Annotated in this window: 85 protein-coding genes and 1 tRNA gene (1 of these 86 cut by a window edge); 65 read left to right on the top strand and 21 right to left on the bottom strand. The window is 40.0% G+C overall.

Going from position 1 to position 95,562, the window contains the following annotated elements; translation table 11 throughout:
- The first annotated feature begins 545 nt into the window (after positions 1–545).
- From LMH66_RS08705 to cydX, 4 genes are all read left to right on the top strand, one after another.
- A complete protein-coding gene (locus LMH66_RS08705; protein ID WP_229369330.1) occupies positions 546–1,601 on the top strand; it encodes a DUF5694 domain-containing protein in 1,056 nt (351 codons plus the stop codon).
- A 1,129-nt stretch (positions 1,602–2,730) separates the two neighbouring features.
- Positions 2,731–4,287 (top strand): cytochrome ubiquinol oxidase subunit I, encoded by a 1,557-nt coding sequence (locus LMH66_RS08700; RefSeq protein WP_102529401.1) that lies wholly within the window; start codon positions 2,731–2,733, stop codon positions 4,285–4,287.
- A 15-nt stretch (positions 4,288–4,302) separates the two neighbouring features.
- A complete protein-coding gene (cydB, locus tag LMH66_RS08695; protein WP_102529402.1) occupies positions 4,303–5,442 on the top strand; it encodes a cytochrome d ubiquinol oxidase subunit II in 1,140 nt (379 codons plus the stop codon).
- A 13-nt stretch (positions 5,443–5,455) separates the two neighbouring features.
- Positions 5,456–5,578, top strand: a complete 123-nt coding sequence (gene cydX / locus LMH66_RS08690) for a cytochrome bd-I oxidase subunit CydX (RefSeq protein WP_102529403.1) — start codon at positions 5,456–5,458, stop codon at positions 5,576–5,578.
- Between the two features lie 126 nt (positions 5,579–5,704).
- Here the strand turns inward: cydX and LMH66_RS08685 are convergent, their stop codons facing one another.
- The 4 genes from LMH66_RS08685 to LMH66_RS08670 form a co-directional block, all read right to left on the bottom strand.
- On the bottom strand, positions 5,705–6,196 hold the full coding sequence (locus LMH66_RS08685; RefSeq protein ID WP_229369328.1) for a DM13 domain-containing protein: 492 nt from the start codon (positions 6,194–6,196) through the stop codon (positions 5,705–5,707).
- Positions 6,197–6,378: 182 nt separating this feature from the next.
- Positions 6,379–8,382 carry a methyl-accepting chemotaxis protein gene (locus tag LMH66_RS08680; RefSeq protein ID WP_229369326.1) on the bottom strand — a complete coding sequence of 668 codons (2,004 nt, stop codon included), beginning with the start codon at positions 8,380–8,382 and terminating at the stop codon, positions 6,379–6,381.
- A 169-nt stretch (positions 8,383–8,551) separates the two neighbouring features.
- Positions 8,552–11,626, bottom strand: a complete 3,075-nt coding sequence (locus LMH66_RS08675; RefSeq protein ID WP_229369324.1) for an efflux RND transporter permease subunit — start codon at positions 11,624–11,626, stop codon at positions 8,552–8,554.
- Positions 11,623–12,717, bottom strand: a complete 1,095-nt coding sequence (locus tag LMH66_RS08670) for an efflux RND transporter periplasmic adaptor subunit (protein ID WP_229369323.1) — start codon at positions 12,715–12,717, stop codon at positions 11,623–11,625. Before LMH66_RS08670 ends, LMH66_RS08675 begins: the two co-directional genes overlap by 4 nt.
- Before the next feature lie 417 nt (positions 12,718–13,134).
- Here LMH66_RS08670 and LMH66_RS08665 point away from each other — a divergent pair, with 417 nt between their 5' ends.
- Both LMH66_RS08665 and LMH66_RS08660 read left to right on the top strand, forming a co-directional pair.
- Positions 13,135–13,776 carry a TetR/AcrR family transcriptional regulator gene (locus tag LMH66_RS08665; protein ID WP_102529409.1) on the top strand — a complete coding sequence of 214 codons (642 nt, stop codon included), beginning with the start codon at positions 13,135–13,137 and terminating at the stop codon, positions 13,774–13,776.
- Between the two features lie 192 nt (positions 13,777–13,968).
- Positions 13,969–14,901: a DUF6268 family outer membrane beta-barrel protein gene (locus LMH66_RS08660; protein WP_229369322.1), complete on the top strand. Its 933-nt coding sequence runs from the start codon at positions 13,969–13,971 to the stop codon at positions 14,899–14,901.
- 154 nt (positions 14,902–15,055) lie between these two features.
- Here the strand turns inward: LMH66_RS08660 and LMH66_RS08655 are convergent, their stop codons facing one another.
- The 4 genes from LMH66_RS08655 to LMH66_RS08640 form a co-directional block, all read right to left on the bottom strand.
- On the bottom strand, positions 15,056–15,616 hold the full coding sequence (locus LMH66_RS08655) for a chalcone isomerase family protein (protein WP_229369321.1): 561 nt from the start codon (positions 15,614–15,616) through the stop codon (positions 15,056–15,058).
- 105 nt (positions 15,617–15,721) lie between these two features.
- Complete coding sequence (locus LMH66_RS08650) at positions 15,722–16,201, bottom strand: DUF2947 domain-containing protein (protein WP_229369320.1); 480 nt, start codon at positions 16,199–16,201, stop codon at positions 15,722–15,724.
- Positions 16,202–16,353: 152 nt separating this feature from the next.
- A complete protein-coding gene (locus LMH66_RS08645; RefSeq protein WP_229369319.1) occupies positions 16,354–17,916 on the bottom strand; it encodes a methyl-accepting chemotaxis protein in 1,563 nt (520 codons plus the stop codon).
- 340 nt (positions 17,917–18,256) lie between these two features.
- A complete protein-coding gene (locus tag LMH66_RS08640; RefSeq protein ID WP_229369318.1) occupies positions 18,257–20,548 on the bottom strand; it encodes a peptidase U32 family protein in 2,292 nt (763 codons plus the stop codon).
- 126 nt (positions 20,549–20,674) lie between these two features.
- Between LMH66_RS08640 and LMH66_RS08635 the strand changes: the two genes are divergently transcribed.
- Positions 20,675–21,337, top strand: coding sequence for a glutathione S-transferase (locus LMH66_RS08635; RefSeq protein WP_229369317.1), 663 nt, complete (start codon positions 20,675–20,677; stop codon positions 21,335–21,337).
- 11 nt (positions 21,338–21,348) lie between these two features.
- A complete protein-coding gene (locus tag LMH66_RS08630; protein WP_229369316.1) occupies positions 21,349–21,693 on the top strand; it encodes a winged helix-turn-helix transcriptional regulator in 345 nt (114 codons plus the stop codon).
- Positions 21,694–21,792: 99 nt separating this feature from the next.
- Here LMH66_RS08630 and LMH66_RS08625 read toward each other — a convergent pair whose 3' ends face one another.
- Both LMH66_RS08625 and LMH66_RS08620 read right to left on the bottom strand, forming a co-directional pair.
- Positions 21,793–23,205: an endonuclease/exonuclease/phosphatase family protein gene (locus tag LMH66_RS08625; protein ID WP_229369315.1), complete on the bottom strand. Its 1,413-nt coding sequence runs from the start codon at positions 23,203–23,205 to the stop codon at positions 21,793–21,795.
- A gap of 367 nt (positions 23,206–23,572) precedes the next feature.
- Positions 23,573–26,158: an acylase gene (locus LMH66_RS08620; RefSeq protein ID WP_229369341.1), complete on the bottom strand. Its 2,586-nt coding sequence runs from the start codon at positions 26,156–26,158 to the stop codon at positions 23,573–23,575.
- 424 nt (positions 26,159–26,582) lie between these two features.
- Between LMH66_RS08620 and LMH66_RS08615 the strand changes: the two genes are divergently transcribed.
- The 4 genes from LMH66_RS08615 to LMH66_RS08600 all read left to right on the top strand — a co-directional run bounded on the left by LMH66_RS08615 (position 26,583) and on the right by LMH66_RS08600 (position 30,905).
- Positions 26,583–28,661, top strand: coding sequence for a protein-disulfide reductase DsbD family protein (locus LMH66_RS08615; RefSeq protein ID WP_420709410.1), 2,079 nt, complete (start codon positions 26,583–26,585; stop codon positions 28,659–28,661).
- Positions 28,662–28,758: 97 nt separating this feature from the next.
- Positions 28,759–29,280: a protein disulfide oxidoreductase gene (locus tag LMH66_RS08610; protein ID WP_229369314.1), complete on the top strand. Its 522-nt coding sequence runs from the start codon at positions 28,759–28,761 to the stop codon at positions 29,278–29,280.
- A gap of 203 nt (positions 29,281–29,483) precedes the next feature.
- Positions 29,484–29,984, top strand: a complete 501-nt coding sequence (locus tag LMH66_RS08605) for a prepilin-type N-terminal cleavage/methylation domain-containing protein (protein ID WP_229369312.1) — start codon at positions 29,484–29,486, stop codon at positions 29,982–29,984.
- 159 nt (positions 29,985–30,143) lie between these two features.
- Positions 30,144–30,905 carry a class I SAM-dependent methyltransferase gene (locus tag LMH66_RS08600; protein ID WP_229369310.1) on the top strand — a complete coding sequence of 254 codons (762 nt, stop codon included), beginning with the start codon at positions 30,144–30,146 and terminating at the stop codon, positions 30,903–30,905.
- Between the two features lie 152 nt (positions 30,906–31,057).
- Here the strand turns inward: LMH66_RS08600 and LMH66_RS08595 are convergent, their stop codons facing one another.
- Both LMH66_RS08595 and LMH66_RS08590 read right to left on the bottom strand, forming a co-directional pair.
- Complete coding sequence (locus LMH66_RS08595) at positions 31,058–31,738, bottom strand: oligogalacturonate-specific porin KdgM family protein (RefSeq protein WP_229369308.1); 681 nt, start codon at positions 31,736–31,738, stop codon at positions 31,058–31,060.
- A 413-nt stretch (positions 31,739–32,151) separates the two neighbouring features.
- Positions 32,152–32,227 (bottom strand) — tRNA-Arg (locus LMH66_RS08590).
- A 412-nt stretch (positions 32,228–32,639) separates the two neighbouring features.
- Here LMH66_RS08590 and pseF point away from each other — a divergent pair.
- From pseF to pseI, 6 genes are read left to right on the top strand one after another with little or no spacing between them, the layout of a single operon-like run.
- Positions 32,640–33,389 (top strand): pseudaminic acid cytidylyltransferase, encoded by a 750-nt coding sequence (gene pseF / locus LMH66_RS08585; protein WP_229369306.1) that lies wholly within the window; start codon positions 32,640–32,642, stop codon positions 33,387–33,389.
- Positions 33,390–33,400: 11 nt separating this feature from the next.
- Complete coding sequence (gene pseG, locus LMH66_RS08580; protein WP_229369304.1) at positions 33,401–34,960, top strand: UDP-2,4-diacetamido-2,4,6-trideoxy-beta-L-altropyranose hydrolase; 1,560 nt, start codon at positions 33,401–33,403, stop codon at positions 34,958–34,960.
- Positions 34,957–35,640 carry a WbqC family protein gene (locus LMH66_RS08575; RefSeq protein ID WP_229369302.1) on the top strand — a complete coding sequence of 228 codons (684 nt, stop codon included), beginning with the start codon at positions 34,957–34,959 and terminating at the stop codon, positions 35,638–35,640. Before pseG ends, LMH66_RS08575 begins: the two co-directional genes overlap by 4 nt.
- A 21-nt stretch (positions 35,641–35,661) precedes the next feature.
- Entirely contained in the window at positions 35,662–36,552 is an 891-nt protein-coding gene (locus LMH66_RS08570; RefSeq protein WP_229369295.1) for a class I SAM-dependent methyltransferase, read from the top strand.
- Position 36,553: 1 nt separating this feature from the next.
- Positions 36,554–37,378: a phytanoyl-CoA dioxygenase family protein gene (locus tag LMH66_RS08565; RefSeq protein ID WP_229369293.1), complete on the top strand. Its 825-nt coding sequence runs from the start codon at positions 36,554–36,556 to the stop codon at positions 37,376–37,378.
- Positions 37,379–37,427: 49 nt separating this feature from the next.
- The gene (gene pseI, locus LMH66_RS08560) at positions 37,428–38,483 is read left to right on the top strand and encodes a pseudaminic acid synthase (RefSeq protein WP_229369292.1); all 1,056 of its coding nucleotides are present in this window, start codon (positions 37,428–37,430) and stop codon (positions 38,481–38,483) included.
- A gap of 10 nt (positions 38,484–38,493) precedes the next feature.
- Here pseI and pseC read toward each other — a convergent pair whose 3' ends face one another.
- The 6 genes from pseC to LMH66_RS08530 form a co-directional block, all read right to left on the bottom strand.
- The gene (pseC, locus tag LMH66_RS08555) at positions 38,494–39,648 is read right to left on the bottom strand and encodes a UDP-4-amino-4,6-dideoxy-N-acetyl-beta-L-altrosamine transaminase (RefSeq protein WP_229369290.1); all 1,155 of its coding nucleotides are present in this window, start codon (positions 39,646–39,648) and stop codon (positions 38,494–38,496) included.
- Complete coding sequence (pseB, locus tag LMH66_RS08550) at positions 39,645–40,646, bottom strand: UDP-N-acetylglucosamine 4,6-dehydratase (inverting) (RefSeq protein ID WP_229369288.1); 1,002 nt, start codon at positions 40,644–40,646, stop codon at positions 39,645–39,647. Before pseB ends, pseC begins: the two co-directional genes overlap by 4 nt.
- A 368-nt stretch (positions 40,647–41,014) precedes the next feature.
- The gene (locus LMH66_RS08545) at positions 41,015–41,278 is read right to left on the bottom strand and encodes a hypothetical protein (RefSeq protein ID WP_229369286.1); all 264 of its coding nucleotides are present in this window, start codon (positions 41,276–41,278) and stop codon (positions 41,015–41,017) included.
- 2 nt (positions 41,279–41,280) lie between these two features.
- Positions 41,281–42,570, bottom strand: a complete 1,290-nt coding sequence (locus LMH66_RS08540; RefSeq protein ID WP_229369285.1) for a motility associated factor glycosyltransferase family protein — start codon at positions 42,568–42,570, stop codon at positions 41,281–41,283.
- Between the two features lie 22 nt (positions 42,571–42,592).
- Positions 42,593–45,061, bottom strand: a complete 2,469-nt coding sequence (locus tag LMH66_RS08535; protein ID WP_229369284.1) for a 6-hydroxymethylpterin diphosphokinase MptE-like protein — start codon at positions 45,059–45,061, stop codon at positions 42,593–42,595.
- A gap of 92 nt (positions 45,062–45,153) precedes the next feature.
- Entirely contained in the window at positions 45,154–46,335 is a 1,182-nt protein-coding gene (locus LMH66_RS08530) for a flagellar assembly protein T N-terminal domain-containing protein (RefSeq protein WP_229369283.1), read from the bottom strand.
- A 383-nt stretch (positions 46,336–46,718) separates the two neighbouring features.
- Between LMH66_RS08530 and LMH66_RS08525 the strand changes: the two genes are divergently transcribed.
- Entirely contained in the window at positions 46,719–47,429 is a 711-nt protein-coding gene (locus tag LMH66_RS08525; RefSeq protein ID WP_229369281.1) for a FlgO family outer membrane protein, read from the top strand.
- Complete coding sequence (locus LMH66_RS08520; protein ID WP_229369279.1) at positions 47,426–47,884, top strand: LPP20 family lipoprotein; 459 nt, start codon at positions 47,426–47,428, stop codon at positions 47,882–47,884. Before LMH66_RS08525 ends, LMH66_RS08520 begins: the two co-directional genes overlap by 4 nt.
- Before the next feature lie 104 nt (positions 47,885–47,988).
- On the opposite strand, the gene LMH66_RS08515 is transcribed toward LMH66_RS08520, so the two are convergent.
- The 3 genes from LMH66_RS08515 to flgA all read right to left on the bottom strand — a co-directional run bounded on the left by LMH66_RS08515 (position 47,989) and on the right by flgA (position 49,604).
- Positions 47,989–48,414, bottom strand: coding sequence for a flagella synthesis protein FlgN (locus LMH66_RS08515; protein WP_229369278.1), 426 nt, complete (start codon positions 48,412–48,414; stop codon positions 47,989–47,991).
- Positions 48,415–48,479: 65 nt separating this feature from the next.
- Positions 48,480–48,809 carry a flagellar biosynthesis anti-sigma factor FlgM gene (gene flgM, locus LMH66_RS08510; RefSeq protein ID WP_102528987.1) on the bottom strand — a complete coding sequence of 110 codons (330 nt, stop codon included), beginning with the start codon at positions 48,807–48,809 and terminating at the stop codon, positions 48,480–48,482.
- 72 nt (positions 48,810–48,881) lie between these two features.
- Positions 48,882–49,604 (bottom strand): flagellar basal body P-ring formation chaperone FlgA, encoded by a 723-nt coding sequence (flgA, locus tag LMH66_RS08505; protein ID WP_229369277.1) that lies wholly within the window; start codon positions 49,602–49,604, stop codon positions 48,882–48,884.
- Positions 49,605–49,939: 335 nt separating this feature from the next.
- On the opposite strand from flgA, the gene LMH66_RS08500 reads away from it, so the two are divergent.
- The 45 genes from LMH66_RS08500 to LMH66_RS08280 all read left to right on the top strand — a co-directional run.
- Positions 49,940–50,860, top strand: coding sequence for a chemotaxis protein CheV (locus LMH66_RS08500; RefSeq protein WP_102528989.1), 921 nt, complete (start codon positions 49,940–49,942; stop codon positions 50,858–50,860).
- Between the two features lie 198 nt (positions 50,861–51,058).
- Positions 51,059–51,892, top strand: a complete 834-nt coding sequence (locus LMH66_RS08495) for a CheR family methyltransferase (RefSeq protein ID WP_229369276.1) — start codon at positions 51,059–51,061, stop codon at positions 51,890–51,892.
- Between the two features lie 149 nt (positions 51,893–52,041).
- Positions 52,042–52,440, top strand: a complete 399-nt coding sequence (flgB, locus tag LMH66_RS08490) for a flagellar basal body rod protein FlgB (protein ID WP_102528991.1) — start codon at positions 52,042–52,044, stop codon at positions 52,438–52,440.
- 2 nt (positions 52,441–52,442) lie between these two features.
- Positions 52,443–52,859 (top strand): flagellar basal body rod protein FlgC, encoded by a 417-nt coding sequence (flgC, locus tag LMH66_RS08485; RefSeq protein WP_102528992.1) that lies wholly within the window; start codon positions 52,443–52,445, stop codon positions 52,857–52,859.
- Between the two features lie 24 nt (positions 52,860–52,883).
- Positions 52,884–53,654: a flagellar hook assembly protein FlgD gene (gene flgD, locus LMH66_RS08480; protein WP_229369275.1), complete on the top strand. Its 771-nt coding sequence runs from the start codon at positions 52,884–52,886 to the stop codon at positions 53,652–53,654.
- A gap of 104 nt (positions 53,655–53,758) precedes the next feature.
- Positions 53,759–55,123, top strand: a complete 1,365-nt coding sequence (flgE, locus tag LMH66_RS08475; protein ID WP_102528994.1) for a flagellar hook protein FlgE — start codon at positions 53,759–53,761, stop codon at positions 55,121–55,123.
- Between the two features lie 236 nt (positions 55,124–55,359).
- Positions 55,360–56,103 (top strand): flagellar basal-body rod protein FlgF, encoded by a 744-nt coding sequence (gene flgF / locus LMH66_RS08470; RefSeq protein ID WP_102528995.1) that lies wholly within the window; start codon positions 55,360–55,362, stop codon positions 56,101–56,103.
- Between the two features lie 11 nt (positions 56,104–56,114).
- Positions 56,115–56,903, top strand: a complete 789-nt coding sequence (gene flgG, locus LMH66_RS08465; protein ID WP_229369270.1) for a flagellar basal-body rod protein FlgG — start codon at positions 56,115–56,117, stop codon at positions 56,901–56,903.
- A 24-nt stretch (positions 56,904–56,927) separates the two neighbouring features.
- Complete coding sequence (flgH, locus tag LMH66_RS08460; protein ID WP_102528997.1) at positions 56,928–57,602, top strand: flagellar basal body L-ring protein FlgH; 675 nt, start codon at positions 56,928–56,930, stop codon at positions 57,600–57,602.
- 64 nt (positions 57,603–57,666) lie between these two features.
- On the top strand, positions 57,667–58,728 hold the full coding sequence (locus LMH66_RS08455) for a flagellar basal body P-ring protein FlgI (protein WP_229369337.1): 1,062 nt from the start codon (positions 57,667–57,669) through the stop codon (positions 58,726–58,728).
- Positions 58,729–58,745: 17 nt separating this feature from the next.
- Entirely contained in the window at positions 58,746–59,840 is a 1,095-nt protein-coding gene (gene flgJ, locus LMH66_RS08450; protein WP_229369268.1) for a flagellar assembly peptidoglycan hydrolase FlgJ, read from the top strand.
- Entirely contained in the window at positions 59,840–61,777 is a 1,938-nt protein-coding gene (gene flgK / locus LMH66_RS08445) for a flagellar hook-associated protein FlgK (RefSeq protein WP_229369266.1), read from the top strand. The genes flgJ and flgK overlap by 1 nt, the downstream gene beginning before the upstream one ends.
- 11 nt (positions 61,778–61,788) lie before the next feature.
- On the top strand, positions 61,789–62,991 hold the full coding sequence (flgL, locus tag LMH66_RS08440; protein ID WP_229369264.1) for a flagellar hook-associated protein FlgL: 1,203 nt from the start codon (positions 61,789–61,791) through the stop codon (positions 62,989–62,991).
- Positions 62,992–63,101: 110 nt separating this feature from the next.
- Positions 63,102–63,923 carry a flagellin gene (locus LMH66_RS08435; RefSeq protein WP_229369262.1) on the top strand — a complete coding sequence of 274 codons (822 nt, stop codon included), beginning with the start codon at positions 63,102–63,104 and terminating at the stop codon, positions 63,921–63,923.
- A 249-nt stretch (positions 63,924–64,172) separates the two neighbouring features.
- A complete protein-coding gene (locus LMH66_RS08430) occupies positions 64,173–64,991 on the top strand; it encodes a flagellin (RefSeq protein ID WP_229369260.1) in 819 nt (272 codons plus the stop codon).
- 107 nt (positions 64,992–65,098) lie between these two features.
- Positions 65,099–65,488: a flagellar protein FlaG gene (locus tag LMH66_RS08425; protein ID WP_229369258.1), complete on the top strand. Its 390-nt coding sequence runs from the start codon at positions 65,099–65,101 to the stop codon at positions 65,486–65,488.
- A gap of 63 nt (positions 65,489–65,551) precedes the next feature.
- On the top strand, positions 65,552–66,919 hold the full coding sequence (gene fliD, locus LMH66_RS08420) for a flagellar filament capping protein FliD (protein ID WP_229369256.1): 1,368 nt from the start codon (positions 65,552–65,554) through the stop codon (positions 66,917–66,919).
- A 3-nt stretch (positions 66,920–66,922) separates the two neighbouring features.
- Positions 66,923–67,243, top strand: a complete 321-nt coding sequence (locus LMH66_RS08415; protein WP_102529005.1) for a hypothetical protein — start codon at positions 66,923–66,925, stop codon at positions 67,241–67,243.
- A 12-nt stretch (positions 67,244–67,255) separates the two neighbouring features.
- Positions 67,256–67,660 carry a flagellar export chaperone FliS gene (gene fliS, locus LMH66_RS08410; protein ID WP_102529006.1) on the top strand — a complete coding sequence of 135 codons (405 nt, stop codon included), beginning with the start codon at positions 67,256–67,258 and terminating at the stop codon, positions 67,658–67,660.
- Between the two features lie 473 nt (positions 67,661–68,133).
- The gene (locus LMH66_RS08405; RefSeq protein WP_324295167.1) at positions 68,134–69,564 is read left to right on the top strand and encodes a sigma-54 dependent transcriptional regulator; all 1,431 of its coding nucleotides are present in this window, start codon (positions 68,134–68,136) and stop codon (positions 69,562–69,564) included.
- A gap of 133 nt (positions 69,565–69,697) precedes the next feature.
- Complete coding sequence (locus LMH66_RS08400; protein WP_229369254.1) at positions 69,698–71,092, top strand: sensor histidine kinase; 1,395 nt, start codon at positions 69,698–69,700, stop codon at positions 71,090–71,092.
- Positions 71,085–72,434 carry a sigma-54-dependent transcriptional regulator gene (locus LMH66_RS08395; protein WP_229369250.1) on the top strand — a complete coding sequence of 450 codons (1,350 nt, stop codon included), beginning with the start codon at positions 71,085–71,087 and terminating at the stop codon, positions 72,432–72,434. The genes LMH66_RS08400 and LMH66_RS08395 overlap by 8 nt, the downstream gene beginning before the upstream one ends.
- Before the next feature lie 197 nt (positions 72,435–72,631).
- A complete protein-coding gene (fliE, locus tag LMH66_RS08390) occupies positions 72,632–72,973 on the top strand; it encodes a flagellar hook-basal body complex protein FliE (RefSeq protein WP_102529009.1) in 342 nt (113 codons plus the stop codon).
- A 109-nt stretch (positions 72,974–73,082) separates the two neighbouring features.
- Entirely contained in the window at positions 73,083–74,702 is a 1,620-nt protein-coding gene (gene fliF / locus LMH66_RS08385; RefSeq protein WP_267869126.1) for a flagellar basal-body MS-ring/collar protein FliF, read from the top strand.
- Positions 74,692–75,738, top strand: a complete 1,047-nt coding sequence (gene fliG, locus LMH66_RS08380; RefSeq protein ID WP_102529011.1) for a flagellar motor switch protein FliG — start codon at positions 74,692–74,694, stop codon at positions 75,736–75,738. Before fliF ends, fliG begins: the two co-directional genes overlap by 11 nt.
- A gap of 85 nt (positions 75,739–75,823) precedes the next feature.
- The gene (gene fliH / locus LMH66_RS08375) at positions 75,824–76,942 is read left to right on the top strand and encodes a flagellar assembly protein FliH (protein ID WP_229369249.1); all 1,119 of its coding nucleotides are present in this window, start codon (positions 75,824–75,826) and stop codon (positions 76,940–76,942) included.
- Positions 76,911–78,248 carry a flagellar protein export ATPase FliI gene (fliI, locus tag LMH66_RS08370; RefSeq protein WP_229369247.1) on the top strand — a complete coding sequence of 446 codons (1,338 nt, stop codon included), beginning with the start codon at positions 76,911–76,913 and terminating at the stop codon, positions 78,246–78,248. Before fliH ends, fliI begins: the two co-directional genes overlap by 32 nt.
- Positions 78,248–78,694, top strand: coding sequence for a flagellar export protein FliJ (fliJ, locus tag LMH66_RS08365; RefSeq protein WP_229369246.1), 447 nt, complete (start codon positions 78,248–78,250; stop codon positions 78,692–78,694). Before fliI ends, fliJ begins: the two co-directional genes overlap by 1 nt.
- A 231-nt stretch (positions 78,695–78,925) precedes the next feature.
- Entirely contained in the window at positions 78,926–80,524 is a 1,599-nt protein-coding gene (locus tag LMH66_RS08360) for a flagellar hook-length control protein FliK (protein WP_229369245.1), read from the top strand.
- 98 nt (positions 80,525–80,622) lie between these two features.
- Positions 80,623–81,147, top strand: coding sequence for a flagellar basal body-associated protein FliL (fliL, locus tag LMH66_RS08355; RefSeq protein ID WP_229369244.1), 525 nt, complete (start codon positions 80,623–80,625; stop codon positions 81,145–81,147).
- 27 nt (positions 81,148–81,174) lie between these two features.
- Positions 81,175–82,200: a flagellar motor switch protein FliM gene (gene fliM / locus LMH66_RS08350; protein ID WP_102529017.1), complete on the top strand. Its 1,026-nt coding sequence runs from the start codon at positions 81,175–81,177 to the stop codon at positions 82,198–82,200.
- Positions 82,201–82,206: 6 nt separating this feature from the next.
- Entirely contained in the window at positions 82,207–82,596 is a 390-nt protein-coding gene (gene fliN / locus LMH66_RS08345) for a flagellar motor switch protein FliN (protein WP_229369243.1), read from the top strand.
- A gap of 114 nt (positions 82,597–82,710) precedes the next feature.
- On the top strand, positions 82,711–83,070 hold the full coding sequence (gene fliO, locus LMH66_RS08340; protein ID WP_420709411.1) for a flagellar biosynthetic protein FliO: 360 nt from the start codon (positions 82,711–82,713) through the stop codon (positions 83,068–83,070).
- Between the two features lie 5 nt (positions 83,071–83,075).
- Positions 83,076–83,822, top strand: a complete 747-nt coding sequence (gene fliP / locus LMH66_RS08335; protein WP_102529020.1) for a flagellar type III secretion system pore protein FliP — start codon at positions 83,076–83,078, stop codon at positions 83,820–83,822.
- A 12-nt stretch (positions 83,823–83,834) separates the two neighbouring features.
- The gene (fliQ, locus tag LMH66_RS08330) at positions 83,835–84,104 is read left to right on the top strand and encodes a flagellar biosynthesis protein FliQ (protein ID WP_229369241.1); all 270 of its coding nucleotides are present in this window, start codon (positions 83,835–83,837) and stop codon (positions 84,102–84,104) included.
- A gap of 4 nt (positions 84,105–84,108) precedes the next feature.
- Entirely contained in the window at positions 84,109–84,915 is an 807-nt protein-coding gene (gene fliR / locus LMH66_RS08325) for a flagellar biosynthetic protein FliR (RefSeq protein ID WP_229369239.1), read from the top strand.
- A 7-nt stretch (positions 84,916–84,922) separates the two neighbouring features.
- Positions 84,923–86,053 carry a flagellar biosynthesis protein FlhB gene (flhB, locus tag LMH66_RS08320; RefSeq protein WP_229369237.1) on the top strand — a complete coding sequence of 377 codons (1,131 nt, stop codon included), beginning with the start codon at positions 84,923–84,925 and terminating at the stop codon, positions 86,051–86,053.
- Between the two features lie 116 nt (positions 86,054–86,169).
- On the top strand, positions 86,170–88,269 hold the full coding sequence (gene flhA / locus LMH66_RS08315; protein WP_102529024.1) for a flagellar biosynthesis protein FlhA: 2,100 nt from the start codon (positions 86,170–86,172) through the stop codon (positions 88,267–88,269).
- A 30-nt stretch (positions 88,270–88,299) separates the two neighbouring features.
- Complete coding sequence (gene flhF / locus LMH66_RS08310) at positions 88,300–89,685, top strand: flagellar biosynthesis protein FlhF (RefSeq protein ID WP_102529025.1); 1,386 nt, start codon at positions 88,300–88,302, stop codon at positions 89,683–89,685.
- Positions 89,686–89,689: 4 nt separating this feature from the next.
- Entirely contained in the window at positions 89,690–90,571 is an 882-nt protein-coding gene (locus LMH66_RS08305; RefSeq protein ID WP_102529078.1) for a MinD/ParA family protein, read from the top strand.
- Complete coding sequence (locus tag LMH66_RS08300; RefSeq protein ID WP_102529026.1) at positions 90,564–91,283, top strand: RNA polymerase sigma factor FliA; 720 nt, start codon at positions 90,564–90,566, stop codon at positions 91,281–91,283. Before LMH66_RS08305 ends, LMH66_RS08300 begins: the two co-directional genes overlap by 8 nt.
- 43 nt (positions 91,284–91,326) lie before the next feature.
- Complete coding sequence (gene cheY / locus LMH66_RS08295; RefSeq protein WP_080916243.1) at positions 91,327–91,710, top strand: chemotaxis response regulator CheY; 384 nt, start codon at positions 91,327–91,329, stop codon at positions 91,708–91,710.
- A 14-nt stretch (positions 91,711–91,724) separates the two neighbouring features.
- Positions 91,725–92,462 (top strand): protein phosphatase CheZ, encoded by a 738-nt coding sequence (locus tag LMH66_RS08290; RefSeq protein WP_229369235.1) that lies wholly within the window; start codon positions 91,725–91,727, stop codon positions 92,460–92,462.
- A 16-nt stretch (positions 92,463–92,478) separates the two neighbouring features.
- The gene (locus LMH66_RS08285; RefSeq protein ID WP_229369233.1) at positions 92,479–94,740 is read left to right on the top strand and encodes a chemotaxis protein CheA; all 2,262 of its coding nucleotides are present in this window, start codon (positions 92,479–92,481) and stop codon (positions 94,738–94,740) included.
- A 24-nt stretch (positions 94,741–94,764) separates the two neighbouring features.
- Positions 94,765–95,562, top strand: the 5' portion of a protein-coding gene (locus LMH66_RS08280) for a protein-glutamate methylesterase/protein-glutamine glutaminase (protein ID WP_229369231.1). 381 nt of this gene lie beyond the right edge of the window; only the first 798 of its 1,179 coding nucleotides appear in the window; its start codon is at positions 94,765–94,767; the stop codon falls past the right edge of the window.

Below are 95,562 nucleotides of genomic sequence, written 5' to 3'. Positions count from 1 at the left end.
TATCGAAAAGGGAAATGCTGTTGTTTCCCTTTCGTCTGGTGTGGGCGAAGCGCCAAGGCCTTGATTAAGATCTTGATTTAGATTCTATTCAAATCTAGAAATCATTAGCTGACTAAAGCTGCTAAAACGTTTTGGGGCAAAAACGAGTTACCAGCATCAGCTTTGTTCTTCTTCAGTATTGGCTTTTTTACTGATAATCATACCTTCATTCTAATCCATTACCTGTCGGCACTGCGAAAACAAATATCATCCATGTTAAACGGCCCGTTCGACATCCATGCCTCTCGCTCATAGCGTTTAACACTGTGAAACTTCGCCATGTTTTCGAAGGTCTTGAACGCATCTGCACTGAGATTATTGTCTCTTCATTTATCTTGTTTGTGGAAATTTAAAACAGAAAAATCAGAGTTCCCTAAACACGTTTTCGCTAATAAATAAGGAAAATATACCGCCATAAAAGATAAGTTATTAAAAATTGTAATATTTTTCTACTGTGATATGTTCTTTTTGATTGTTAGAGTGATTTGAAGGTTAAGGATAACAGAATGATAAGAGTCATTTTTGCAGCTCTGGTTTTATTACCTAGCTTGGTAAATGCAAAGCAAGATATACAAAGTCTAAATGCACGTGTTAAACAGAAGACTGAGGTAATGGTCTTAGGAACGATGCATTTAAAAAGCATTAAAGAAGAGATCGACCTGTCTGAAATTAGAGGTTATTTAGGTAAATTTAAACCAACAGCTATTGCAGTCGAATCACTTCGAGGTGAAGATATTTTTACAATGCTTAATGGCTCTGTTGAATATCATGAAACTTTAACAAACTTTGTGGGTGATGAACTACTTGGTATCGCAAAAAATGAACAATCATCATTAGGACTTTCTGCCACTGAAGCAATACACAAAATGAATCAGTTTGAAATAGTAGATAATTTGTCCGATGAAAAGCGAATCGAACTTATAAGACTATCTATTGCAGGCTACTACCCTGATACAGCAACACTCCAATGGTTAAAAATAACAGAAAATGACACTTCTCAATTGTCCACAGATTTAAAAACCTACCTCCGTGCGCGTGCTACAAAAAATAATGAAACACTCAATATCGCAATTAACTTAGCGTTAAGTGAGGGGATAAATACGATCTACCCAATTGATGACCATCTTGATAAGGATATGTACCAAGACATGGTTAAAAAGTTAATGCCATCTTATAGCAAATCCCAAGCAGGAAATGAACTTCAAAAAAGTACGCTTATAACTAAATCTCAATCATTGCAAAAACACGCTATACAAACAGGGGATTGGCTGCCTTTATACCTTTGGTTAAATAGCCCTGAACAAAGTTCTCAAGTTATTGGGCAAGAGTGGAGTATTTTTGTTGATAAAGATTTAGAGGTTGAGCCAGCATTAGCTAGAGTTGCTTTATGGGAAGTTAGAAACCTAAATATGGTGTCTAACATCATGAGAGTGGTAGCGAGTGAGATTGGCGGACGAATTGTCATTATTGTAGGTGCATCTCATCGGGTATTTTTCGAAGAATACCTTTCAAAAATGATAGGTGTTGAAGTCATACCGTTTTCTGATTTTGCATCTAAATAAATGGCAGATTTTATAATTGGATTATCGGTATGCTGCCAAAAATACTTAATGTCTTAAACGTTTTGGCTTTTTTAATGTTCAAATTGAATGGAAATAAACGGGAAAATTGGGCAAGTATGACGACATGAAACATCAAGGGTAACGTCCGATGTCCATAGCAAGCTAATTGCATGCTTAAGACATCTTCCGTTGTATTGCTGCTCAACATGGTCCCAAAGGTGTTTCCAAAATTCAGCAGCAATATAAAACTAATTAGTACGCTTGGTACATTTCAACAAAAACACGTTTGTAGCTATTGATGAAACGCTCAAATAATTTAGTCATTTTAAAATCTCCACTCAGTAATAAATTCAAATTAGTAGAGTTGGGGATGTAACTTGAAATCCATTTTGTTCAAGTCCAATCGACCTTCTCTCAACACAGGACGAATTCTATATCTGTTCAAAAAATAGCTCAAACGAATAAAATTAATCTTTACCATTATTAAAACTAATCCAATATTTGGTTATTTTAATGCTTATTAATCGTTATTTTGATGTTTTGTCATTTAAATTAGCTAGTTATGTGTTTGGTTGTTTTATTTTATAGTTAGTAAATCTATTGCAGGTATGTAAAAAGTTAATTTTTGGGTTTGATAATGTTTCCATTAGTTTTAGATAGTTTAGACTTAGTGATTTTACAAAAATGTAAATAAATCCCTACCAGCTATCAGTGGTAGGGTCAACACCTAAAAGGTGGTACTTTGCGCACCTACTCAAAACCCGCAAAAAACACATTTTTTATAAGTCATTTTGTTGATTGAGGTCAAATTTCGGTGGTATAAATTAAAGGTCTGCAGCATTTGTTGTTTGCTGTAAGTTATTGAATTTAAAAGGTAAGCTAAAAGGTAAATAATGGCAGTCACGATCGCAGTCACGTTACGTGATTAAGTGTGATGTGAGTCTCACATTATTTGTGTTTTATCTGGCTAAATTGAGTTTTCGTAGAATGTTATAAAAGCGCTTAGTTAACATTGAATTAACATGTTAAAAAGAGCATTACTTTTAAATAAAATTTTTCCTGCAATGGCACTTGTTGTGATTGATGGGAATCATCATGGCATTTGGATGTACCGAGTAAGGAGTCGCCAATGATTATTGAAGAGGTTGTAGAGCTGTCACGATTGCAGTTCGCGCTAACAGCCATGTACCACTTTCTGTTTGTACCTTTAACTTTAGGTCTAGCTTTTATTTTGGCTATTATGGAATCGCTTTATGTGATGACTGATAATCAAATCTATAAAGATATGACCAAGTTTTGGGGTAAGTTATTCGGGATTAACTTTGCACTAGGTGTTACCACCGGTTTAGCAATGGAATTCCAGTTCGGTACTAACTGGGCATATTTCTCACATTATGTGGGTGATATTTTCGGCGCACCACTCGCAATTGAAGGCTTAATGGCATTCTTCCTAGAGTCGACTCTAGTGGGTATGTTCTTCTTCGGTTGGGATCGATTCAGTAAACGTCAGCATTTAGCAGTAACTTGGTTAGTCGCCATTGCTTCTAATATGTCAGCGTTATGGATTCTGGTTGCCAACGGTTGGATGCAAAACCCTGTCGGTTCTGTGTTTAACTACGAAACCATGCGTATGGAAATGACTAGCTTCGCTGAAGTGGTATTTAACCCTGTAGCGCAAGTTAAGTTTGTTCATACAGTGGCATCTGGTTATGTAGCCGGTGCGATGTTCGTTCTAGCTATTAGTTCTTACTACATCCTTAAAGGTCGTGACTTACCGTTTGCTCGTCGCTCGTTTGCGATTGCAGCAAGTTTCGGTATGGCATCTATCCTGTCAGTTATCGTGTTAGGTGATGAATCAGGCTATAAAGTGGGTGAAGTACAACGCGTTAAGTTAGCAGCGATTGAAGCTGAGTGGCACACTGAGCCAGCTCCAGCAGCATTTACTGCGGTAGGTTTCCCAAATCAAGAGAAGATGGAAACTGACTTCGCGATTAAAATTCCTTTTGCAATGGGTATCATTGCTACGCGTTCTATCGATGAGCAAGTAACAGGGATTATCGATTTAATCGACGAGCATGAGATCCGCATTCGTAACGGTATGGTTGCTTATTCATTCCTCGAGCAGCTTAAAGCTGGCGATGAAAGCCCTGAACTGCGTGCAAACTTTGAAGCAACAAAAGGTGACTTAGGTTACGGCTTATTGCTTAAGCGTTACACTGAAAACGTGGTTGACGCGACTGAAGAACAAATTAAAGCTGCTGCCAAGGATTCTATTCCTAACGTAGCGCCAATGTTCTGGTCATTCCGTATCATGGTTGGTGCAGGTATGATTATGTTGTTTGTATTTGCCGCAGCATTCTGGCAAAGCACACGTCATAAAATTGAAGAGAAGCCTTGGGTATTACGTGCGGCGCTTTACAGCTTACCACTGCCTTGGATTGCGATTGAATGTGGTTGGTTTGTGGCTGAATACGGTCGTCAACCTTGGACTATTTCAGAAGTGCTTCCGACCTTCATGTCAGCTTCAAGTCTAACGACTTCGGATCTGTGGTTCAGTATCATTTCTATCACTGTGTTCTACTCGATTCTATTAGTGATTGAATTGTTCTTAATGTTTAAGTTTGCTCGTCTAGGCCCATCAAGCCTTAAGACAGGTAGATATCATTTTGAAAACCAAGATGCTTAATCTGAGGACCTGATTATGTTTGATTATGAAATGCTAAGATTTATCTGGTGGGCTCTGATTGGCGTATTGCTAATAGGGTTCTCTGTGACCGACGGTTTTGATATGGGTGTAGGTGCGTTATTACCTGTAATTGGTAAAGACGATACTGACCGCCGTATTATGATTAATACCATTGCCCCGCACTGGGATGGTAACCAAGTTTGGTTAATTACTGCTGGTGGCGCTTTGTTTGCTGCATGGCCTATGGTTTATGGCGTATCTTTCTCTGGCTTCTATGTGGCTATGATGTTGGTACTGTTTGCCTTATTCCTACGTCCAGTTGGCTTTGATTACCGCTCTAAAATTGAAGATCCAAGATGGCGTAAGTCGTGGGATTATGCATTATGTATTGGTGGCTTCGTACCACCGCTGATTATCGGTGTTGCGTTTGGTAACTTGCTTCAAGGCGTACCGTTTGATTTTGATCAGTTCTTACGTGCAACTTACCACGGTGGTTTATTCGGCCTATTAAACCCATTTGGTTTATTAGCAGGTTTAATTGCAGCGTTTATGTTTGTGATGCAAGGTGCATCATGGCTACAAATGAAGACTGAAGGTGAGCTACGTGTTCGTGCGGCTAAAGCGGCACAAATTACAGGCCTTTTAGTTGCTGTGTTATTCGCTATTGCAGGTGTTTGGTTAGTAAATGGTATCGACGGTTACGTCATTACCTCTGCTATCGACACTGCTGGGCCTTCAAACCCAACGACTAAAACCGTTGCGGTTGAAGCTGGCGCTTGGTTAGCTAACTACGATAAGTACCCACTGACGATGTTATTCCCTGTATTGGGTCTGCTTATGCCTGTACTGGTTGTACTTGCTAGCCGTTTAAACCGTAGTGGTTTTGCATTCTTGTTTAGCTCATTAGCTATTGCAGGTATCATTTTGACATGTGGCGCAGCAATGTTCCCATTCATCATGCCATCTTCTTTAGACCCGAATGTAAGCTTAACAATGTGGGATTCTACAGCGAGTGAAATTACGCTTAATGTGATGACTTGGGCTGCAATCATTTTCGTACCGATTGTACTGAGTTATACCGCTTGGACTTATTACAAGATGTTTGGTCGTTTGAACCGTGAGTTCATCGAAAAGAACAAGACATCATTATATTAATTAAGGAGCCATTATGTGGTATTTCTCTTGGATACTAGGTGTATTACTAGCCTGTGCTTTTGGCATCATTAATGCGCTTTGGTTAGAAAACACTGAAAACTTAGATAGAATCAAAGAAGCTGATTCTGAAAAGTAATTAGTCGTTTAAGCTAATATTTAAAACCCTGCCATTGTGCAGGGTTTTTTATTGGCTAAGAAAAATATGGTCGCAGGTGAAGCTATTGATATAAAGAGCGTTGAGCATATAGCGTTGTGGTTAGCCTTATGACTGCGTTATCTGCTGATACTGTGCAGCAGTAATAAATTGACCAAAACTCTCGCACCAAACGATTAAGGTGTTGTACTCAGCGACATTCACGTTAGCCGTTATCGGCACTAAAAAGTTATCGAAGGTTTTGATGTCAGCGACCTGAACCATTTCTGATTTTAAGCGATTGAAGTCAGCTTCTGTTTCTACAAATTCTTTGGCCAAATAAACTTTAAAGTCGGGACCAGGTGAGAGTTTGCCATCGAGTGCGATAAATTCATCGCCGATAGTGACCGTGCCTTCGCCCCAATGTAATGCATCGCTGTCTTTTAGCTCGCGATTAAATTGAGCGGTAAATTTCTGTTGGGCGCTAATGGATAGCACTTGTTCACTACTAGGCGCTTCAGGTGCTGTCAGAATTGGCAGGGCATAAATCCCAGCGCCAAAACCAATGGCGAGCACTAAGGCATGGGTCGAGAACAATGTTGCTATGGTGCGTTTTTTCATGGGCGGCCTATATTTCCTGTCATTGTTAAGTTTTCTAATAAAAAGGCATGAACTTTTCAGCCCATGCCTTCTATAAGACCTGCATTAATAGCGATAAATTTCAATTACCCGATTAATGCATATCAACAGCTAATCTAACCCTACATTCAAATTTAAACGTACCTCTAAATCTAAATACATGCTTAGACTTTAAAGAAGTTAATTTTAGTTTTTAGCTCACTAGCAAGTTCAGTTAAACCATCTGCAACCTCAACGGTTTCTCCTGCACGTTCTTGTCCTTCATTTGCCAAGGTGGATATTTGGTGTAGGTTACGGGTTATTTCATCTGCTACGGCGCTTTGCTGCTCTGTGGCACTTGCTATGCTACTGGTAAAGGTAGCTAGCTCACCGATGCTTACAGTTATTTGACTCAATTGCTGACTTGATTGAGTTCCTTGCTCGGCTGAGAAGGTGCCTAATTTATGGCTGTCTTCCATTTGCTGGGCAGTATTTTTAACCTGAGATTGCAACTGAGCAATGGTTTTACTGATTTCTGATATTGAGCTTTGGGTGCGCTGAGCAAGAGAGCGAACCTCGTCAGCAACAACAGCGAATCCTCGGCCTTGTTCGCCTGCACGTGCAGCTTCAATTGCAGCGTTAAGGGCAAGCAAATTGGTTTGCTCGGCAATACTGTTAATCACCTCAGTGACTTGGTTAATCGCTTCACTTTCTTTACTGACATTTTCAATGTTAGCTTGGCTTTCATTCAGTTGGGTTTTAAGTAAATCTAACGACTCAACCACTTCTGTTAGCTGTTGATGACCAGAGCGTGATGACTCATCTACTTGCTGGCTTTTGGTAGCGCCTTCATTTGAATGATTTGCCACATCACGGATAGAGGCTGACATTTCTTCAATAGCAGTGGCAATCTGGTTGGTTTGCATCATCAATGACTCTGATTCATCACCATTTAATCTTGCCATATCTTGGGCTTTTTGGGCTTGTGATTCTAAGCTCTCCACTGAGTGCTGCAGCGAGTCAATTAAGTCTTTTAGGTTGGTGGACATATCAGCTGCACTGGCAGTAATAAGGTCAATTTCATTATTACTGTTGGGGTCTGTTACTTCAAATTGCTGGGATAAGTCGCCTCGGCCTAATAATTGAAGTTGTTGCTGTAATTTTTGTAACGGCGCGAGGGCTTTAACTTGCAGCATCGCCAATAAACCACTGATTAAGATAATCCCCAAGGCTGCAACGCCCGCTGTAATGTAAAGCAGTTGCAAGCTTTCATTATTTAGCTCAGCGGCTTCAGTTAAGCCGATTAATGTCCAGTTCCATCCTGGAATATTAATGCTATTAGCAAACATGGTTTTTTGCTGATTGTTGAGGTACTCATAACTGAAATGCTGACCGAGCACTTTATTCGCATCTAGGCCATTTAAAATGTCAGGAGTAAGTGCTTCACCAACCTTAAATCTTGGGTGTGATATCAGGCGTTTGTCACTGTTTCTGACCAGCATGTAAAAACCAGACTCTTCAACCACCAGGTTGTTGATGGTTTTTTGTAGTTCAGTAATCGACTCGGTAATGTCAAAACCGATATATAAAATGCCAATGACGTCGCCAGTTTCATTTTTAATCGGGCGATAAACTGTCATGTAGTCTTTACCGAAAAGCTTGGCATAACCTTCATAGGTCTCACCCTTAATCAAAGTTTGATAACCCGGATGAGATTGACCGAGGTAGGTGACTAATGCTCTTGAGCCATCTGCTTTTTTGAGTGAAGTGGAAATTCGTAAGAAGTCATCGCCATCTTTGACAAAAATAGTCGCTGTACCGCCAGTAAGGTTTGAAAAGCGATCTACTTTACTTTTAGTCGCATTGATTTGGGCACTCTCATGGACAAGTGACGGGGTTTGGGTGCTATAGATTTTGACGCTGCGATCTGGTTTGTGAAAGTTACCTGGGTACATAGCGCGCAGGATGTCGGCATTACGGCGAGCAAGGTTTAATAAGCTGACATATTGCAACTCGATAAGTGCAGCATTACTTTGCATTTGCTCATTCATCGAGTCGATGGCTTTTTCTTTTAAAACGTTAGACGAACTGAAATAGGAGACAGAAGAAATAATACCGAATACCAGTATGGTAAGCGCTAGCGAAAAGTACGTTATTTGTTTTGTTATTGACCAACTTCGATAGTTCATGTGATAAGTTCCGAAAAAAGGATAAGTATAATCTAGTGGATATGCCCCCGAATTTATTTGATTAAGATCATGGGAAGATTGAGAATTATCAAGAATTAGTAATTCAACATCTTAAACAAAAAAATGACGCATAAATGCGTCGTTTTTTGATGGTTAGTAGCTGAAAATATTACACTTGTACGGGTGTCAATATTTCAGATTTCTGTGATTTTTTCTTCATTAAAATAAGATACATTGTCGGTACCCAAATCAGCGATAACATAGTCGTTAACAAGGTTCCGCCAGCAATGGCAATTGCAAATGGAGGCCAGAAACCGCCGCCTGCAATAATCAAAGGTAAAAAGCCGCCGATGGTGGTAATGGTGGTCGAGCCGATATGCCTACCGCAACTGCTGACCAGTTCGATAATGGTCTCTTTATTACCAAGCCTTGCTTCGGGCACATCTTCTAACTCTGCCAATATTACGATAGCGGCGTTAATGGCTAAGCCCATGAGTCCCAGTAGACCTATGATAACGGTAAAACCAAATGGGTAGCCAAACAGGTAAACGGCTAATAAGCCAAGTCCCGCAGATTGAAACGCACTGAGTAAGATAATGGCGGTTAACCTAAATGAGTTAAACGACAATACAACCGTTGCCAGTAATAAGGTGACGACCACGACAATGTTAGACAGTAAGTTGCCAACTGCTTCATCTCGCTTAGCACTCTCACCGCCTATTTCTAAGTGATAACCAGAAGGAAGCTCGATTTGCTCGAGTTTCGCTTTGACGTCACCGAGTACTTTACCCGGCAATACCCCGCTAACGATATAAGCTTCGATGGTATTGACGCGTTCACCATTTCGGCGCGGTATACCGCCGCGACTAACATTGATTTGGTTATTAGCAATAGCAGAGAGCGGAATGGTATCGCCATTGGCTGATACGATATTGATCTCAGATAAGCGAGTTGCTTGCTCACGAGATTGATCTGCTAACCTGACTCTCACTGGCAAGGATTCAGTTTGCTCTAAAATACTGCCGCCTATGATCCCAGTCGTCGCCATCTCAACTTGTTTAGCGATATCGGTAAGGCTTAAGCCACTCATTAAGCTAGCGTCTTCATTGACTTGTAACCAGACTTTCGGAGAGCCTGCACTTAACGTCGCTCGAGTATGAATAACATCTTCGGTTTGCATTAATAGACCGCGAGCTTGTTCACCAAGTTGGTTTAATGTGTCTAATGATGGACCGTATATACGTAACTCTACTGGCGCATTAAATGGTGGGCCTTGTTCTAGTTTTCTGACTAGGATTTGCGCTTGCGGGAAGTCAGTATCAAACTCTTTTTGTAAGGATAAAATCAGTCGGTTTGCAGCGTCAAAATCAGTGACCTTAACCATGGCTTGTGCATAGTTTGTCGCACCTTGCTGACGTTGGGTAAGGTTGTAATAAAATGATGGTGTATTGCCGCCAACAACCCAAGTAATCATCTCTACATCGTCAATAGACTCAAGACGTGCATCAATGGATTTAACTTGTTTTAAGGTGTTATCTAAGCTCACATGAGGCGCTAAATACACTTCAATTTGAAACATGTCTCTGTCAGATGGTGGAAAGAATTGCTCAGTCATCTTAGTTGAGGCAAAAAAGCCCACAAGCGGCAATATACCAATTAATAATGCGCTGAATAATGGGCGTTTTAGCGCAAAGGCTAAACTGGTTTTAAAAGCATGACCTAAACGAGGAAAAGCCATGCCTTTTTGGTACCAAGCCATAGATTCATTGTCTTGACTAAAGCGACCAGCGAGCCCTGCGATAATAGTATGTGAAATAAGGTATGAGCCTAATAGGGCAAACATCACTGAAATCGCAATGCCGCCAACAAACTCACCTGCAGCGCCAGGCATTAACACAATCGGGGCGAAGGCAAGCATAGTCGTTATGGTTGATCCCGCTAACGGCAACCATAAGTGGTGCAGTGTTTTGCTGACAGCTTCGAGTTTGCTTAACCCTTGTTTACGACGCTGGGCAATGGCATCGACGATGACAATGGCGTTATCAACCATGATCCCAAGTGCCACGACTAAACCTGTCACTGACATTTGGTGAATGGGTAAACCAGTATATTTCATGCATGCTAAGGTAAACAGCGCGGTTAATGGTAATGATAATGCCACGATAAGCGCATTTCTTAAGCCCAAGGTGAGCATTAAAACAAACAAGATAATAAAGAAACCTTGGATAAGGTTTATCATTAAATCGCCTAAACGAACGCTAGTGTAACCTTGTTGGTCAAATAACCATTGAACTTCAATATTGGCTGGTAAATTAGCTTTGTAACTCTCAACAACCTGACTGACTTGAGCTTGCCATTTATCAACACGGTTGTTATCAATCATACGCGCAGAAACGAGCACACCAGGTTGGCCATTAATTAACGCGATGGTTGTTGCAGGTGTTTTAGGTTGACGACTGATGTTTGCCACATCAGCGAGGCGAATAATCTGCCCATTAGTGTCAATTTTGAGTGGCACTTCACTGACGCGGGTGATTGAGTCGAGTTCACCAGAGACTTCAATTAAGGCTTTAAATGTGGCGTTATTGATTTCACCCGCTGAGATTTTACTGTCTGCATTGGAAAGAATAGAAGCGATGCTTGCTGGAGTTAATTTAAGTTGGCTAATTTTATTGCCATCGAGTTCAACTAAAATTTCTTCATCTGGTGTACCAGATAGTTTTACAAAATCAGTGCCATTTAAAACTCGAAGCTTGCTTTGTAACTCTTTTGCATATCGATTAAGTATATCGGTACGAATAGGTGTATCACTGCTCCACACCAGCCCTAAAATGGCGGTATTGGCATAGCCTGTTTGATCGTCTAATAAGCTATTTTGCGCTGATGTAGGCAGCTGATATTTGCTGTCTGCAATAAGATCTCTGGCCCTAGACCACACAGGGGCAGTATCGATGACGTTGTCTTTCAACTCAAGCTGGATAACGGAAATACCAGGTCGAGAGGTTGATTGAACCAGCTTTAACTCTTCTAATCGGCGTAGTTCATTTTCTAAGACTTCAGTGACTAAAGCTTCAACACGCTCAGCCGAAGCACCAGGGTATTGAGTGACAACCGAGGCAAATCGGTTGGTAATTGTTGGATCTTCTGTGCGTGGTAAGCTATTTATCGCGCCTAAACCTGCGACTAACAGCAGTGCAATCATCAAACTGGCTAGTCTGCCATTTTCAACAAATGCCTTAATCATAGTGACCTCGCCACAGTCTCAGACGTCGGGTTAACATGTTGGCCTACCACAAGCTTGTGTAGCCCTTTAGTCACGATGACATCGTGTTTGTTTAATGCACCATTGATGTAAGCTTGATGTTCGGTGGTATAGATAATATCAACATCACGACGCTCAATTTTCGAGATACCTTGCTCATTTTTGGTCACTACAAACACATTCCATAAACCTCTTACACCGTCAGTGAGTGATGCAATAGGCACCCAATAGCCAGCATCTTCAATTTGCTGTTGGTACGCTAAATAGGCTATCTCACCGTTAATGATTGGCTGGTTACTTTTGGATAAATCATTACTAGGTAAATCTATGCGTAATTGCACCGTGCGGGTCACGCTATCAATTTCAGCGCTGATACCGGCAACACGGCCTTTATAGCTTTTACTGCCAATGAGTATGTTCACCATTTGGTTAGTTGTTAAAGTCTGCGCGACAGCAATAGGTACACCGATATAGGCCTGCTGTTGACTGGTGCCAATTAAGGTAAAAACAGGGCTACCTAGAGCGATTACTTCGCCCAAGTTGTGATGGCGTTTGCTGATAGTGCCATTAAAGGGCGCGACTAATGTGGATTTTTCAAGTTTAAGTTCTGTTGCATATAAAGAGGCTTGTAGACGTTTTTGGTTGGCTAACAGGCTGGAAACCTGTTGCTGGGTTTCGTCAAATTGTTGCTCTGAGACATATTGCTTCTTTTTAAGCTCTACTGAACGTTCGAAGTTACTTTGGGCTAAGACTAAATCGGCTTGGGTCTGTTGCAATGAGGCACTTAACTGTTGATATTCAGCCTCGAGTAATTGGGTGTTCAGTGAAGCCAGCTTTTGCCCTTTAACCACAGCGTCGCCACTGTCGACAATAATATCACTTAGCTTACCAGCCAGCTCAAAACCGACCCCTGTAGTATCTGTTGAGCGAACGCTGCCAGTATAGCGCTGCTGATGTTGGTAACTTGAGCTAAAGTTGAGTGGTTGGGTTATGACTTTGGGTACTGTAATAACGGTTGTTGTACTTGCTTCATCGCTGTTGCAGGCACTGAGTAGCATTATCGAAAAAGTCATACTCAGGAAAGAGACTGCTCGAGTCGACTTTGAGCTTGATAAAAGTGATCTTGATAATAGTGATCGTGAAAATAATGATCTTGAAAATAATGTTCCTGTAAACAAAGAGCGTACAGACAAAGAACCTGCAGAAAAAGACCGAGACACTGTTTTCATGGGGAGCATTCCTATTGCTAATACTACTTTATAGGCAATTCAATATGACTCATATTGACCTGCACTTAACATCGTGCGATTCTAAATTCCAGAACTAGACTGTCTAGTCCATTTTGATGTAAGTGTATTTCCATAAAACTAGACTGTCCAGTCTAATTTGTGATTAAATGTTATCTCTTGTAACAAGTTTGCTGCAAGAAAATGTAAAAAAGGCTTTAAATCAATAAGCGAAGCCCCAAAAAAATAAAAGATGAATTTATAATGATAACTGCGAAACACTCTACACTTTGCCAGCATAATGCGCCGAAAACGCGTAGTGAGCAGAAATGTGCCCAAATACTTCAGGCGGCTATCGAGCTGTTTTGTGTGCAAGGGTTTCCTAATACCAGCATGGATTTAGTGGCGAAAAAAGCCGGGGTATCAAAGCAAACCGTCTATTCCCATTTTGGCTCTAAAGATGAGTTATTTATTGCTGCGATTGAGTCTAAATGTGTCGTGCACCAATTAACCGGTGACTTACTTGAAGACTCAACGAATGCTGAGCAAACCATAAGAACGTTTGCTACCCAATTTGGCGAGTTGATTGTCAGTGAAGAAGTTTTGGCAGTATTTAAAACCTGTTTAGCCCACGCTGATACTCACCCAGATTTATCTAAATTGTATTTTGATGCAGGGCCAAAGCATGTATTAGGGTTATTAAGTGATTACTTTAGCCGAGTGAATAAACATGATGAGCTTTATTTTGCCAAGCCACACGATAGTGCGGTGCGACTGTGCTTGATGCTGTTTGGTGAACTCAAAATGCGCTTAGAGCTTGGGCTGGATGTGAGCGATCTTGTACAAAATAGGCAGAGCTATATTGAGGATACTGTGAGCTTATTTTTAAATGCCCACCGAAAATAAGCCAGCCGTGTTATATCATCAAATATTAATGTAACAACGTGTATTCACTTGCTACTGTTGTGATAACCTAAAACTGTGTAATATCTCATAATACATTGAATTTGTGATCCAAATTGAATAGGTCAGAGTATTGACGTGTAGATTTGGCATTCAATATTTTGATCATAATAATAATGAGAAAGGAAGCAGTTAATGAACGTTACCCCAAGCTTGTTCCAAGCTAATCAGCTTAATGCTGGTCGATTAAAAAAAGTGGCGCAATTGAGTGTGATTGCGGGACTGTTTCTCACTCCTTATGCGGCTGCATATGATTACTCACCCTTTAAGTTTCATGTATCGCGCACTTCTACAGATGCTGCTCAAGTGGGTGACACTAATACTGAATTACAACGTGATGTTTGGCGATTAAAACTTTCAGGCGCTATGCCACTGAGCAAAGAGTGGATGCTCGGCGCTAATATTGGTTATGACAATTTAGATTACGGCTTTAAGAATATTGATAGTGACCTACTAAATGGTCAGGTTACGCCTTGGAGTTCAATTAATAAATACAGTGCAGGTTTGTCATTAACTTATCGACCAACTGACACGAACTGGATGTTTTTGTTAGCGCCAAAACTGCAATATGCTTATGCCAATACTGCGTCATCGTCTGATGCACAAAGTTATGGTGTGGTGGGCTCGGCTATGTACCGTTTTGAATCAGGTAATATGCTTGGATTCGGCGTGGCTTACCTTAACGATATTTCTGAAGTAAAGACTGTTCCTTACTTAGCTATTCGCTGGAAAATCACCGACAAACTTACCTTGGGTAACCCGTTCCAAGCCGGCTTTAGTGGTCCTGCAGGTTTAGAGCTGTCCTATGAAATGAATGACAAGTGGAACTTCGGTGTTGGTAGTTCACGTCGTTCAGAGCGCTTTTTGATTACAGATCAAGAACAAACCATTGAGATGGAAGAATGGGTAGGCTTTGTCCGGGCGGGTTGGAACATCAGTAAAAAAGCGACCATTAATGCTTATGGCGGTTACTTCTTTAACAGTGAAATGGAGCTCAGTGAGCCTAATGTGACTGACGAAATAGAAAATCAGTCTGCGATAGGCTTAGCTTTCGATATTAAGTTTTAATCTACAAGTTTTAGTCGATAAATTTCATTGTTTAGGGGCTGAGCATATAGCACATAGCTGTTTGAGTTTTTTATAGTCTCGTTGCTAACGACAGACCAAAAAAAAGCGACCGTCAGGTCGCTTTTTTATTGTTATAAGCTTTTTGCTGCCAAGGTTATTGAGCCAGCATATTTTTACGTAAGCTTTTTTGCGCAGGTTCGTCGCCTAACCAAATTTTTAGCAGTGCTTGTCTGAATGCTTCACCTGCGATTGTGGCTTGTTCGACACCATTTTTAAAACTGGTGACGCCAGCGCCTTTATGGGTGACAAAGGTAAATTGATCGCCTTTACTGACTTCTTCAGTAAACAGACCCATAAATTGGGCTATGTCTTTGTCTATTGAAGCGGTGTTGCCATTGGTTGCGCTGTCAAAGCCTCCTTCAATTGCATCGGTCATTTTGTCTGAGGTGATCATACCCGAGGTAATGTTAAGGCGAATAACAGCAGTTGATTGATCTAATACGGCGGTTAAATCATTGGCTGGCGTGGCAATGTAGAGGCTACCAACATATAAATCCATAAAGAATTTACTGCGAACGCCTGCGCCATTTAACGCTAGTGATTGCTCGGCAATAGTTAGGCTATCTGCTAACTCAACACCAGAAACGGTTTTAGCTTCAGCAAGCATTGGGGTCAGTAAAGCTGCGGTAAGTGCGATGGTTGAAAGTGCTTTCATAGGGTACTCATTTATTATTTTTGTATCAGTCAGGTTGATGTTGAACTCGACGAACATTTAAAATGCTCTGTCGAGATCATTGAGTAAACCTGGCTTATTGGTTTTTTAGCTGCGCATCCCTAGCTTATATTGTCCATTTTGTTCAAACATGATTGCTTGTTTTTTCTTGGGAGCAATCAAGATAGGACCGTCATCAAAAAACAAAAATGCTTTCCAATTACGGGCAAATACAACCCAAGTGGTTTCGATTATTTGGTATTTTTCGTAGCAGAAAAACACTTGAGTGTCGTCGTCCCAATCAATGAACTCAGCGATAGGCTCTGGCAATGTATTATCATCAGAATCCCATGCCGACTGCCAATGTTCGGTTTGTTTCCAAGCATCTTGCTTTGCAGCCCAATCTCCTTTAGAAAACAATTCAGCACGATTACATTTATTACTGATCCATTGATTCCAAACCGTCATAGCACTTTTTTCAGTGAGCGGTTTGATTAATGCTTTATCTGTATCTAACACGGGTAAATCTTTATGGTTAAAGATCCACTTGCGTTTGTATGCATCTAATGGAATGTAAGTGTGTGCCAAAAATAGCTCCTAGGTTTAAGAAAGGGTCTTCGATGTTAGCGAAGGATTATAACTTTTCACCATTGATAGTGCTAGCAATGTACGAGGAGAGATTGATATGAACGGCATGTTGAAGGTTAACATGCCGTTCATGGGGTGAGTAACAACTGAGATTACAGGCGAAAGCGTCTAATTAACGAATGGAAGGTACTGATAGTGCTTTCTAGTGACTCACTGGCTCGTAGAGATTCTTTAGCGGCATCTGCAGTATCAGAAGCGCCATCTGCAATGTCGATGATTTGCTGATTAATATGTTCAGCGACTGCACTTTGTTCTTCAACGGCTGATGACATTTGAAAGGTCATATCAGTAATATTACCTACAGCATCTTTAATCTCACCAAGGGCATTTCGGGTGTTTTCAACAATTTCTACCCCTTGTTTTGCTGCAAGTTCACCTTGAGCCGACATATCTACGGCACTGCTTGTGCGAGCAGATAATTGCTTAATCACAGCATGAATCTGATCTGTTGATTCACGGGTTTTAAGGGCAAGGGCGCGTACTTCATCTGCTACAACACTAAAACCTCGACCTTGCTCGCCTGCACGTGCCGCTTCAATGGCTGCGTTAAGAGCCAGCAAGTTCGTTTGGTCTGCAATAGATGAAATCAGATTAGCTGCTTGGCCTATTTGCTGAGTAGAATCTGCCAGCTCTTTAACTGTCACAGCAATACTGTCAACTGTGTGGCTTAATTGATGAATTGAGTTAAGTGATTCATCAGCTAAGTGGGTGCCAGTATCGACAAACTGCATCACGTTTTCAGCGCTATGTGAGTTCTCCTCAATCTTTTGAGCGACTTCTTGTATTGCCTGAGACATTTCAGTGATGGCTGACGCAATTTGTTGAGTGGCTAAGCCCTGCTGTTCAACAGAGGTTTGGGTGACTTTGACCTGTGCTTTACTGGTTGAAGAGATATCATCAAGACCTGATACCGACTCATTAATTCGGGTGAGTGCTGTACGGCACCTCGCTATTTCACTGATAAAAGCAAGCTTTGCTTGTGCGCTTACACCAGCATCATCAAAGTAGGTTTGCGCGACGGTTTTATCTGCGAATGACTTGGGGCTAATAGCGAGTAATGACCGCCAATGTGATGCTTGTTGCTGCAGACTCCAAAAGCTACTGATACTTGCGGCAATTAGGGTTGCAATCACTGCTGTGGTGTTGCTTTGCCAACTGAAAAACAAAATGAGTAATGTGCTAGGCAAAAGGGTGGGCAATAGCTTATTGAAATTAAAACGAGCACTGGTTAACAGTGTATTGGCAGACTTACCCGCTTTGATACGTTGGTAGGCTGTATTGGCTCGCTGCTTTTCTGCAGGCTCAGCGCATACTCTAACGGATTCATATCCCACTAGCTTTTTACCATCATATACTGGCGTTACGAAAGCACTGACCCAATAGAAGTCACCGTTCTTACGGCGGTTTTTAACTAAGCCCATCCACACATTACCTGCCTTTAGGGTTTTCCACATTGTGGCAAAAACCGCGGAGGGCATATCGGGGTGGCGAACAATATTGTGTGGTTTTCCCAGTAACTCTTCTCGGCTATAACCACTGGTTTCAATGAAAGCTTGATTACAGTGGGTGATGTTGCCTTTGGGATCGGTGCTGGAAACGAGAGGGGTGTCGGGAGAGAAAAAGTACTCTTTATTGCTGGCCGTATATTGGGTCATAATGCTTCTTATATTTGACTGCAGAGATCTAATTATTATTAAAATTGTGATGCTAATCTCAAAATATTGGCCAAATGTAAACTAAAAGAGATGTTATTAAAAGTAGTGAAAACAACTGTTTAAATAGAAAAAATAGATGAAGATACTGCAAGGGGTAAAAACCTTAATTTAAACAGGTGTTTAATTTATTTTGTGATACCTAGCTTGGATACAGATTGAAACACCTTTTATCTAAGGTGATGAAAATCAACTTTATTTTTAATATAGATGATTTCATATATCAAAAAGCCCTAGCTAAATGATGTTAGCTAGGGCGTCTTAAAGTGATAAAGAGTTTGGCTTATAAACCGTTTTTATATTGTAAGTGGGTTGATTCTGGCACCATGGTCGCAAGAGTCGTGCTGACCTCATTTTGGCCATCAAGCAAAGCCTCAAACTGTTTAATTAGCTCAACTTTATCTGGCGACTCTTTGTCACCTGCACCTATGTTAGTTAAATCAATCATAAAGCCGTCGAACATATGGCTAAGATCATCAATGATCTCGGTATTTAAGAATTGGTCTTGGTTATAAATACTTGGGTAACCCGCTTTTTGTTTATCAATGGCAAACGAGTCACCTTTGAGGTTTTTAATGCTGGTGGATTTATCACAAGACAACATACAGCCATTATCAATACGCGGTTTTTCGCAGCCGACACTTTGCTGGAAGAAACACTGACGGCTAGCCATTAACAAAATAGGGTGGTAAATGCTGTAAAGCATTTTAAAGTTATTTGGTCTGGCAATTTGTTTCATCTGTTGCTTGTTAATTTCATTTGAAATGAACGCGCCAGCACAATCAAACCCTTCCTTTAATGCTAATAAAGCATAAGAGTTAGTGGTATTTAAAAATGGTCCCGCTATCCACTGAATGCCGAGTTTATTGGCATGATAAGCAATACCGGTATTGTTGGTGACAATGAGTGGCGGCTTAACTTGCTCAAGGATATTGAGCGCGACGTCATAATCTTTACCAATTAATACTGGTGGGAACCAAGGAATAAGGCGCGGGTTTTGCTGTAAAAAGTCGACATATTTAGTGCAGCCACGTTTATAGGCATCAGGTAATTTAAAGTAGATGTCCCCATCTGTCACTTCAGCAAGTTTGGCATCTTCCTCATCACAAATTAGCATTGAAAGTGCGGGCTTTTGCTCTGCATCTTTTGGATGACGTGCAAGTTTAGGTAGTTCAACTTCAGCAATAACATCAATGCCATCATTCAAGTAAGCTAACAATTCATTTTTTAAGGTGGTGATTTCACGGTATGGAATACTTAATCCATCGGTAAGCTTGTCAGTTTGCAGTTGGACTAATTCATAGTTGGCATTGTTGATATTTTTAAAGCGTTTTTCAATGGCTTCTTTATCAACACTGAGCTTCTCACTTGGCATCATTAAGCTACTCGAGCTAAACACCACTGTTTTAGTTTCAGCATCGGCCAAATCACTGCTGTTATGTTCAGTGGTTACCGTTAGGGTTAACGGCTTATTTGGCTCGCTTGCAAAGCTTAAGTAAAGCTTTAATTTCTCAATACTTAGATGTGCAATTTTATCGTCAACTGAAGCATTAATTTGTTGCTTGTCGACTTGTAATTGTTGCTGAGCATCATGGATTTGCACCACTGAAATTGACTCGCCTTTGTCAGCTTTGAGTTGATCAACTAAGTGATTTTTTGAATTGTCACGTGGGTTATCAATAAACATTGACTGGTTTAAGTCACCGCGTAAGAAGGCATTAGTGAAGTCACGGTTAAAGACTTTGTATAAACGCTCGCCGTCTTGGGTGAGTTCGCCTGTTTCAACATAACCATCAATTTGTTTACGGAAACTATCAATCACAGTGTGAACGTAACTTGCGCCTTTAATGCGGCCTTCAACTTTAAATGAATAAACGCCAGCGTCGATTAATGCAGGTAGGTCAAAAAAGGCCGAGTTATCTTTAATGTTAAGTGGAAAGTTATTTCCCGACTCTGTGGTTTCGTATTCTTCACGGCATGCTTGGCTACAACGGCCACGGTTACCAGAATTACCAGCACTGGCAGAGGTTGAATAACATAAACCAGAGAAAGCGACACATAACGAACCATGCACAAACACTTCTAATAAGGTGTCGTGTTCTTTACTGACTTGCGCAAGGGAGGTAATTTCTCTTAAGTTGAGCTCACGAGATAAATTGACTCGGGTTGCGCCTAGTTTTCTTAAAAATGGAATTTGCCCGGCATTGTGGGTGGTCAACTGGGTTGATGCATGAATATCTAAGGTTGGGAAATGCTTACGCAATACATAAAGCAGCCCCATATCTTGCACAATTACACCATCTAAAGTGGTGTTAACCAATCTGTTGAGCAGCTTCAATAGGGTCTTAAATTCTTGTTCTAAAATAACGATATTTAAGGTTAAGAAAATACGACAGTCGTATTGATGGGCAAGTCTGATGATCCCGACCAATTGATCGAAGGAAATATTAGCAGCGCGATTACGGGCGTTAAAAGTATCTAAGCCGCAATAAACAGCATCTGCACCCGCAATAATGGCCGCTTTAATCGCATCGACATCACCACCTGGGGCTAATAATTCAATCTTCGGTTTCATGATCTAAAAGGTTCTCAGTTAATTTTAATGGGGGGATGTTACCCGTATATTTTGCTAATGAATATCGTTAAAGTACATTATTAATTAGTAAGCCCGTATATAAGTTGTAGGGAAAACAACACAAGAATGAATAAAATCATGGATTTACCCGTACTCTACTCGTTAAGAAACTGCCCCTTTGCAATGCGGGCAAGAATTGCCATTTATAAGTCGCAGCAGCCTGTTTTGCTGCGAGACCTGGTTTTGAGTGATAAACCTTCAGAAATGTTAGTGGCCTCACCTAAAGGAACTGTGCCAGTGATTGTGACTGAAAAGGGCATTGTGATTGAAGAAAGCTTTGAAGTGATGCTATGGGCATTAACTCAGGGCGACCCTGATGATTTGTTGTTTACAGATACTCCTGAGTTACTGGATAAAATGCTGATATTAATTTATCAATTTGATAGTGAGTTTAAACGCTGCTTAGAGAACTATAAATGTGCCAAGCGTTATAGCGAGTCAAATATCGATGAATGTCGTCAAGCGTGTGAAAAATATATCCATCAGTTAGAGCAATTGTTAGATGGGCAAGATTATTTAATGGCAGATCGAGAAAGTTTAGCCGATATAGCACTGTTACCCTTTATCCGTCAGTTTGCCCGCGTTGAACGTCAATGGTATTTACAGTCACCCTATCCCAATGTCAGAGCATGGTTAAATCGTTACTTACAAAGCAAGATGTTCAGTAAGGTGATGACGAAATACCCACTTTGGTTAGATGCCAAGCAAGATGTGATGTTTGGTGGTTAAGGTAGATAAATATGCAAAAACACGACGCTTTATTTTCAAAAAAGTCAGCCCCTGAGAGAAGTGCTCGTATGGTTGAAACGATATACGGTTGTAAGTGGTCACTGACGGTCTATCAACTACTGGCTAACGGTATTAATCGACCTGGAGCGATGGTGAACCATGTTGAAGGGTTAACCACTAAAGTGTTGAACCAATGTTTAAAGCGTAACGTTGAATTTGGTATTTTAGATAGGGTGACTTTTAGTGAAATTCCGCCAAGAGTTGAATATCAAGTGACAAGTTTTGGACAAAAGTTTTTGCGGATTTTAGATGAGTTAGAGAAGCTACAGCAGGAATTGGACGCTAATGATAGTTAGCACCAATCAAGCATGCGGATTAAATAATGAAAGACATATAAAAGCCCGCTTAAAAGCGGGCTTAGTTATCTTAAAATGGTGCAAGATTAATCAACGTAATTACAGCTCAACGTTAATCCACACTAAACGGTGATCTGATGAGACAGACTTTCCGCCACCGCCCCAGTTACCTACACGTTCGTCGTTCATCATTAAACGACCATCTTCAAATGATGCAGGCCAGAACACACCAGAATCAGTGATATTTAAATCGCTTGAAGGAATAACGTGGTCTAAACGAAGGCCTGAAGTGCTGGTGATAACATCTGGGTATTTAGTGCCCCAGTTTTCAGCTCTACATTCACCATTTGATAAACATTCAGGGCCACCTAAGCTGCTTGGTGCATATACACCATGCGTAGCAAGTTGATTAACGTGGTCACTGTACATTAACCCTTTGATGGTATCTAAGTAGCCGTCGCCTGATTCAGGATCGGCATTTAAATCGCCTAAAATAACGAAAGATGAGTCAGCAGAAATACCGCCTTTAGTGCCAGCATCATCGTAAATGTAACTACCTTCACCTGAAATGTAATCGTCCCAGAATTTGATTTCTGCACGGTTAAGCAGTTTGTTATTTTCGGTAACCGTGTCGAAAATAGGGGGAGTTGGGTGAGACATTAATAAGTGAATCACTTTGTCTCCATCAGCAGTAGGGATGATGATAGGCGCATCAACGTGGTTTTTAGATGACATTGGCTTTTCAGCCCAAGCTTCTGCTGTGTACCATTCATCACCACAAGCCAAACCTTCAGGAATTGGATTGTTTTCGTCTTCACAGTTAGTGATAGTTGGGTTTGCTTCACCTGGCATATCTTTCCACTTAAAGTTTTGGAAAGTACGCACGTTCTCTGTATCGATTGGGTATTGTGATAATAGTCCGAAGGCATATTGACCGTGGTAGAAACCAAAGCCCCATGCGTCACCCGGCAATGCGACAGTGCCATTACGATCTAAGTCGTGATCACTTAATAGGCCAGTGTTAGTGGCAAAGCTCTCAGCATACCCGAATTGAATAGGCTCAAGTAATTCAACATCATCAGATGTCGAACCTAATGCGTTTTGCGGCACTGAAAGGTAGTTTAAGCGGAAACCTTGAATGGCTTGTTGGTCTTCACCTGTCCCGTCATTATTGAACTCACCCATTAATAGAACTGCTGGGCGCTCAGTTTGAATAATCGCTGCTACGTTACGGATTTGAATGACTTTTTCTGCAACTGCGAGTTCACCGTCAGTTAATGTACCGTCAAACCACTTGTCCATTAAATCCTGCTGAACAGCCGGTGTTAGCTTCATTTCTTCAACAAGATCTGCGTAGGTACTTCTGTCAAAAGAAAGGTTATAGGTACCGATACGAACATCTGTGGTTTCAGGTGTAGGTTCACCTGGGTAATAATTGTTGGTTTCGTCGTTGCAACCCGCTAGTAATGCAACACTGACAGCAAGTGCTGCAGCTGTTTTGAATACTTTCATTTTAAAACCCCATTGTTATTTATATATGCTGCCTTTAGTGGAAGCTGAGTAGGATTTTATACAAGTGTTTTTATATGTTCCAAATAAAACATATCAATGTAAACAGTAGGTTGTGATTTTATCTCTTTGTTGTTTTTGTGCTTGAGGTGAGTGTTAATTTGGTTGTGTTTTGGTTATTTGTTTTGATGTTTATTGCTGATTGCTTAAGTTGGTGGGCTGATGTGATGTGATGTGATGTGGTCAAGTAAATCTGTACACACCTAGAGGGAGCTTGTTATAAAGATTGAGCACTTTAATTTTGTTGAAAGGTTCAAAAAATGGGCAAGACATTAATAGCGTCAGTACCCATTTTGATTATTGAGGTTATTTATTCACCCTTTTGAAAGCTCAGCTCTGTGGTGCTTTCTACCGAAGCCGCAATATCAGATTCAGCAAACAAAAGCGGTCTAAACTGTTTTTCAGTTGAATATAATATGCTTTGATCAGCAAAGGCCGGTTTAAGAATATTACTCGACTCAGAGTAAGTTAATATGCCTTTTGCGACAGGCCCTTCATCAGTGAAGCTCACCGCCATCATCCAGCTAGAACCATAGCGGATTTGATATCCTTCTGCTGTTAACCCTGAAGAGAGCGGTGCACCTGATACTGCATCCATCACTGCAGCATATTTGTGCTGTGGTATTAGCGTATCATCGCCAGATAAGCTGGTGGAAAATACATTAAAACCACCTTCTGCGTTATGTGTACCTGGCCAAGGTAGTTTAGTCCCCGAAGCCGTGCCATCAGGCAGTGATTTTTCAACGAACTGAACCGTTCCCATTGTTGAATCAACGGTAAACCCAGCAGCTTCAACATTCATAGCTGCGCGTGCAAGCGCCACGAGCGCACTACCATCAGTGGATAAGGTGTTAGGAGTCATTGCAGCATTAGTATGATCAAATGGCACTGTTAGCATGCTGTTTTGATCGAATTGATGAGCAAACTCACGAATTAACGCACCGCCAACACTGTCGTTGTCCTGCTTACCATTCCAAGCTTTGAGTGCCGTACAAGCGCCACTGATATCTTTCGATACTGTGTCGCTTACCATGACTGGCGTATCTGCTTGTGCTTCACATTGACTGATTAAATCAGTGAAAATGAGGTCGTTTAAGTAGATTCGATTAGACAATAATGCGGCTTCTAGTTCATCGACATTAAACTTACCGTCATCACCTGCTGCATCTTCCATTAGCGTTAATGCCATACGGGTTCGCAGTGATAACTGACCGCGTTCAGGGCCGTACATAGGTGAGTAGTTTTCCAGTGGCTGAGCTAAGTTAGTTGACCAAAATGAGTTATTTGAGTTTTGTACGAAATCAGTTCGCTCAAGCTTTGGTGCTCGCTCATAAGGCATTGGGCTATCAAAATGAAAGATAGAAGTATTACCGGGTAAGATGGTAAAGCCTGCCTGCTCTCTTGCGGCAATGATATCAGGGTTGGTTTTAAGCAGTGATACGGCGAAGTCGGTTAAGCCTGGTACGGTAGAATCATCAATATAAAAGGCATTGCCTTCTTTATCTGCATACATAGTGTTATTAAATATAACCCCGTCAAAGCTTTTAAACGCTTGCTGAAACTCCTCTTTATTTGTTGCACGGTTCATAGCAAACCAATGATCGATAGGATCTTTATTTGCCATATTGGCATCTTGAAGCATAAAGGCTTGGCCATCATCCCAACCAAAGGGAGCAAGGGCTGCTGGGGCTTCAACAATGGGGCCTTTAGCTGTGGTGTAAATATCTTTTTCAGCAATAAGCATCCCTGCTGCGCCGCCATTTACCAAAACCTGTACGGTTTCTTTGGTAATTGGCATTGGGCTGCCTTCATACATATATTGCATGCGGTCGCCACTGACGAGCTCAAGGTTATACATCACAAAATGCTCAGCGGTTGAGAAAGTATGTGTCCAAGCTAAATCCTTGTTAAAGCCAATGTTAATTAATCCAGGCATACCTACTAATGAGCCGCCCATGACATCAAGCTGACCAGGAATCGTCACATGAGATTGCCAAAAACGTAAGTTACCCGTATGCGGGAAATGCGGATTACCTAACACCATGCCTTTACCATTTTCAGTTTTATCTTTGCCTAAGCCCCAGCCATTTGAGCCTAGGTTACGTGGATTGGTTTCTGGCGTGGTAATGGTGTTTGCTCGAGCTAGTAGCTTATTATTCACATCTTGAATGAAGGCGGTTTGAGATGCAGACGGTGCAGGGCCGACGATACGAGGAAGATACTCTTCTCCGTCACCAGGATTGGCGTAGAAAATGAGGTCTAAGAAGTTTGCTGCACCGGGTAGCAGGGCGATTGAGAAGAGATAGTTGGCAATGTCGACGCCTTCAATCGGTTTAACCCAAGGTTGGCCGGCACAAAATGGTTCAGCTTCTTGCTCACCTGCTTCAACATCGGCTAGGAATTGATTGTAGCCTGCGCTAAAGCCTTCCATTAACGCACGGGAGTTATAGCTAAATTGTGGATACTGGGCTTCCGCCATTTCTCTTATTTTTAATGCTTTATAGGCGAAATCAGAAACCAGGTTACCGTTATCTTCTGCAGTAGGCAAACCAGTGGCAAAGTCAATTGAGGCGTGGGGACCAAAGTACATTGAACGTTCAGAGTTTGCTTTAATAAATCCATCAGCTAAGACACATAAGTTATCTTGTGCTTGAGCATAACCGCTACCAAAGCCCAAACTTTCAAGGTTGTCAGCTTGAATGTGGGGAACCCCATATGCAGTGCGGCGAATTTGCGCTTTAAGCATTCCGTCTGGGGCAAAAGCTTGTAATGGTGGAGTGACTTCAGGTTCAGGTGTGACTTCTGGCGTTTTTGAGTAGTCGGTGTCGTTACCACAACCAGCGAGAAAGACTGTTGACGCAACGCCAATAGCCAGCATGAGCTTATTCAGGTGCATTATTTTGTTCAAGATAATTATCCTTATTATTGTTGTCTCAGCAATTTGCATTGTTGAGTGAGTCTCACTTTTCCTTGTGTCTCAACTTTGTGTGTTAGCTTCCCATAAATTCGCTAACAACAAATTACTTTCTCTAAAGTAATTTCACCCAAGTACAACAAAGACACTGATTACGATTAAAGCAATCATTCAAACGTATGTCTATATTTAAGCTGTTTCAGATTATGTCATTTTGCAATGTCTACTTTTGTATATAAAAACACCAGATATATATTGATGTGTGGCGTTTAAACAACCAGTATCACAAAATTTATTTAACTCAGCTAAATAGTGTGGATCATGATGAACTATATTCGGTAAAGTCCGGTCTGATGAAAGTAAAATAACGTTTACCGTTAATTGAGTGCGCTAAAAGGAAAGATCTTTGAAAATATTCAAATCTGTTGTGATATCAATGTTGCTGCTAATGTCAGCCGTTGTCAGCTCGAGCACAATTGCCGCGACAACCGGTTGGTTGGTTAATGACAACCATCCGCCAGTGAAGGTCCGCTTTATGCTGACTGGTGAGTTGGACGCCGCGACTAAAACGGTACCTGCAATTCTTGATGTGCAATTAGATGAAGATTGGAAAATGTATTGGCGTACGCCAGGTGAGGGCGGTATTGCCCCTAAAATCGACTGGGGCGAATCGACTAACTTTGGTGCAGTCAATTGGCAATGGCCGACGCCGCAGCAATACACCATCATGGGGTATAAAACTCAAGGTTATCAGGGCGAAGCTGTATTCCCTATTCACATCACTGTCGACGATATTAATGCCAATACAGCGTTAAGAGGAAAATTTACATTATCCTCATGCACCACGGTTTGTGTGTTAACTGATTATCAACTAGAACTCGATTTTACCGCCAATGAATTACAAACTGATACTGAAGCGATGTTTGCTTTTAATAAAGCGATTTCAACAGTACCTCAACTTGTTGATGCTGAGGCCTCAGCTCAAAATGTTCAAATTGGTTGGGATACTGCTCAGAGCTTATTACAAGTGACTGTATTAGACAGTCAGTGGCGCAAACCACAAGTGATTGTTGATGGCGACAAAGAGACTAACTTCAATCCTATAAGTGTGACTCGTCAATCTCAGCCCGATGGCAGTGATGCTTGGGTGGCGCAATTTGAAGTATCGAATTGGTCTGGCGATCCAAAATTGCTCGAGAAACAACTCAATGTGACAGTAAGTGATAACCAACGGGCTTATGAATACACTACTGGTGTGCAATTAACCTCAATTGAAGCAGCTGGTAGCTCTTTGTTAACGATGATGTTATTTGCGCTAATTGGTGGTTTGATTCTCAATGTTATGCCGTGTGTATTACCGGTATTAGGAATGAAGTTAAGCTCAGTGATTGCTGCGCCCGATCTTCAAAAAACACAAATTCGCCAACAATTTATCGCATCAGCGCTAGGCATTCTGGTTTCATTTTGGCTACTAGCGGCTTTTGTCATTATGCTTAAATTTACCGGCCAAGCTGTTGGCTGGGGCGTACAATTTCAAAACCCGTGGTTTATTGGTTTCATGACCATAGTGACTTCGGTGTTCGCCCTTAATATGCTGGGTGCCTTTGAAATTAATTTACCTTCGAGTTTACAAACAAAACTGGCTACAACAGGGGGTAATGATCACCGTGGTCATTTCTTGCAAGGGATGTTTGCCACCTTACTTGCCACACCTTGTAGTGCACCGTTTTTAGGTACAGCTGTTGCATTTGCATTAGGCGCTGATGTGCTCAGTCTCATTGTGATATTTACCGCATTAGCTATTGGTATGGCACTGCCTTGGATAGTGGTTGCTGCATTTCCGCAAGTGGCGCGTTACTTCCCTAAACCGGGTCGTTGGATGAACATTGTTAAAGTGTTCTTCTCGGTATTATTACTGATCACCAGTTTGTGGTTGATTAGCTTATTATCAAGTTTTATTACTGTGGCTGCTTTATGGGTCATTGCTGCAGTGTTAGTACTTACTTTCTTTGGTTTGATGGCGAAGCAATATGGACTTCCTGCCGTAATTGCCAGTTTTAGTATGGTCATCATTATTGCTGCCATTAGTGCGTTTGCAACGTCAGATGATTGGTCAAACCCGCTACCGACTGACTTAGTCTGGACTCCTCTTGAGCAAACAGAAATCGCTGCGACTGTAGCGCAAGGCAAGACTGTGTTTGTTGATGTGACCGCGGATTGGTGTATTACCTGTAAAGCCAATAAGGTTGGGGTGATATTACAAGACCCCGTATATTCAACACTTAAGCAAGACAATATCATGTTAGTTGAAGGCGATTGGACCACTGCATCGCAACCGATAACAGATTACTTGCAAAGCCATGGTCGTTTTGGGGTGCCATTTAATGTGGTTTATGGCCCTAACGCACCCGATGGGATCAAGTTGCCAGTGATTTTAACAACAGAGCAGGTCTTGGCGGCGATTGAGCGAGCATCAGGTAATTAGTCATTTTTAATGTGTTGAACTGAATACAATGTAGATGATGCTCGGTCTTATCAGTGAAGTGAACCATCATCAGTTAACACATTGGAATGAATAGAACATGGCTGATTTAGATAAAAAAACATGGATTCAAAAAGGATTAAGCGGTATTAAACAATTAGGCATAATGTTGCTGTTGTTTTTAGTTGTTTCTACCGCAGTTGATTTGTGGCGCGGCAAGGATATTCCCACGCAAGATTTACCACATATAAGCGCCTTGGACTTGGATGGCAACTTGGTTGATGTGATGGCCATGAGCCAAGAGGCGCCAGTTTTAGTTTATTTTTGGGGGACATGGTGCCCAGTATGCAACTTTGTCTCACCTTCAGTGGATATATTGAGTGACTATTATCCTGTGGTATCAGTAGCAATGAGTTCAGGTAGTGACGAGCGCTTGGCACACTTCCTAGATGATAAAGGCTATACGCTCAGTACCATTAATGACAAACAAAGCTTTTTAGCGAGAGAGTGGTCAGTACAAGTGACGCCGACAGTCATGGTGTTTAAAGATGGAGAGTTAGTACATTACACCACTGGTTTTACAAGCCTGCCGGGTATGTGGTGGCGAATGGTGTTTGCTTAATATTATTAATATGTACTTAGTTTTTCTATTTGAATAGAGAGTTAGCAATGAGTAACTGGTAACTATCAATTAGTAACTATCAATTAGTAACTATCAATTGCTAACTAATAGGAAGTCAGTCGCAAAAATATGCTCGTTTCTTGAAAGTTAGCGATTTTACAGCCATAAGTAAGTAACGATAAATTTTACCGAAAGTGACCAAAGTGATAAAAATTAACAATAGCAAAGGGTTCACACTGATTGAATTGGTGGTGGTTATTATCATTCTAGCCATCATTGCGGTTGTTGCTGCACCAAAATTTTTGAATATTAAAACCGATGCTGTTATCGCAAATTTAGCAGGGATTGAAGGGAGTTTAAAATCTGCCAATACGTTGGTTTATTCAAAATCTGCTATTCAAGGGCAAGAAGGCCTTAATTCGGGCCTAGTTGATTTAGATGGTCAAACAGTAACGACCTCATTTGGTTACATAACACCATCAAAGGATAACATCGAAAAGATTGTTGAAGGGGCTTTTGACACCATCACTATCGCTGATTTAAATACTCCTGTTACAGAAGATTGGGGCATTTTTGATTTATTTGGAATTGTGTCAATAATCGTCCCGCGTGGATATGCTTTTAGTGACACTTGTTTTAGCTTTTATCTAGTCTTACCTAATGCAACTGAGCCAACTTACACGACTAACACTAGTGGCTGTTAACCTTTTAAATCCGCGTATCATAGGGGCAACTAACTAATTGCCTCTGACATATCTCAATACATTTTCTTCGTACTATCTATCCTAAAATTCCTTATATTAGTAGCTGAAAATTTAAGCTAAATAAAGCTTATTGTTTTAAGTTATTTTTAGGGATGAAATATGAAAGCGACAATACTTGCCTCAATGATATCAGCTTCAATGTTTTTAACTTTTACTGCTTCTGCTGCAATTACGCCTTTTCAACAAGAAGTGATTGAGGTGATGAAAATGGAGCACAGAACTGATGCGGATAAGTTGAGGGATGCGAACCGCACTCCCGAAATAGCACTTGATTTTTTTGGTTTAAAGCCTGATATGAAAGTGATTGAATTTGTTCATGGAGGTGGTTGGTATAGTAAAATTTTGGCTCCGATACTTAAAGAAAAAGGTGAGCTTCATATTGCGTTTAAAAAAGAGTGGCTAGATGAAATGGATGATCTGCTCTCGATAGACGCGATGAGTAAAACCAAAAAGCTACCTATTGAACTTGATTGGAACTCTGAAGAGAGAAGATTCAACTTGGGGAATATTGATTTTGGAATGTCAGACGCAGATATGATGCTCAATATCCGTGAGTATCATAATTTAAATATAGAAGACAAAACGAAATTAAATAAAGCGACTTTTGAAGCGTTAAAACCTGGCGGTATTTATGTCATTGTCGATCATACTCGTAGACATATGATGCCTGAAACCGTTGAAATGCGTCGCCGTGAAGATCCTATTGATGTTATTTTAGAAGTACAAGCAGCAGGTTTTGTATTGGAAAAATCATCCAATATGTTTTATCGACCAGATGATGAACTTCGTTATGAAGTGGCTAGAAAATCGGTAACAGGTAATACTGATAGGTTCACGTTAGTGTTTAAAAAGCCGTATTAGTTATATTGCCAAGGTATGCTTTAGATAGGTTAACTTTGCTGTTTAAAGCTAAAGCTGTGTTCAGAGAAGGATTATTCTCTGAACAATACATCATCTTTTAAAGCTGGCTTAGCTTTTATTTGTATGATTTATTCGTGTAGTTTGTTTGATGGTTAAAAGCTGTAACGAATTCCGATACGGCTTCTTAATTCTCTTTGGCTTGAATCATCTGAGACCGAAACATCGCCAAACTCTACCCAGGGGGACCAATTTCCGATTTTATAGTGGGCAGTTAAATTATTCTCATAATTTGTTCTGCTATCGTTATATAACAAGTATTCTGAGTTATCGGCATAGTAGTAATTCCCCTCAAACCCAAAGGTCCAGTTTTCAACTTTATAACCTATATTCACCGTATAGCGATGGCGTAGGTGTTTAATGTCTTCCCCTGGCTTTACATCTAAGCGATAGCGTCCACTTAAAGATAAACCGTCAATGGTGTCTGATTTGTAAGTTAAGCGAAGTTGGGGCTTGTAGGTGGCTCCTGATGAGCCGAACTCAATTGGCATTCCCGTAATGAGTGTCCATTGGTCATTGAGCTTTATGCGATAGCCTAGGTCTAATTCAGAGCCATTTGATTGTAAGTCTTCCATGAACTTACCTTCAGCGCCTTTGAATTTAAGCTCTAAGCCGACAGAGAAACGACCATCAAAAGTATGCCCCATTTTTACACGGCTAGCATGCTGATCAGTAGAGCTTTTATATTCCTGACGGAAGTCTAGTGAAGCAGCATCAGCATTTGAACACATTAACAATACAACGCAAATCAATAAAACTAGTCTATGTAATGACATCACTAACTCTATCTAGGATTAAGTTGATTTGTATTACAATATTAATTAATGGAATTTCCAATATACAACTTAATGAAATGTGAGCGATGACATGATTGGCAGTTAAAGAATCTATTTTAGGGGTAATAAGTAGACAAAAAAATTACTTATAGTTAACCCTGTAACATAAACGTTTGATTGGTAACACCTTGGTAACGGTATGCTTGTAGGTATTCATATAAAGACATCAAAGTCTATTAAAGTAAGGTTTTAAGGGATTAAAAAAGTAGCAAAGAACAATACAATCATTATTAAATATAAGCCAAAGTGCTTTTTATATTTGTTGCTGAATTGAGGGGGGAAGTAGAGTTAGGTTACTTGAAGTAGAGCTTCATAAATCAGATTTAAATCATGGAATGTAAAATATATTTTTATGGTCTCCCCACAAGGACTCGAACCCTGATCGATCGCTTAGGAGGCGACTGCTCTATCCTGTTGAGCTATAGGGAGACAGGGTGATTATACAAGTTTTATTATTGATTAAAAGTGTTTAAATTTAGGTGTTTAAACATTGTGCATTTTGATATCTACCATCGACGAAGTATTACTATTGCAAAATATTACTTAGAAAGACAACATTTTTTTAAAGATTTTCCTAGTAAAGTTCAAACCGTTCTTTATAAGAGTATACAACATTGTGAATATCGTATCAGTTTGTTTTATATGTAAATATGTCGTGGTATTATAGGCTTTTGTGGGGTAATTTAAGTTATAGGAAATTTAACTTTTTAATTTATCGTTTAATCATGATTAGTTAGAATTATTAATTATTACTTTCCTTGCAAAGTAATCAGTAGCACGCCTGAATTCTGAAATAAAAAATGCTGAATTTTTATAATTTTATCAATAATTAGCGGGTCATATGAAAGTAGCTATTATTCCAGCTCGGGGGGGAAGTAAACGAATACCCCTTAAAAATATTCGCCTTTTCCATGGAAAGCCAATGATTGTTTGGTCAATTGAAGCTGCATTAGCTAGTGGTTGTTTTGATAAAGTCATTGTTTCAACAGATGACAAGCAAATTGCTGATATTGCAATAGAAGCTGGCGCTGAAGTGCCGTTTATTAGACCTGATTCAATATCAGATGATTTAAGTGGAACTTCATCAGTTGTTTGTCATGCGATTAATTGGTTAAACAAAGCAATAGTGAACACAGATATAAACAAATTCAGTAGGTACGATAAGTTGAATATGAGTGCCGTTTCTCATGTTTGTTGTATCTATGCAACTGCCCCCTTTATTAGTGCAAAAGACATCAATAAAGGTTTAGAGGCTCTCATCTCAACAAAAAGCGATTATGCTATAGCTGTTACTAAATTTAATTTCCCTATACAAAGAGCCGTATTGGTGAATTCTGTAAATAGATTAGAAATGTATCAACCTAAGTATTTTTCTACTCGATCCCAGGATTTACCTGAAGCTTATCATGATGTAGGCCAATTTTGTTGGGGCACTCCAGAGGCATGGTTAAAGAACAAAGTCGTTTTTCTAGCACCAACAGTGCCAGTTATGATTCCTAGTCATCGAGCTCAAGACATCGACACTGAAGATGACTGGTTAAGAGCTGAAATTATGTTCTCTGCGAGTTCATCCAGAGAAAAAAATACATAGGCTTTAATGTAATGAATTCTCCTACGGAAAGTGAAATGATTATTTTTAGAGTCGACTCCAGCTTGGAAATAGGTTACGGGCATCTTGTTCGATGTCTAACATTAGCTATCCAGTTAAGGAAGCAGGGAGCTGAATGCTATTTTATATGTAGAGAGTTAGTTGGAAATAATTCTAAAATTATTGAAGAAAATGACTTTAATTTTTTTTTATTATCACAACAAAAACAGAAAAATAACTCTTTCCCTGAAAGAGCTACACCTTATCATTATAGTTGGCTAGAGGTCAGTTGGCAGGAGGATATTAGTCAATGTATTTCGTATTTCCAGCGCTTAAAACCAAGTAGAGTCATTGTTGACCATTATGCTTTAGATATTAATTGGGAACTACAAGCTAAGCAATATTGTAATAAATTGATTGTTATTGATGATTTGGCAGATCGGGAACATTATTGTGATTATTTATTAGATTATAATTTAACTGCTTCATGTAATAGCTATCAGAACTTAGTTCCTGCATTTTGCCAAAAACTCATTGGTGGTAAATACACTTTACTCCGTGATGAATTCTTAATTTCTAAAACAAAAAGTCAAGCTAGACGTATTAATAATAATCTGGAATCTATTTTAGTGACTTTTGGAGGTACTGATCCTGACAACAATAGTGAGAAAGTGTTAGAGGTTATTGCAAATTTACCTTTTAAAGTCGCCAGAATAGACGTTGTGGTTAGTGATAAAGCACGGCATTTACAATCACTAAAAAGATTTGCTTCCAATATGTTAATTAGCACTAACATATATACTAATGTCAAAAATATGGCTGAATTGATGACTGATGCAGATCTTGCAATAGGGTCAGGTGGTGGAAGCACTTATGAGCGTTTGTTTTTAGAGTTACCTTCATTGTTAAAGCCTATCGCAAAAAATCAGGTTGAGCCGTTAACTAAAATGAGTCAGCAAGGCTTATTTACCCTTTTTGATAGTTATTCTGAATTAAGAACTATTTTATTATCCCTTTGGGATTCAAAAATACCAAAAATCGAATCACCTGTTCTTTTTGGCGCTCCGATAGTGAGCCGATTGTTATTATCTAAGCAGGTTATTTTATCAGACGTTAATTGCTGGGATATTCGTCGAACATTTAGATGGTTACAAAGTAAAGAATTACAGGAGACTTTTTTAGTTTCATCCCCACCCAAAATATCCAATCATTTTTGTTATTGGAGAAGCTTATTACAATCAAAAAATCAGTTTTGTTTCAGTATACTTAAAGATGGGCATCATCTTGGAAATATAGGTGTAAAACATATCGATTATGTAGAAAATGAGGCTGAAGCTTGGATATATATTGGCGAATCATCTAAACATAATTCAGGAGTTGGTTCGGCTGCACTCTTTTTATTAGAGAAATTTATAAAAGAAACTTTATTAATTGATCAGGTTGTTATACATGTATCAAAAACAAATCAGCCAGCATTATCTTTTTATATTAAGCAATATTACATAGAATATTCAGACTCATTGACTGCTGAGTTTTCAGATAAGAATGTAATACAAATGAGAAAGAATTTATGAAAACATCCATTATGCAGCCGACTTTTTTGCCATGGAGTGGTTATTTTCATTTAATGGCGAATGTGGATTTATTCATTTTGTTAGATGATGCGCAGTTTCAAAAAGGCTCTTGGCACAACAGAAATCGAATCGCGTTAAATTCTTCTCCTCATTGGGTAACAGTACCTGTAAATCATGAACATTTAGGGCAAACGATACAAAATACCACGATTAATGATCTGAGGCCTTGGCGTGAAAAAATGGTACGCACGCTAAAGCAGGTGTACTCAAAGCATGAGCATGCTAAAGAGTTATTCCATTTTACAGATCTGATATTAAACGAGTCTTTTACTTCTTTAGCTCAAATGAATATAGCTATTATCCAAATGATGGCACAAAAAATGAATGTTAAATGCCAGATCGTCAAATCTAGTGAATTAAGTATACAAGGTGTTAGAACTGAAAGGCTGTTGTCCATTTTAAATAAAGTCAATGCGACTAACTATTTGTCTCCTCAAGGAGCTAGAGATTATTTAACCTATGATGGCTTTGAAAACCAAAATGACATTGGTCTATCTTATCAAGTATTTGAACCGACTTTATACGTTCAGAAAAGTGTGACAACTTTTATTCCTCAATTATCGATGCTAGATGTTGTAATGAATTTAGGCTGGGCTAAGTCAGCTTTGTATATCAAATGAATAATATCAGGTGCCAGTTTTATGAAACAGAATAGTTATGAGATTCAACCTAATGGGAAATATGGTTTTTTACAGGTGACTCCTACGCCATCTGCTGAAGAAATTAACCGTTTCTACGCTGAAGAGTTTTACTCCAGCGATTACAAAAACTTTAATAACTCTTCTTTGGAAGTACAGGTTGCTGATAGAGAGTTTATGGAAGGGACCTGGCGTGATCAGGCGTGTGAAATTGAGTTGCAACTCGGAAAACCGCTTTCTGAAATAGAATTATTGGATGTGGGTTGTGGCTGGGCTCAATCGTTACTTCATTTTAAAAAACTGGGTGTGAGTTGCTATGGATTTGATCCTGCTTCAGAAGCTGTGGAGTATGCTAATGCTCAAGGGGTAAATGTAAAACACTGTGGTGTTGAGACTATGAATGTATTCGATAATAAACGCTTTGATGTCGTTATGTTGAATAACGTTTTGGAGCATCTAGCTGATCCGATTAGGGTGTTGACTGAGATCCGCGAAAGCGTGATAAAAGAAAATGGTTTAATCATTATAACTGTACCTAATGAATTCAATGCTTTTCAAATGGCAGCTCAGAAACTTCACAACCTCGAACAATGGTGGGTTAGTCCGCCAGCTCATTTGAATTATTTTTCACGTAGTACTTTACAGAATTTATTGAGTGGTTGTGGCTTTGAAAATGGGCCAGCAATGTCTTCGTTCCCGTTAGAGTTATTTTTGTTAATGGGCGATAACTATGTTGGTAACCGGGAAACTGGAAAAGAATGCCACAAACGAAGAGTTCAATTTGAGCTGAATTTACGCAAACTAGGTGAAGAGAAAACATTAAAGAAGTTTTATCAGTCATTAGCTGAGGTGAATTTAGGCCGACAGATTACTTGCTATGCAAAGGCAATATAATATGAACTCTTATATAGATAGTTTTCAAAAAGATGGTTATGTCATTCTTCCAAATATGATTAGTGAGCAACAATGTGCGCACTTTAGATCGCTTTTAGAAAAAGATTATCTAAATTACTCTGATTTATATGCTAATGCGACTTCGTCAAAGGGCGAGTTATCTGACAAATCAACAGAGAAAGTTGTGTTTAATCTGCATAATAAATCTTTGGATTGGTTCAGTTTATTTGAACATGAAACAGTGCTTTCAATATTGGATGTAGTTCTTAAGGAAGGTAGCTATAACAATGCCGAACCTTATTATTTAAATAATATTTCTGCTCGTAGCCCTGCACAAGGTGATACTAAACAGCAAATGCATATTGATAGCGGCTTACCCGGTGTTAATTATTGTTTAAAGGCCAATGTTATTTGGTTATTGGACGACTTTACTATTGAAAATGGTGCCACTAGAATCATTCCCGGTAGTCATATGTGGACCGAGTTTCCTCCTAATGGTGAACCACAACATGAAGTTGAATATGTCACAGCTCCTCAAGGAAGTGTACTCATATTTAATGCGAATTTATGGCATGGCGGAGGCCCTAATTATACAGCCAGTAGCCGTTGGGCTTTACTTTTAGGCTATGCTAGGTGGTTTATTAAACCTTCTTTCGACTTTATGAAAAACACGCCAGAAAATATTGTTGATAAAATGACAATCGAACAAAAGCAATTACTCGGCTTTCATTTAATCCCCCCAAAAGATGAGTTTACCCGATTAAGAAGAGTTGCAAGTATTCCTGAGACCCCCCAGTCATATGAACTACCTTTATCTAAATCATAAGGTTAGGGCTAGTTATATATTTTAAAGTTTATACATTTAAGGCTATCAAATGACAAGTCCATTTATCAAAATTGAAGGTCGAAAAATTGGTAAGGACTATCCTCCTTATATTGTTGCAGAACTCTCAGCTAACCATAATGGTGATTTTGAACGAGCGAAACAAATCATTGCAATGGCTAAGCGTTGTAATGCTAATGCGGTTAAGTTACAAACATACAGTGCAGATACCATTACATTAAATTCAACAAACGAAGAGTTTATGATCCGTGGTGGCTTATGGGATGGAAAAAGCCTTTATGAGCTATATCAATGGGCACAAATGCCATGGGAGTGGCATAAACCATTATTTGATTACGCGAAGCAACTTGGAATCACTATTTTTAGCTCACCTTTTGACAATACAGCTGTCGATTTACTTGAAGATTTGAATGCTCCGGCCTATAAAGTTGCATCATTTGAAGCAATCGATATTCCGCTGATTAAATATATTGCTGGTACTAAGAAACCGATGATCATTTCTACTGGTATGGCAAATTCAGACGAAATAACCGAAGCAGTTGAAGCAGCGCGTTCAGGTGGATGTAAAGAGCTAGCCTTATTGCATTGTGTAAGTAGTTACCCCGCACCATCATCACAGTATAATTTGCAAACTATTTCAGATATGCAAAAACGTTATGGCGTCGTTGTAGGCCTTTCTGACCATACTCTTCATAATATTACTGCAATTTCGGCCATCTCAATTGGGGCTGGAATAGTTGAAAAACATGTCACTCTTGACCGAAAAGGGGGGGGGCCTGATGATTCTTTTTCGTTAGAAGAATTAGAGTTAGCTGAATTATGCGAGCATTCAAAAATAGCATGGGAAGCAGTTGGAAAAGTAGATTACTCTCAACAGTCAAGTGAGAAAGCTACAGTTAAATATCGACGCTCTTTATACATAGTCAATGATAAAAAAATAGGGGATGTCATTAGAGCTGAAGACCTACGTAGCGTACGTCCGGGTTTTGGGCTCGCGCCTAAATACTTTGATAACCTGATAGGTCGTAGACTCAATGTTGCTATAAAAGCCAATTCCGCAACGAGTTGGGAAATCTTTGAAGATTAACAACTAGCGCTTAATTAGTAAGCGCTTCTTTTAGTGCTTCAGCGATAAATTTTTGCTGAATTAATGTTAGTTCCGGATACATTGGCAGGCTAATTATGCGTGAATAAAAGTCTTCTGCTTGTGGGTAATCACCCCAATTAAACCCTAACTCTTGATAATATGGTTGAGTATGTATTGGAATATAATGAACGTTGACAAAAATTTTAGCTTCTCGAAGTTTGTTGAAAACTATTTTTCTTTTGTTATGGTCTTTTAATCTAATAATATATAAGTGCCAAGCACTGTTTTGATTATTTTCTGATATATAAGGTAAGTTAACTGGGAGATCTGACAAAAGTGAATGATAGTTTTCTGCTATGCGGCGGCGTTTTTTGATTATCTCTGTTAAACGGTTGCTTTGGCTTATTCCTAGAGCAGCTTGCATATCCGTCATACGATAATTGAACCCTAAAGACAACTGTTGGTAATACCAATCGCCATGACCTTCCTCTGTCATCAATTGTTCATTGCGAGTGACGCCGTGACTTCTCAAGTGTTGCATTTTTTCAGCTAGGTCATTTTTATTTGTTAGCGCCATTCCACCTTCAGCGGTAGTAATAATTTTAACTGGATGAAAACTGAAAACAGTAATATCACTATACTGACAGCTGCCTATCATTTTTCCTTGAAACACCGCACCAACGGCATGAGAAGCATCTTCAATAATGGCAAAGTTATACTCTAGGCTTAGAGCATGTATCTGTTGCATGTCGCAACTGGTACCCGCTAAATGAACCGGTATCACTACGTTAGGTAAAGTACCATTTATCTTGGCATCGGCTAATTTTTCTTTCAATGAAGTAATAGACATATTGCCACTGTTGGCCTCAACATCAACAAAGTCGATATTTGCGCCGCAGTATCTCGCACAATTTGCTGAAGCGACAAAGCTAATTGTTGATGTCCATACTCTTGAGCTTGGTCCTACATTTAGCGCTAAACAAGCTAAATGTAATGCTGAAGTGGCGTTTGTTGTTGCAATAGCATAATGAGCGGTTGTTATATTACATATGGATTTTTCAAATGCGGGAACTGCTGGCCCTTGAGTTAAAAAATCCCCCTGTAATACATTGACTACAGAGTCTATATCTTCCTGAGTAATGTTTTGGCGGCCATAAGGGATCATGACATCGCAGCCTTATTGAAATTACTAATATCTTCAACAGAGAGAAACTCTGGGTTAGCGTCAGATGTATATTCAAATCCAGGTTCAACTAAACTTCCCTGTTCATCTAGGGCATTAGTTGAAAAGTCATTGCTACGACTAAAAAACTTAATCGCTGGGGCAATTACAAAATGATCTTTAAACTCATAAGTATGATAAGACATATCACCAGGGCACATCATTTCATGAAGCTTCTCTCCAGGCCTAATTCCAATCTCTTTTATCGGTAGATTAGGTGCTATCGATGCTGCTAGATCTACAACTTTAATGGAAGGTATTTTGGGTATAAAAATTTCTCCTCCTAACATGCGCTCAAAATTGTTTAAAACAAAATCAACACCATGTTGAAGGCTTATCCAAAATCTGGTCATTTCAAGGTGAGTAATTGGGATATGATCACTACCATTTTCTACTAATTGTTGAAAAAAAGGCACGACAGATCCTCTAGAGCCAACAACATTACCGTAGCGAACAGCAGAAAATCGAGTTTGGCCTTCACCAACCATATTATTGGCAGCTACAAACAATTTATCGGATGCCAGTTTAGTGGCACCGTATAAGTTTACAGGGTTTGCGGCTTTATCAGTGGATAGAGCAATGACCTTTTTGACATTATTACTGATAGCTGCACGAATTACATTTTCAGCACCATGAATGTTCGTTTTGATACATTCCATTGGATTATATTCTGCTGCGGGAACTTGTTTTAATGCTGCAGCATGGATTACGTAATCTACATCTTTAAACGCTTGGTTTAAGCGCTCACCGTCTCGCACATCGCCAATGAAATAACGCATACAAGGCTCGTTAAACACTTGCTGCATTTCATACTGTTTTAACTCATCTCGAGACAATATAATGATGCGTTTAGGTTTATAGCGTTGAAGCAATGTTTTGGTATATTTATATCCAAATGAACCTGTGCCGCCAGTAATGAGTATTGATTTATTATCAAACATAATTTCTCCATAAATATTCTGTAACTTTATGCGTTACTGGCACACATTGAGGCTAATTTACTATGACGAGTAAGTAACTTGAGTAAGCAATATACGAACCAAAAACACTGTGCAATTTTGTACGTGAAAACTATTTAATTCTGTATTTATAACATATTTAAAAAACAATTAAAATTAGTAGGTTAAGAAGGGTTTTGTCTCTTTGTTAGTTTTTGTTCAAGTTAATGTTGCAGGATGGAGGTGGCTGCCAACAGTTTAGAGGTCATTACTCTTAAATCAATATAAACTACATAAATTGATGCCAGTTTTTTGGCGTTATCAGTTGAGGTAGAAAAGAACAAATAATGCTTTTATATACCTTTTTATCGTTATTTGACGATTGTGAGTAAGCTTGGTATTTCGTATTCTAAATAGTCTGCTAATCCTAGCCAATCATGTCTTTCTTGCGCTTCTAGAATCATGGGCAATAATGCTGATATATGGTGAGCATTCCCATGATATTTTAATATTTGTTCTAGTATATTTATACATTGCCGAAACATTTGGGAGGCTTCTGCTTCTTTGCCTAGCCTAAACTTCTCTGATGTTTGTTTTAGCAACTCAATAAGTTGCATGGTTTGTTCATGTTGCATTTTTAATCTCTGTAATGAGTGCCAGCAATTTTGGCTCCGAGCTTACTTAACTGATAAAATTTGATTTCAGGCTTAGCCAATATATAAATTTCTAAGTATCTCAAATAGGCTCTAAAGTTTAGGTCTGTGGGTACACGTTGATTATGACCATTTAATACCCAGTGATTTTTTTTTAGATTTATTGAAGGACCTAATACTCCATCTTGCCAGTATGCGTGTGTTTTATTATGTGGGTAACTAAAATCACATCCATATAGGCTAATCTCTTGCAGTCCGAGTTGAACGGCTAAATCAACAGTTGGGTGAATTACACTACCGTTGGTATACAATCTTATCTTAGGCGAATTCTTGTTACACTCATCAAAAATAGGTCTATTAGAGTAAGCGTTAAACTTTTTTCCTTTCCAGTTATTTATTACATCAGGGTTTGAGTTCGGGAAATAAACTAGGCTTGTATCACTTGGTAATTTCGCAGGGAAATGCTGTAAAGTAATGTTTTTATCAAGAGTTACTACGATATCTGGGGTAATACCTTGGCTGGTTAACGCTATTAATGCAGTATCTACTGCAATCATTATTGGCCTTTCTTGAGGCGGCAAATTTCGCTGTTTCTTTAACGCTTCATAATGGGTTTCGAGTGTGGGACCTGAAGCAATAATACTCGCCTTAGTATTAGTTTTTACGTGTAATTTGATGTGATCTGCACTTGGGTCTCTATTTAAAGCCTCAAAATTGAGTTTATGTATTTCTTCAATTTCTCTGTCATTGGCTAAGTGAATAGAATTGATAAATTCACGATTATTTTCCATGACTAAAAAATCACGTATGACACTATTTTGTTCATCAGCTAAAACTAAATCTGCTGCTATAGCTAAATAATTTTCTGCTAACTGATATTGCTCAGGCTGAATTAAGTTGACTCTTGAATCTGATAACCATTCCCTTTGGTCTGTGTAGGTGAGTAATAATGCGAAAATACTAAGGTTTAATGGTGCTATGTCAATGCTCTCGAGGTTGTTTATATCAATAAGCAAACTCGGAACATCTCCCATACCAACACCATAAAGAGTGACCGTATTACAATTAGTATCTAATTGGTCTATGTACAGTTGCGCTTCAGCCATGCGGTTGTGTCGGCTACTTAATTGAATACCGTTTACACTGATTGTTTGATTCTTTCCGGTGACAAGAACGGCATCAAATTCGCTAACTGCTTCTAATGTTATCTCTTTGGCTATTTGGGGCCATCTTTGATTAATAATATTGATGTTTTCTAGAAATAGTTCACTCATGTTATTGATTCACTTTATTTAATCAAGTTAGCTGCGCTAAATAGTTGGATGCGGTTAGGTTATCAGGATTAAACGATAGTATTTGTTCAAAAGCTGATTTGGCTCCGTTTATTTCACCTAGGCCTGCGAGAAAAATACCAAGTTTGATTAAAGTGCTCTCATCGGTAGGGTATTTATCTAAAAAGTCTAAATACATGTCTAATGCTTGTTGGTTATTACCTTGTAAAGATAAAATATGAGCATGTTGTGGTAAATATTCATCGCTATATTGTGTGAGTTCACTAAGCGTTCTTTCTGCTAAATCTAATTGATGTAGTTTGAGTGAGATCATTAATATTTGCTTCATTTCCACTTCGGTTCTATCTGCAGGTGCAATATATTGAACTGATCTCAATGCCGATTCATAATCTTCATTAATTAGATGAATGTAATGATTTGTTAAATGGAATAATTTTACCGCATATGAATCATCTTTCATCAAAGGCTGAATCTTATCTGCAAGTGATGAAAGCCCTGGTATATTTTTTCGCTGTTTTAAGTCGATAATTTTTGCGAGTGTATTATCTAGATTTTCATAATCTTCTTTCATGGAGAAATAAGGATGAGAAAAGCCTGTCAGTTGCTGCTGATACTCTTTATTAAGGTCGCCTAATGCAGTATTTTCATTATCAGTTAAAGAGGAGGTAAATTCAGGGCTTTGGTTAGATAACCATAGTCCAGAACGTCCTGGCTGCAGGTGTTTTTTCCATTGGGAAGTTAGCATTGTAATGGAAGGGGTTGCTTTTATTTCTTCTAATCGGGATGCAGTTATTTCTAAAGAGGTTTGAATCAAGTCATGTAAATTCTCAGCGATGAAATAATAGGCGGTATAATATTTTCCCGTCATTGTGTGCATTTGTTGAAGCGACCAGTCTCCAGATTTTTTTGTAGTCAAAAACTGCGAAAATTCAAAATAACCATAGATTTTAATGAGCTTACTGAATATCGGATATTTCCTATTGATTTCAGCTTCTATTTTCTCAATTTTATTTATTTTACTCTGATAACGGTGAGTATTAACGTTGAGTTCTTTTAATGCTGAATTTAAATATAGTGCTTCATCACACAGCTTCTTTATGTTCAAGAAAGCGGAGCTAGCTTTTGTTAGGTTTTGCTTCAGTGAAATTAAGAAGTTTTTATAGCTTTTAGTTGAATTAGGCAACATATCAAGGAGTTGTTGAGGGGAACAATTTGCTGGGTTTATTATTAATTTATTGGTTGTACTATGGGTGATTCCCTTCAGTTTTGCAGCATTTTTTGACAGATTAATTACATTTACATGTGGAAAAAGTGCGATTTCTTCTTCTAATGTTTGTGCAGCATGAAGTAGTTGTATTGGTGTTTCAGCTAAATTACCTGCATAAGTTTCTACCCATTGGTAAATTCTACTATTATTACTTCCTGCTGTAGATTCTACGCTGCCTTTTGCATGAGTCATGCCGGTACTTGAGTGACAAAAATCAACGCCAGATAGTAAAATTTGGTTAAAGCCCATTTTTATGGCAATTCTTACTGCGCTATTGGTGACTGTTGGCCCAATTGTCGGAATATTGTCAGTGTCACTCCAGGGGAGCTGCTCTCCAAGGAAAAGTGATTGACCTTGCCATTGGGCTAAAATTCTATGGCAAATGTGATGTGAGTTAATCAGTAAGCTTTCTTTTGCCAGACTCATCATATCGCGATTAACTTCAAAACTATGTTCTTGTGGATCTATTGAGACAATTATATGTGCGGGAATTCCTAACTGAGAGAGTTTTGAAGCGAATCGTGAGACGGTAATAATGAATAACTCATTGTAATTACATTTTATCCATTCTATGTTTTCATCTAAAGATGGTCCTCCACCAATGACCATACAGGTTTTACCACAAAAAGAGTCTTTTAGTAGAGATGCTGGTTGTCTATTTTCAACAACATTATACATCTGTTCTGTAAAAAAAAGTTTTTGTTGTAAATTAGCCTTAAGAGACTCAATGTAGCTTGTAAGGAGGTGGCTAACTCTATTGTATAACTCTGAATACTCTTCAATTACTCCTGTTGATGCTGACAGGGAAAGAGTGACTTTTAATTGATCTTTCATTAAGAACAGATCGTCTTTAGCTGTCTCGATATGGTCATTGAAACCCTCAAAATCAAGAACTTTTATATAGTCCTGCTTATCTTCTGGAATATCAACATTTAGCATAGATAGCACAGCTGGTAATTCTATAAATATGTATTTACTTCCCTCCGATAGTGGTGCTTCTAAGATATAGTTTACCAACAGCCCTGAGTCTATCCCTAGAATAATATGTAGAGTATCTTGCTTGAATATTTCTTGTTTAAATTTTTGTTTAAACGCAGTTGTCGAATCCACTTTCTCAAAGGTATTACGATTAACACTCGGTAAGTAATATTCGCCAAATTGGCTAATTGAAAATTGATTATTAAATACTGAGCTAGATCTTTCCATTGTTTGTAAGCCTTTTCTTTTAGTAGCAAATCGCAAATTATCTTTTAATAATTTGACCTATATATCAGGGTTTTACTTCAGTAAAGTTTGTATTAAATTTTAATCACAATATCTTGTACTTGAATATTGCCTGTACTTCCAATCCCTTCTAGCACCGCCGTTGCGCTTTCTTCTGATACTTGCTCAATGGTAACTGTGGCGCGATTTTTCGTCGCGACTGCACGCATTAAGTTGACTCTGTCTGGGATATTTTGCTGCAAAACAATTTGAAAGTTATCACCCATTTTAACGTTATTTTTTCGTCCTAGATTGATGATAATTCTGTTTCCTTGCTTAGCGACGATTTGTCCTAATAATGGACGACAGTTTAGGAGATTATCAATATCCTGCGTGCTTTGTTGAAATAATTGGTTCATTGATTGTCCGTATGTCGAACTCCAAAAGCGCTTTGTTGTTGGAGAGACAGTTTCATCTTTATCAAATGCCCATTCTGCTGTAGCTGCGTAGTCTTTACTCCATACTTTTTCACCGCTAATGCCATGAAATAATGTAAAGCGTAAATTAATTTGTCGTTGAGGGTAATCACTCCACAGGCCGAAAATTGAGCTCTGATTTGGCTCTGTGGAAATATCTAAAATCTCAGGCTGTAAAATATATTGGCTATCAGTGATTTCGCCTAACCAACTTGGGATCCTGTTGCCTCTAAAGTTTATCAATTGATTTTTATGGTCTAGTTTTTCTTCGGCGTGCATATGCGCAAAACTAAACTCTGACATGCTATTAATCACTGCGCCATATTGTTGTGACAGGGCTTGTTCAAAATTGGCTAATTGACCATAGCGCAATTGGGAGCGATCTCGCATGGTAGCTTGTGGAATCATCAGTGCCGCTTTAAGTTGCTGGCTGTGACATTGCTGAACGACCTTCTGTGATTCGAGGTTTAGCCTTAATGAGACAGTAATATCAGTTGAGGTGATAATTTCTGATACCACTTCAATATTTTTAGCCTCACCCATGCGTTGTACTTGAAATGCATTTTGAGTCAAGTTGCCTTGATTAATGGTTTGACGGCTATTGAAGTTCACTCCAGCTTTTAAGCTGGCATAGTTTAATGCTTGATTTATTGCGGCTTCACGGGCTTTATCAATATTGCCATCGACAATGCTCGCTTGACCTGATACTTCGATTCTTTGTGCAAAAGCGACGTGACTGATACTGGCCAATTGCAGTACAAGCACTGAAAAAAATAATAATTTAATGTTTAAATTCGGCATGTTCAGTTTCACTTTTTACAAAATAATGAAGATATCAGTGCCAACTTAATGACTTTTAGACACCATTTTTATGAGTCTTTATAGCAAAGCAATAATTGTGCCCTTTGTGTATCTGTGGCTTTGATAAGTGTGAACATTTAGAAAAGGCTCATCATGGCTAATTAATAGCGCTTAAATGATAAAGTTTTTAACTTAAGTGCCGATAGGGTTTCAGAGAGTGTGGCTATTAACATTGTTATGAGTGTGATGACGAACATGGTTATTAATAAAGTTAGGCCACTTGATACCCATTGAATGAATAAGGTTTGTTCACTGGGTTTAAACGATACTTTTCTAGATAACGCCAATGACAGTGCATGAATTGAGTTAAGGATATAAAGGCTATGCGTCAATTTATTTTATTACCCATTGCTTTATTAATGGCAGCTTGCGCAAGTGAGACGTCAAAGAGTGGCGATGAGTTAACCTATGCAGGGCAGCCTACTGACACTAACTCATGGTTTATGTCCGAACCAGAAGGTCAGACGCCAAAAGCATTAAGCTACGATATAGAAAAGGTCGGTTTAGCACCAAAGTCTCAAGTGAACACCCTTGCAGAAAAAATTGTCAATGAACTGGTATTACAAAATGATAGCCTGCGTTCAGATCAACCTTTATTAGTGACGACACCTGTAAAAGTAGATGCTTTTAGTCAAACTGACGCTCTAGGTTTGCAGCTACAACAAGGTTTTGTTGCAGCATTTCATGCTCATGAATTTAATTTAGTTGATATGAATGTGGCTAATGCCATAAGAGCAACAGAACAAGGTGAGTTTATTCTCAGTCGCGATTGGAAGCTATTGCCGTCTGATTTACCCGTGTCCCATGTTGTTGTGTCGACAATGGCTACAACAACACAAGGAGTCGTGTTGAATGCCAGGATTGTTAATGTAACCAATAATCGAGTAGTTTCTGCTGTACAAACTTTTGTTCATACAGACAGTTTACCGGGTTACTTATCACCCTCTAATAAAGTTACCTCAGAAAATGGTTTGCTCTATCGTAATGAGCAATCTGGGGATGGAAAAGTGGCTGTGCTAGGAGAGAAATTATGAAAAAGCTTTTAATGGCAATGATGTCTGTCGCAGCATTATCGTTAGTCGGTTGCTCAAGTAATGATAAATATGTTCAGTGGGAAACAGAGGCGCCAGAACAGTTTCCAAAATTAACCGCGGTAGGTTATGCCCCTCTCGCGACGCAGCCAGCAAAAGAGCAATCTCATAAAGTGTTAATGGCGATGCAAGCGTCAAAAATTGCGGCGTATCGTGAGTTAGCAGAGCAGGTATATGGTCAACAAGTGGATGCTCATAGCCAAATGAGCGAGTGGTTATTAAATAGTGAAACCGTGTCGACTCAGGTTTCTGGCATGATTAAGGGGGCTAAGGTGATTAAAAGCTATCCCGCTGGTGATATGTATGTTACTGAATTAGAATTGGATTTTGCTCAAGTGTGGAACTTATATCAGCAAGACAATCGACCAAGAAAAATCAAAGAAGTCACTTATTTTTAGTGTTTAAATGTTGATTGAGCTATTACAAATAAATACAAGAAAGCCGCTGATAACAGCGGCTTTTTTATGGTTTTAATTCATGGGTGCAGAAATTGACGCTTACATTAGGCTTTTAGATTAGAGCCTAATGATGAAATGGTCGACGTTCGCCCTTTGTCATTATAAGTGAGGCTGGTAGCGTTTCGACTCATTTGCATCGCTTGAGAAAAGCGATTTAGGCTCGCAATATTCAGTTCAATCAAGCTGGCATTTTGATTATTAATGTCTTTACACTCTTCTAATATTACCTTGGCTTCTTCCACTTTCTGAATTAGTACAGTGTCAGTGCTAAGTAATTCTTTTTCAGGATGGTTAGCGAGCTTCTGATCATTCTGCTGCAGATTATTGAGACAGGTTACTTTCTCGCGGGCTAAAGCTAAAAGGGTATCTGCATCTTGATCTGTTAACGCTTGCTTTTCTGCAGATACAAGTTTTTTCAGCGACGACAAAGTGCCGTGCTGAAAAGATAACAGCTGTAGTAATTCATTCATAAGTTACTCTTCATAAAATCCACATTACATTTGTAATGCTTGATTAGCCAAGAGTCATTATGAAATTACTCTTGGTCGAAATTTAGTCCGCTCATGTCAGCTTCAAAACTGGCAATATTAGCAGCAAGCTTTTCTGGATCGACTTTATATCGACCTTCAGAAATCGCTGTTTTAATTGCATCAACTTTGCTTTGATCAATTTCAGGTAACGATGCCATTTTGCTCTGAGCTCCTTGCAGCTGTTGTGCTTGCGAGGTAATGCTGACCGAATCAGTTTTCACTGCTGCTGTATTACTGCTCGTTGACTCTGCAGTTTTTGTCGCAGCACTTGCGTCACGGTTAGTACGTAACTGAGTGTGTGAAGCTGTTTTTAGATTGTTAATATCAATTGCCATGTAAGGCTCCAGCGTAATTTATGGTATTCCTAACAGGGTATCGGCCATGCTGGAAAGAACTTTAGGATTATTTTACATCCGAACTTCAACTTCTCCAACACCTATGACAATAACATCTAGTTTCCTGTTTGAGTTAGAGTTTTTGACTCTAATGGTCTCTCCCACATTTCCGTCTCTTAATGCTTCACCGGCTGTTTTTATTTCAAAGCTATTAGTTTTTGCATATATGGAGACTGAATCACCTTTACATACAAAACATAGGTTATTATTGAGTAATGGGGCTTTGGCTGGGACTCGTCTTTTTGAGCGAGTCCCAATAATGTCGGATACACCCGAGAAAAACTGGCCACGAATACTGTGCTGATCAACATAATTTATTTCTATGGTGTCATTGGTGATGAGTTCGCCTTTCTCGATAATACTTTTAGCCGTCACTACAGGGTAGAGTACTTCAACTTTGACGGATAAATACATTTGCCAAGGGTAATCGTACTCAGGACTGATGCAACTTATCTTTACGGTATTGGTTCGGTTAATCGGTCTGTCGCTGGCCATTTCTACATTGATTGGCGGGTAGCATGATGGAGGGGTTAACCTTCCTTCAACACGTTGTGGCAAGATATTTATCTTTGCATCACTATTATATGAAGGACTATTAGCAATTTTTTTTGCCACAGTCTCTTTAGCTAACTCAGTAATGGTCGATAAAGAGTAGGTAATAGTGCTGTCTTCACTGGCGAAAGCCGGTAAAGAGGAACACAATATAATGAGTAGCCATAGCATTCTTTTATTCATTTTTAGTTTCTAGCCAGTATTGCCAGTATGTCTCTATACTTCTCTATTAACGGTTTAAATCTGTGGATTTAAACAAGAATATTAATTTAGTTGTTTATATGAGTCGCATTGTACTCATCAGTGAGTCAGAAGTTTGACTGTTCAACTATCAATATGGGGTTTTATTGTCATTGTTTTACATGAAGCAATAAGCATGCCCAGTTAGTATGTTGATAATCATATTGTCAGAAAATCGAATTTAGCGTGTGGTACAATTTGATGGTAATAGATTTACTGTCGCTTTAAATCATAAGAAAAACGCCCGGAAGGGGCTGTAAAATAAACAAGGCAGGGTTATGTCGAGTATTCTTGAATCAGTCAATAAACGTACCCAACTCGTTGGTCAAAATAGACTTGAGTTGTTACTTTTTAAATTGAATGGCCGTCAACGATTTGGTATCAACGTTTTCAAAGTAAAAGAAGTCTTACAGTGTCCACCATTAACGACATTACCGCGCTTAAGCCCAATGATTAAAGGTATTGCTCATATTCGTGGTTCGACTATTTCTGTGATTGATTTGAGTGCGGCAACAGGCGGCCGTCCTTTAACTTCAACAGAGAACTGCTTCATTATTATTGCCGAGTATAACCGCAGTATTCAAGGGTTCTTAGTCAGTTCTGTTGAGCGTATTATCAATATGAACTGGGAATCAATTATGCCGCCGCCACAAGGTGCGGGACGTAATTCATATCTAACAGCGGTGACTGAAATTGAAGGTGAATTGGTCGAGATTTTGGACGTTGAAAAAATCTTAGATGAAATCTCACCTGTTAAGACTGAAATCAGTAAAGAAGCTGATGAAGCGTTAACTATCGACCGTGATCAGCATTATCATATTATGGTTATTGATGACTCTGCGGTGGCACGTAAACAAATCATTCGCTCTTTAGAGTCTTTGAATCTGCAAATTGATACTGCAATTGATGGTAAAGATGCACTCGAAAAACTCAAAGCTATAGCAACAGAAATGGACAATGTCGCTGACGAAATTCCATTAATCATCTCTGATATTGAAATGCCTGAGATGGACGGTTATACCCTAACTGCTGAAATTCGAGATGATCCAAAACTAAAAGACATTAAAGTTGTATTACATACTTCGTTAAGTGGTGTCTTTAACCAAGCAATGGTTGAGAAAGTCGGTGCAAATGATTTTATCGCAAAATTTAATCCGGATGAGCTGGCTTCTGCTGTAAATAAACACTTAATTTTATAAGCATTATTATCATTCTCTGTCTATGATTAACTTAATAGGCAGATGAATGTTATCTATGAAACTGTAGCATCTCGTTAAGTTCATTAAAATGAATGTTTGAGTTAGCAAGTCAACATTGATAGCGTTAGATGAGTCAATCAAGTGACCGGTTCACACTGAAATTACTTGTAGGTAGTTTCTTTATAATAGGGTGTAAATGTGACGAATAAATCACTCGCTGAAGCAGAATATAATCAGTTTAAGCTTTTTTTAGAGCAGCACAGCGGCATTGTATTAGGTGACAACAAGCAGTACTTGGTCAGAAGTCGTTTAGCTCCATTGATGGGTAAACATGATTTACCCTCATTATCTGAAGTCGTTAAACGCTCAATGAAGCCAACTGAAAGACATTTACGGGCAGAAGTTATTGATGCCATGACCACAAATGAAACCTTGTGGTTTAGGGATAAATACCCCTTTGAATTACTTCATAATTCATTATTACCTGAATATAGCCGTTTAGGGCGTCCATTGAAAATATGGTCAGCTGCATGCTCGTCTGGGCAAGAACCTTACTCCTTAGCTATGACCATTCTTGAGTATCAGCAACGTAAGCCAGGTGCGTTACCCGGAAACGCGACTATTCAAGCAACTGACTTATCACCTTCGATGTTAGAGCGGTGTAAGAATGCAGAATATGACAGTTTAGCGTTAGCGCGTGGGTTATCTCCTGAACGCAAACGCCAATTCTTTGATCAATTACCGTCTGGTAATATGAAAGTTAAAGATAACGTTAAGCGATTAGTGAACTTTAGAGCGCATAACTTACTTGAAAGTTATAGCCTTTTAGGTAAATACGACATTATTTTTTGTCGTAATGTACTGATTTATTTTGCCCCTGAGGCAAAAGCTAAAATACTGCGGCAATTTGCTGCCGCTTTGAATCCTAACGGCATACTATTTTTAGGTGCGTCAGAATCTATCTCAGGTTTGACTGACGAATTCAATATGGTTCGATGTAACCCTGGTATTTATTATCAAAAGAAAACCTAATTATAATACATTGTAAATAAAGGTTTTTTATCATTTTCTATGCCAGCTTCTGCTGGCATTATTTTTTTTATCTATTTCGCATCTACTTCCTAAATATTTTGGCATAACCTTTGCTTTATTCCTCTCAGTTAGCTGATGGAGGCAATTTTATGGCGATTAATTTTGAAAATGGTTTGGGGATACATCAATACTCATTGGGCATTCGTGCTCAAAGGGCTGAAGTGCTATCAAGTAACATCGCCAATTCAAATACGCCTGGCTATAAAGCACGTGATGTAGACTTTGCGTCTGCCATGAATAGTGCTCGTTCTCATCAGCAAGGTTTACAAATGAGTCAAACAACTGACAAGCATTTTGATTTAAAGGCGCTTAGCCAAGAACATGTGCAGTTCCGCGTACCCAATCAGCCAGATACAGGCGATGGCAATACGGTTGACTCCCAGCAAGAACAAGCTGCTTTTATGCAAAACTCTTTAGAATATCAAATGTCATTGGGTTTCCTTGAAAGTAAGTTTTCTGGCATGCGTAAAGCGATTAGAGGAGATTAATCATGAGTCTATTTAATATTTTTAATGTGTCAGGTTCAGGTATGTCAGCACAATCAGTGCGACTGAATACGACTGCCAGTAACATTGCCAACGCCGATTCAGTCTCTAGTAGTGTTGATCAAACTTATAAGTCGCGCCATCCGATCTTTGAAGCTGAAATGGCAAAAGCGACGAGTCAGCAAAATAGTTCTCACAGTGTCAGTGTTAAAGGCATTGTTGAAAGTGATAAACCATTATTAAAGGAGTTCTCTCCTGATCATCCAATGGCTGATGGTGATGGGTTTATCTATAAACCAAATGTGAATGTGATGGAAGAAATGGCAGACATGATTTCTGCATCTCGGTCATATCAAATGAATGTCCAAGTGGCTGATGCAGCTAAATCTATGCTGCAGCAAACGCTTCGTATGGGTAAGTAATATGAAATTTGATGGAGGTAACAGATGAGCCTCGTAAATCCTTACAGCAGTCAAACATTGCCGCAGACACAGTCGAGCAGTACAAGTAGTGTAGCTTCAAATACAACACAAACGGCTACGACAGGTAATGCTTTTTTAGACAGTGTTGCACTTCAAGGAGAGCCTGAAACACCAGAGCCTAATAGCCAGGAGCTGACTCAAGCGGATTTCTTCGCTTTATTAAGCCAACAGCTGTCAATGCAAGATCCATTTAAACCTGTAGAAAATGACCAGATGATTTCTCAAATGGCATCTTTCTCGACGGTTGATGGCATCTCAAAATTGAATGAAGAAATCCTAAATCTAAATAACTTAACTAGCTCCAGCCAAGCGTTACAAGCATCTGGACTTGTTGGTCAAAAAGTACTTATTCCATCAGATACAGGGCATATCTCTAGTGAAAGCCCTGAAGTGAAAGGGGTGATCAGTACGCCGACACCGATTGATAGCATTACTGTGAATATCGAGGATGAATCCGGCCAAGTTATCAGAACATTCGAAGTTGATGGTTCTGCAGGCGGTAACATCGATGTGACATGGGACGGCTTAGATAAAAACGGTGAGCCTGTTGCTGAAGGAAATTATGCCATTAAAGCTAACGGTAAAATTGATGGCACATCAGAAGATTTAGCGGTATCGACTTACGCACATGTTTCCAGCGTTTCATTGGGTGATGTCACAACTGGGGCGATATTAAATCTTCGTGGTATTGGCGGCATTCAATTGTCAGATGTACTTGCTGTTGCGGAAAGTTAATTTACTAAAAGTTAGACCGTGGAAAGCTTAAAAACCAAATTTCAATAATGGTCAGAATACTGACTATTAACAATAAATAGAATTAGTAAGAGAAGGGGTGAATTATGTCGTTTAACATTGCTTTGAGTGGTATTTCAGCTGCTCAAAAAGATCTCAATACCACAGCAAATAACATTGCCAACGTTAATACAATTGGTTTTAAAGAGTCTCGTGCTGAATTTGCTGATGTTTATGCTAATTCTATTTTTTCAAACAGTAAAACTGCAGTGGGTGGTGGTGCGACAACTACTCAAGTGGCACAACAGTTCCAACAAGGTAGCTTACAATTCACCAGTAACTCACTTGATATGGCTATCAGTGGCGGTGGTTTCTTTGTTACGGCATCTGAAGTAGGTACGCAAGATCACTCATTTACTCGTGCTGGTGCATTTAAAGTGAACTCTGAAAGTTTCATGACAGATTCAGCGGGTAACTTCTTACAAGGTTTCCCAGTTGATGCCGATGGTAACTCTACTTCGGTGAGCTTATCGAGTACTGTACCGATTAAAATTCCAGATACTGCTGGTAGCCCTGTAAAAACCAGTAATGTTGGTTTGCAAATGAACTTAAATGTAGGTGAGTCAGCATTAGATCCTGCTAACTTTGATCCAAACGATCCAGATACGTTTAATAACTCAACGTCAGTGACTATTTATGATTCACTCGGTGAGTCGCACATTATGACAACCTACTTCATCAAACCAACAGATGGTGCTTATACCGGTGAGAGTAACTGGGTTGCCTTTTATGCCGTTGATGGCGAGCAGGTCGATATTGATCAAGCAAATGGTGGTTCATACGGTGTAGATACTACCGGCGATGGTATTGCAGATGGTACGGCACTTGCTGAAAATGCATCAGGTTGGAAAGGGTCTGTATTGAAGTTTAATGATGCCGGAGCTTACACAGGTTCAGATCCCGCAACTGTTGAAACGGTCGAGCTGGGTGTCAATGGCGCAAATGTTCTAGGTCCTGGTGCTGATGGTACTCAAAAATTAACTCTTGGTTTTAATAACCCAACACAATATGCTTCACCTTTTGAAGTGACAGAATTAACCCAAGACGGTACAACAGTAGGTCGTTTAACCAATGTGGGTATCGGTTCTGATGGCTTAGTGACTGCAAGTTACAGTAATGGTTCAACTGAGCCACTCGCGCGTGTTGCACTAGTGCGTTTTGCTAATGAACAAGGTTTGACTCAAGTGGGTAATACCTCTTGGAAAGCGAGCTTAGATTCTGGTGCAGCCTTGGCAGGTGAAGCCAATAGTGGCACGTTCGGTAGTATTCGTTCATCAGCACTTGAGCAGTCTAACGTTGATTTGACCACAGAATTGGTTGACTTAATCTCAGCTCAACGTAACTTCCAAGCTAACTCTCGTACGCTTGAGGTGAATAACACCTTGAATCAGTCAATACTACAAATCCGCTAGTTATCGATTAAGGTTTTGATTAATCATAGAGTTTAGATTTTCAAAGAGTTGCCGCAACGGCAACTCTTTGCCATTTTAATTGACTCCCTTCTTATTAGTACCTCACCAGGTAATCGTTTTATTCCATCTCAAATTCATTAGCTTAGCTTTAATTATTTTTACTTTCATGTGTTGGCACACTGATTGCTAGTTCTGTATATATCTTTTGTTATGTAAAAAGTTTGACGGAGCAGCAAATGGACAAATTACTTTATGTTGCCATGAGTGGGGCAAAGCAGAATATGAATGCTTTGGCTGTTCGTGCCAATAATTTAGCTAATGCCAATACTGATGGTTTTAAAGCTGATCTTGCTCAAGCTCGCTCTATGCAAGCATTTGGTGAAGGTCTACCTACACGTGTGTTTGCCATGACAGAAAGTCCAGGACACAACTTTAACTCTGGCCCGATTAAAACTACAGGCCGAGATTTAGACATTGCAATTAAAGATCAAGGTTGGATTGCGGTTCAAAGTAAAGAAGGTGGTGAGGCTTATACCCGTTCTGGGAGTCTAAGTTTTGACAGTACCGGTTTACTGACCAATGGCCGTGGTAATCCAGTGATGGGTGAAGCTGGGCCAATTGTACTGCCTTTACCAATAGATAAAGTTCAGATATCACCTGATGGCATTATTTCTGTAAGACCACAGGGTGCTACTGCAGATGTGATTGAAGAAGTGGCGCGAATTAAATTAGTCAATCCAGATAATGCAGAAATGATGCGTGGCGAAGATGGTTTATTTAGGCTGACATCGGGCTTAAATGCGCCGAATGATCCTAATGTAACCGTTGAGAGCGGCGCAGTTGAAGGAAGTAACGTTAATGCTGTATCGGAAATGGTGGCGTTAATTGACATTCAGCGTCAATACGAAATGCAAGTGAAGATGATGAAAAATGCCGAAGATCTAGATCGCGCATCCTCGTCTTTAATGAGAATTAGTTAGGAGTAATTATTATGCATCCCGCTTTATGGATCAGTAAAACAGGCCTTGATGCCCAACAAACCGATATTGCTGTTATTTCTAACAATGTGGCCAATGCCAGTACCGTTGGCTATAAAAAGAGCCGAGCAGTATTCGAAGATTTACTCTATCAAACCGTCAATCAGGCTGGTGGCATTAGTGCTGATAACACTAAGTTGCCCAATGGATTAAACATTGGTGCAGGTACCAAAGTTGTCGCGACGCAGAAAATGTTCACTCAGGGCAATATGCTAACAACTGACAACTCATTGGACTTAATGATTGAAGGTCCGGGTTTTTTTGAAGTTGAAATGCCGGATGGCACAGCTGCATATACCCGTAACGGCCAATTCAGTCTTGATGAAAATGGTCAAATCGTGACTCCAGGTTCAGGGTATGTTTTACAACCCTCTATTACTATTCCTGATGATGCCACTTCAATAACTGTATCTTCAGAAGGTGAAATCTCGGTTAAATTATCTGGCGCGACAGAAAGTACGGTTGTTGGTCAATTGGCGATGAGTGATTTCATTAATCCATCAGGGTTAGATCCACTGGGTCAAAACCTTTACACAGAAACGGGTTCAAGCGGCACGCCTATTCAAGGCACTGCATCATTGGACGGTTTAGGGGCGATTCGTCAAGGCGCGCTTGAGACATCGAATGTAAACGTGACTGAAGAGTTAGTGAACCTTATTCAAAGTCAGCGAATTTATGAGATGAACTCTAAAGTGATTTCAGCTGTTGACCAGATGATGTCTTACGTAACGCAAAACTTATAACGTTTGATGATTAGGAGAGGGATGATGAAAACATATCTAGTCATAGCATCAGTTATAGTGCTATCAGCTTGTAGCTCAACCCAAAAAAAGCCTATTCCTGACGATCCATTTTATGCGCCTGTTTATCCTGATGCACCCGCAACTCAGATGGTATCGACAGGCTCTATTTATATGGACCATCAAGCATCGAGTTTATATTCAGATATCAGAGCACATAAAGTGGGCGATATCATTACGGTGTTATTAAATGAGTCAACACAAGCCACTAAAAGTGCTAACAACGAAATCAAAAAAGATTCTAATTTAAGTGTCGATCCGATTTATGCCGGTGGCGGTAATGTCACCATCAAAGGGGTGCCACTCGATTTGCGCTATTCAGATTCTATGGATACCAAACGTGAGTCTGATGCCGATCAGTCAAACAGTTTAGATGGCAGTATCTCTGCCAACGTAATGCAAGTACTCAGTAACGGTAATCTAGTGATACGTGGTGAAAAATGGATTTCGATTAATAATGGTGATGAGTTTATTCGTGTTACTGGCATGGTTCGAAGCCAAGATATCACCCCAGAAAATACCGTTGAATCAACCCGTGTTGCCAATGCCCGTATTCAATACAGCGGTACTGGCACGTTTGCAGATGTCCAAAAAGTGGGTTGGTTAAGCTCCTTCTTTATGGGCGAATGGTGGCCTTTTTAAGGAGTATGCCATGAAGACTAAATCATTTTTAAAAGGTGTGGTTGTTTCAGCAGCTATTACTACAATGTTGGCCCTTACAGCGCCTGTTCAAGCGCAACGAATTAAAGATATTGCCAATGTTCAAGGGGTGCGTAGCAACCAATTGATTGGTTATGGTCTTGTTGTTGGCTTACCAGGCACAGGTGAAAAAACGCGTTATACCGAACAAACCTTTAGAACGATGCTGAAAAACTTTGGCATTAACCTACCTGATAATGTTAAACCGAAAACCAAAAACTCTGCAGTGGTAGCAGTACATGCTGAAATGCCAGCATTTATCAAACCAGGTCAAAATCTTGACATTACCGTATCCAGTATTGGTGAAGCCAAAAGTTTACGTGGTGGAACACTGCTGCAAACCTTTCTGAAAGGAGTCGACGGCAATGTTTATGCTATTGCGCAGGGAAGTTTAGTTGTTAGTGGCTTTAGCGCAGAAGGCTTAGATGGTTCGCAAGTTATTCAAAATACCCCGACAGTGGGACGTATTCCTGGTGGTGCAATGGTTGAACGTAGTGTGATGTCGCCTTTTGCTACTGGTGACCACTTGACGTTTAATCTTCATCGGTCGGATTTTTCAACTGCAAAGAGCATGGCTGATGCAATTAATAGTTTTTTAGGCCCTGGAATGGCACGCGCGTTAGACGGTACTTCTATTCAAGTAAGCGCCCCACGTGATGCTTCTCAACGAGTGTCATTTTTAGCCACATTAGAAAATGTAGAAGTCGAGATAGCCAGCGAGTCGGCGAAAGTGATTGTTAATTCTCGTACAGGTACGATTGTTGTTGGTCAAAATGTGAAGTTAATGCCAGCTGCAGTCACCCACGGTGGTCTAACGGTAACCATTGCTGAGTCCACGCAAGTTTCTCAACCTAATGCTTTTGCAAATGGTCAAACTGTTGTCACTAATGATTCAACCATTGATGTGGTTGAAGCTGACAGTCGCATGTTTCTTTTTGACCCAGGTACCACCCTTGATGAGCTTGTGAGAGCGGTAAACCTTGTAGGTGCAGCCCCTTCTGATGTACTTGCAATACTTGAAGCGTTAAAGATGGCAGGCGCTTTGCATGGAGAACTTATCATCATCTAAAAATTGTCGGTACGACTATGGAAAAGCTGTCAAATTCATCGCATTTTCTGGATCTAGGGGGACTAGATTCATTACGTTCTCAAGCTCAGAAAGACGAGAAAGGCGCGCTTAAAGAAGTCGCGAAACAGTTTGAAGGTATCTTCATTCAAATGCTGATGAAAAGCATGCGTGATGCCAATGCCGCTTTTAAATCAGATAGCCCAATGAACAGCCAAACCACCGAGTTTTTTGAAAACATGCGTGATCAACAAATGTCGGTGGATTTATCAGATAAGGGCATGTTGGGCATAGCAGACTTGATGGTGCAGCAGTTATCACCGCAAGATACCCCATTTAGACCTGCGTCAGTGCTTCGTGGTGATATCGATGCAAAAATAAAGCATGGCATGTTCGATAATCATTCTCGTGATGATAAAACGCTAAATCAACCAGCCATACCGTCTTCTAGCATTACAGTGCATTCTACTCAACAACCGGCCATTAATATTGAGCAATTATCTTCGAGCCATGATGCGATTGATGAGGCGGCACTTCAGCAAATTTTGGCAGGAAAGTCGGTGACTTCTGTTGCCACGAGTGGCAATCAATTGCCGCAAACGATAAATAAAGCCCCTAGCGAATTTGAAAATCCTGAGCATTTTGTTGCCGTGTTATATCCCCATGCAGAAAAAGCAGCGAAAGCATTAGGAACCACACCAGAAGTCTTGTTAGCACAATCAGCATTAGAAACTGGCTGGGGACAAAAAATGATTCGTCGTCATGATGGTGAGGCCAGTAACAACTTATTCAATATTAAAGCTGATAAGCGCTGGCAAGGTGATAAAGCCTCAGTGAATACCTTGGAGTATGAACAAGGGGTAGCAGTGAAGCAAAAAGCCGACTTCAGAACCTACGACAGTATTGAGCAGAGTTTTAATGATTTTGTGTCATTTATTTCAAATGGCGAGCGTTATCAAGAAGCTAAAAAAGTGGCAGCAGAGCCTGCCAAGTTTATACATGCATTACAAAAAGCTGGTTATGCCACTGATCCTCAATATGCACAAAAAGTGTTGAAGGTGATGGAGTCAGTGACCAATGGGCTTAAGTCTGTATTACCAGGAGAGACTAACTAATGGCTGTTGACTTACTAAACATTGCCCGTACGGGTGTACTGGCTGCGCAATCTCAAATGGGCGTGACCAGTAATAATATTGCCAATGCCAATACGGTGGGTTATCACCGTCAAGTGGCTGAGCAATCGTCATTAGAGTCCCAAAAAATTGGTAATAGTTTTTATGGACAGGGCACTTATGTATCCGATGTTAAACGGATATATAACGACTATGCAGCAAGAGAGTTGCGTATTGGCCAAACTGCAATGAGTGGCGCGGAAACTCGCTACACTAAAATGAACGAAATGGATCAGCTATATTCTCAAATTGGCTCTATGGTTCCTGATAGATTGACTGATTTTTTTGCCAGTATTAATAGTGTCGCCGATCTGCCTACAGATATAGGTATGCGTGACAGTATGTTAGGTGCTGCACAGCAAACTGCGACTAGCTTAAATCAAATGCAGTCTCACTTAGATTCACAGATGAAGCAAACCAATAGTCAAATTGGCGCTGTTGCAGATCGAATCAATGAAATTAGTACTGAGCTCGCCAATATTAATTTAGAGCTAATGAAATCGGGCGGTCAACAAGATAGCCAGTTACTTGATCAACAAGATGCGTTAATTCTTGAATTAAGTGAATACTCAGAAGTGAATGTGATTCCGTTAGAAAATGGTGGCAAAAGCGTCATGTTGGGCGGCTCTGTGATGCTAGTGTCTGGTGAAGTGGCTATGCAAGTGGGCACAACCACAGGCGACCCTTATCCTAATGAGCCGAGACTGACAACGTCAACAGGTAACCAAACTTTAGTTATTGATGGTTCTAAACTTGGCGGGCAACTCGGAGAGTTGTTCAAATTTAGGGATGAAACCTTAATTCCAGTTAACCAAGAGTTAGGACAACTTGCTCTAGGTGTTGCTGATGCATTCAATGAAATGCAGTCTAAGGGTTTTGATTTAAATGGTGAGCTTGGACAGAATATTTTTACCGATATTAATGATCCAACGATGGCAGCTGGCCGAGTTGGCGAATACGAAGGTAATACTGGTACTGCCAAATTAAAAGTAAATATTGATGATGTCGCTCAATTAACAGGGAGTTCATATGAGCTTTCATTTACTGCACCTTCATCTTATGAATTAAAAGATACTAAAACGGGTGAGACCCAAGCGTTAACTTATGATGCTGTGAATAACCAATTAACGGGTGGGGATGGTTTTTCTATTCAAATTGATTCAGTTCCAGCGGGTTTCGCTGATGGTGATAGGTTTGAAATAAGACCAAACGCAGGTGCAGCCGCAGGTATCGGGGTTGAAATGACAGACCCTAAAGGTATTGCTGCAGCAGGCCCTAAAATCATAGGCGAGTCAACAAATTCAGGTGATACGAGTGTTCAGTTAACTAGCATAGATCGTACTAATGCTAACTTCCCGCTCACAGACAGTGAAATCACGATTCAGATTGATACCGTCACTAATACATATCAAGCATTTGATGTCGATGGTACTGCTATTGGCGGACCTACTGCATTTACACCACCTCAAATCAGCACACCTTTTGGATTTGATTTTGAAATCGATGATAGTTCTGCTGGCGGTGTTATTGATACTTATACCTTCGACTTGTCATTTGCTGAAGGTGATAACAGTAATGCAGTTGAAATGGCTAAATTGTCAGATGCAAAATTGATGAATGGTGGCACTACAACCTTAGCCGGTGTTTTTGAGGGCAGTAAATTAGATATTGGCAGTAAAACTAAAGCGGCAGCAGTATCTGTTGCGTCTAATGAAGCGGTTTATCAGCAAGCTTACAATCGAGTTCAAAGTGAGTCTGGTGTTAATTTAGATGAAGAAGCAGCTAACCTCATGCGTTTTCAACAGTCATATCAAGCTTCCGCCAGAATCATGACAACTGCTCAGCAGATGTTTGACTCATTGCTTAGTTCTGTTCGCTAGGAGAATCAGTTATGCGAATTTCAACCGCTCAAATGTTTAACCAGAATACTTCTAGTATTTCAAAGGGGCAGTCTGCGACCAATAAAATTCTTGAACAGTTGGCAAGTGGTAAAAAGATTAATACTGCTGGTGATGATCCAGTTGCGGCAATTGGTGTTGATACCTTAAGGCAGAAAAACGCACTAGTTGATCAATATGTCAAAAATGTTGATTACGCTCAAAAGCACCTTGGATTAAGTGAAAGCAAGTTAGGCAGCACTGAAACCTTGATGAGCAGTATGCGTGAACAGCTACAACGCGCTGCAAACGGCAGTTTATCTCAGTCTGAACGGCAAATGATTGCCGATGAAATGAAAGATAGCTTAGAAGAGTTAATGTCGATAGCCAACACTAAAGACGAGTCTGGCAATTATATTTTCGCGGGGAACAACACGAATAACCCTCCGTTTGCTTTTGATAACAATGGCGAAATTGTTTATAGCGGAGATAGCGGAGAGCGGCAAAGTATTGTTGCCTCCGGTGTCACCGTAGGAACAAATGTGCCAGGGGATACGGTATTTATGAATGCCTCAAACCCTTTAGGTGACTATGGCGTCAATTATCTGCCATCCCAACAAGGTGACTTTACCGTAGATAAGGCGGCAATATTTGATTCCGCTGCTCATGTTGAAGATACCTACACGTTTAAGTTTGTTGATAACGCCGGTGTATTGGATTTACAAATAGAAGACTCTGGCGGAACAGTTATATCTACAGTGCCCAATTTTGATCCAAGTAACCCTGTAAGCTTTAACGGTATTGAGGTTCAATTGTCAGGACAGCCCGTAGCAGGTGACTCTTTCACTATGGAACCGCAAGAAACGGTCAGTATTTTAGATAGTTTTAACGAAGCTATAACTATGCTTGAAGACCCTTCTTTTGCAGATTCACCGCAAGGTAACTCAAAGTTGGCACAGCTATTGAATGATATAGATAGTGGTCAAAATCAAGTCAGTGCGGCAAGAAGTATTGCAGGCAATAGCTTGAAGAGTTTAGAAAGTATCTCTACAAATCACGCAGAAGAAAAAATCGTTAATGACAGTGCTTTATCCATGCTTGAAGATTTGGATTATGCCGCAGCAATAACTGAGTTTGAAAAACAGCAACTGGCATTAAATGCCGTGTCGAGTGTATTCGGCAAAGTCGGTTCTATTTCGTTGTTTGACTATATCTAGCAGGTTTTTGAATCTAGCAAGATATGTAAACAATAATGACCCACGTTAAATTGTAAAATTTAGCCAAGCTCCAAAGTCTTGGCAACAAAACTAAGAATGAGGATTTATTTATGGCTATTACAGTAAATACAAACGTTACATCAATGAAAGCGCAGAAGAACTTAAATACTTCAACTCAGGGACTTTCAACCTCGATGGAGCGTTTATCATCTGGTTTACGTATTAATAGTGCGAAAGACGATGCTGCAGGTCTGGCAATCTCTAACCGCTTGAACTCTCAAGTTCGCGGCTTGGAAGTGGGTATGCGTAATGCAAACGACGCCATTTCAATTGCACAAATTGCTGAAGGTGCGATGCAAGAGCAAACTAACATGCTACAGCGTATGCGTGATCTCACGATTCAATCTGAAAATGGTGCAAACAGTACTCAAGATTTAGCTGCACTGAAAGCTGAAATGGATCAACTATCGATTGAAATTGGCGAAATTGGCAATAACACAGCATTTGGCGACACTAAGTTAATGACTGGTGGCTTCTCAGCAGGTAAAAGCTTCCAAGTCGGTCATCAGGCTGGTGAAACCATATCAATTAGTGTGAAGAAAACGGATGCCAGTTCTTTAGCTGTCGGCGCATTAAATAATACGACATCGGCACAACGTTCTGCTGCATTGACAGCCATTGATGCGGCAATTACAACTATTGATACACAACGTGCTGATTTAGGTGCGAAGCAAAACCGTTTAGCACATAACATTGCTAATAGTGCTAACACTCAAGCTAATGTTGCAGATGCTAAGTCTCGGATTGTTGATGTGGATTTCGCCAAAGAAACAGCTGAAATGACCAAAAATCAGGTATTACAACAAACAGGCAGTTCAATGCTTGCACAAGCGAATCAATTACCTCAAGTTGCACTTTCGTTACTGGGGTAATTTACATCCCAGAAATGTAATTTAGTTAACCAATTGCATAAAAAGCCATATCCATTTTTTAATGAATATGGCTTTTTTAATGCCTGTAAGCCACTGTTTTCTAGCTAATATGATAAATGTTCGAAAAATGTTCAAATAATTTCTAAAGTATCTTAAAACGCTGCCGTTAAAGTATTTGTAACCCAATAGACCCGCCTGGCAATCAAGACAGGCAATGTTTTAAAGCCAGGTATAAAGAGGAATCAAATTATGGCTATTACAGTAAATACAAACGTAACTTCAATGAAAGCGCAAAAAAACTTAAACGCTTCAACTGGTAACTTAGCCACATCAATGGAACGTTTATCAAGTGGTTTACGTATTAACAGTGCAAAAGATGATGCGGCGGGTTTAGCGATTTCTAACCGTTTGAACTCTCAAGTTCGTGGTTTAGAAGTAGGTATGCGAAATGCAAATGATGCAATTTCAATTGCTCAAATTTCTGAAGGCGCGATGCAAGAGCAAACAAACATGCTTCAGCGTATGCGTGACCTGACTGTACAATCTGAAAATGGTGCAAACAGTACTGCAGATCTTACAGCTATTAAAGCTGAAATGGACGAGTTAGCACTAGAGATTACTGAAATTGGTAATAACACTGCATTCGGTGACACTAAGTTAATGACTGGTGATTTCTCTGGGGGGAAAAACTTCCAGGTTGGACACCAAGCAGGCGAAAATATCTCAATTAGTGTCAAGAAAACAGATTCTTCAGCACTAGGTGTAGGAGCATTAACTAATGCTACATCAGCAGGCCGCTCAGCCGCTCTGACTGCCATTGATGCTGCTATTACAAACATCGATACTCAACGAGCAGATTTAGGTGCGAAGCAAAACCGTTTAGCACATAACATTGCTAACAGTGCTAACACCCAAGCTAACGTTGCAGATGCTAAGTCTCGAATCGTAGATGTGGATTTCGCAAAAGAAACGGCTGAAATGACTAAGAACCAAGTGTTACAGCAAACCGGTTCAGCAATGCTTGCACAAGCTAACCAGCTTCCTCAAGTTGCACTTTCTCTTCTATAATTTGATAAGTTAAATTAAAGTTTGAAAATTTAAGAAGGGAGGTCTTGATAGATCTCCCTTTGTCATATTTAGAATTATTTTCAAAAATGATAATTATGAGGAGTAAGATGGCTATGGATATTAATTTTACTGGCACCTCGAATAACCTTATTGATAATATGGGAACTCGTCAGCTAACTGAGACCAAGGCTGCTGTTGCAGAAGAAAAGTCGAAAGTTACTGAGCTTGAAAAAGCAGAGCAAGAAAATAAAGATTTGGCAGAAAAAAAATCTGACAATCAAGAATTAGCAGATATAACCAACGATCTTAATGATATGACTGCATTGATGCGAAAAGGTTTGGCTTTCAAATTAGATGATGATTCCGGTCAAAATGTCATTAGCGTTATGGATGTAGATTCAGGTGATATAATAAGACAGATACCCAATGCTGAAGCGTTGGAATTATCAAAAAAATTGGCTGAAGTGGCAGGAATTTTGCTTAATACAGAAGCATAATATCAGCAGTTCTAGCAATTTTGCGTCGCTAACATTTTTTATCGAAGTATCTAAGAGGAAATTATGGCATTAACAGCAACTGGTATTGGCTCGGGCCTAGATATCAACACCATTGTCGGTGTATTGGTCGATGCTGAAAAACTTCCCAAAGAGGCACTGTTCGACAAAAGTGAAGCGACGATAGATGCTAAGGTTTCAGCTATCGGTTCATTGAAAAGTAAATTATCTACCTTCCAAGATGCGTTAGAGAAACTGAGCGATCCTGATTCGTTAAATATTCGCAAAGTGTCTACGGGTGACAGTATTTACTTTGGCGCAACGGCCGATAAAACAGCGCAAACAGGCAGTTATCAGATTCAAGTTGAACAACTCGCCTCTTCGCATAAAGTGGCAGGAGCAAACGTTGCTGATCCAACTTTAGGTGTTGGGGCTGGTAGTCTAGATTTGTCTGTCAACGGTGAAGCTTTTTCTGTTGATATTGAAGCGACAGATTCACTTGAAGATATCGCCAGTAAAATTAACAGTTCAACTGATAATTCTGGTGTGACAGCCACGATTATTAAAAGCGACGCAGGTAGTCGATTAGTGTTTAGTTCTGATGAACCAGGTACAGACAATGAAGTCACTATAACTGCAACAGATACTGCAGGTTCAGGGTTAAATGACATGTTTGGCGGGGGTAATCTGACGACACTACAAACAGCAGAAAATGCAGTTTTGTACATTGATGGCCAAAAAGTGACTTCTCAGTCAAATGAGGTTTCAGATGCCATCGCTGGTGTGACAATTTCACTGACTGATGCGGATGTAGCTAAAACGACAACCCTAAAAATAGAACAAGATGACGAGCTTGTTAAAGAGAATATCCAAGCGTTTGTAGATGCTTATAATACCTTGGTCACTTCTATTAGTGATATGTCTAAGTACGATACTGAAAAAGAAGAAGCGGCTGCTTTGCAGGGAGATTCGATGATCCGCTCAATCGAATCTCAAATGCGCAGTATGATCAGCAACCGAGTCGATGTTGATGGGCAAACTGTTGCTTTATATGATATTGGCATTGAAACTGACCGTTACGGTAAAATGTCTGTTGATAGCGCCAAATTAGAGACGGCACTTACAGAAAATATGGATTTAGTTGAGGGGTTATTTTCAACGCCCGATACAGGTATTGCAAGTCGTTTAGACACTATGGTTGAAGGTTATGTCAAAACTGGTGGTTTAATCGATAGCCGTAATAACAGTTTAACCAGTGAAAAGAGTCGTTTAGATGACCAACGAGACGCATTTAGTTTAAAAATGGAGCTGTTAGAAGCAAGATTATTTAAACAGTTTAATACAATGGATTTAATCGTTGCTCAAATGAACCAACAAAGTTCGGGCCTCGTAGAGCGTTTAAATTCACTTCCAGGCTCAGTTCCAAGCAGTTAATTTATGAAACAACTTAACGAAACTAATAAAAAAATAGAACAAACACTGCAGACATTAGAAAATACCCCATCAGAAAATGAACAATCTGATGAGTTGGTATCTATTTTGCAAGAGTTGACTGTAGAGCGTCAAATTTTACTCGATAGTATTGATGAGACAGATGTAGAACTTGCTAAAAAGACACTTCAAGAACAGATCGTAATTAGTGAAGGGTTTGAATTAAGGGCGAGAAATGTTCTTAAGCATATTCAGGCATTGCTTCAAGCTAGAAAGAAAAATCAACGCCAAATTAATATATATCAATCAGTCGATTCAAATAAGTAGCGAAGGTGACCTATGAGAGGATCAATAAAATCTTACCGCAAAGTATCTCTAGATAGTGAGATTGCTGTTGCTTCCCCGCATCGTTTAATCCAAATGATGTTCGATGGTGCTTTGTTGCGTTTAGCTCAAAGTCGTTACGCAATCGAAACTCAAGATTTACAAGGCAAAGGCGTTGCAATCAATAAAGCGATTGGAATTATAAACGGTCTAAATAACAGCTTGAATATGGATGTAAAAGACTCTGTAGCAGGCAATTTAAGTGAGCTTTATGACTTTATGTTACGTCGTATTTCAGAGGCAAATATGAATAATGATGTTAAAGCGATTGATGATGTTTCTGGTATTCTTCGAACCATCAAAGAAGGCTGGGATGCCATTCCTCAAGATATGCACTTGATGACTTCAGAAGCAAGTTGATACTAAGTGTTACGATTGTAAAACAGGCGCCAATGGCGTCTTTTTTATTGCTGATAAGTTTTAAGGTTGCAGTTAAAGCGAATGCTCGTTTTATTTACTTATTTGAAATAAAATGTTGAAACCTGCCTATAAAAACAACTGTTGGTGACTTAAATCAACAGCATGGTAGAATAATGTCTTCTGATGCTTGATTCTCATGCTCTGATAATACAATATTTAATTTTTGCGTATTCGTTTAAACTTTATTGCTGGTTTGGCTATATTTAAGTAAAGATTAAAAAATATGAGTATGCATTCTGCTATGTTAATGTTTATATTATAATTGTGTCTTCTGACTCAAAAAATATAGCGTGATAATCAATATTCAAGTCTAGACTCTGTAATGTGTGCTAACTCTATGATGTTTGCAAATAGACAGCCAATAACATGAATATGACTTTGAATAACTAATAACTAGAGCTTTGGCCTTCTTAATGATGCAAATAGAACAACGAATTTTAATTGTTGCTGAACCTTCTGAGCGAGTCTCTCGTCTTTGTTGTATTTTTGAATTCTTAGATGAAAAACATCATGTCATCTCTACTGATGATCTTGCTTCATTATCACGTGAATCTCGTTTTAGAGCCTTAGTCATTGATACTGAATCAGTATCGCCAGAGTTTATCAAAGATGTTCAGTCATCCATTCCTTGGCAGCCAGTATTATTGATTGGTACGCTTGAAATTAATGGTGTTAATGTACTTGGCACTATTGATGAGCCTATCAATTACCCTCAATTAACTGAGCTACTTCATTTTTGTCAGGTTTATGGTCAAGCTAAGCAACCACAAATTCCTACCAGTGCTAATCAAACTAAGTTATTCCGTTCACTCGTCGGGCGAAGTGAAGGGATAGCCAATGTTCGTCATCTGATAAGCCAAGTGGCAACTTCAGATGCGACTGTTTTAGTATTAGGTCAGTCAGGTACAGGTAAAGAAGTTGTAGCCCGCAATATTCACTACATGTCAGAGCGACGGGATGGTCCTTTCATTCCGGTAAACTGTGGCGCAATTCCACCTGAATTATTAGAAAGTGAACTTTTTGGACATGAAAAAGGCTCATTTACTGGCGCAATTTCAACTCGTAAAGGCCGTTTTGAATTGGCTGAGAATGGCACACTATTTCTAGATGAAATTGGTGATATGCCGCTGCAAATGCAGGTTAAGTTACTACGCGTATTGCAAGAAAAAGTATTTGAAAGAGTGGGTGGTTCTAAAACTATTACCACTGATGTGAGGGTTGTCGCTGCAACACATCGTGATTTAGAAACGATGATAAATGATAATTTATTTCGTGAAGATCTTTATTATCGATTGAATGTCTTTCCAATCGAAATGCCATCGCTGAGCGAGCGCCGTGATGATGTGCCTCTTTTACTGCAGGAATTGGTGAGCAGAGTCTTCAATGAAGGGCGGGGTAAAATCCGTTTTACCCAGCGTGCAATAGAATCATTAAAAGAACATAACTGGTCAGGAAACGTGCGTGAGTTATCTAACTTGGTCGAGCGCCTGACGATACTTTTCCCTGGCGGACTGGTCGATGTTAATGATTTACCGCGAAAGTATCGTTATATCGATGTGCCAGAGTACAGTGTTGAAATTAGCGAAGAGCAACAAGAGCGTGATGCATTAGCGTCAATTTTCAGTGATGATGAACCTATTGAGATCCCTGAAACCCGTTTCCCAAGTGAATTACCGCCAGAAGGTGTCAACTTAAAAGATTTATTAGCTGAGCTAGAAATCGATATGATCCGCCAGGCTCTAGAGCAGCAAGATAATGTGGTTGCTAGAGCAGCAGAAATGTTGGGGATTAGACGAACAACCTTAGTTGAAAAAATGCGTAAATATGGCATGAGCAAAGATTAACCAGTTTTGCCATAAACAGTTACACTAAAGCATGCCTCATGGCATGCTTTTTTATGCTTATGATTTACACATAACGTTTTGGCACACCAAATGCATTAGCTTACACAAAAGTTAATATTTTGACGGAGTGGCTATGTTTTCGGCGCACAGCAGTTTAGCACAATCGATGGTAGAGCCTAATTCTATTACAGAAGTGGGATCGAATTATAATACCTCAAATTCCTATGCTCTTAACGATACGGCTCAAGAAAGCTCCTATTCAGCACCTCAAGGGTTAGACTGTCAAGAAGTCGGTTCTCAAGCTCTTGATAATCAAGACCTTGCCCCCCAAAAAAACGATAATCTTTCCGTGGCTTCAGCAAGCGTTAATCATGATTTAGCTGGACAAATAGCCCGTTCAGCACCGCAAAAGGCGGCGAATATGTCAAATCAAATGGCGCACATTCTGCAAGCTATGCCTTCAGGTGTTGTTATCATTAATGGTGATGGACTGGTTACATTGGCAAACCCTGTGGCAACAGAGCTTTTAGGTAGACCGCTACAAGGGGCTAAATGGTTCGATATTATTAACCGCGCTTTTTCACCGCAAGAAGATGATGGCCATGAAGTCTCACTTAAAAACGGTCGAAGAGTTAAACTGGCGATTACTCCGTTAACGCCAGAACCTGGACAATTGATTGTTTTAACAGATTTAACCGAAACGCGTTTATTACAGAAAAATTTGTCGCACCTCCAACGCTTATCGGCGTTAGGCAAAATGGTCGCAACCTTGGCTCACCAGGTAAGAACACCGCTTTCTGCCGCTATGTTATATGCATCTAACCTTGCTAGTCCAAAACTGAATGATACGGCTAAAAAACGATTTCAAACTAAATTAGTCGACAGGTTGAATGAACTTGAGCGACAAGTAAATGACATGCTGTTAATGGCTAAAAATAAGCAAGATGATGCATCCCAGGTGACGGATGTTGAAGATATTATCGAACCTGTACTTGCTAGTTGTGAACCCATTGCTGAAAAAAAACAGTGTCAGTTAAATTATTTTAATCAAGCCAGTGAACGAATGCTAGCTAATAGTAATGCGCTAAGTTCAGCAATTAATAACGTTGTTATGAATAGCTTAGAGGCTAATGCCACAGAAATTAGAATCATTACAGCTTCATCTAATACTCATATTAATATTGATGTTATTGATAATGGCAAAGGATTAGCAGCTGATATGCAGCAACAAATTCTAGAGCCATTTTTTACAACCAAAAGCCAAGGTACAGGTTTAGGCTTAGCAGTGGTTCAAACGGTAGTAAGAAATCATAAAGGGACAGTGCAAGTCTCATCACAACCAAATAAAGGCTGTTTAATCAGATTGTCATTCCCGATTTATCAATCGCATAAAACTCAGACGACAGGTTTCGAAAGTGAAGTGTTAAACAATGAAGCATTAGCTGATAACAATATTACAGATAACGACTTCAGTAAAACAGAACGTGGCGCAGAAAATCACAATAGCCCGGAGGCATCACATGGGTGAAGCAAAACTATTACTCGTTGAAGATGATGCATCTTTACGTGAGGCCTTACTCGACACCTTACTGCTGGCAAGCTATGAATGTGTTGATGTTGCATCTGCAGAAGATGCAATTCTTGCTCTCAAGTCAACAGAATTTGATTTGGTTATTAGTGATGTTCAAATGGAAGGCATTGGTGGTATAGGCTTGTTAAATTATTTACAGCAGCAAAACTGTAAAGTGCCAGTGCTACTGATGACCGCTTATGCAACCATTGATAGTGCGGTTAGTGCGATTAAACTTGGTGCTGTTGATTATCTAGCGAAACCATTTGCGCCAGAAGTACTACTTAACCAAGTGTCACGTTATTTACCCCTAAAGCAAAATCTTGATCAGCCTGTGGTGGCTGATGACAAAAGTTTGGCATTACTTTCTATTGCCCAGCGTGTAGCCAGTTCAGATGCGTCAGTGATGATTATGGGGCCAAGCGGTTCAGGAAAAGAGGTATTGTCACGATACATACATCAAAATAGCTCGCGTTCACAACAACCCTTTATTGCAATTAATTGTGCCGCCATTCCAGAAAATATGCTCGAAGCGACATTATTTGGTTATGAAAAAGGCGCTTTTACTGGCGCATACCAAGCTTGTCCCGGTAAATTTGAACAAGCTCAAGGTGGTACGATTTTATTAGATGAAATTTCAGAAATGGAATTAGGTCTACAAGCTAAGCTACTGCGAGTGTTACAAGAACGAGAAGTTGAACGTTTAGGCGGGCGTAAAACTATTTCTCTTGATGTGCGTGTGCTTGCTACTTCTAACAGAGACTTAAAAGAAATGGTGGCATCAGGCGGTTTCAGAGAAGATTTATATTATCGAATTAACGTATTCCCGTTAACTTGGCCTGCTTTGAATCAACGACCAGCTGATATCTTACCACTTGCGCGTCATTTATTGGTTAAGCATGCTAAGAATGCCAATATCTCACCTGTGCCGACTTTGGATGAAGTGGCTTGTAGACGTTTGTTGACTTATCGCTGGCCAGGAAATGTTCGTGAGCTGGATAATGTGATTCAACGAGCACTCATTCTTCATACTGGAGAGGCTATTTCAACAGCAGATATCATATTAGATTCAAATGAAGTTGAATTACAGCAACCTGAACCTACTCAAGTCAAACCTGTAGTTGAAAATGAAGGACTTGGTGATGAGTTAAAAGCTCAAGAGCATGTAATTATTCTTGAGACACTTAACCAGTGTAATGGTAGCCGCAAAGACGTTGCGGAAAAGCTAGGCATCAGTGCTAGAACCTTACGCTATAAAATGGCCAAAATGCGCGATATGGGAATACAAGTCCCTGCCTAGCTTTTAGCTAGACTCCTACAAAGTAAACCTGATCTAGCTATCGATCAGGTTCACTTGTTCACTTGCTAATCAAACAGTCATCCATTGGTAATAAAATCACCCAAACTATCGCGTTAATTCTATTGTTGGCATCCTACTTGCTAAATCTATTCTAACTGGTTTTTAGTCGTCAAATATCCGACGAATAGGAGATTACAATGCAGATTAGCTCGAATCCTTTCTTACAAGAAATGCAATCACTTCGTGGTGAAATCTCGCCTAATCTTCGCTCACCTATCCAACCGGATATGATCCAGAAAGTAGGCAATACTTCAGGTGCAGACTTCGGAGAATTGCTTTCTCAAGCTGTTGGCGGTGTGACAGAGTTACAGAAAAACTCGGCTAATCTAGCCACTCGTTTAGAGATGGGTGATTCTACGGTAACTTTATCAGATACCGTTATTGCTCGTGAAAAATCTGGTGTGGCTTTTGAAGCGACAGTACAGGTAAGAAATAAGCTTGTCGAAGCTTACAAAGAAATTATGAGCATGCCTGTTTAGGCCTCTTTATCAGATTAGAAAGTAGGTAATTATTGTGAGTACAGATCTCGTATTAGATTCAGATACCGCTAGTAGCACAGGGATTCAGCAGGAAAATAAACCTGGTTTGATGAGTTCTTTTGGTAGTGCTGATTTTATGCGTCAAATTACTATGATTCTGGCATTAGCCGTTTGTTTAGTATTGGCTGTATTTATGATGATGTGGGCGCAAGAGCCTGAGTACAGACCGTTAGGTCAAATGGAAACAAACGAAATGATCCAAGTGTTGGACGTTTTGGATAAAAATAAAATTGCCTATAAAATTTCTGGTGATGTCGTCAGTATTCCTGAAGACAAATATCAAAATGTAAAACTATTACTCGCTCGTGCAGGCGTTGAAGCATCAAGCCAGCCAACAGATTACCTAAGTAAAGACAGTGGCTTCGGTGTTAGCCAACGAATGGAGCAAGCACGCTTAAAGCAAAGCCAAGAAGTCAATTTAGCCCGAGTAATTGAAGAGCTAAATAGCGTAACTCGCGCTAAAGTTATTTTAGCTTTGCCAAAAGAAAATGTTTTTGCTCGCAATAAATCTAAACCAAGTGCAACTGTAGTGGTCAATGTTCGTCGAGGCAGTTTAGGACAAGAAGAAATTGACTCTATCGTTGATATTGTTGCTTCAGCAGTACAGGGTTTAGACCCAACGAGAGTGACTGTAACTGACTCTAATGGCCGTTTATTAAATTCAGGCAGCCAAGATGCTGCATCATCTAGAGCGCGCCGCGAACAAGAATTGGTTCAACAGAAAGAAGCTGAGTATCGTAATAAAGTCGAATCGATTTTAATGCCGATATTAGGACCTGAAAATTTTACTTCTCAGGTCGATGTGAACATGGATTTTACAGCGGTTGAACAAACGGCCAAACGCTTTTCACCTGATTTACCTGCGATTCGTAGTGAAATGACCATTGAACGTAATTCATCAGGTCAATCAATGGGCGGTATTCCTGGCGCTTTATCAAATCAACCGCCAATGGAATCAAACATCCCACAAGAAGTCGGTGAAGCTGAAACTACCTCAGTCAGTGGTGACAGCCACCGTGAAGCGACCCGTAACTTTGAGTTAGACACCACAATTAGTCATACACGTCAGCAAGTTGGTCAAGTAAGACGAGTCAGCGTGTCAGTGGCGATTGATTATAAACCAGGCGCAGTTGATGAAAATGGTGTGGTCACTAGAGTGCCAAGAACCGAACAAGAGCTGACGAATATTCGTCGTTTACTGGAAGGGGCTATGGGCTTTACTAGCCAACGTGGTGATACTTTAGAAGTGGTTACCGTTCCATTTATGGATCAATTAATTGAAGCATTACCTGAGCCTGAATTATGGGAGCAACCTTGGTTTTGGCGTGCGGTAAGACTGGTTTTAGGTGCATTATTGGTCTTAGTCTTAATTTTATTTGTTATCAGACCAATGTTGAATAAGTTGCTGAAAGCCAATGAAGTTGAAATGCCAGAAGAGGCTCGCTTAGGTCATGAATTGGCTGAGATTGAAGATCAATATGCTGCAGATACACTCGGAATGCTCAATACTCAGCAAGCTGATTATAGTTATGCAGATGATGGCTCAATTCAAATTCCAAATCTTCATAAAGATGATGATATGATTAAGTCAATACGGGCATTAGTGGCAAATGAACCTGAACTTTCTACCCAAGTAATTAAGAGTTGGTTACAAGACGATGGCAAATGATGACGTTGCGGTAGCAGAGGCTACTAAAGGGTTTAACCCAGATGATTTAACGGGAACTGAAAAGACCGCTATATTACTGTTAAGCCTAAGCGAAGCTGACGCGGCTTCAATACTAAAACACTTGGAACCAAAACAGGTTCAAAAAGTCGGTATGTCTATGGCGGCCATGGAAGACTTTGGTCAAGAAAAAGTCATTGGCGTACATAAGTTATTTCTTGAAGAAATTCAAAAATTCTCGTCTATTGGTTTTAATAGTGAAGAGTTCGTAAGAAAAGCCTTAACAGCAGCACTTGGCGAAGATAAAGCCGGTAATTTAATTGAACAAATTATCATGGGTAGCGGTGCTAAAGGCTTAGATTCATTAAAATGGATGGATGCACGTCAAGTTGCAACCATCATTCAAAATGAGCATCCGCAAATTCAAACCATTGTTTTATCTTATCTAGAACCTGATCAGGCAGCAGAAATATTCAGTCAGTTTCCTGAAAATACTCGCTTAGATCTGATGATGCGTATTGCTAATTTAGAAGAAGTACAGCCAGCTGCATTGCAAGAATTGAATGATATTATGGAGAAACAGTTCGCAGGCCAAGGCGGCGCACAAGCAGCGAAAATGGGTGGACTTAAAGCTGCTGCTAATATTATGAACTTCTTAGATACAGGCGTTGAAAGCCAGATTATGGAAACAATGCGTGAATCAGACGAAGAGATGGCTCAGCAAATTCAAGATCTTATGTTTGTATTTGAAAACTTGATTGATGTTGATGACCGCGGAATTCAAGTTTTACTAAGAGAAGTACAGCAAGATGTGCTGATGAAGGCATTAAAAGGCACTGATGACCAATTGTCAGATAAAATTATCGGTAATATGTCTAAACGTGCCGGTGAATTATTACGTGATGATCTTGAAGCAATGGGACCTATTAGGATCAGTGAAGTTGAAGTGGCCCAAAAAGAAATTCTCGCAATTGCTCGTCGCTTAAGTGATAGTGGTGAAATTATGCTTGGTGGTGGTGGTGGTGAAGAGTTCTTATAACACCATCAATATAATTTTATCCTTAAGGCATTACCGTTTAGCTGCAATATAAAACCATTAATCGCTTTAGAAATTAGGCATATCCATGACGGAATCTAAAACCAATAAATCAATCGAAAATGATGACTTAGATTTCAGTCATTGGCAATTGCCTGATGTCACCGAAGATCAAACAAACTCTCCGTCTAATTTATTTGGACACTTAGGTAGCCAAAACCCACCTGCTAAATCAGAAGAAAAACCGCTTCTACCTCCAACCATGGCAGAAATTGAACAAATCAGAGTTGAAGCTGAGCAGGAAGGGTTTGAGCAAGGAAAAGTAGCAGGTCACAGCCAAGGTCTTGAGCAAGGTAAACTTGAAGGTCTTGAAGTCGGGCACGCTGAAGGCTTTGCTCAAGGGGAACAACAAGGCTATGAAGTTGGCCAAGTTAAAGTCAATGAAGTGCTCGAAAAATTAACTCAATTGGTAAAACAATTCGAACAACCATTAATGTTACTTGATGCTGAAATTGAAGCAGAAGTATTACAGTTAGCAATCAACCTAGCTAAATCTATTGTTGGTCATGAACTCAAAACCCATCCTGAGCATATTTTATCAGTCTTGCGTCAAGGTGTTGACTCCCTGCCGATTAAAGAGCAACAGATTAAACTCAGACTGCATCCAGATGATGCTACCTTAGTGATGCAATTATACAGTGATGCACAATTAGAAAAAAATCATTGGGACATTGAAGCTGACCCTTCATTAAATCTAGGTGATTGTATTATCAATAGCATGCGTTCAAGCGTTGATTTGCGGGTAGAAGAGAGAATGCGTCAGGTATTGCAAGAGTTACACGAGCAAGCCTCTGGCATTCAAGCAAATGTGCAAACGATAAAAACTGAACATCCGCAATATACGACTGAGGTCGTGGATCACTTACCAGAAAGACAATCTTCAAGCTTAACGACGGAAAACAGTCAAATTACTGAAGTGACTGATTCCGAAATCAGTGAGAATGATACAAGTCTGCAAGAAGCAACTCGTCATGAACCATTGATAGAAGAATCATCTATAAAAGATCAAAGTTTCCAAGTTGCAGATTCTTCAGTTGACCTTCATAACACAACAGCAATTGAAAATGGTGCAGATGAGCAATCCAAAATTTTAGAAACTGATGAGGTACGAGACAATGCAAAGCCGTCAACATCAGTTACTGAATAAACTCAAGAACCAAAGTCAAAAAGTCAGCCCACTTAGGCCGGTAGCCAGTGGGCAGTTAGTGCGTGTTGTGGGCTTAACATTAGAAGCTACAGGCTGCAGAGCACCAGTGGGCAGTTTATGCTCGATTGAAACTATGGCGGGTGAATTAGTTGCCGAAGTGGTCGGGTTCGATGACGAGCTGTTGTACTTAATGCCCGTTGATGAATTAAGAGGTGTACTACCTGGGGCAAGAGTGCGGCCATTAGGTGAGCAGTCAAGTTTGAATGTCGGACTGAGTTTGTTGGGCAGAGTGCTTGATGGCAGTGGTTCACCACTTGATGGCTTAGGGCCATTAAATACAGATCAACAAGCTTCTCGCCATGCACCGCCAATTAATCCACTTGCTAGACGCGCCATTTCTGAACCTTTAGATGTAGGGGTAAGGGCCATCAATGCCATGCTAACAGTGGGTAAGGGTCAGCGAATGGGCTTATTTGCTGGCTCCGGTGTGGGTAAAAGTGTGCTATTAGGCATGATGACTCGCGGGACAACTGCTGACATTATTGTTGTAGGGCTAGTGGGCGAGCGTGGTCGTGAGGTAAAAGAGTTTATTGAAGAGATCCTTGGTGAAGAAGGACGTGCTCGCTCCGTTGTCGTAGCCGCACCAGCTGACACTTCGCCATTAATGCGTCTTCGTGCTTGTGAAACATCCACTCGTATAGCTGAATACTTTCGTGACTTGGGGTACAACGTTTTATTATTGATGGATAGCTTAACCCGCTATGCTCAGGCGCAACGTGAAGTGGCGTTAGCTGTTGGAGAACCGCCAGCAACAAAAGGCTATCCGCCATCAGTATTTGCTAAATTACCAAGACTGGTTGAACGGGCAGGTAACGGAGGCCCTGGACAAGGTTCCATTACTGCTTTTTATACTGTACTGACAGAAGGTGATGATCAGCAAGATCCCATTGCAGATGCGTCAAGAGCGATTCTTGATGGTCACATTGTTTTATCTCGCACACTTGCTGATTCTGGTCATTACCCAGCTATTGATATTGAACAATCTATTAGTCGTGTTGCGCCAATGGTGATTGCGCCAGAACATTTAGAATCGATGCGTTTAGTTAAGCAAATGTATTCTACCTATCAGCAAAATCGCGACCTCATATCCATTGGAGCATATTCTCAAGGTAGCGATCCGCGAATAGACAATGCCATTAGATTACAACCTGCGATGAATGCATTTTTAAGACAGGGTTTTAAAGATGTTATCTCGTTTAATGATAGCCAAACTATGGTGGGGCAAATCGCTGCCCAATGTAAATAATGCGCCGCGCTGATCCTCTGTTGACAGTATTAAAAATCAATAAAGAAGCTGAAGAGCAAGCTGCTTTGCAATTAAAGTCTGCCCAGCTTGAGCAGCAAAAGTGTCAAGGTCAGCTAGATGCACTGAATAACTATCGTCTTGAATACATGAAGCAAATGGGTGAAACCCAAGGTAAAACTTTAAGTGCCAGTGAATACCATTCATTTCATGAATTTATTAAGCAAGTCGATCAAGCGCTCATTCAACAAGTTAATGCAGTAAAAGAAGCTGAAAAACAAACGGGTTATCGCCAAGTACATTGGCAAGAAAAGCAGCAAAAACGTAAAGCTGTGGAAATGTTACTAGAAAAAAATGCATTAAAAGCGCAAATAATTGCAAATAAACGTGAACAAAAAGCATCGGATGAATTTGCGATGCAACAATTCATCCGTAAAAAACCTCGCTAGAAATCTTCTTAAACTTAACGCTTAAACTTGACTCAAAACTTTCATTTTTCAGTCTGATAGTTACCTTGCGATGAAAGAGTAAATAACCTTAAAAACCAATATTCTAATAAGCTGGCATTTTAATTGCTTATTTATAGAGTTAGTTAGTGAAGTGTCAGCTTTGTGACTGTTATCAGGATCCGATTGTTGTACCAATTGGTTCGTTATGAGTGATGTTGAGTGGAGTTTGTTATGCAACAAATGAGCAGTATTTTATTGGGGAATAGTGGCAAAACCACCAATTCGCAGGTTTCAGGAACCGTGCAACTCGATGATAAACAGTCTTTTTTATCTGTCTTTAATCAAGCATCACAAGTGGATGTAGATAAAACTAAGCTCAGTCTAAATACTAATGAACAACCAGCTAGTATCGATGCTCCATCGGCAGAAGGTTCGGATGTTGATCTTATTTTTGCTCAAATAGATTTAGCTGAAAATTTCGATACTCAGGCAGATATTGAAAAAAGTGGCAAAGACTTGCCGCTTGAATCTGAGTTGTCAGAGTTAGCGCTTTCTCAAGCCGATAGCGAATTAGTGTTAACTGAAGAGACTCAGCATTCAATTGAAAAGGGTTTATTGGTTAATGAGCTCGCAGTTGATGTTTTGCCGAAAGAAGCAGGAATTGACATAGGAATTGAAAAGGCTATTGAGACGGTTATTGATGATATTGATAAAGAGTTAGGTACCGAAATAAGTACCACTTCTTTTTTAAGTTCACTGAACACTGAGCAACTAGATGCATTGACTCAATTTTCTTCGGTGAGTGAACAAGATCTTGCCGCCTTAAGTGCTGTTGAACTGAACAAACTAATTAATGGCTATAATCAACAAATCAACATCACTGATAACCAAGCCTTACCTTTGTTAATCGATGGGAAACTCAATAACCAGACAGCAACAATCCCTGTTGCAGAGGCCAATGCTGATTTAATTACTGCTGAAAAAGCTAAGCTTGCTAACTCAACATCTAATATCGCAAATAGTGTCCAAAGTGATGCGAATGCCACTGATACAGCTAACAATATTGCCGCTTCAGCTCAGGTTGCCAATGCTGAGAAAGTTGCGGCTGATTCAAAAGTCATAGCTGATACGAATAAACTAGCTAAGAACGAAGATAAAGAAAGTGCCCCTGTGAATCTTAGTAAAGCCGAGATAAGTGTGGCATTAGATAAACCAACCTCCAAAGTCGCCTTTAATAATGCCATGGTTAATGCAGCAGCTAACTCAAGTCAATCAACACTTGCTGAACTAGGGCAAGAGAGTGAAACGATAGATGTAAAAGCACTACAAAATCAAAGCAGTTTTACACCACAGCACAAAAGTGATGTACCTCAATTTCAACTTTCGTTACGTCAAGGGGCTGAGTCCGTAGTGCAAATGCAGGATATGATTCAAAAGTTTGCACCTGTAATGAAACAACAACTTATCACTATGGTTGGACAAGGCGTTCAGCATGCTGAAATTCGTCTAGATCCAGCCGAGCTTGGGCACATGGTAGTAAAAGTTCAAGTTAACGGTGAGCAAACTCAAGTACAGTTCCAAGTAGCTCAATCTCAGACAAAAGACCTCATTGAGCAAGCGATTCCAAAATTGAGAGAAATGCTGGCTGAAGAAGGATTACAACTTGCTGATAGCCATGTATCTCAAGATGGCGAAAGCCAGAAAAAATCCGAGTATGATGAACAAAACAGCAGTGGCGAGAATATGCTGGATGAAATTTCAGCACAAGAACTCGAGATTGCTACAAAACATGCAAAGAGTAGCAATTCAGCTATAGATTATTACGCCTAAGTCGGTAATCTATAGCCATTACGTTAATGCAGTCAAAGCCCTGTAATAATTGAGATGAGATTATTACCAATGTGGCAGCACATAAAATGGAATAAATGATGGCTGAAGAAGAATCTCTAGAGTTAACAACAGAAAACCAACCTAAAAGTAAGAAAAAGCTGATTATCTTTATTGCTATCGGTGTCGTCGTTATTGGTCTGATTGCAGGCGCGGCATTATTTTTTCTAGGAGGCGAAGAGGAGTCAATTCCTGCAACTCCTGGTACTGCAACTTCAGCAGAAGCCGAAGTTGATGAATCTAAAAAAGGCAAGGCTAATTATGTCGGCATGCCGAGGCCATTTTTGTTTAACCTTCCTGGGGTTGATCGAGCTCGCTTAGTGGAAATAAAAGTACAATTGATGGTACGTGGCGATGATGGTCAAACTGCGAAAATGCACATTCCATTAATTGAAGATGCTTTATTAACCACGTTTAGTGCTGCAGATGTACAAAAGCTAAGTACTCAGGCTGGTAAGGACGAACTAAGACAATTAGCGCTACTTAATGTGCAAAATACACTACAACCTGTAGCTGGCCGCAAAATAGTAGAAAAAGTACTATTTACTGGTTTTGTGATGCAATAACACCAGTGAATAAGACAAGGTGATAATGTGAGTGATTTATTAAGCCAAGACGAAATTGATGCGTTGCTTCACGGAGTCGATGATGTTGATGAGGATGACATTAACGACGGTGAGGATACTCGTGTCTATGATTTCTCCTCTCAAGACCGCATCGTTCGTGGACGAATGCCGACGCTGGAAATTGTAAATGAGCGTTTTGCCCGCCATTTACGAATTAGTATGTTTAATATGATGCGCAGAGCTGCTGAAGTGTCAATTAATGGCGTACAAATGCTTAAGTTTGGCGAATATGTCCATACATTATTTGTTCCTACTAGTCTTAATATGGTGCGTTTTAGCCCACTTAAAGGGACTGCCCTGATTACCATGGAGGCGCGTTTAGTCTTTATTTTGGTAGACAACTTCTTTGGTGGTGATGGTCGTTTCCATGCAAAAATTGAAGGCCGTGAATTTACGCCAACAGAAAGACGTATTGTTCAATTATTGCTGAAAATTATTTTTGAAGATTATAAAGATGCTTGGGCTCCAGTCATGGATGTTGAATTTGAGTATTTGGATTCAGAAGTCAACCCGGCTATGGCGAACATTGTTAGTCCGACGGAAGTTGTGGTGATTAACTCTTTTCATATTGAAGTTGATGGTGGCGGTGGTGATTTTCATATCACTATGCCTTACTCGATGATTGAACCTATCCGTGAGTTACTTGATGCGGGTGTTCAAAGTGATAAGCAAGATACTGACATGCGTTGGGGACAAGCCTTACGTGATGAAATTATGGATGTGCAAGTCGGTATTGATGCCAATATCATTGAGCATGAAGTCAAACTTCGTGATGTCATGGAATTCAAAGCAGGGGATGTTATACCGATTGAATTACCTGAGCACATCATGATGCGAATTGAGGATTTACCCACTTATCGATGTAAATTAGGTAAATCTAGAGATAACTTAGCGTTGAAGATCAGCGAGAAAATTCCTCGTCCTGAGACAGCTAAATCAGAACTACAGTTAATTACGCGCAAAGGTAAAGCGCGTGATATTTCAGAATTATAAGGTGACATGATGAGCGATGATACTGACGATTGGGCTGCGGCAATGGCAGAGCAAGCACTTGAAGAGGCCAATGTTGCCGAACAAGTAGAACTCGACGAGCTCGTAGATGATTCAAGCCCTATTTCTCAAGCAGAAGCTGATAAACTTGATAGCATCATGGATATTCCTGTGACAATCTCGATGGAAGTCGGGCGCAGTTTTATCAGTATTCGTAATCTACTGCAGTTGAATCAAGGTTCAGTAGTGGAATTAGACAGAGTGGCAGGCGAACCTCTAGATGTAATGGTAAACGGCACTTTAATTGCTCATGGTGAAGTGGTTGTGGTCAATGATAAGTTCGGTATTCGTTTAACGGATGTCATTAGTCAAACAGAACGAATCAAAAAGCTAAAGTAAAATAATTTCAAATTATCAGTTAAGGGTTCATTTGTGCTAAATGCAGTTAGTCTATTCGTGGTGGCAAGTTCTGCCGTCACTGAAGCGTCAAATTCAGAATCAGCCAATTCAGAAATAGCCATCCGTGGTGCTGAAACATCGAATATCGCTGCATTATCAAGCATGATGGGTGGGCTGATCCTTGTTATCGCCATTATTTTTGTATTAGCTTATATCGTTAAAAAGCTTAACTTGGTTCAATCAAATCAGGGGGTGATAAAAACTGTTGCGATGACCCCTTTAGGCCAAAAAGAAAAAATTGTTTTGATTGAATTAGAAGGGCAACAGTATTTACTCGGCGTTACTGCTCAGCAAGTGAATTTGATTGAAAAGCTCGATACGGCTGTTAATGTCGAAACGACGTCTTTTGCTAGCAGGTTAAAGCAAGCCAAACAGCAAGCCAGTCAACAAGAAAAAGAGCAGGCTAAGGAATAGCAATAATGAAAAAGTGGATAGTGTTAGTCTTATTTGCCGCTGTTTTTTTTACGCCATTGAGTTTTGCTGAAGATGGGATATTAAAAGCCGTTACGGTTTCAACCGGTGCTGATGGTAGTACAGAGTATTCTGTAACAATGCAAATATTGCTGCTGATGACGGCAATGAGTTTTATCCCTGCAATGGTGATAATGCTCACTTCGTTTACGCGGATCATTGTAGTGCTATCTATTTTGCGTCAAGCTTTGGGGTTACAGCAAACACCATCTAATCAAGTACTCATTGGTATGAGTATGTTCATGACATTCTTTATTATGGCGCCAGTATTTGATCAAATTTACGATCGAGCTGTAGAGCCTTATATCAATGAATCTTTAACAATGCAGCAAGCCTATGAAGTCGGTAAAGAGCCGCTGCGTGCATTTATGTTATCTCAAGTCAGAACCACAGATTTAGAAACCTTTATTGAAATTTCCGGCTACACCAATATTGCGTCGCCAGAACAAGCGCCAATGAGTGTATTGGTACCTGCTTTTATTACCAGTGAATTAAAAACTGCATTCCAAATTGGCTTTATGTTATTTGTGCCATTTTTAGTTCTTGATTTAGTGGTTGCGAGTATTTTAATGGCAATGGGTATGATGATGTTGTCGCCGATGATTGTGTCACTCCCATTTAAAATAATGCTGTTTGTATTGGTTGATGGTTGGGGATTGGTGTTAGGAACGCTGGCAAACAGTTTTGGTAGATAGGGAGCGTTACTGATGTCACCAGAGTCACTGATTGATATTTTTCGTGAAGCGTTATCTGTAATTGTCTTGATTGTATCGGCAATTATTTTACCTGGCTTATTTATAGGTCTGATTGTGGCTGTATTTCAGGCCGCAACTTCAATCAATGAACAGACATTAAGTTTCCTTCCTAGATTATTAACTACGCTATTTTCGTTGATATTTCTTGGCCATTGGCTAGTGCAAACCATGATGGATTTTTTTTACACTATGGTGAATATGATCCCTCAGGTGATAGGTTAGTCCTGTGGAAATTTTATTTGAAGAAATCAGTCGAACAATAGCCGCATATGTTTGGCCGTTATTTAGAATATCTTCAATGTTAATGGTTATGGCCGTTTTTGGTGCCAATACCACCCCAGCAAGAATTCGTTTGTTTTTATCTGTTGCGATTACTGTTGCCGTAGCACCTGTACTTCCAGCACCAGTTGATCCTATCGAGTTGTTCTCATTAAGTGCTGTGTTTATTTCGGCGCAGCAAATACTCATTGGCACAGCTATGGGGTTTGTGACAATTTTAGTGATGCAAACCTTTGTACTAACGGGGCAGATTATTGGTATGCAAACCAGTTTAGGTTTTGCTTCTATGGTCGATCCTAGTTCAGGTCAGCAAACACCAGTTGTAGGTAATTTCTTTTTATTGCTGGCTACGTTGATTTTTCTCGCCGTTGATGGACATTTGTTGATGTTTAAAATGCTGGTGGCGAGTTTCGATACTATCCCCATTTCAAATCAGGGTTTTAGCATTACTAATTACCGAAAATTAGCCGAGTTTGGTGGTTATATGTTTGGTGCGGCGTTAACGATGTCGATTTCAGCAATCGTGGCATTACTGCTGATTAACTTATCATTTGGTGTGATGACGCGCGCATCACCTCAACTGAATATTTTTGCCATTGGCTTCCCGGTAACAATGGTAAGCGGGTTATTGATTTTGTGGCTTACATTAGGGCCCATCATGTCTCATTTCGATGAGGTTTGGCTGCGAGGCCAATTATTGATGTGTGATATTTTGCAATTGACCTGTCAAATTGACGGCTCATTAACTCAGTAGGTTACTGATGGCAGAAGATACAGGTCAAGAACGCACAGAGGACCCCACCGCCAAGCGACTGCAACAGTCGCGTGAAAAAGGACAGGTGGCACGCTCTAAAGAGTTAGGTACAGCGGCTGTTTTATTAGCATCAGCTGTAGGGTTCGCAATCGTTGGGCCTAATCTTGCCCGAAGTCTGCACACTATCATGACACAAATATTGACCATGGAGCGGGATCAAATATTTGATACCAACTCAATGTTTCTGGTTTGGGGAGTGGTTGGCAATGAGCTTGCTTTTCCACTCATCAGTTTTATTGCATTTCTCGCCTTAATTGCTTTTATCGGTAATATCATTCTGGGTGGTATGACGTTCTCAGTTAAAGCTTTTATGCCCAAAGGCAGTAAAATGAATCCTGCTAAAGGGTTTAAGCGAATGTTTGGTACACAAGCTCTAGTTGAGTTGACCAAGGGCATCGCTAAATTTGCTGTAGTGGCTGTATCAGCCTATTTTTTATTGAGTTTTTACTTCTTTGAGATAATGACTCTCTCGACAGACCATCTACCTGGCAACGTTTACCATGCACTAGAGTTGTTAGTATGGATGTTTATTCTGTTATGTTCTTCAATGCTATTTATTGTGGTGATTGATGTGCCATTTCAAATATGGAATCACAATAAACAATTGAAAATGACCAAGCAAGAAGTCAAAGATGAATACAAAGACACTGAAGGTAAACCTGAAATAAAAGGCCGAATTAGACAAATGCAGCACGAGATGGCCAACAAAAGGATGATGTCTGAAGTACCAAATGCAGATGTTATTGTGGTTAACCCTGAACATTATGCTGTAGCGGTCAAATACGATGTTAGTCAGTCAGCTGCGCCTTTTTTAATTGCGAAAGGCATCGATGATGTCGCATTTAAAATTCGTGAAATTGCCAGAGAGCATGAAGTACCGATTGTGTCGGCGCCACCTTTAGCACGTGCTATATACCATACGACGAAAATTGACCAACAAGTGCCTGAAGGGTTATTCACTGCAGTCGCACAAATCTTGGCATATGTATTCCAGCTCAAGCAGTATCAAAAAGGTAGGGGCAAGCGACCTAAGCCCGTGCCAATCAATCAACCTATCCCTGATGATTTAAAACACTAAATCGTTTACAAAACCTTCAATTAACCCAGCGGCCCTTTTGAAACTATTCTTTTGGCTTAGTAATTGCATTTTACTGTTGTCAGCGTCAAGAATATTACTATAAAGGTTTCCTACTGATGGATGTAAAAGCAGCATTAGGTCAAGTTAAACAAGTTAGATTAAGTACTTTTAAAGGTATAGGTACGCCATTATTAGTGCTTGCAGCACTCGGTATGGTGGTTTTGCCCATGCCTGCCTTTTTGTTGGACATCTTGTTTTCATTCAACATTGCTTTAGCACTCGTTGTACTGCTTGTTGCTATTTATTCTGATAGACCATTAGATTTTGCCGCATTCCCCAGCGTTCTGTTAGTCGCAACGCTACTTAGATTGGCACTCAATGTTGCCTCAACCCGAATCGTGTTATTGGAAGGTCATAACGGTGGTGATGCCGCAGGTAAAGTCATTGAAGCCTTCGGTTCTGTGGTTATTGGTGGTAACTACGCTGTAGGTTTAGTGGTTTTCCTGATTCTTATTATCATCAACTTTGCTGTTGTTACCAAAGGTGCTGGCCGTATTTCTGAAGTGAGCGCCCGTTTTACATTGGATGCCATGCCAGGGAAGCAAATGGCGATTGATGCCGATTTAAATGCTGGCACATTAACGCAAGATCAAGCTCGCGTACGCCGCGCTGAAGTGACCAAAGAAGCTGACTTTTACGGTGCGATGGATGGTGCATCAAAATTTGTTAAAGGTGATGCCATTGCGGGTATCATGATTTTGGTGATTAACATTCTCGGTGGTTTTGTGATCGGTATGGTTCAACATGGATTGGATTTTTCCAGTGCTGTAGAAATCTACACTTTATTGACCATTGGTGACGGCTTAGTCGCTCAAATCCCTGGGCTACTGTTATCAATCGCTGCTGCATTGATGGTGACTCGTCAAAATGAATCGGGTGATATGGGCGGCATGATGATAAGCCAGATGTTTGTCAGCCATAAGTCAATGGCGATAGCATCAGGCGTATTGTTTGTCATGGGTATCGTGCCTGGAATGCCTCATTTTGCATTCTTAACGTTCGCTTTTATTACAGCCTTTGCTGCATATATGATTTATAAGCGTAATAATGACAACAAAACCGCAGCGCTTGAGCAAGCGGTTAAAAGCCCAGCAGAAATTAAGGATGCAGAGCCTAAAGAACTCAGCTGGGAAGACGTTCAGCATGTCGATACTATCGGGCTTGAAGTGGGTTACCGCCTAATTCCGTTAGTGGATAAAGGTCAAGGTGGTGAGCTTTTAGGTCGCATTAAAGGTGTGCGTAAGAAATTATCACAAGAATTAGGTTTCTTAGTACCAGCGGTGCATATTCGCGACAACCTTGATTTATCTCCTAACTGTTATCGTATTTCGTTAATGGGAGTCGTGGTTGGAGAGGCTGAAGTTCGCCATGACTGTGAACTCGCGATCAATCCTGGGCAAGTGTATGGCAAGCTTGATGGCATTGAAACCACAGATCCTGCATTTGGATTAGAAGCTGTGTGGATAGCGCCAGAGCAGCGCGAACATGCTCAAACCTTAGGTTATACCGTGGTAGACACGGCAACAGTTGTCGCGACCCATATCAGCCAACTATTGACTAACAATGCGGCTAAATTACTGGGTTATGAAGAAGTACAGCAGTTAATGGATATGTTAGGTAAAAACTCGCCTAAGTTAGTTGATGGCTTTATTCCAGATATCATGCCATTGGGTTCTGTGGTTAAAGTGATGCAAAACCTTCTAAATGAAGGTGTTTCTATCCGTGATTTACGCACAATTGTGCAAACCCTGTTAGAATACGGTACAAAGAGTAATGATACAGAAGTATTAACCGCTGCAGTGCGTATTGCATTGAAGAGAATGATTGTTCAAGAAATATCTGGGCCTGAATTAGAGATACCTGTCATTACATTGGCACCAGAGTTGGAACAGATGTTGCACAAGTCTATGCAGGCGACAGGCGGTGAAGGGCCAAATATCGAACCAGGCCTTGCAGAACGCATGCAGAAGTCATTATTAGACGCTTCTCAGAAGCAAGAAATGGTTGGACAACCAGCCATTTTATTGACATCAGGTATGCTAAGGTCAACGCTGTCACGATTTGTTAAATATACTATCCCGAATTTACGGGTTATTTCTTACCAAGAAATACCTGATGAAAAGCAAATACGCATAGTATCTGCGGTAGGGCAATAGCGATGACTTTCTGTTTGAAAGAGGTGCGTAGTGAAAATTAAACGATTTTTTGCCAAAGACATGCGTTCAGCATTAGCTCAAGTGAAAGAAACCTTGGGATCTGATGCCGTTATTATGTCGAATAAAAAAGTAACGGGTGGAATAGAAATCGTTGCGGCAGTTGACTACGATGAACCTAAAGCGGACGTCGCTGTAAATTCACCTGTACCTGGTTTTATGAATGTCAGTGATGATCAAGTCTCACTAGGGCAAAATAAGCCAACAGTGAAAGCGCAAACTAAGGTAAGCCCACCTCCTGCAGCTGATTCACTGCAAGCGTTACTCGAAAAGCAGCATAATCGTTTGCAACAGCAAATGTCGCAGCGAGTCGAAGAGCCTGAGTTACCAGATTGGGCCAAACAATTACAAGATACAAAAACAGCGAAAGTTGAGCCTAAAATTGAACAACAGCAATTTGCTCAACCAAGAACATCGAATAAAAGTCAGTCTGCTGAAATTGAAGCAATGCGAGAAGAAATGGCCTCTTTGCGTGGGTTGTTAACTCATCAAGTCTCTTCGTTAATGAAAGATCAGAAAAAGCGCACTGACCCCGTTGGGGCAATGCTAGAAAGTAAATTAATTAATGCAGAGTTTTCTCCTGCTGTAGCGGCGAAATTGGCAGGCTTAAGTCAGCAATATACGCCTGCAGATTTAGTGAGAGCGTTACCTCAGAGTTTAGCGAACTTATTAGATAACCAAGGTGATGATATTGTTCGTACTGGTGGCGTGGTGGCATTTGTTGGTCCAACAGGTGTTGGTAAGACGACTTCGCTGGCTAAATTAGCGGCAAGATTTGCAGCACATCATGGTCCAGAGCAGGTTGCACTCATAACTACAGATCATTATCGTATTGGAGCCTATGAGCAATTGGCAACTTATGGCAAAATAATGGGATGTCCAGTAAAACAAGCTCACGATCTTGCTGAATTAGAACAAATTCTCTACCAGTTTAAGAATCGTAAGTTAGTATTAATAGATACAGCTGGGATGGGGCAGCGTGATATGCGCCTTTATCAGCAGTTAGATGATTTAATGGCAAATACAAGAATACCGATTAGAAGTTATCTAGTTATGTCTGCAACCTCTCAAAGAAGAGTGTTACAAGATGCTGTTGAGCATTTTAAAAGAATCCCATTATCAGGGGTTATTTTGACCAAATTAGATGAATCGGTTTCGATTGCTGGCGCATTAAGTGTATTGATTCAAAATGGGTTACCATTAAGCTATATAACAGATGGTCAACGTGTTCCAGAAGATATGCAAGTTGCTGATACGCTTATGCTCGCAAAACAAGCGTTAGCAGCATTAAACGACACCAAACCTCAAACGTCACATGACACTGCGTGGTCAAATGACATGGCCTATGCATTCGAGTAACAATATGACCAGAGATCAAGCAAGTGGTTTACGTATGATGAATCAACCAAATAACGATAAAGTAAAAGTAATTGCAGTCAGTGGCGGCAAAGGCGGCGTGGGTAAAACCAGTGTGTCTATTAATACCGCTGTTGCGCTCGCTGAAAAAGGTAAACGAGTGTTAGTACTCGATGCCGATTTAGGCTTAGCAAATGTTGATGTGATGCTAGGTATTCGAGCTGAACGCAATTTATCCCATGTACTTTCTGGCGAAGCAGAGTTGGACGATATTATTGTCCGTGGCCCTAAAGGTATTGGCATTGTGCCTGCCACTTCAGGGACTCAAGCCATGGTCGAGCTTACACAAGCTCAGCATGTGGGCTTAATTCGCGCCTTCAGTGAAATGAAAACTCAATTCGATATCTTAATTGTCGATACCGCTGCTGGTATCTCGGATATGGTGCTGAGTTTCTCCCGTGCCTCACAAGATGTGTTGATTGTTGTTTGTGATGAACCGACATCAATAACCGATGCCTACGCCTTAATTAAAATCCTAAGTCGTGAACATGGCGTGTTTCGTTTTAAAATTGTGGCGAATATGGTCAGAAGTTTGCGCGAAGGCATGGAATTATTTGCCAAACTCAGTAAAGTGACGGATAGATTCTTGGATGTCGCTTTAGAATTAGTTGCTACGGTTCCATTTGACGAAAATTTAAGAAAATCAGTTCGTAAACAAAAATTGGTTGTCGAAGCTTTTCCTAAGTCACCTGCAGCGATTGCTTATCATGGTTTAGCGAATAAAATTATGAGCTGGCCTGTTCCTCAACAGCCAGGCGGCCATCTTGAGTTCTTTGTCGAACGATTAGTTCAACGTAAAGATCAACAAGAGGATTCAACGAGTGAATAAAGCCGCTGCGTATACTCAGTTTGATAATAAAACTTCAATTGTTGAACAGTATGCTCCGTTGGTAAAAAGAATTGCTCATCATATGTTGGCAAGGTTGCCAGCATCAGTGCAATTGGATGACTTATTACAAGCAGGGATGATGGGGTTATTGGAAGCATCATCGAAGTTTGATGGCAGTAAAGGGGCTAAATTTGAAACCTTTGCTGGCATCCGAATTCGTGGTTCAATGATTGATGAAATCCGCCGAGGTGATTGGGTTCCTCGTTCTGTACATCGTAACCAACGTCGTGTTGCCCAGGTTATTGATGAATTAGGACAAGAGCTAGGCCGTGATGCAAAAGATATTGAAATTGCTGAAAAATTAGAGATGACTCTTGAAGAGTATCATCATATTCTAAATGATGTTTCAGTGGGGAAGATCATCGGGATTGAAGATCTTGGTGTATCTGAAGATGTGATTGTAACAGCAGAGTCTACTCCTGATGAGAGCTTTGAGTCACTTGCTGAAATGCAATTTAAATCAGCACTATCTGAAGCAATTACAACATTACCCGAAAGAGATGCGTTAGTTTTGTCGCTATATTATGACGAAGCATTAAATTTAAAAGAAATCGGTGCCATTCTTGAGGTCAGCGAGTCGCGTGTTAGCCAGATATTAAGTCAGGCAATGCTGCGTCTTAAAGGCAAACTCAAGCATTGGACACAGGTATAATTATTAATATAGAGCACAGTGTATGAGCTCACCGGAGGAAACCTTGGACAAGAATATGAAGATTCTTATTGTTGATGACTTTTCAACAATGAGACGTATCATCAAGAACTTGTTGCGAGACTTGGGATTCAACAATACCCAAGAAGCAGATGATGGCTCAACCGCCTTACCAATGTTACAAAAAAGCGAATTTGATTTTGTTGTAACTGACTGGAATATGCCAGGCATGCAAGGTATTGACTTGCTTAAGGCGATTCGTGCTGATGATTCACTCAAGCATTTACCTGTGTTAATGGTAACAGCTGAAGCAAAACGCGAACAAATTATTGCTGCTGCGCAAGCGGGTGTGAATGGCTACGTAGTAAAACCGTTTACTGCTGCAACGTTAAAAGAAAAACTCGATAAAATATTTGAGCGTTTAGCATAAGCTAAGGATAAGTTATGCAGGCAGCAATATCAGGGCTGATCGATCTTGAACAAGCAAAGCAACTCGTTAAGCTGCTTGAAGATGGCCAACAAGAACAAGCTGATGAAGTCATTCGTGACTTATCAACGCCTCTTCAGCGGGATTTATTTGATGAAGTCGGAAAGTTGACACGTCAACTTCATAGTTCATTAAATGAGTTCCAAATTGATACCCGTTTAGCCGAACTTGCCAATACTGAAATACCTGACGCAAAAGAAAGATTAAACTTTGTTATCGATATGACAGAGCAAGCTGCAAATAAAACTATGGATGCAGTTGAAGAATGTTTACCTTTGGCCGATACAATAATTAATAACATTCAATCGGTCACACCCATGTGGGACAAATTGATGCGTAGAGACATCGCGTTAAGCGAATTTAAATCTCTGTGTCATGAGGTTCAACATATCATGTCTCATAGCGAGCATGACTCAGGTAGATTAAAGGAATTGCTTAATCAAATTTTGATGGCGCAAGATTTCCAAGATCTAACTGGCCAAATGATCCGTCGTGTTATTGATTTAGTCAGAGAAGTTGAGAGCAATTTAGTCTCCATGCTCACTATTTTTGGCGAAAGCGCAGCAGACTCAACACGGGTCGTTGATGACAATAAAATTGAAGCAGAAGGTCCCATCTTGAATGCTGAAACCCGTGAAGACGTGGTAACAGGCCAAGATGAAGTTGATGATCTGCTATCAAGTCTGGGTTTCTAATTAGGAGTCAAATTTAATGTCTTTTGATGTTGATGAAGAGATACTCCAGGACTTTTTGATTGAAGCTGGTGAAATTTTAGAGCTTCTACAAGAGCAACTCGTCGCTCTTGAAAATAATCCTGATGATGCTGATTTACTTAATGCTATTTTTAGAGGTTTCCACACCGTAAAGGGTGGTGCAGGTTTTTTAAGCTTGGGCCCTATGGTCGACGTTTGTCATGAAGCAGAGAATACCTTTGATTTACTGAGAACCGGTAAGCGTCAAGTAAACGCAGAGTTAATGGATATCATTCTCCAAGCTGTTGATGCTATCAATAGTATGTTTGAGCAAACTCAGCAAGGCCAGCCGCAAGATGATGCTGATCCCGCTTTACTTGAAAAGCTTAAGCTTTTGAGTTCTGGTGCGCCTCTTCCTTCTGAAATCTCTGAGACAGTTGTTGAGACTGAACCTGAAGTTGTGGAAGAGTTCATTGAAGCCATTATCGAACAACCTGTTGCAGCGGCTGAAGCTGAAGTTGTCTCCGATGCAGGAACTTCAGGTAGCATTGATGATATTGATGAAAGTGAGTTTGAAGCTTTACTCGATGCATTACATGGACAAGGGAAAAGCCCAACATCAGTCAATGATGAACCTGTTGCAGGTGTGACAGTAAATGCCACAAGTCCTACCAATGAAAGTGCTGCTAGCGATGAAATTAGCGATGATGAATTTGAAGCGCTTCTTGATGAGCTACATGGTTCAGGTGGATTTCAGTCAACGACAGCAAAAAATGAGCCTGCAGCAGTAGCTGAAGAGCCTAAAGTCGATGCTGATGACATTACTGATGATGAATTTGAAAAACTACTTGATGAGTTACACGGTAAAGGTTCTGCACCAGTAGCGGTCACGCCGCCTGTTGAGGCAAGTAAACCTAAAGCCGGCCCACCAAGTGAACCTACTAAAGCTGAGCCCAAAGCACCTGCTCCTGTAGCTAAAGCTCCTGCTAATAAAACTCCAGTTAATAAAGCGCCAGTTGCAACAGCGCCAGAGCCTGCATCTAAAGCTGTGCCCGCTACGAAAAAAGCAGAACCTGCGAAAACACAAAATGCAATGCCACAAGGTGAGACTACGGTTCGTGTAGATACATCTCGCTTAGACCAAATTATGAATATGGTTGGTGAGCTAGTATTGGTGCGTAACCGTTTGGTGAGTTTAGGTATTTCTCGTGATGACGAAGAGATGTCTAAGGCGTTGGCAAATTTAGATTTAGTGACAGCAGACCTTCAAGGCGCTGTAATGAAAACACGAATGCAACCAATCAAGAAAGTGTTTGGTCGCTTCCCTCGCGTTGTCAGAGATTTGGCACGTACGCTCAATAAAGAAATTGATTTGATCATGGTTGGTGAAGACACCGACCTTGATAAAAACCTTGTCGAAGCACTCGCTGATCCATTGGTTCACTTAGTTAGAAACTCAGTAGACCACGGTATTGAAATGCCGATTACCCGTGAAGCGAATGGCAAGCCAAGAACTGGTACCATTACCTTATCAGCCAGCCAAGAAGGCGATCATATTCTACTAAAAATTGAAGATGATGGCGCAGGTATGGATGCCAACAAATTAAAAGAAATTGCTATCAGTCGTGGCGTGTTAGACGAAGATTCAGCTGCACGCATGACGGATAACGAAGCTTATAACTTAATTTTTGCTCCTGGTTTCTCTACTAAAGTAGAAATTTCAGATATTTCAGGTCGTGGTGTTGGGATGGATGTGGTTAAAACCCGTATCACCCAGCTTAATGGTACTGTTCATATTGATTCCGTTCAGGGCAAGGGAACAATCTTAGAGATTAAAGTTCCACTCACATTAGCAATTATGCCGACTCTAATGGTAGATGTTGCTAAGCAGGTATTTGCTTTACCTCTTTCAAGCGTTAACGAAATTTTCCATCTCGATCTAACTAAAACAAATGTAGTAGATGGACAATTAACCGTTATCGTTCGTGATAAAGCCGTACCCCTATTTTATCTTGAGCAGTGGTTACATCGAAATAAAACTAACTTTATTCATGGTGATAAAAAGCAAGGGCATGTAGTAATTGTGCAACTTGGGACCATGCAAATTGGCTTTGTGGTTGATGCACTGATAGGACAAGAAGAGGTGGTAATTAAACCTCTGGGAAGCATGTTGCAAGGTACGCCAGGTATGGCTGGAGCAACAATTACTTCTGATGGCGGTATTGCACTGATTTTAGATGTGCCAGGCTTATTAAAATATTACGCTAAAAGTAAGAAGTAAAAGTTCCATTATTTAAGGAATTAAATGGCTACTAAAGTTTTAGTTGTTGATGATTCGAGTTTTTTTAGACGACGAGTCAGTGAGATTGTTAATCAAGATCCTGACTTAGAAGTTGTGGGTGTTGCCGTCAATGGTCAAGAAGCTGTTGATATGGCTGCTCAATTGAAACCTCAAGTTATTACTATGGATATTGAAATGCCTGTTATGGACGGTATTACTGCCGTTCGTAAAATCATGGCTGCCAATCCGACTCCAATACTGATGTTTTCTTCATTAACCCATGACGGTGCACAAGCAACGCTTGATGCATTGGATGCGGGTGCATTAGACTTTTTACCGAAACGTTTTGAAGATATCGCATCAAATAAAGATGATGCGATTAAGCTTTTACAGCAAAGGGTTAAAGCACTAGGCCGTCGTCGTCTATTTAAACCTGTGGCGAGAACAACCCCATCTTCGCTAGGATCTTCAACGACAAGCTCATCAGCGTCAAGACTGACGAATACGAATCTGAGTGGTGCGAATTCGGCACTTAAATCATCAATCACTCACAAGCTATCTACTGCTAATTCGACGACGAATCAGGGACATACTGCTTCAGTAGCTTCGATTCGGGCGAGCGGCAAGAAATACAAAGCTTTATTGATTGGCACATCAACGGGTGGTCCTGTAGCGTTACAAAAAATTCTGACAGCTTTTCCTGCAAATTATCCACACCCCATATTATTGATTCAACATATGCCTGCAGCATTTACACCAGCCTTTGCGAGTCGACTGAACAGCTTATGCAAAATTAATGTAAAAGAAGCCCAAACAGGGGAT

It is taken from the genome of Shewanella sp. 10N.7 (assembly GCF_020806285.1).
Taxonomy (GTDB): domain Bacteria; phylum Pseudomonadota; class Gammaproteobacteria; order Enterobacterales; family Shewanellaceae; genus Shewanella; species Shewanella electrodiphila.
This window is presented reverse-complemented; position numbering and strand designations above follow the sequence as displayed.

Excerpts from the sequence above, each read along its gene's own strand:
- LMH66_RS08705 (WP_229369330.1), top strand. The coding sequence starts at position 546 with ATGATAAGAGTCATTTTTGCAGCTCTGGTTTTATTACCTAGCTTGGTA.
- LMH66_RS08700 (WP_102529401.1), top strand. The coding sequence starts at position 2,731 with ATGATTATTGAAGAGGTTGTAGAGCTGTCACGATTGCAGTTCGCGCTA.
- cydB (WP_102529402.1), top strand. The coding sequence starts at position 4,303 with ATGTTTGATTATGAAATGCTAAGATTTATCTGGTGGGCTCTGATTGGC.
- cydX (WP_102529403.1), top strand. The coding sequence starts at position 5,456 with ATGTGGTATTTCTCTTGGATACTAGGTGTATTACTAGCCTGTGCTTTT.
- LMH66_RS08685 (WP_229369328.1), bottom strand. The coding sequence starts at position 6,196 with ATGAAAAAACGCACCATAGCAACATTGTTCTCGACCCATGCCTTAGTG.
- LMH66_RS08680 (WP_229369326.1), bottom strand. The coding sequence starts at position 8,382 with ATGAACTATCGAAGTTGGTCAATAACAAAACAAATAACGTACTTTTCG.
- LMH66_RS08675 (WP_229369324.1), bottom strand. The coding sequence starts at position 11,626 with ATGATTAAGGCATTTGTTGAAAATGGCAGACTAGCCAGTTTGATGATT.
- LMH66_RS08670 (WP_229369323.1), bottom strand. The coding sequence starts at position 12,717 with ATGACTTTTTCGATAATGCTACTCAGTGCCTGCAACAGCGATGAAGCA.
- LMH66_RS08665 (WP_102529409.1), top strand. The coding sequence starts at position 13,135 with ATGATAACTGCGAAACACTCTACACTTTGCCAGCATAATGCGCCGAAA.
- LMH66_RS08660 (WP_229369322.1), top strand. The coding sequence starts at position 13,969 with ATGAACGTTACCCCAAGCTTGTTCCAAGCTAATCAGCTTAATGCTGGT.
- LMH66_RS08655 (WP_229369321.1), bottom strand. The coding sequence starts at position 15,616 with ATGAAAGCACTTTCAACCATCGCACTTACCGCAGCTTTACTGACCCCA.
- LMH66_RS08645 (WP_229369319.1), bottom strand. The coding sequence starts at position 17,916 with ATGACCCAATATACGGCCAGCAATAAAGAGTACTTTTTCTCTCCCGAC.
- LMH66_RS08640 (WP_229369318.1), bottom strand. The coding sequence starts at position 20,548 with ATGAAACCGAAGATTGAATTATTAGCCCCAGGTGGTGATGTCGATGCG.
- LMH66_RS08635 (WP_229369317.1), top strand. The coding sequence starts at position 20,675 with ATGAATAAAATCATGGATTTACCCGTACTCTACTCGTTAAGAAACTGC.
- LMH66_RS08630 (WP_229369316.1), top strand. The coding sequence starts at position 21,349 with ATGCAAAAACACGACGCTTTATTTTCAAAAAAGTCAGCCCCTGAGAGA.
- LMH66_RS08625 (WP_229369315.1), bottom strand. The coding sequence starts at position 23,205 with ATGAAAGTATTCAAAACAGCTGCAGCACTTGCTGTCAGTGTTGCATTA.
- LMH66_RS08620 (WP_229369341.1), bottom strand. The coding sequence starts at position 26,158 with ATGCACCTGAATAAGCTCATGCTGGCTATTGGCGTTGCGTCAACAGTC.
- LMH66_RS08610 (WP_229369314.1), top strand. The coding sequence starts at position 28,759 with ATGGCTGATTTAGATAAAAAAACATGGATTCAAAAAGGATTAAGCGGT.
- LMH66_RS08600 (WP_229369310.1), top strand. The coding sequence starts at position 30,144 with ATGAAAGCGACAATACTTGCCTCAATGATATCAGCTTCAATGTTTTTA.
- LMH66_RS08595 (WP_229369308.1), bottom strand. The coding sequence starts at position 31,738 with ATGTCATTACATAGACTAGTTTTATTGATTTGCGTTGTATTGTTAATG.
- pseF (WP_229369306.1), top strand. The coding sequence starts at position 32,640 with ATGAAAGTAGCTATTATTCCAGCTCGGGGGGGAAGTAAACGAATACCC.
- pseG (WP_229369304.1), top strand. The coding sequence starts at position 33,401 with ATGAATTCTCCTACGGAAAGTGAAATGATTATTTTTAGAGTCGACTCC.
- LMH66_RS08575 (WP_229369302.1), top strand. The coding sequence starts at position 34,957 with ATGAAAACATCCATTATGCAGCCGACTTTTTTGCCATGGAGTGGTTAT.
- LMH66_RS08570 (WP_229369295.1), top strand. The coding sequence starts at position 35,662 with ATGAAACAGAATAGTTATGAGATTCAACCTAATGGGAAATATGGTTTT.
- LMH66_RS08565 (WP_229369293.1), top strand. The coding sequence starts at position 36,554 with ATGAACTCTTATATAGATAGTTTTCAAAAAGATGGTTATGTCATTCTT.
- pseI (WP_229369292.1), top strand. The coding sequence starts at position 37,428 with ATGACAAGTCCATTTATCAAAATTGAAGGTCGAAAAATTGGTAAGGAC.
- pseC (WP_229369290.1), bottom strand. The coding sequence starts at position 39,648 with ATGATCCCTTATGGCCGCCAAAACATTACTCAGGAAGATATAGACTCT.
- pseB (WP_229369288.1), bottom strand. The coding sequence starts at position 40,646 with ATGTTTGATAATAAATCAATACTCATTACTGGCGGCACAGGTTCATTT.
- LMH66_RS08545 (WP_229369286.1), bottom strand. The coding sequence starts at position 41,278 with ATGCAACATGAACAAACCATGCAACTTATTGAGTTGCTAAAACAAACA.
- LMH66_RS08540 (WP_229369285.1), bottom strand. The coding sequence starts at position 42,570 with ATGAGTGAACTATTTCTAGAAAACATCAATATTATTAATCAAAGATGG.
- LMH66_RS08535 (WP_229369284.1), bottom strand. The coding sequence starts at position 45,061 with ATGGAAAGATCTAGCTCAGTATTTAATAATCAATTTTCAATTAGCCAA.
- LMH66_RS08530 (WP_229369283.1), bottom strand. The coding sequence starts at position 46,335 with ATGCCGAATTTAAACATTAAATTATTATTTTTTTCAGTGCTTGTACTG.
- LMH66_RS08525 (WP_229369281.1), top strand. The coding sequence starts at position 46,719 with ATGCGTCAATTTATTTTATTACCCATTGCTTTATTAATGGCAGCTTGC.
- LMH66_RS08520 (WP_229369279.1), top strand. The coding sequence starts at position 47,426 with ATGAAAAAGCTTTTAATGGCAATGATGTCTGTCGCAGCATTATCGTTA.
- LMH66_RS08515 (WP_229369278.1), bottom strand. The coding sequence starts at position 48,414 with ATGAATGAATTACTACAGCTGTTATCTTTTCAGCACGGCACTTTGTCG.
- flgM (WP_102528987.1), bottom strand. The coding sequence starts at position 48,809 with ATGGCAATTGATATTAACAATCTAAAAACAGCTTCACACACTCAGTTA.
- flgA (WP_229369277.1), bottom strand. The coding sequence starts at position 49,604 with ATGAATAAAAGAATGCTATGGCTACTCATTATATTGTGTTCCTCTTTA.
- LMH66_RS08500 (WP_102528989.1), top strand. The coding sequence starts at position 49,940 with ATGTCGAGTATTCTTGAATCAGTCAATAAACGTACCCAACTCGTTGGT.
- flgB (WP_102528991.1), top strand. The coding sequence starts at position 52,042 with ATGGCGATTAATTTTGAAAATGGTTTGGGGATACATCAATACTCATTG.
- flgC (WP_102528992.1), top strand. The coding sequence starts at position 52,443 with ATGAGTCTATTTAATATTTTTAATGTGTCAGGTTCAGGTATGTCAGCA.
- flgD (WP_229369275.1), top strand. The coding sequence starts at position 52,884 with ATGAGCCTCGTAAATCCTTACAGCAGTCAAACATTGCCGCAGACACAG.
- flgE (WP_102528994.1), top strand. The coding sequence starts at position 53,759 with ATGTCGTTTAACATTGCTTTGAGTGGTATTTCAGCTGCTCAAAAAGAT.
- flgF (WP_102528995.1), top strand. The coding sequence starts at position 55,360 with ATGGACAAATTACTTTATGTTGCCATGAGTGGGGCAAAGCAGAATATG.
- flgG (WP_229369270.1), top strand. The coding sequence starts at position 56,115 with ATGCATCCCGCTTTATGGATCAGTAAAACAGGCCTTGATGCCCAACAA.
- flgH (WP_102528997.1), top strand. The coding sequence starts at position 56,928 with ATGAAAACATATCTAGTCATAGCATCAGTTATAGTGCTATCAGCTTGT.
- LMH66_RS08455 (WP_229369337.1), top strand. The coding sequence starts at position 57,667 with ATGTTGGCCCTTACAGCGCCTGTTCAAGCGCAACGAATTAAAGATATT.
- flgJ (WP_229369268.1), top strand. The coding sequence starts at position 58,746 with ATGGAAAAGCTGTCAAATTCATCGCATTTTCTGGATCTAGGGGGACTA.
- flgK (WP_229369266.1), top strand. The coding sequence starts at position 59,840 with ATGGCTGTTGACTTACTAAACATTGCCCGTACGGGTGTACTGGCTGCG.
- flgL (WP_229369264.1), top strand. The coding sequence starts at position 61,789 with ATGCGAATTTCAACCGCTCAAATGTTTAACCAGAATACTTCTAGTATT.
- LMH66_RS08435 (WP_229369262.1), top strand. The coding sequence starts at position 63,102 with ATGGCTATTACAGTAAATACAAACGTTACATCAATGAAAGCGCAGAAG.
- LMH66_RS08430 (WP_229369260.1), top strand. The coding sequence starts at position 64,173 with ATGGCTATTACAGTAAATACAAACGTAACTTCAATGAAAGCGCAAAAA.
- LMH66_RS08425 (WP_229369258.1), top strand. The coding sequence starts at position 65,099 with ATGGCTATGGATATTAATTTTACTGGCACCTCGAATAACCTTATTGAT.
- fliD (WP_229369256.1), top strand. The coding sequence starts at position 65,552 with ATGGCATTAACAGCAACTGGTATTGGCTCGGGCCTAGATATCAACACC.
- LMH66_RS08415 (WP_102529005.1), top strand. The coding sequence starts at position 66,923 with ATGAAACAACTTAACGAAACTAATAAAAAAATAGAACAAACACTGCAG.
- fliS (WP_102529006.1), top strand. The coding sequence starts at position 67,256 with ATGAGAGGATCAATAAAATCTTACCGCAAAGTATCTCTAGATAGTGAG.
- LMH66_RS08405 (WP_324295167.1), top strand. The coding sequence starts at position 68,134 with ATGATGCAAATAGAACAACGAATTTTAATTGTTGCTGAACCTTCTGAG.
- LMH66_RS08400 (WP_229369254.1), top strand. The coding sequence starts at position 69,698 with ATGTTTTCGGCGCACAGCAGTTTAGCACAATCGATGGTAGAGCCTAAT.
- LMH66_RS08395 (WP_229369250.1), top strand. The coding sequence starts at position 71,085 with ATGGGTGAAGCAAAACTATTACTCGTTGAAGATGATGCATCTTTACGT.
- fliE (WP_102529009.1), top strand. The coding sequence starts at position 72,632 with ATGCAGATTAGCTCGAATCCTTTCTTACAAGAAATGCAATCACTTCGT.
- fliF (WP_267869126.1), top strand. The coding sequence starts at position 73,083 with ATGAGTTCTTTTGGTAGTGCTGATTTTATGCGTCAAATTACTATGATT.
- fliG (WP_102529011.1), top strand. The coding sequence starts at position 74,692 with ATGGCAAATGATGACGTTGCGGTAGCAGAGGCTACTAAAGGGTTTAAC.
- fliH (WP_229369249.1), top strand. The coding sequence starts at position 75,824 with ATGACGGAATCTAAAACCAATAAATCAATCGAAAATGATGACTTAGAT.
- fliI (WP_229369247.1), top strand. The coding sequence starts at position 76,911 with ATGCAAAGCCGTCAACATCAGTTACTGAATAAACTCAAGAACCAAAGT.
- fliJ (WP_229369246.1), top strand. The coding sequence starts at position 78,248 with ATGCGCCGCGCTGATCCTCTGTTGACAGTATTAAAAATCAATAAAGAA.
- LMH66_RS08360 (WP_229369245.1), top strand. The coding sequence starts at position 78,926 with ATGCAACAAATGAGCAGTATTTTATTGGGGAATAGTGGCAAAACCACC.
- fliL (WP_229369244.1), top strand. The coding sequence starts at position 80,623 with ATGGCTGAAGAAGAATCTCTAGAGTTAACAACAGAAAACCAACCTAAA.
- fliN (WP_229369243.1), top strand. The coding sequence starts at position 82,207 with ATGATGAGCGATGATACTGACGATTGGGCTGCGGCAATGGCAGAGCAA.
- fliP (WP_102529020.1), top strand. The coding sequence starts at position 83,076 with ATGAAAAAGTGGATAGTGTTAGTCTTATTTGCCGCTGTTTTTTTTACG.
- fliQ (WP_229369241.1), top strand. The coding sequence starts at position 83,835 with ATGTCACCAGAGTCACTGATTGATATTTTTCGTGAAGCGTTATCTGTA.
- flhB (WP_229369237.1), top strand. The coding sequence starts at position 84,923 with ATGGCAGAAGATACAGGTCAAGAACGCACAGAGGACCCCACCGCCAAG.
- flhA (WP_102529024.1), top strand. The coding sequence starts at position 86,170 with ATGGATGTAAAAGCAGCATTAGGTCAAGTTAAACAAGTTAGATTAAGT.
- LMH66_RS08305 (WP_102529078.1), top strand. The coding sequence starts at position 89,690 with ATGACCAGAGATCAAGCAAGTGGTTTACGTATGATGAATCAACCAAAT.
- LMH66_RS08290 (WP_229369235.1), top strand. The coding sequence starts at position 91,725 with ATGCAGGCAGCAATATCAGGGCTGATCGATCTTGAACAAGCAAAGCAA.
- LMH66_RS08285 (WP_229369233.1), top strand. The coding sequence starts at position 92,479 with ATGTCTTTTGATGTTGATGAAGAGATACTCCAGGACTTTTTGATTGAA.